The organism is Sulfurimonas limnophila, assembly GCF_059705345.1.
Genome location: NZ_AP046127.1, coordinates 57,672 through 173,014 on the forward strand (window position 1 = coordinate 57,672; position 115,343 = coordinate 173,014).

Consider the following 115,343-nt stretch of genomic DNA (forward strand, 5'->3'; position numbering starts at 1 on the left):
CGCCACTTGAACGCTCTACTGCTTTATAGGTGTTGTTCCCCGTGTTTAAGTCAGGAAATATAAATATATTTGCTTCCCCAGCTACTTTTGAGTTTGGAAGTTTTATGGATGCTACACTCTTATCTACCGCTGCGTCATACTGCAATGGTCCATCAACTTCAAGCTCACTTCTTAGAGCTTTTACAAGCATTGTTGCTTCTCTTACCTTATCAACATCTGCGCCACTTCCGCTCTCTCCAGTTGAGTAAGAGAGCATTGCTACTTTTGGCTCAATATCAAAGAGTTCTGCTGTTTTTGCACTTGAGAGGGCTATTTGAGCTAACTCTTTTGCGTTTGGATTTTGGTTTAGAGCGCAATCCCCATAGAGTAAAACTTTGGTTTTTAGACACATAAAAAAGAGGCTAGATACTATCAAAACATCAGGATTCGTTTTGATAATTTGTAGAGCTGGTCTAAGTGTGTCTGCTGTTGAGTGAACGGCTCCGCTTACCATACCATCCGCATATCCCAAATGCACCATCATCGTAGCAAAATAGTTTCTGTGTATCATGGCATCTCTTGAAGCTTGAAGGCTCAAACCTTTTGTTTTTCTCATCTCATAAAAGATATTGCTAAACTCTTCTAGGAGTTCTGATTTTGTATTGTCTATGATTGTCGCTTTGCTTATATCTATGCCAAGTTTTAAAGAGCGTTCACGAACTTCATCTTCTCTTCCTAAGAGCGTTATATCAGCTATATCACGGCGAAGAATTATCTCGGCTGCTCTTAAAATCCTCTCATCACTGCTCTCTGGTAAAACTATATTTTTTCTATGTTTACGTGCCATTTCAAAGAGCTTATACTCAAACATGACAGGTGTCATAACATCACTTTTTTGCAACTTTATCTTCCGCTCAAATGCACTTATATCAACACTTGCACTAAAGAGACCAAGAGCTAGAGCAATCTTTCGCTCACTCTTTACTCTAAGGCGCGGATAGACTTGAAGAAGTTTTTTTACACTCTCAAATGTATCGCTTTGTATACTTAAAAATGGAATTTTATACTCACTAAGCCCTAAAATAAGCCTTTTTAGACTATCTGAGAGTTCTGAAGTGCCCACAAAAAGAACAGCACTTATTTTTGGACATTTTGTTGAGTAAAATGAGGCAACAAGAGCCAAAACAATATCTGATCTAGTTGCATCAACTATTATCAAATCATCATCTCTTATCTCATCTAAAAACTCATCAACGCCCAAAGAAGCTACTCTAAAACCACGAATGGCTCTTGTGTTGTCGGTTGGAGAAAAAGCTATTTTTTTTGCATCAACAGTTTCAATCACATCTTCCAAAGAGATTACATCAAGCTCTGCCAACTCTCTTAAGTAGTATATATTTTCTTGTCGTTTTAGGCTATCCCCACTAACTCTACTAACAAACAAACCAAAACAATCAATATCAAAAGATATAAGATTTTGTCTCTCTATGGCTATGTCTTCATATATTTCTCTATCCAAACGCCCTTTTGCGCTAAGGATTGATATGAGAGATGAGCCGAAGTTTTGGGCAAGAAGAAGATTTATGTTTTGATTTGTGTTTGATGTAAATAAAGAGCGTGGCATACCCTCACAAAGAACAAACTCATAACGCTCTTGGAGTTTTTTAAACTTCTCAAAGAGTCTTGTTATAAGCTCATTGACCCCTTTTGAGGCGATAATTGCATCAACTTCATTTAAATCAAATCCATAACAATCATCATAACTCATATCTAGTTTATATCTTTGTGAGATAAACTCTATATCTCTGTCTTTTATCTTTTTATCAAATATAATCGGACGAAAAAAAGCGACTCTGTCTATATTTCTCTTTAGTATCTCCATGATTCCCATGGTTATAAAAAGAGAACCTACATTTTTTTCTACTGCCGAGATATAGAGTGATTTGACTTTCATAAAAAAAGTGCCTCCACAAAAAAATGAGGCTTCAGCCTCGCCTTGATAAATTATTATATCAGAATATAAAGTGTATACAATGTAGAACTATTGAAGGTTAGACGCAGCGATTGCTGGGATTGCGATAGCTGCGATAACACTGATAAGTATCAAAGATACAAACGCGACATAAATCCAAATAACCCAAGAGTGATAACCGCCTATCTGCTTCATTGTGTCTATTCTTGTCTCTTTATCGCTAATGGCAGCTTCAATTTCCAAAAGGCTGCTTTTATAGCCTTTATACACAAAATAGGTAGAGTACCCACCAGCTAAGATGCTAACAATGATAGGAACTAAGGGTATAAAACTTGTAATGATTGATACGATAAATAGAATTAATGCAGGAAGATACTGTTTTCTATAGAGTAAAAATGCAGCGCCTCCAAAAAATGCCCACCAACTCCACTTCCATTTCATAGCATCTATGCCATTAATGTTAAACTTAGAAAAAGCACTTTGATACCAAAATATTTTTTCAGGCTTAGCTACAAATGCCTCAAGCATTTTTTTGTTATAAATTTCATCGCTATATAACTCTTCTGTTTGACTCATTTTTGAGTTCCTTTAAATAAATTTACATAAATCATAGCATCACTTAATATAAATAATTCGCAAATATCACATTTTATGGGCTATTGCAGAGATAGAACTACTCTAGCGAAGTTCTATCTCTTTTACTTTACCTGCTTCAAAGACAAAATCATACTTGAGTATCATCAAATCTTTTCTAAATATCTCCATAACATGTTCTCCCTCATCAATAGAGTAGAGGCTCTTTTTTGAAGCAACTACATCAAACTTTGTGCCCTCATCTATGGATATTTTAACATCATTGGCTTGACCGCTAAAGTAAAAATATGATTTTTTAAGAGGTTTTGGGACTACCTGCTCACTCTCTTTACTTGAACATCCAGAGAAAAACAGCGATAACGCCAACACAGATAAAAGTAACACTTGTCTCATTAACAACTCCAAATCAGATATATAACTCTGAAAAATTTCATGTAGTCTAACACATTAGCAATTAAAATTTATGTTAACATATTGGATATTTTCCCAAAAAAAGGAACGTTATGAGATATATACGATTTTTTAATGAGCTCTGCATTGATGATATTGCAACTGTCGGCGGAAAAAATGCCTCTCTTGGAGAGATGTATCAAAAACTAACACCAAAAGGTGTCACCATACCAAACGGTTTTGCTACAACAAGTGAGGCTTATTGGTTGCTTTTAGAAGAAAATGGCATAAAAGATGAGATGAGAGAGATTCTTAGTGATTTAGATATAAAAGATACAAACAATCTTCAGACAAGAGGTTTAAAAGTACGTAGTCTAATACTCTCATCAACTCTTCCAAAAGCCCTAGAAATAGAGCTTTTAGAAGCATATGAGAGACTCTCAAAAGAGTATGATTCTTTAAACATTGATGTAGCGGTGCGCTCATCTGGAACTGCGGAAGATTTGCCAGAAGCCTCTTTTGCAGGACAGCAGGAAACTTTTTTAAATGTATCTTCTAAAGAGGAGCTATTAAGAGTTACCATAAAATGTTTTGCTTCACTCTTTACCGACAGAGCCATAAGTTACCGCACAAGCAGAGGCTTTGACCACTTTAAAGTTGCTCTATCTGTGGGTGTGCAAAAAATGGTAAGAAGTGATATCGCATCAAGCGGAATTATGTTTACGATAGATACACAGAGCGGTTCCCAAAACTTGATACTGATAAACGCTATCTGGGGGTTGGGTGAAAATGTTGTGAGCGGACGTGTAAATGCTGATGAGTTTTTTATATTTAAACCAACGATAGAGCGCGGAGAAAAGAGCATACTAAAACGCTCTTTGGGAAGCAAAAAAGAGAAGATGCTCTATGATGAAAAATCACGTACCATAAATATTTCAACTTCAAAAGAGGAGCAAGAGAGCTTTTCTATAAGTGAGCAAGAGGCGATAGAGCTCTCAAAACAGGCTCTCATAATCGAAGAGCATTATAAAAAACCTATGGATATAGAGTGGGCAAAAGATGGCAATGACTCTAAGCTATACATAGTCCAAGCAAGACCAGAGACTGTAAAAAGCCGAGAAAAAGGTAGTCTAAAAAGCCAAAAGTACGCCTTGCAAAATGGACAAGAGTTAAAAATCTTAACTTCTGGACGAGCAGTTGGCGAAAAGATTGGAAGCGGAGGAGTGACTATCATAAATGATACCTCAGAGTTTTCACGTTTTAAAAGTGGTGATATTTTAGTAGCAGATACGACAAACCCAGACTGGGAGCCTGTTATGAAAAAGGCTTCAGCAGTTATAACAAACCGCGGAAGCCGAACTTGTCACGCCGCTATTGTTGCCAGAGAGATAGGCGTTGCGGCCGTTGTGGGATGCACCAATGCCACAACTGTTTTAAAAGATGCTCAAGTAGTAACAGTTAGTTGCGCAGAGGGCGATGAGGGGTATGTTTATGATGGAGAGCTTAAGTACACGATAAAAAACATTGATATAAGTGAGTTTAAGCCAACAAAAACAAAACTCTTTGTAAATATTGGAAACCCAGCAGAAGCCTTTAAAATAGCACAAATGCCAAATGATGGTGTAGGTCTGGCAAGAATGGAGTTTATTATGAATAACTCTATCAAAGCCCATCCAATGGCATTAGTTGATATGAAAAAAGCAAAGAGTGTTAAAGATGAAGATAAAATCCGCTCTTTTATGGCACCCCATACTGATTCAAAAGAGTTCTTTTTGCAAAAAATAAGCGAAGGTGTTGGAATGATTGCGGCTGCTTTTTATCCAAAAACAGTAATTATACGAACAAGCGATTTTAAGAGCAATGAGTATCACAATATGCTTGGCGGAGCAGATTATGAAGCCCTTGAAGAGAACCCGATGATAGGATTTAGAGGGGCAAGTCGCTACTATGATGAGGGTTATAGGGAGGCTTTTGAGTGGGAGTGTGAAGCTCTAAAAATAGTACGTGATGAGATGGGGCTTGATAACATAAAAATAATGCTCCCATTTGTAAGAACTCCAGATGAGGGGAAAAAGGTCATAGAGATTATGAACAAGCAAGGGCTCACTCAAGGTAAAAATGGTCTTGAAATCTATGCTATGTGTGAAATTCCAGCAAATGTTATCTTAGCAGATAAGTTTTTAGAGATTTTTGATGGCTACTCCATCGGCTCAAATGATTTGACTCAGCTAACACTTGGCGTTGATAGAGAGAGTGCGAAAATTGCCCATATATTTGATGAGAGAGATGAAGCCATCAAGAGAGTCTTAAAAATGGCGATAGAAGCTTGTAAAAGCAGAGGAAAATATATAGGTATCTGCGGACAAGCACCATCCGACTACCCAGAGATTACAGAGTTTTTAGTACAAAATGGCATAGACTCCATCTCCTTAAACCCAGACTCTATCTATAAAATGCATAAAATAGTGAGTGATTTGGAAGAAAAACTCTCCTAAACAAAGTAGAGCTAATTTTTCCACCACCCCTCGCTCTCATACCATTGTATGAGAGCGTGTATTGCATTTTTTGTAAAAAAAGTGGAGATTCATCCTCGGGGGTGTTGTTTGTTTGTTTTGTCATTTAGTCATAGCTTTTTTATCTATGTAAGACTCTACCGATTATTATCAAATCTTCCATTACATCAAAAAGTATTCTATAGTCGCCGACTCTAAGCCTATAAGAGAGATTTTTTCCTCGTTTCTTGTAGCACTTAAAAGTTTTAAATCTTCAATATCTTCTTTTGAGACTATTTCCAAGCCATCATTTTTTAGTTCCCATGTTTTACTTGGGAATTCATATCGCAATATACACTCCCAAGCACAGCATGGGAGCGAGAGAAATATACTTGTTATGCTAAGCTAAGCTGCAAATTCTTTAGAGGCTAAAAAAAGTTTACTCTTTACAAGTTCTTTTAAAAAGTCGTTAAGATTTGTAAATTTCACTTTTCTTCGTAACTCTGAAAAGCCTATTTCATGAGACAAAATAGTTGTCACTTGTTGGATAAATGAGTCTGTACAAACTTCAACATCTTCAAAATCAAGTACAATTAAACCTTCTTGATTAAGAGTGTTTAAAATTTGATTTTTAATTTTAATACCTGTTTGATGACTCGTTAACGGCATAAAGTTTTTCATGTTTAATGTTGTCATAATTATTACCTTTTTTAGTTCCCATGTTTTACTTGGGAATTCATATCGCAATATACACTCCCAAGCACAGCATGGGAGCGAGAGATAATTTTCCGTTGTTTTATTATCGTTTGTATCTTAGCTTATCCTTGCTATGCAAATCGTTAAACCCTTTAATTATGCAGATAAGTTATTTTATGTAGCTCTGTTATAAATAGCGTATGGTGTCAAATCAGAAACTTGTACTATGTTAGGGATAGAATTTTTTTCTCAAAAACTTCTCCGCTTCCATCACTGCGACAAGCGTTAAGGCAATGAGAAACAGAGTTGCCCACATCTCTAAACTAACAGGTTCAACACTTAGCAAGGATTGCATAAAAGGTGTATACATTGCTATTATATGGATAGCCTGTGCAGAGATTACTGCTATCCATAAAAGTATATTTCTGGCATGGTTTATCTTAAAAATTGAGTTGTTTTCACTGCGTGAGTTAAAGATATGAACATTCTCAAATAACACCATCATAAGCAGTGTGATATTTCTTGCTGCATCCTCTTGATATCCAAACTCAAGCAGTGTATAAAAAAGAGCAAACGCAGAGATGCCCATGTGTAAACCGCCAACTACTACTCTGCTAATCATAATCTTGTTAAATATAGGCTCTTTTGGATTACGGGGTTTGCGTTTTAGCACCTCAGGTTCTGCCTTTTCCACTGCCAGAGCGACATCTTGTATGCCGTTTGCAACAAGGTTAAGCCAGAGTATCTGCACTGGTAAAAGCGGAATTGGGATAAAAAATATTATCGAGAGAAGAACCAGCACAATCTCTGCAAATCCTGTAGCAATAAGGAGATGGACAACTTTTCTGATATTGTCATACGCCACGCGCCCCTCTTCTACACCATTTATAATTGAGCCGAAGTGGTCATCAGTAAGTATCAAGTCACTCGACTCACGAGCTACATCAGTGCCATTTTTACCCATGGCTATACCGATGTTTGCAAATTTTAGCGCTGGTGCGTCATTTACGCCATCCCCTGTTACTGCTACAAAGTGACCAAGCTCTTGAAATGTTTTGACTATAAGTTGTTTTTGCTCTGGAGAGACCCTTGCAAAGACTCGTTTGTTGGCAATCTCCTCTTTTATAGCTCCCCGCTCCTTCCAGTGAGAAATCGCAACACCCTCCATTATCTCATCTCTGTTAATTGCGATACCAAGCTCTTTTGCAATATAAAAGGCTGTGTTTGGGTGGTCTCCTGTTACCATAACTACCTCTATCCCTGCCTCTTGTGCCATAAGCAGAGCCTCTTTAACGCCTTCTCTTAGAGGGTCTGTTATAGCGGCAAATCCAAGATAGGTATAGCCATCCTCTGCAATAGTGCCACTATCGTTGTTTTTATATGCCAACGCTATATTTCTAAACCCTTTTGAAGCCCACTCATCAACCTGCTTTAAAATTGACTCACGCTCATCCTTGCTAAGCGTACTTTTTGCTACTATTACCTCTGGAGAACCCTTGATAAAATTAACTTTTCTACCCTCTATCTCATGGCTTGTGGCGGAGTATTTGTTAAGTGGTTCATAGGGAGTTAGTGCAAGAGCTTTTGATTTTGCATACTTTATAAAAAGTGACTCATCTAAAGAGAGGGCATACCTCGCTAAAGCTATATCTACCTGATCGCCCAAGAAGAGAAACTCATCTCCCTCTTTGGAGTGTGTCGATTCGTTGCATAAAAGAGCGCTTAAGAGCACATGTTTATCCACAGTTTCACTGCTGCTATAAGTTTTAGAGCATCCGATAAAGTACTCTACACTTAGAGAGTTTTGTGTCATTGTTCCTGTTTTATCACTAGCTATAAATGTGCATGAACCAAGTCCCTCTATGGCTGAGAGCTTACGCACTATGACGTTTTTCTTGCTCATGGCACTACTAGCAACGCTAAGGGCGATTGTAATCGCAACTGGGAGCCCCTCTGGAATGGCAGAAACTGTAAGTGCGACAGTTAGGAAAAAAATATCTTTTAAGGGCATATTTTGATAAACGCCAAGCACGATGATAAGCAGTGCAACACCACTGATAATTTTGGAAATATTGAAAGAAAATCTCTCCATACGCTGTATAAGTGGTGGTTTGGCGATAGTTGACTCTGCTAAAAGAGAAGCTATTTTGCCAACTTCTGTTAGCTCGGCTATTGCCACGACAACCCCGATTGCTCGACCCCTTGTAACTAAAGAGCCTCCGTAGAGCATATTTTGTCTCTCGCCTATTGGTTCATCTCCATCCTGAGAGATATATTGCGGATTTTTACTTACCTCGATAGACTCGCCTGTAAGAAGTGATTCATTTACTTGTAAATCATTTGTTTTTATAAGACGTATATCAGCGGGAGCTTTTACGCCTGACTCAAAAAAGAGAATATCGCCAACAGTCACATCTTCACTCAGTATCTCAACTTTGTTACCATCTCTTAAAACACTTACATAAGTCTTGATTACTTGTTTAAGAGCATCCGCCCTCTGCCCAGCACTATGCTCCTGATATGTTCCCACGACGGCATTTAAAAGAAGTGCCACCATAATAAAACTGGCATCACTAAACTCTTTTATAGCCAGAGATATAACAGTAGCAATGAGTAAAACATAGATGACGGGACTCTTAAACTGCTCTATAAATATATTAAAAAGAGTTCGCTTCTCGCCCTCAGGTAAAATATTTTTACCGTAATGACGGACACGCAACGCAACCTCTTCACTGCTCAGCCCATCAATGCTACACCCGAGCTCTCCAAGTGTCTCATCTGTACTTTTTGTATGAAACATACAGCGCTGCTTAATAAAGAAAAACCCTCATACTGCTGTTACTTTTTTTTCTTAGAGCTTTTTTCTGCTTTTTCTTTCTTTTTAAAATCTTTTAGATTTTTTTTGATTTGCTGTTTGAGCTCTTTTTTGAGAATGGCTTTTAGCTCTTTTTTTACTATTTTTTGGACTTTTTTCTTATCTATCATCTTAAATCCTTTAGCTTTATATGCTATATAGTAGTTCCTATAAGCTTAATATAAACTATGGCAGCCATAGTTATGTGTTATAATTGCGCCGATGAAATTAAATATATTGCTCTCGATACTCTTTGCAATTGTTACTAGCTTTGCTGCTATCCATGAAGTGGAGCATATCAAACATAATGATGGTGCAACCTGTCTGATATGTTCGGTAAATCATAACTTAGTATCTGATGATGCAGTTGTGTCCGCGAACAATGTTGAACTTTTCCATTTTGAAGCGATTGCCCACAGAGCTCCCATCTCTTACCTTCACATTGAGACAAGCTCAAACCAAAACCGCGCTCCTCCAAAACTATCCTAAACCCCAACAAAAAAACAATTATTACAAACACAAAAATATAATCTATTAGGATAGAAAATTATGAAAAAAATATTATTGTCAAGCGTACTTTGTACAGCTTTAGTTTATGGTGCAGAAGTACTGCCAGTTGAGAAAAGAACTTTTGATCAGTCAAAGTTTATTCCAGATATTTCACTTGTTATGGATGCTTCTTATGTTGATAGAAATGTAAAAGATGCAGAAGTTGGACATCTTGAAGTTCCAGGTATAGCACATGGTTTGCTTGGATCTCACTCACATGGCGATAGCAACCACGCAACGTATAATGCAGAAAATGGCTTTAACCTAAACTACGCAGAATTAGTTCTATCAAGCTCAGTTGATCCATTTTTTACAATGGATGGTGTGTTTCACTTCTCAGAAAATGGTGTTGAGATAGAAGAGCTCTTTTTTACTTCAAATGGGCTAGGTTACGGCACAAAGGTAAAGGGTGGAAAGTTTAACTCAAACTTTGGCTACCTAAATGAGCAACATCACCACGCTTGGGATTTTGCAGATATGCCACTTGTTTATGAGGCATTTTTAGGGATGCACGGTATTAATGAAAATGGCGCACAAATCCAGTGGACAGCTCCAACTCCTTTTTACCTAATGGCTGGTTTTGAGGTTCTTCAAGGTGAGAATGAGCAGATGTTTGGAAAAGAGAGCATTGACTTAACTGTAATAAATCCAGCAGCAAATCCTCAAATCGCTGATGGCAAAGATGGCTCTGCCCTTTATGTAGGATATGTAAAGGCGTCACAAGATATAGGAAACACTACTATACTTGGAGGTCTATCTTATGCACAGGGTAACTCTATGATAGATCATAGTGATGATGAAGAACCACATGTATTTAGTGGAGATGCAAAGCTTTATGGTGCTGATTTTGTTATACTACATGCACTTGATTCTTACAAATCTATAAAATGGCAGAGTGAATATCTTGCAAGAGAGTTAGATGGTATCCAATACGCTGACAATGCAGGTACATTTGTATCTCCAACCATGCTTAAAAAACAGAGCGGTTTATACACACAGCTTGTATATACTCATGACAAAAACTGGAGAATGGGTGTAAGATATGACACGATACTTCAAAATGATGTAACAAAAGCAGGGGCAGATGTAGAACAGCCTGATGGACTTGACAAATATAGCGTAATGGCAGAGTACCACACAAGCGAATTTGCAAGATTTAGACTTCAGTACAGCCATGATAATGCAATGTTTAATGAAGATGGAGATAGAGAAAAAATCGATACTATCATTCTTCAAGCAAATATCTCTATCGGTGCTCACGCAGCTCACTCGTTTTAACTATTTGAACGATGTCGGAAGTATACCCTCAAGGGGTACCTCGATTCCGCCATCTACGTTAGCCGCTAAGGCACTAAAGCTACGAAAAACATAGTTTTTCGAGAATTACAAAGATTATAGATTGGAGTATATATGAAAAAACTACTAACAATACTAACACTTTTACCACTAACCCTCTTGGCGCACTTAGATATCGCTGTTAGTTACCCTTATATAGGCGCTCTGACAAAAACTATTGGCGGTGAGCATATAACAACTACTGTTCTAGCAAAGGGAAATTGGGACCCACATTTTATAATCCCACGTCCCTCTTTGATAGCTAAAGTTAGAAATGCAGACGCACTTATCATGAATGGAGGTCAGCTTGAAATCGGTTGGCTTCCTCCTCTGCTAAATCGCGCAGGAAATCCAAAAACTTCTCCAAGCTCACCAACCTTTTTAAATCTATCCCACCACGTAGAGTTGATAAATAAACCAACAACAGTTGATAGAAAAGATGGCGATATTCATCCAGATGGCAATCCGCACTTTCATCTTGACCCACAAAACATCCTCATTCTTGCAAATGTTATAAAAGAGTTTCTTATCTCAATTGATAAAGAGGATAAAGAGGTATATGAAAAAAACTATGCAGAGTTTTTTGCTATGTGGAGCGAGAAGATTGTTATTTGGAAGCAGAAAATGAGTGATAAAAATGGACTTAAAGTTATACAGTTTCATGACAATCTAGCATATTTTAACAAAGCATACGGAATAACAAATATAGGAACAATTGAGCCACTAGCTGGGATTCCGCCATCTTCAAAACATACTATAGAGATAATCGAACTTATAAAAAAAGAGCATCCATGTTGTATCTTGCACGATGTTTATCACTCAACAAAAACAGCAGATTTTATAAGCCAAAAGAGTGGTATAAAAGTGATTGTTATGCCTCATGATATAGAAGCACTAGAGAGTATTGATAACCTAAGCGCTCTGTTTGATTATTTAACGAGTGCGATAAAATGATAGATATTTTACTTGTTCCCATAGCTCTTGTAGTCATCCTCGTTATGCTTCACTCTTATTTTGGTATGGAGATACTCAAGCGAGGTATTATCTTTACAGACTTAGCAATTGCGCAGTTTGCGGCTCTTGGCTCATCTATCAGTCTTGGGTATTTTCATGAAGAGCATTTTTATATACTAACACTCAGCTTTGCCTTATTGAGTGCGTTTCTTATAGCTTTTGCATCGACTAGAAAACTCCATCTTGAAGCGTTTATTGGGATTTTATATGTTTTGGGAGCAAGTGGAATTATGATGGTTTTATCTCACTCTGCCGAGGGAATGGAGCATTTCAAATCCCTTCTTGCTAGTGATATACTCTTTACTCCGCCCCTTGAAGTTGCAAAAAGCGCTGTTATATACGCTTTTATAGCTCTATCACTCTACTTTATATATCCAAAACTAAGCGGATTTTTAAAAGAGCTTCTCTTTTTCTCACTCTTAGCTATTACAGTTACTTCGTCTGTCTCACTTGCTGGAGTTTTTGTAGTCTTTGTTCTTCTTATCGCTCCTCCCTTTGTTGCTCTGTCGCTAAACTTTAAAAAGCCTTTGATAGGAAGTTTTATCTTTGGATGGTTTTTTAGTATAAGCGCAATTACCCTATCATACTTCTACGATTTGCCAACGGGTTACAGTGTTGTATTTTTAGGAGCATTTTTAACCGCGTTAGCTGTTTTAGTAACATCAAAAAAGGCGTTAAACAACTGATATGAATTTTCCAGACGAATGGACACAAAAAGAGTTTTTGCAAAATAAAAAAGAACTTGAATCCATAGGGATAAAAGTTCTTTTGATAGATACTATCCTCGCACCAATAGAAAAAGCAGATACGCTAATATACAACCCTTATGAGTTGAAAAACGAACCAGAAGGAAGTGTCTTCGTCTTCTACTGTGACAGCGGAAAAGCGACACTAAATAGGCTCCAAGAGTATAAAGAGAAGTTTCCAAAACACCACTGTATATCACTGCGTGGCGGCAGAGGCTACTGGCGAATAAATATGATGTTGCTTGATGATTGAACACGAAAAACAGCTAGAGTGTTTTATACAAAACCTCCGCAGTGAAAACTTTTACGATGCACACGAAGATATGGAACTTCTTTGGTTTAAGCGAAGATTTGAGGACTCAAATGAGGTCAAACTTCTAAAAGGCTTTATCAACGCCTCTGTAAGTTTCGAGCTTTTTAAAAAAGGCAAGATAGAGGCTTCTGCAAAAGTATGGCCAACTTACCTAAAATACAAAGAATTAATCAACAACATAAACTCCCCCCACCAAGAGACATACTATCTAATCATAAAAGAGATACAAACCATCAAAGAGACTCAATATAAAATAACCTAGCTCTATTTTTTGATATAATTCCGAAAAAATTTATCAGTATATGAGATTTATTAGGAGTAGAAGATGGATATATCAAAATATAGTGATTTGGCCATTATGTATATAAGTGAATACGGCTTAAAAGTTTTAGCAGCTATTGCCATATTTTTTATTGGTAAGTTTGCTATTAAAAAAATAGTATTAGTTATTAAAAAAATTATGTTGAGCGCAAATATTGATTTAACTCTTGTTGAATTTTTATCAAAAGTTATCTACTTTGCTCTTTTTATAGTAGTTATCCTAGCTTCTCTTAATGCGATTGGCATAAATACAACATCATTTTTAGCAATCTTTGGAGCGGCTTCTTTAGCTATCGGTTTAGCACTTAAAGACTCACTCTCAAACATAGGAGCTGCTGTTCTTATAATAATTTTTAGACCTTTTAGGGTTGGAGATTTTATAGACGCTGGTGGCGCTTCTGGTAAAGTTGAAGAGATAAATCTTTTCTCTACAATTTTGGCAACCGTTGATAACAAAACAGTTATGATTCCAAACTCATCTGTTATAAATTCTACTATAACAAACTACTCAAATAAGCCCTCACGCAGGGTAACTCTATGTATCGGTGTTAGCTATAACGATGATTTGAAGTTTGTAAAAGAGACACTCCAACAAATCATACGTGAGGATGAGAGAGTTTTAATGGAGCCAGAGCCACTTGTAGCAGTTAGCGAACTAGCTCAAAGCAGTGTAAATTTTACGTTTAGAGTATGGGTAAACAATGACGACTTCTGGAATGTAAACTTTGATATGTTAGAAAAAATAAAAATAACGTTTGATGAAAAAGGGATATCTATTCCATTTCCACAGATGGATATTCACACAAAAAAGGATTAGTAAAAATGTATAAAAAAATAGTTGCCCTCTCTCTGATAACTTCTTGCCTAATAGCAGCAAACACAGAAGATGTAAAAGATGAGATAAAAGAGACCAAAGCAAAGATTGCTAAATTAAAAGCAAATTTAAAAGAGCTTCAATCAACATTGCCAAAAGAGGATTATGTCTTTAATGCTCGTGCTGAAATTGGGTACGTATCAAACTCAGGAAACACTGATACAGAGAGTTTTAACGCAGATACAAAGATAACAAACAGCTGGGATTTGCACTCTCTTGAGTTGTCAATGCTTATGCAGTATGGAACAGAAGATGGTAAAGAGAATAAAAATAGATTTTTGGGTGAACTCCTTTATGACTATAAATTGTCAAAACTACTCTCTCTTAACTACTTAGTTGGTTACAAAGATGATAAATTTTCTGGATTTGACTATCAGTTCTACACAGGACCGGGTGCTAAATACTTGGCGATAAAAACTGACTTTCATGATTTAACATTAGATGGAAATCTCTTATACGCAAAAGATAAAATTTTTGGCGAACAAGAGAGAAAATACTATGGTTACAGACTAAAAGGTGTATACAATATGCAGGTGCTTGAAAATCTAAAGTTTCATCAAACACTTAGTTATAGATCAGAATTTTCTGACTTTGGAAACTACTTTGCTTATTCAAAAACTGCTTTTACGACAAGACTATCTGAGATATTTTCAACTGGTGTTGCTTACCACATCGACTACACAAATCAACCAGCACTTATTGGAAAAACTTCAACAGATAAGATGTTTACGTTTAATCTAATCGCTGACTATTAATAGTTCTTTGGGTTCTTCCCCAAAGATGTAAAAACCAAGTTGCTATAAGTGCGATAAATGTCGCACTTAAAAATAGGTAGCTTGGATATAACTCATATATATAACCTGCAATTAGCGCCCCCAAAAATGCCCCAAAACCGTAAGTGATTCCTGAGAAAAACTGTTGTGCTAAAGATTTATGCTTATAGAGATAAAAAAGATAGCTAATTGAAGCCGAATGAAAGAGCGCAAAACTAAGTGCATGTAGAGATTGTGAAAAAAATAAAAATCCTATATTGTTTGGAAATAAGAAGAGCAAAAGCCAACGAATCGCAGTTACAAAGGTAGTTATTTGCAGGATAAGAAGCAGATTTTTGCGCAAAAGTGAGCCCTGAAAATAGAGCATAAAAATCTCTACGATAACACCAAAACTCCAGAGATAAATCGTAACGTCCAAGCTTACGCCATGATCTGTTGTATAGATAGTAAAGAAGTTATAAAAAGAGCCAAAACTGACCTGCATAAGAGTAAGACCAAGCCATAACTTCCAATCTTTTAAAAGATTTATATCATTAACGTGTTCCTCATGTTTATCTAGCACTGTTGCAGCTTTTTTTGCAATCAAATGCCCAAATAGCGCTGTTATTGTAGTTAAAACCAAAAGATACAAAAGTGCCACATCAGCACTGTCTAAAAACTTTACCAAAACAAGAGCTACCAAGATAAATCCTACCGAGCCAAAGAGTCTTATTTTTCCATATCTCTCTTTTTTTAGATACTGAAGTGATATAAGTTCTATATAGGGAAGAACTATACTAAGCCCAATACCTAAGCTTATATTTGAGAGTAAAAGTTTATAAAAGTTATCTAGTGAAAAATAAAAAGAGAGTGCGCTAAAACACATTATCAAAAGTGAGATGTTAAAACTAGCTATGTTTATCTTTAGCCCTTTTATGAAAGCAAAAGGGACAACAAAACGAACAAGCGGAGCTGCTGCAAAAATTATACCTATATCACTTGCGCTATATCCCGCCATAGAGAGGACTTTTGGCAAGAAAATAATATAAACACCAATAATTGAAAAGTAAAAAAAATAAAAGATTGCCAGTAATATTGTCATGCATAATTATACTACTTGTAAGTTAAAACCTGTGATATAATTGTGACAATTTAAAATTATATTAAATTATAATTTTAAAAAAAACAATATATGTAAAATCAATAAAAGGGAGGTTCTTTGTTATGCTTAGAGAGATGAAAGAGGATGATTTCATTGTTTCAAAAACAGATTTAAAAGGTCGAATTACGTACTGCAATAAAATTTTTATGGAAATGGCAGAGTATAGTGAGGAGGAACTACTTGGAAAAGCACATAGTATTATAAGACATAAAGATATGCCAAAGGCTGTCTTTAGATATCTTTGGGAGACTATTCCTAAAAAAGAGGAAGTTTTTGCCTATGTAATCAACAAAACAAAAAACAATAATGATTACTGGGTCTATGCAAACATTACCGCAACTCTTGATGAGAGAGGAAATATTGTAGATTACTACTCAGTTCGACGCAGACCAAATCCAAAAGCACTTGAAGTTATCATACCACTTTATAAAGAGATGCTTGAGGTAGAAAAAAGCAGTGGTGTTGATGCTTCATTTAAAGTTTTAACAGATATTTTAGCAGAGAAAGGAATGGCATACGATGAGCTTATTATCAATCTTCAAAATCAGTAAAAACAGATATAAAAAAAGACATGATGAGATTCATAATGAAGTTGTCAGTATACTCAAAGAGGCAGCCGCTGGAAGACTTAGCGCAAGGATAACACGCATTCCAGATGATGGTTCAAAAGAGTCAGCATTTGCATGGAGCATAAATGATGCATTAGATCAGTTTGAAGCGTTTATGAGAGATGTTCAGACATCAATTGAGAGTGCAGCAAATGGTAAAACTCATAGAAGTACAGACCCTCATGGTCTTCATGGTATATTTCGTACAACTTCAGAAAAACTCCAACTTGCAATCTCTTCTATATCTTTAGGGCATGAGACAAAAATCAAGAGTAAACTCTCGGATGATTTTAGTACACTTGGCGGAGGGGTTAGTGGCGGACTAGAAATCATACAAAAAGATATAGTTCTATCGCAAAATGGCTCTGATGAGATTTCACAAGTGTCTCAAAAAACAGCTCTTCTTTCTGAATCAAGCTTAGATAATGTAAAAGATATTAGTAAGAAACTAGCTACTCTTTTAGATTCTATCTCATCTTCACACGATATTATTTTAAATCTTGGGCAGAGAGCTCGTGATATTTCAAATGTTGTTGGTCTTATAAAAGATATTGCAGATCAGACAAATCTACTCGCACTTAATGCTGCAATTGAAGCTGCTCGTGCTGGTGAACATGGGCGTGGCTTTGCCGTAGTTGCAGATGAGGTTCGCAAACTTGCAGAGCGTACTCAAAAAGCAACGCAAGAGATAGAGATAAACATATCTACTCTTCAACAAGAGTCAAACGAGATGATAAGCAGTTCTGAAAATATCTCAGAGATTGCAGCAGAGTCAAACAGTGTAATAGCTGAGTTTGAAAAAACTTTTGAAGAGTTAAATGCCTATGCAAACAAATCTTCAGAAATATCTACGGCTATAAACAATCAACTCTTTACAACACTTGTAAAAGTGGATCATATTATCTTCAAATCGACTGCCTACTCATCTGTAATAAACTCACACGCAGATAAACATTTTGTGGACCATAAAAATTGTCGTATGGGTAAATGGTACTTGGGAGTTGGTGCTGAGAAATTTGGAAATACAAAAACCTATAAAGAGATAGACCCACTTCACGCAAGTGTCCATGACTCTGTTTTGAGAAATCATGAGTATGTTAAAAAAGGAACCGTATTAAAAGGTGAAAATCCAAAAGTTATATTTAAAAACTTTAGTGAAATGGAAGAATCTTCTAGACAACTCTTCAAAAAGCTAGATGAGATGGTTCAAGAGTATATGAAAAGTGGCAAAAAATAGTCATTTCTTTTGAGTATTTACTTGATGTTAACTAATAATTAATATCATTATGCATCTCGATTATGTTCAACCCCTTTCATAAAAGAGAAATATAACCTATAAATTATTTTAATTATCCAGCCATTCCCCCTTTTTGGCTTGGATAATTATGCTAAACTTACCCCATGAAAAAAATCATCCTAACAACTTTAAATTCAAGATTTACTCACACTTCAATCGCTCTTAGATACCTTTTTGCAAATTTAGCAGAACTCCAAAGTGATGCACTAATCCAAGAGTTCACTATCAATGACGCAATGCAGAGTATAGCCCAAAAACTACTCTCACATAAGCCTAAAATCATAGGCATAGGCGTATATATATGGAACGTTAAAGAGGTTTATGAACTAATCCATATCATCAAAAAGGTCTCTCCTTCTACAAAAATTATCTTAGGCGGACCAGAAGTCTCACATGAGCCATTTCGCGTAAATCTGGACCTTGCTGATTTTATCATTCAAGGCGAGGGCGATATAGCTTTTTACGAGCTGTGTAAAAATATTCTCTCATCAAATGAGCCAAAAGAAAAAATCATAAAAATGAGTATGCCATCACTAAAAAATATAGCTCTTCCATATAGATATTACAGTGATGATGATATAAAAAATCGCTATATTTACGTTGAAGCCTCACGTGGTTGCCCTTTTGAGTGCGAATTTTGTCTCTCTTCTATGGATGAAAAAGTAAGAGCGTTTGATATAGACAAACTGCTTGAAGAGTTTGAGCTTTTATGGCAAAGAGGAGCTAGAAATTTTAAATTTATTGACCGAACTTTCAACCTAAATATAAAAACTGCAACTACGCTATTGGATTTCTTTTTAAACAAAGAGCAAAATGAGCCATATTTTGCGCACTTTGAAGTTGTGCCTGACCATTTTCCACAATCACTAAAGAGCAAAATTGCATCTTTCAAAGATGGTGCCCTGCAGCTTGAGATAGGGATACAGACATTAAATCCTCAGATTGCAAAAAATATCTCAAGAGTTCTGAATTTAGAGAAGATTAAAGAGAATATTCTTTTTTTAGAAAATGAGACTCACGCACATATTCATCTTGATTTGATTGTTGGTTTACCAGGAGAATCTCTTGGGAGTTTCGGGAGAAATTTAGATGAGTTGGTCTCACTTAGTAGCTGCGAGATACAAATAGGTATTTTAAAAAAGCTATCAGGAACCTACATAAATCGCCACGATATAGAGCATAAAATGATATATAGTGACATCCCTCCATATGACGTTTTGCAAACATCACAACTTACGTTTGAGCAAATTGGTATCATGAAAAGATTTTCAAGATTTTGGGATTTAACTTACAATAGCGGTAACTTCAAACAAAGCGTAAAGTTAATCTGGCAAGATGAGAGTGTATTTGAAAATTTTTATGCTTTTGGTCTTTGGATGTATGAGCAAACTGATTCAACTTGGCAAATCTCGCTTCAGAGATTAGGTGAATTGCTCTTTAGATACTTATGTGAAGTTAAGCAATTAGCTCCAGAAGTTGTCGCAAATATTATGATAGATGACATGATGAGGCTCGAGGGAAGAGTTCTCCCGCAATATCTAAAACAATATGCTTCAAATCTCTCAAACAGTGCCAAAAAAGGAACATCTGGCTTTAACAAAAGACAGCAATAAAATTCAAACTTTTTTGATATAATCGCATATGCTTAGATTAAAAGTTCTTATACTATTATCACTATTTTTTGCAAGTTTTATCTCATCTTCCGAGCCTTTTACGGATAAGGAGCTTCTTGATGCAATCGAGAAAAAACATAAAATATTTGCAAAAAAAAGACTCTTTTTTCTTCAAGAGACACTTGACGCATTAAAAGATAAAAGTGATTTAGAAAAATTAGAAGAGGTAAATAACTTTTTCAATGAAGTACAATACGCTTCAGATATGCAAGTGTATGGTAAGAGTGATTACTGGGCTACGCCATGGGAGTTTTTAGGTAATGACAGAGGCGACTGTGAAGATTATGTTATAAGTAAATACTTTGCTCTAAAATATCTAAAAGTTGACTACAAAAAACTCTTCTTTACCTATGTTCGTTCTACAAAATTTAAAGAACCTCATATGGTTTTGACCTACTTTGAAACTCCAAAGAGCGAACCGCTTATTTTGGACAATAACAATCGTAAAATATTTCCAGCTTCAAAACGTACAGATTTAACACCAATCTATAATTTTAATGGTGATATGCTAGAAGAAGCAGGAAAAAATAGTGAAAAATCTCACAAAAAATGGGATGAGCTAAAGCTCAACATGCAAAGGAAGAAAATATGACACTCTTTAAACAAATAGCCATAATACTATCGTTCTTTTTACTTATCATATTAGCAACAGTGCTAACACTTAACTTTAAAAGTGCAAATAGAGGCGTTCAGGAGAGATTATATGATGATGCAAAAAATACAGCAACTTCACTAAGTCTCTCTCTTGGTAGTGCAAATGGCGATATTACTATGATGTCAACTATGATAAATGCCAATTTTGATAGCGGCAATTATCGCCATATTTCACTCCTTGATGTTGATAGTAAAGTGGTATATGATAGAAAGATAGAGAGCGATTTGAGCGCTATTCCAAAGTGGTTTATCTCTTTGGTAAACCTTCAAGCACCAATTGCACATGCAAATGTATCTGCAGGATGGAGTCAAGTTGGGATTTTAAATGTACAGAGTGATGCAACGTACGCGCATAAGCAGTTATATGCTATTTTGATAAATCTTCTTCTATCTTTTGCTTTTATCGCAATAGTTGGCCTTGGTATATTGTATATGCTCCTTCTTATAGTATTGAAGCCTTTAAGAGAGGTTCAAAAACAAGCCGCCGCTATTACAAGACATGAATTTATTATTCAAAATAATATCCCTTATACAAAAGAATTTAGAGATGTTGTTCTTGGAATGAATGCAATGGTTAGAAAAGTAAAAGCTATGTTTGATAAAGGAAATGAAGAGTTAAAAGCACAAAAAGAGCTAGAGTATATAGATAAAGATACACAGTTAAAAAATAGAAAGTACTTAACAGATAAACTCCCTTCATACCTCAAAATAGACTCATCTTATGAGGGTGGCGTAAATATGATTATTGCTCTTAGCGGTATTATTGAAGCCAATGAAAAGATAGGACGAATGAGAGTGAACAAATTGTTTGTAACTATTTCAAATATTTTTAATACACAGACAAAAGATATAAAAGATGCAATTGTTGCAAGATTAAACGGAACAGAATTTTCACTTCTTTTACCAAGTTATTCAAACGAAAATGCCATAGAGTTAGCGAAAAATATAAAAGAGCTATGTCATAGTGCAATTAAAGAAGCAGAACTTGATACAGAAGAGACTTTTGTCTCAATAGGTGCCTATGAGTATAAAAACAGAGACACTATATCTGAACTCTTTGCGCGTTCTGATAATGCTCTTGCACAAGCAAAATTCAACCATAAAAATATACATATCCAAAAGAGTGATTGTGCAGTAGAAGTTATGGGAAAAGAGGCTTGGAAGCTACTTATAAATAAGGCAATAGAGAAAGATAGATTTAACTTTGTATCATGGAATGTAATTGATACAAAAATTAAAAAACTTTTCCACCATGTTCTTAGTATTCATCTAACATTAGATAAAAACACATCTTACTCTTATGCTCAGTTTATGGCTCCAGCTATTCAAAATGGACTAAGTGTAAATATCTATAAAAAAATACTTACAATGCTTTTTAAACACTCAGCTACGCTTCTTAGTGCGTCAACTTACTCACTAAGACTCCCGCATGAATATCTAGAAGCACATGATACATACCATGAGCTAAGTGAGCTTCTGCGCATAAATGCTGCAACCCTTGGCTTTAAAATCATTATAGAGCTTCCAGATAAACTGATACGTCAAGACTCAAAACTAATCAGAGAATACATAGCTCTTTTTAGAAAATTTGGTATCGAAATAGGTGTGTTTGAGTTTATAGGCGAGAGCGATGATTATCAATATCTGCAAGATTTAAGACCTGTATATATAAAGGGAGAAAGCAGTTACTTCTTAACGCAAAGTGATCAATCTCTATCTGCTCTAAGGCTGATAACAGACACTGTTGGCATAGCGCTTATCGCGGTTGGAGTTATAGATATGGAGAGTTTAGAGAAGCTAGAGAGCAGAGGTATTCATGTTGTTCAAGGAAAGGTAACAGAGAACCTTGAGTTTTAGATGCCTCTTGAGTTCAGCCCTTTTGTTATAGCATCATTTATCTCTTGTCTGTAGTCTGGATTTAAACGTGCCAACTCTCTATCAAAATCTATTATTAAGTTCTTGTTTGCATGAGGGTGCCTACACAAGGTAAAGAGCACATCTTCATAAATATCAAAATCTTTATGAGCCCTTAAGCCCATTTTTTTATGAAACACTCCGTGATGTTTTAAAATCATATCAAGAGCGTATGAGAGTCTTGCAGCATCAGATTTCTTATTTTTTACGATAGAGACCAAAACATTTAAATTTGTCTCTTCATTTGCTATTGTATTTGCATCTATGTTTGCTTTATGAGTATTATTTGGTTTTTTTCTCTCTTTGTTTGGTTCTAGGAAAAGAAGAAAAACTAAAAGAGATAAAAGTGCGACAAGTCCCATAATAGACTTTATAATTAACTCGGTTTCCATTTACTACTGCTTTTTTTTGTATTATATCTTATGTAAATATTATATCGGCTTTGATTAACTCAAATGAATGTTTAAAGTGAGAGAATGTGGTTATTTAAAAAAGTAAGGGGTGGGAGAGTAAGTTCAAGCAGCTAATAGCCGCTTGAATATAAAATTACAGACCTGTAACGTTTTCTGCTTGTGGACCTTTTTCGCCTTGACCAACTTCGTAAGTCACTTTTTGACCTTCGTTTAGTGATACACGACCATGACCGCTGCTGTTAATTTGACGAAAGTGTACAAATACATCTTTTCCGCCATCTTCTTGTTCGATAAAACCGAAACCTTTTTCACTGTTGAACCATTTAACTGTTCCGTTTACTAATGTTGCCATTGTAACTCCTTGTTTTGTTTGAGTACACCAAATTGCTAAGGTGGTAAAAAATCTAATATAAAGCTTTATTTTAGGTCGAATGTACCAACAACAAGAAGTCATCAATATAAAGTATACTAAAGATGTAACTTGAATCATCTTTTCTTAAGAGAAATTATAGCTAGATAAAATGCAAAGCACAAGGAGAGTTTTAAATTATACATAAGTTGTCAAAGATAGTTTATAGATTATGTGTTTAAGTTTAAATTCATAATGACACTAGAAAGGAAACCAAATGAATTCTTAAAGCTTGAAAGTAAGTAATATAGGGGATTAAAGTGGTGGACCCTCAGAGATTCGAACTCTGGGAGGTATAACCCTCGCCGGTTTTCAAGGCTCGCTCTAGGAAATCGCCTATGGCATAGAAAGCCGAGCACGACGGTGTTTTTGGCAGTATTGCCAAGTCTAAAACCGGTCTTTTTTTATGACTTTTTATGTGGTAGGTGGGCGTAAAAGTAGTCGTGAAGCCTGAGACATTTTTGCTAAAAATTAGTTACAATAATGAGACTAGGAGTTTATATGCATACAATACAACTAAATATCGATGATTCCATTTTTGACAAATTTATGGGTCTGCTTGAGATATTGCCAAAAGACAAGGTAGAAGTTACAAGTGGGAGAGAATATCCATCTATCTCTTTTGAAGAAGCAAAACAAAAAGTTCAAAAGGCTGTAAATAGCATTTCAGAAAATAAGGGCATTCCTTTAAGCCAAGCTATAGACAAAGTGCTACAGTCTTAAATGCATTAAGCGAAATGCCTCATCGCTGTAGGAAAAGTTACTATATTGAGGATGAAGATACAAGAGACTTGATATATAAAAAATACACCATCGTTTTCAAAATAATTGAACAAAAGGTGTATATATTGACACTCTTTAGACAGAGAACTTTTTAAAATCAAGAAGTTAATGGGTCTTTTTTATGACTTTTTATGTGGTAGGTGGGCGTAAAAGTAGTTGTGAAGCCTGAGACATTATTAAGGGCTTTATTTATCAATCCATTTAAAAATGTCTAATATAGAAATTCTATTTTCATCAAGTTCTACTAGATAAATTATTGTATAACCTTTAAAAATCATATCTCTAACATTCTCATTTTCATTATGAATTGATGGTCGAAATTTATGTGGAAAGTTTGCTAAGTTATTGATTTTGTTATCTACTTCACTTTTGAAGTTTAAAGCTCTGTTTTTACTATCTTTTGAGATGTAAGAGAGTATGTTTTTGAGTGAATCTAAGTATTCTCTTTTGCGTAAAATGGTCATTTACAGAGTCTTCATAAATTCATCTATCTCTTTATCATACTCTTTTTGGCTAAGTAGTACAGCTTCACCGCTTTTTATATCTTGGAGTGATTTTGCAACTCTTTTTTTTGCTTCTTCTTTGGTAATCGCAGGGTAGCCATCATCTAAAGAAAGCTTCACAAATTTTATGAAATCATTGACCAAACTTTGTGTGTCACTACCATATCTTGAAGCTATAAAGCTTTCTACTTCCGGATTATTAATTTGGATGGTTTGCATGTCAAAACCCCTCTCTTCACTTTCTGTATTGTAACATTATTCTTTTTATAAACGATTAACATAAGAGTTCTCCGCTCTCTCTAAAATTGCTTCTGCGTGATAATCAATTACAACCTATTTTTTTACCAAAAAACCTCAATTATTCAACTTTTCGTCAAAAATCATGAAAAAAAGACAGGAAATGAGACAGGCTATTTTAGGCGAAGTGCTTGAAACATAGACAAGGATGGTGTTTGTGAGGATGTCCTCGCCGGATTAGTTAATTGGCGAGATGGTTTGAGTGAGTGGTTGTTATATCGTTCCAAAATTCCTTAGGATTTGTGGGAATTTAGCGTTTGGACTTTTTGAACACTTTGTGGAACACGATAAACTTGTAAAAGCTGATATTGTTCCAAATATAAGAGTTTATTGAGTACATAAAATTGTCTAGTTTATAGGGAACATTCCAAAATTTAGTTTGAAAGAATAGCTGCCTTATAATCAAATCTTTTTGTTTCATTTTTCAAAAAGCTAGAATCAATTCTTTTCGTTTCACTTTTCAAAAAGCTATAAACATTTTTTTCTTTTATAGAATAAAAGAACATTCTATCGTAAACCTTACCAATCAAATATAAGTTTGGTATAGAGTCATTAGCTATAAACACATTCAAACCTTGACTTTCAGTTTTTTTTATAAACTCTGCATAAACTTTAGCACTCCTTTTAACCTGATACATTGTGTAGCTATTTAAAAAAAAAGACATAATTAGCACTAAAAATAGACCCGTGTAACTTGACAGAGTTTTTTCAAGTCTAGATTTGTTTTCTGGGCTTTCACGACTGCTAATCTCGATGGCTAATATAATTAAACCTAAACAACATGAGGCAAAAATAAGTGGCTCTATTGCTTCACTATAAAAAATTGTCGCTACTATATAAATTGCAATAATAAACATTAGAATTAAAGATAAAAAGTAGTAGATACCATATTCATATTTAACTAAAAGTGGAAATCCAGTTTTTTTTATTATCGACATCTTCTTAGATTCATTTTTGAAATTCATAATATATGTGTACCTAAAGAATACATAAACTAGAATCGATATTGTGATAGCTAGTACAAGATTTAGAATCATATTAAAAACATATTCATTGCGAATCCAAGAAAAAAAGAAATCGCTAGGTTCAGCATATATTAAATAATCAATATTAAATTCAAGAAAAAATGTTTTTTCATATACATACCCTATGTATGAAGTATAAGTCAAAACAAGTGCGAGGATAATAACTGGGCTACCTTTTAACCAATCATATAAATGTGTGGTAATCGTTTGTTTTTCTGAAATATTCATAGATGTCCTTTTTAAGAATTATACCATTAATGCTATAAAGTAGAATATTCTACAATTAAAAATCATGCCAAAGATATCACTTTAATATTTATCAACTTAATACACTTTATAAGCCTCCCAAAAAACTGTAGGTTTTGGAACAAAAAAAAAGAGATGAGTTCATACTCAATATATAAAAAGTCTAAGTCAAATCTACGACCAAAATCATCATAACCCGACAAACTAGACCGGCGAGTTGCCCACAATCTCAAACGCCGTTTTCATCGAATGATTACAATTTTATAGAGACTAAACTGCGACTAAAATTGTTTGAAAAGTAAAAAAATATTGAAAAAGTAAATAGATAGAATAAGGTTATTGATATAAGAATTAGTTATGAAAATGTCTGAAAGTATCGTGTTTAGAGGGATTGTGTAAAAATGTGGTGGACCCTCAGAGATTCGAACTCTGGGAGGTATAACCCTCGCCGGTTTTCAAGGCTCGCTCTAGGAAATCGCCTATGGCATAGAAAGCCGAGCATGACGGTGTTTTTGGCAGTATTGCCAAGTCTAAAACCGGTCTTTTTTTATGACTTTTTATGTGGTAGGTGGGCGTAAAAGTAGCCGCGAAGCCCGAGACATTTGATATATGAAAAATGTGCATATATTGACACTCTTTAGACAGAGAACTTTTTAAAATTTTAAGGGTAAAAAAATAGTTTTATGAAAGTTTGCACCCGTCCCACCCGTTGAAAAGCTAAGTTTCAAAGAGTGTTTTCAAGTAGGCTGTATAGCGGTTAAAGAGTTCTTTCTTTTAATAGTTTTTTAACTTTTAAAACGGCTAGAGTTATGATGCCTAATCCTAGAGCAGTAAATCCCAATACTACAATATGGTAAAGTAATTCTTCGTACATTAAGCACCTCCTATTTTTAATATTTCAAATTCTAGCAAATGGGATTGCACGGTTGTGTCGTTTTTTCAAGATACAGTGAGTAATTCTTTTAATTCATAAGTTTTTATTACCTTGTTGTTGACAAACAAACTAACCCCAAAATCAGCCTCAAATATACAGACAATCTGAAAGTATCCATCAAACTCTTCAATCATCTCTATATAATCGCTAAGCGGTTGTGGTGTATAAGATAAGGTGGTGTGTTGAAGTAAGATAGGATGGCGCAACTCTTCAATGGATTCTATAACTATGAAATATCCGTAGGTTGGATAGAGATAATCATCTGGCAATCTAGCAAACTCTGCCTCTAAGCCATCTCGTAAGATTTTATCATCCACAAGCTCCATATCTTCAATAGAGTATATTGGTATCATGATGAGTGCTTTTTGAGTTCATTAGTTTGTTTGACAATTGCAACTGCTACGGCTACTAAGGCACATTTTATGACGAAGCATACAGCGTACTTATCCATTGTCGCTAACTTTCATAAGTCTAAAAAGCTGCCCTGATGTATCTTGAGAGTTGTTGTATAGGATTCTGCGTACATACTGCTTTAGGTCTGTATTTTCAGATATCAATCTCCCTAATCGTCTTTTATCAGCGGCTTGATACTCATTTTTAAGGTGCAGGGTATAGCTATGAGCTTGAAACTCTACAGATAATAGTCTATCTCCAAAGAAGTCCGTGATAACCTTCTCAACCTTGGTTTTATGCTTTGTGAGGTCAATTGCTTTTCTCTGTTCAAGCGTAGAGAGAATGTAAGTGTAGGTGAAGCCTGTATCACCATCTTTTTGCGTTTTAGCTTCTATGGGAACGATGGCTTGTTTGGCAGAAACTTTTTTACTGAGTGATACTGTGAGCTTTTGCCAATCATCCTCAAAAGTTCCATCCTGTGAGGTTACAACTGTAATGTCATAATCCTTTTTATACTTATTGATAATTTTGCTCTCTTTTGATTTTTCATACCACTCTAAAGCTTCACTATCATTTGTATTCTTGAAATCAAACTCTACCGTTGTTGTCTCTTCACCGATATTTACCTCTATGCTATCTGGTACATAGGACTTAGGATAAGCTCCACCTCTTTTTTGATAGTCGTCATTTGCTAATTTAAGCAACTCTTTCATTTTGTGAAATCCTTTATATTGTAGTAGTTGCACAAAGAAGCGCTATAGATATCGCAACAAGTTAGATGAAAACTTGGTGTATAAATGCCTCTTTATGTTGAACTCGAATTTATAATATATGGTTGAATTGTTTAAATAATATATTAAAAAATTGAAGCGTGGTAAAAGAGATAATCTATATATATTTAGATACTATCCTCTATCACTCTTTGAAATTTTTTTACAATAGGGAGTTACGTATTGAGCAGGGAACATGACACGATAGCAACAAGGTTGGCTATTATATTGACCAAGTTAAACGCAGGCAATAGGTTTAGCGTGGAAGAGTTAGTAGAAGAGTTTGGTGTAACTAGCCGAACGATTCAAAGAGATTTAAACGAAAGATTGTCTTATCTTCCAATTAAAAAAGATGGCAGTTCTTACTATCTTGAAGAGTATTATTTGGGTAAGCTTAACTTTGATGACATAAAACAGTTTGCAGTTTTAAGCGGCATTAAAGAGCTATATCCGACATTACAAGAGAGTTTCTTAAAAGATATACTCGACACTAAAGCCGATCATGCATACCTTATAAAAGGTCATAATTATGAGGATTTAAGCAGCAGAACAGAGGATTTTAAACTCTTAGAAACGGCTATATTGGGAAGCTTACAGATAAAATTTATCTATAGCAACAAGCCAAGAGTTATAAATCCGTACAAGCTTCTAAACTCAAAAGGTATCTGGTACCTAGTAGGGGTTGAAGAGAGCACATTAAAAACATTTAGCTTCACAAAAATTGAGCAGCTAAGTATAACAAATGAGAAGTTTGAACCAGAAGAGAATATAGCAGCGACTATAAAAGAGGATGACAATATTTGGTTTGCTCAGAATCAGACTGAAGTAGTTATAAAAGTAGATGCAGAAGTTTCAGACTATTTTATAAGAAGAAAAATTTTACCAAATCAGACAATCGTTAAAGAGCTGGAAGAGGGCGGTTTGCTAGTCTCCGCAAAAGTAGCATTTGATGAGGAGATTTTAAGGCTTGTGAGATACTGGATACCGCATGTGAAAATCATCTCTCCTGAATATTTGCAAGAGAATCTAGAAGAGAGCTTGAAAAAGTATCTAAATTTATAAAAACGACACAACCGCGCAGGAGCTATTGTTAAAATTATATTTGTTAAAGCGGCGAATAGGCAAGGAGACCATAAGTGCATAAAAGAAAGAATTTAAAGAAGTATGCTAAAAAAACAAGAGTATTTCATCCCATTGAAACACTGCTGCATAGTTGGCTGCTTGAAAATACGCATAGGTTCACGCATAAACCAAAAAGGATTGATAAAAGGAGCTTTTCATTTGAAGGTATCATTGAAAATATTACTTTAGTCTTTGACTACAATTTGCCCGAAGCCATGCTCTGCTACAGTGATGAAAACGGCGAACTTTTTGATATGCAAACCATTGCATATATCGGACATGAATGCTACGACTCTCAAAATGGCTACTATGATGCCGACAGGGTAGATGGCATTTATGACTACTTTCCGACTCAAAAAGAGCTATATATTCATAATGTATTTGAATATATCATCAAGTATTGCAATGAATCCTTTATAGAGGAAAACACTCTTTACATGTACCGCTATAAAGGGATAGATGCAGGAGTGATAGGCAACAAAAAAGAGGAAATAAAGATTCAAAAACTAAAAGAGAAATACACTCTAACAACCGATGAGGCTTCTTTTGAGTGTAAGATTTATAAGTATCCTATATTTAAAAATAGAGGTTTAGAAGTTGAAGAAATCATACTTCGATGAAAGGGGTTGTTATGATTGATACCGTGCTTTACATTTTAAATAGAGTTTTGTTTAGTGTAGCGGTATTTACGACCTTCATAGTTTTTATAGTTGCTACAGGATGTGTTGGAAGCACTGTGTTGATAGATGTGCTCACTAAAAGATAATCATGTTGAGATGTGATTCAGGGTTTGAAAAATTCACAAAGTTCGACACCTAAAATTTGTGATATTTTAAGCAGGTGTTCAAGGTTGAAATGTTTGCCTTTGTAATATATCTCGGCACCTGATATAACAGAGACTGATTTGTAACCGATTTGTAAAGAGAGGTCTAGCTGGGATAAGCCTTTCTCTTTTCTAAGTCTAGCTACATTCTTACCAATGATACGGTAAAAATCATCTGTTGAGATATTTTGCATCAGCTTTACACCCTACTATAAGAGATTTTTATAGAAGTGTATCTATTGCAAAGTTGTTTCTCAATCTTGTATCATACAGTGTATAATAAGAGATAAATAAAAGGAGTTAAAAAATGAGTGAAAATGTGAATAGCATACAAACTAAAATCAATGACGGTATTTTAAGCGCTGTTAAGAGCATAAAAGAAGATAGAGAAAAGTACTATATTGATAATCCAGTACCTTTACTAGGAGATGTTAGAAATATAGTAAGCTCTTATGGTAATATTAATGGTTCTGTGTCTGGTAGTGCTGGTCTTGTTTTAGGACCTGCAGGAATGCTAATTGCCGTACCAGAAATTTTACTAGTAACACATAATCAAATTAAAATGATTTATGATATTGCTAAAGCACACGGTAAAGAAAAAATTATAAGTCAAGAACTTATAGTAGGTGTTTTATTTGGATCAATAGGGAATGGTGCTATCGCATTGGTAACGGTCCACGGTGGTAAAGTGATGGCAAAGAGAGTTGGCGCAAGAGCATTACAAAAAACGGTAGCTATTTTAGGTGGTAAAATACTTCAAAAAACAGCCGCATCAATGGCTGCAAAATGGGTACCTTTTGCAGGAGCAGCTGCTATGGCAGCTTGGTCAAAATATTCAACACACAAAATAGGGGAAAAAGCCATAGAAATTTTCTCTAAAGATATTAGTTTCATTGATGAAGAGATACTAGATATTGAAATTCAAGAGGTTTTCCCTACAATACCTGAGCCAATTTTAACAGCTAAAATAGAGACTCTAATAAACTTGATGAAGATTGATGGTGTTAAGCATGATTTAGAATTAAAACATCTAAAATCGATTATAAATGAATCTGATTTAAGTGATTTGACAAAGGCAAATCTATTAACAAATTTAATATCAGAAGGGCTTGTTGCTGTTAATTATGATATTTTTAAAGAGAACAATGAAGATGCTTTAAGCTTGATAATTGATTTGATAGCATTATCCCGCAAAGATGGTGTAGTTCATATTGCAGAAGGGCAATTTATAAGACAAGTAGCAGAAAAACTTGATTTTTCTCATGATGATTTAAATAGCTTAATGTAAAAAAAAGAGCTCGTGAGTGCTAGAAGTTTCGTGTCAGTCCGATAGAATTTAAATTCTAAAGGATGGACATATAGATGGGTATTTAATTTTCATAAAGCTTCTTAAGCCTCAAATACCCATCCAGCAAAGCTATGATATTTGCTCTGCCTGCTGGGTTTTGAGAGGGTGCTTAGTATGTAAAATTATCTGCATCTACAAGCTACTTTTTTAGAAGCTACCCTCTCTCTTTGCTCCTAAGTCTAATTTACTTAAAAGTTAAATAGTTGTTTTGATAAACATCAGCAAGTAATTTGTAAGTATCATAGCTCATGTCTTTCATAGTTCCGTTGTCTTGAACTACTACTCCGGAATATGCAAAATCAACAGTATTGTCAACATTTACGACCCATTGAACTAAAACTTTTTTAAATAATTTTGTTTTGATTTTAGGGATTTTGTCTTCTAACGCTTTTATTCGTTTTTCCTCCACCTCTCTAAAAGTAGAAGTTTTTAGATATTTTTTGTCAGAGGCTATTCTCTCCTCAAGTTCCAAAATCGCTTGTTTTTGTAAACTCTTGCCATATGAATCCATTTGACATGTATACTCTACTATCTTTTTTCCATTGTCTGAAACAAGATTTTCCCATTTGGTAGAATCACATTGTTTCCACTTATCAAAAGCCTGCCCAATAGTAATTGACTTATCGTAGTTTACGATACTATTTTTAACAGTACTGATGTTATCTGCGGCATAAGCGCTTATGATAAATATACTGCTGCTTAGAATAATTTTCTTTAACATTGTGTAATCCTTATATTTGTTTATGCTGATATTGTACAGATGAACGTTGCACGGTTGTGTCGTTTTTTACTTTAGATAGCAGTGTAGGGGTAAATTGTGTATCTCTCTCGACTTCTAAGCCTAAATGACCTCTCACGCTTTCAATTTCGCTTAGACTGAAATAGCCAAGTTCATTCTCCAAACCAACTACATATCCAAAGCAAGTATCATTATCACTCTTAGAAATTTCAGTTATGTACCAACTCCAAGATGAGTCAGGGGTAAAAAGTTTCAGATGACAGATTGGGTCTTTGGAATTTTCGGTAGAGTATAGGTCTGGTATTGCAGACAACAATGGTTGTGGTATTAATTTGCTCATGAGAGCCTCCTTGATATTTGGTATCAAGGTTATAATATATTGCTAAAAAAATTAAAAATTATAAAAAAATGCCCGTACCCGCCCGCAGTTTTTTACGGGTGGGTACGGGCAAGTAAAAATATTATTTTTATTTTTTTGGATTAGGTATATTTTCTCTTTTAGCATCCATTAAACGAAAAGGTGTAATTATTATTTTTTCGTCAGAAGAGAATGAAAACATTACAAATTTTTGATCCATAATTTTAGCTGCATGGCTTATTATTATATCTTCATCATGTATTTTTCTAAATTCTTCTTTAGCAATGAGAGTTGAATATATTCCTATAATTCTATCTTTTATCTTTATTTTTTTGTCATTATTATATTTTTTTGCCCAGATAGCTGAGCGTTTTGCTCCAAGAGCATACAGTGAAAGATATTCAATATCTATATATTTAAATCCAAGCGATGCTAGAGTGTAAATAAGTTTTTTTAGATACAGCAAATCTTCTTTTGGTAGTAAATAGGCAAAATGAGTTTTTTCTCTATCTAGTAAAATTTTCATAAGCAGTTCATGATACCTCTCTGGATCTAATCTTAACTCATCAAGTAACTCACTAAAACTCATCGAGTAACTCTTAAAATTTTCGTTCCATTCTGGCGCTTTTTTACGTCTAGTACATTTAAATGGTACTTTTTTTTCATTTATTAGCATAAATATTCCTTTCGTTTTTTTTTGCTGACCTTTCTCATGAGCGCCAATGCGCTTATGAGAAATTTTAGTCACTTTTCTTTTTTATGAAACCCCTATATTTAGGCATTTTAAAGCGTTACTGCATGGTTTTTGAAAGGGCGTATAATTCATCACTTTAAAGTAGAAATGTACAAAAACATGTTTTTAGACAAACAATCGGCTCTTTTGAAAACTCTTTGTTTTCATTCAAAATACTACATGCCTAATGGCGTGTGAACCTAAAGGAAAAATAATGAATAGCTACATCGATGCCAGTGTAAAAGTGTTTGAATCAAACTCCAATATAGAAGTATATATTAATTTGATAACTGCAAACTATAGCGAGGTAATATCTTCAAGCAAATGGCTAGAGATAATGGAAAAAATGAAAAAATTAAACAAGGGGCAGTTTATTTTCTCAAAATCTTTCAAAGACAAGTCTGCGAAAGTGCTTCAGTGGACGAAGAATGAAGATAACGAGATTGTTATGGAAATATATTATTCAACAGATGCAACAGATGAAAAAAAATGGGCTTTCCAACATGATTTTATTATCACCATTGCAGACCTAGAAGCATTCGCACCAAAACATAGTTACAGTATGGGGATTATGAAAATGCTAAAGCAAGAGATAGCGGATAAAGCATTATCAGACACAACCTTCCTATCGAGGGAGTAGCAATGATTGTTTCACTCTCTGTAAACACAAAAAACGAAGCCCACGCCAATAAGCTGACGTGGGCCGAGGGTGAGTGGTACGAACTTTATAGGGTAACAATGGCACACGAATACAGTGCCGCAAATTTCAAAGGAGGTAAGCGGAATAATAGCTCCGCAAAGGGCGTATCTATTGTGATTCTGGATTTTGATGAAGGATTGTCACTTAAACAAGGCATAGAGCTTTTTAGCTCTTGTAAGTCCTTGCTAGTAACGACAAAATCGCACCGAGTCGATAAGCACGGTATCGTAACAGACCGGTTCAGAGTTATATTACCTTTAGACCGTAGCATTACTGACATGACATATTATAGTAAGTTAATGAAAATTATTACAAGGCATTTTGACTCAGACATCGCTTGTACTGATGCTGCTAGGTATTATTCTCCCAACCTTGAACAGTTGGTGCATTACAGCAGCAGTGAAGCGTATTTTGATATCGAAAAATTTGATTCAATGATTGAAGACAATATTACACCTATAAATTGTTCCAAAGTAACACATAAGAAAATAGTTAGAAGCATAGCTTCGAATAGAGTTGATTTGTCTGATTTTCTTGATGAAACGATTCACTATTACAAAAATGGCATTAAGAACAGCGACACACTTAAAGATTTTATAAAGATAACCAAAGTCAGCGATAAAGCGACATCGTGTCATTGTTTTTTAAACAAGCTGCATGAGGATAATAATCCCTCATGCTTTCTCTACCGAAATCACAATAACATTTACGCAAAGTGCGTTGCTTGTGGTTTTGATGGAATATTGGAATCAGGAGATATATTTTGCTTACAATTAATAAAGTAATTAATCAGTTTGTTGCTCAATTGGCAACTAAAGAAATAAACAAAGATAAAGATAAGCAAGATGAGGAGCAAAGTCCCCTTTACTATGCCATAGTTATTATAAACAATCCAGCATTTAAGCTTGTAGCTCATGGTGGACGTATCTATATCTATTATAAAGGCACTTATATAAGCATAGATTCAAAAGATAAAACGATGGATTTTGTCAAAAAATGCATATTAAAAATCGATGGGAAGCAATATGTAAGGGTGAAGCTAGTTTCAAAAGTTTTAGATGAACTGTTTATGCAGTATAGAGAGCTAACTCCCTATGTAGATGAGAATGCAACCTATATCAATATGCATTCCAATGTGTTAGTTATCTACAAAGACGGTAGTATAAAAACAGTTGAGCATGATGAAAAGTACAATTTTACCTACAAACTGCCTTATGACTATGATGCAGAGGCAACTAGTCCAGTCTTTGATAAATTTTTACAAACTTCTTTGGGCGATGTTGAACTCATTGATGTAATAGGGGAGTATTTGGGTTATGTGCTAAGCAACAACACTAAAAACTATGAAAGAGCTCTTTTTCTGTATGGTGACGGCTCAAATGGTAAAAGCACTTTAATAAATATCGTAAAAGCACTTTTTGGGGTAGAAAATATCTCGTTTGTAGAACTCTCTGAGATGGGAGACATGCTTAAATGTGCCTTGATGGACGGTAAACTCTTGAATATAAGCAGCGATGCAAAAAAGAACGGCTTAGATACTTCAGCGTTTAAAAAGATTGTAAGCGGTGAAGTGATTCTTGGAAAGTATCTCTTTAAAGATATCTATACGATAAACAAACTGCCAAAACTGCTAGTAGCGATGAATAAGCTGCCATTCAATAATGGAGATAATTCGCACGGTTTTTATCGCAGATTGCTGCTAGTGCCATTCAATGTGACTATAAAAGAAGAAGATAAGGACTATGAAATCCACTCTAAAATGCTTTTAGAGTTGCCTGCTATCTTAAATTTCGCAATTGATGGCATGAAGAGACTTATCAAGCAAGGAAGTTTTACAGAAGCTAAAGCTATTAAAGAGTTGATGACGAGCTATAAGGAATCTTCTAATTATGTCACAACTTTTTTAGAAGAAGAGCAATATGAAGCAGTTGACCCATCCGCAAAAACTGGTACAAAACTGCTTGATATCTTTAGAGACTTTAAATCATGGTGCTTAGAACGTGGTTATAACTCCTACTCGGAAGCTTATCTGAGTAGTGAACTAAACCATTTAGGATATATAGCCTATAAAAATTCAAGTAAACATTATCGAATTATCAAGAATAAACTCAAGAATCAGACAGGTTTTACAGAGATTGAAACCGATTATTGATTTTATGTAACCCGTACACCCACACCCACCCATAATTTTCACGGGCGGGTGCGGGTGCAATTTTTATGAAAATAATTTAAAAAATGTTTTTGACAAATTTTGTCTAAATCAATACAAATAAAAAGGTTTAAAAAATGAAAAATATATTAATAATTAACGAAGCTATCATAAAGTTTTGTCCAGAGGCAAAGACCATTGAACAACTCTACTCCAACGATGAGGGTTACATACAGTTGCTATGCAAAGAACTAAATTGCGATAGAAATGAACTCTTGCTGAGCAAAAATGATGTAATAAATTTAATGCAATCTCCTTTAGTGTCACAAGAGATAAAAAGCAAATTTAGCCACAATAACGATATATTAGAAATAGGTGAGCATCTCTAAAAGAGGTGCCCAAAAGGAGAAGAAAATGAGACTAATAAATAAGGCAAAAGTGCCAAATATTTACCAAGCCAGTCAAGCAAATAGCGTTCATGAGGAGAACTCTGCTTATGTAGAAGGTGTCATAAAATCAGTGAGACTTTTCGAGGAGAATGGCTTCATAAAGCTAGATTATAGAGTGTACTCTTCTGCCAGATTACCAAAAGGCAAGGTTGATAATAGGTTTAGAGGCACTACGGGGGTAGCTTATAGCGCTGCATCTCTAAAGTCAATTTCAAAGAGTAAGTTTGAGCTTGCGTACGCTAATTATCAATCGCAGTTTCAATCTTTAGAGAATAAAGAGGTAATTTTATTTGAAGATATAGCGCACTTAGCACTTGAAGAGGCGGAGATAAATCGCAGAAAAAAAGATAGTACGAGGGATTATAAAGGTATATTGGCAAAATTTGTGCTGCCTTACTTTGGGAAGATGCCCATCAATGATGTCAAAGTCAAAGATATTAAGGCATGGATGCTAGAGATGGGTAAACTTACCATCTCTCAAAATCGTTTCAATAAATACTACTATGTCGTTAAGAGAGTCATGGACTATGCAAGTGAGAATGAGTATTCATCTTCAAATATCATGCAACATCTAAAACGATCTTCGCCTCAATTTAGTAAAAGTGGTGTCAAAGATGATGGATACTACACCAAGGAGGAAGTAGAGAAGATATTAAGCGACAATTGCACATCTTGTTCCAAGCAAGAACGCTCTAAACACGGCTTTATCAATGCGTTTGCTCATGTTGCATTCTTAACAGGTGCAAGAACTGGCGAGATTATGGCTCTGAAATGGTCTGATATCGACTTTGAAAATGGCACTATTACGATAGAGCGTTCAATTACAAGAAGCGTAATAAGCACTACTAAAACAGGTACTACGCGAAGTGTGCCAATGGTAAAAAAATTGCATGCAAAGCTTTTAGAGTACAAAGAGTCGTCATATTGCGAGTGGGTGTTTCCAAATTTAGAGAGTAGGATGCCGTACACATACTCAAGAACTATCGTTGACCATAAATTTAAACCGATGCTTCAAAGATTGGGTATAGCTTATAAGGGACTCTACCAAACTAGACACACCTTTGCAAGCTTGTCCGTTCAAAATGGTATCTCGATGCACATAGTCAAAGAATGTATGGGTCATAAAGATATAAGCACAACTCAGCGTTTCTATTTACGCTTTGGAAATCTAGACCAAGTTGATGTAAGAAAACAGCTTGAAGGTTTAACTGCGTAATTATCAACCTCTTAGAGTTAGTGGATGATTCTCATCATCTGCTCTCTCTATAATTACTTCTGCGTGATAATCAATTACAACTAATTTTTTACAAATAAAACCACAATTATTCAATTTTACGTCAAAAATCATCAAAAAAAGACATGAAATGAGACAGACTATTTTAGGCGAAGTGCTTGAAATATAGACGGGTAGGGTGTTTGAGAGGATGTCCTCGCCGGATTAGATATTTGGCGAGATGGTTTTTATGCCATAATATAGATGCCAACTCTATAGGGATACAAAATATAAATAATGCGGGTTTTTATTTACTAGTAAAATTGGGTAGTATAAATAATTTTTGTAAATTCCAAAATCTTTTTTTTTGCTTTTGCGCTTCTTAGTTTCAAAAGAGGCGTTGAACCGCGCAGTTAAAATTATGCGTTAAATTGAAGGATTGCTTGAAAATTAAATCAAAGATTATGATACGATATGAGATTTAAATATATAAAAGGAATTTCTTGAGATACATTTTTAAAGAGTATTTAGGTTTAGATATTTCAGAACCTTATCACGCACTTTTAATTTTGCTTGGTTCTCTGTACGCTTTTAACATTTATTTTTACAAAAATGCATCACATGTATTTTCGTTTTCAGTTTTTTTAGTTATTGTTTATGCTTTTTTACATATTCACAAGTATAAGATTGAATTGGTCGGTAGTAGAGTGTATAGAGAATTTGGGGCATTTGTGTTAAATGTAACAATACTAGCTTCACTTTTTTCGATGTTTTCAATAGTATTAAGTGGCATAGTTATACCATTTTTAAAACCTTATGTTGCCTTAATTGTAGGCAGCAAACTAGCTGGATTAATTATTGTTGGTGTAGTTGTTGTTTCAGTTTTAAAATTTTTTGATTTTATCAAAGAAACTTATTATGATCCATTTATATTACCACTTGTTTCTGAATCAGAATATTATTTTGAAGGTGAGCTAGACGAGCTAATTGAAAAAGATATCAATAGTAATCCAAATAAATACACAATTGATTTCCTAATAAATAAAAAAATATATTCAATAAATGCATGGCTTAGAAGGCTTTTTTTATTAACTTTAGTATTTGCTTTCTTTGGAACACGGTTTGATGCTATAAACATAGTTCATTATGTATGGATTCTTACTTTTGTATTTTTGATATATTTTATATTTGGAGTGATTTACGTAGAAAAATTGAGAAATAATACGGAGCCTTACGATAAAGAAGCTCGTTCCTTAGACATTGTATTTATTGAATTGTTACCAAAAGTTGGTGTATTGATGCTTCTTGCAATGTTGATTGTAACAATTGGTTTAAATCTTCTACCTGATTCATTTTTGCTTGTAAATGACAAAGGAAAAATTATCAGTATGAGTGATGATGCTAAATTGTATACAATCACTTCTTTTGTTTTAATTTCTTCACCTATTATCTATAGGTTATTTTTGATAATAGTAAAATGGATTATTCTTGCTATTGCAGTTCCAGTAATTTATACTTATTCATGGGTTAAATATGTATTGCTTCCACTCATTGGTATGTTGGTGATTTTTGCATTAGCTATATTAATGGCTCTTGCGTTTATTGGTGCAGCTATTAATATTTTTGCATTAGTAATTCAAATAGGTGGGGCTTTGTTTATAACGTTATTGATATTTACTTTTATAACATCATTCTTTAAAAAATAAACATTTATTTTACCACTATCTCTAAGTTCTGAATCTGTGTAAAATAAAAATAATGGTTATTATAGTCGATGAAATCGCAGCGTATATAATTGTGGAAACTAATTAAAGATTAGTGTAAATGATGAAAATAATTTTTACTTTGGTTTTTTTAATGATCTAAAATTGTGAGAATTTTGCCACGTCAAATCTGCGACCAAAATAATCATAATCCGACAAACTAGACCGGCGAGTTGCCCACAAACTCAAACAGCGTTCCCATCGAATGATTACATTTTTATAGAGACAAAACTGCGACCAAAATTGTTCTAAAAGTAAAAAAATATTGAAAAAGTGAATAGATAGAATAAAGTTATTGATATAAGAATTAATAATGAAAAATGTCTGAAAGTGTCGTGTTTAAGGGGGTTGTGTAAAAATGTGGTGGACCCTCAGAGATTCGAACTCTGGGAGGTATAACCCTCGCCGGTTTTCAAGACCGGTGCTATCGACCAACTCAGCCAAAGATCCACGTTTGTAAAAAGAAGTTATCATAAAATTTTGGAGGTGCCACCCAGATTTGAACTGGGGATAGCAGCTTTGCAGGCTGCGGCCTTACCACTTGGCGATGGCACCAGTTTCAACAAAAATTTATAACAATGGTGCCCGAAGCCGGACTTGAACCGGCACACCCTTACGAGCGAGGGATTTTAAATCCCTTGTGTCTACCGATTTCACCACCCGGGCATGGGTTTTTTCAAGATATCGGATATCTTTATTTATATTTTATATTTATGGAGCGGGAAACGAGGTTCGAACTCGCGACCCCAACCTTGGCAAGGTTGTGCTCTACCACTGAGCTATTCCCGCAAAAAAACACACTTAATTTTTAAGTGAGCGGAATTATAGCCACTTTATTTTTGTTTGTAAAGTGTTTTTATAAAAAAAAATAGAAATAATGTTATAATCGCATCAATAATGAAAAACAACAATTATAAAACAAAGGATTTTAATGAGAAGTGATACTATAAAAAAAGGGTTTGATAAAGCTCCGCACCGCTCACTACTCCGTGCTACAGGGCTAAAAGATGAAGATTTTGATAAACCGTTTATCGGAATAGCGAACAGCTATATAGACATTATCCCAGGACATTTCTTTTTACACGAATATGGCGAAATAGTTAAAGCGGCAATTCGTGAGGCTGGTGGAGTTCCATTTGTATTTAACACTATTGGTGTTGATGATGGTATCGCTATGGGGCATGATGGTATGCTTTATTCTCTTCCTTCACGTGAAATTATTGCTGACTCTATCGAGACTGTTATGAACGCACACAAACTTGATGCACTGATTTGTATTCCAAATTGTGACAAGATTGTCCCAGGTATGATTATGGGCGCACTTCGCGTAAACGTTCCTACTGTTTTTGTCTCAGGCGGTCCAATGGCAGCAGGGCACAAAAAAGATGGTACACCTATAGATTTGGCAACTGCATTTGAGGCGGTAGGCGAACACGCTGAGGGTAAAATAACAGATGAAGAGCTTTACGATATAGAGTGCAACGCATGTCCATCTGGTGGAAGTTGCTCTGGTATGTTTACAGCAAACTCTATGAACACATTATGTGAAGCTATGGGCATAGCACTTCCTGGAAACGGTACTGTATTGGCTATGACTCCAAAGCGTATTGAGATGGTTAAGGAGGCAGCTAAGAGAATCGTTGAGATGGCAAAAGCTGATGATAGCAAATATAATTTAAAAAATGTACTAAATGAAAAAGCTATTCATAACGCATTTGTTGTGGACATGGCAATGGGCGGAAGTTCAAATACTGTTCTTCACATGTTAGCGATAGCAAGAGAAGCCGGTGTTGAGTATAAGATTGAAAAAATCAATGAGATAGCTGACAATGTTGCTCATATCGCTAAAATATCCCCATCATTAACAACCGTTCATATGGATGATATAGATAAGGCTGGTGGTGTTAATGCGGTTATGAAAGAGATAAGCAGAAGAGGCGGACTTCTTTACCTTGACAACCCTACTGTAACTGGTGAAACATTAGGTGAAAGAATAGCGGATGCTAAGATTTTAAATGAAGAGATTATCCATAGAAATGAAAATGCTTACTCTCAAGTTGGCGGACTCTCTATCCTTTTTGGAAACTTGGCAACTGAGGGTGCAGTTGTAAAAACTGCTGGAATTGAGCTAAATATGAGACAGTTTAAAGGTACTGCAATCTGTTTTAACTCTCAGCCAGAAGCTATTACGGGTATTATGCAACATAAAGTAAAGCCTGGTAATGTTGTAGTTATCCGTTACGAAGGCCCAAAAGGCGGACCAGGTATGCAAGAGATGCTTGCACCTACTGCGCTTATTCAAGGAATGGGACTGGGCGATAGCGTAGCTCTTATAACTGATGGACGCTTTTCTGGCGCTACAAAAGGTGCTAGTATCGGGCATGTTTCCCCTGAAGCTGCTGAGGGCGGTTTGATTGCATTTATTGAAGATGGCGATGAGATAGAGCTAGATACAGATAAGCATCTGTTGCGCTTAAATGTTAGCGATGATGTGATAGCAAAAAGAAAAGCAAACTACAAACCTTACAAAAATGAGGTTAAATCTAAATGGCTAAAGCGTTATCAGCTTTTAGTCTCAAACGCTTCAAACGGCGCAGTTTTAAAAACTGAACTTTAAAAAAAGATAGGAATAATATATTTTGAACGCAATAGCAATAAAACATAATGGTGAAATTATCGATATGCAAACTGCAAAAGAGTGTGGATTTGAGGGTGAGCAGATTCTTCTTGATAATTCTGAAGAGTCGTTGAGTGTTTTAAGACACTCAACAGCACATCTTATGGCTCAAGCTATCAAATCACTCTATCCAGATGCAAAATTTTTCGTAGGTCCAAATGTAAAAGAGGGCTTTTACTATGACTTTAAAACTTCTAGCGAAATAGGCGAAAGCGATTTAAAAAATATCGAAAAAGAGATGCTATCTCTTGCTAAGAAGAAGTACGAAATAGAAAAATATGAGATTTCTATGGATGAGGCAAAAGAGAAGTTTAAAGATGATCATCTAAAACTTTTTGTTATGCAAAGAATCCCTGGCGATAGAGTTTCTATATATAAGCAAGGTGAGTTTGAAGATTTGTGTCGTGGTCCACACTTACCAAATATAGGGCTTATAAGATATTTTAAACTTACTAAAATAGCAGGTGCGTATCTTGGAGGAGACTCTAAAAATGAGATGTTGACTCGTATATATGGTATAGCATTTGCAGATAAAGAGGCTTTAAAGTCATACCTTGACATGATGGCTGAGGCTGAGAAGAGAGACCACCGTAAACTTGGTGCTGAGATGAAGATGTTTACTTTCCGTGAAGAGGTAGGAGCTGGATTTCCTATCTGGCTTCCAGCTGGTGGAAGACTTCGTGCAAGACTTGAATCGCTTCTTTTTAAAGCGCACCGTAAACGCGGGTATGAGCCGGTACGTGGACCAGAGATGCTTAGAAGTGACTTATGGAAAACATCAGGACATTACCAAAACTATGGCGAAAATATGTACTTTACAAACATAGATGAGATAGAGTTTGGTGTAAAACCTATGAACTGTGTTGGACATATTAAAATATATGAAGAAGACCTCCACTCATATAGAGACTTACCTTTAAAATACTTTGAATATGGTGTAGTTCATCGTCACGAGATGACTGGTGCACTTCATGGACTTTTCCGTGTTAGAGAATTTACTCAAGATGATGCGCATATATTTTGTCGAGCGGATCAAATTGAAGAACAAATCATAGAGGTTGTTGATTTTGTAGATAAAATCATGTCAACATTTGAATTTAATTATAAAATGATGCTCTCAACTAAACCAGAAAAAGCAGTTGGAGATGATGCAGTGTGGGAAGTTTCTACACAGGCATTAAAAAATGCAATGGATAAAAATAGCCTTGTTTATGAGATAGATGAGGGTGGTGGAGCTTTTTATGGTCCTAAAATAGACATAAAAATAACTGATGCAATCGGGCGAGAGTGGCAGTGTGGTACGATTCAACTGGACTTTAACCTCCCTTCAAGATTTGAGCTAGAATATAACGGCGAGAATAATGACAAAATTCAGCCAGTTATGATTCACAGAGCAATTTTAGGTTCGTTTGAGCGTTTTATTGGTATATTGACAGAGCATTACGCTGGAGAGTTTCCAATGTTTATCGCTCCGACTCAAGTTGCAATCGTTCCAATTGCCGCTACGCACAACGATTATGCGAAAGAGTTATCTGATAAATTGATGGATTTAGGTGCTGATAGTGAGATTTATTCTAAGAATGATTCTCTAAATAAAAGGGTCAGAACAGCGGAAAAAACAAGAGTACCTATGCTTGTAGTCATAGGTGATGAAGAGGTCGCTTCTCGGAGTGTTGCAATTCGTGACAGAAGAACAAGAGAGCAATACAATCTAAGTGAGAGTGAATTTCTCTCTCTTATACAAACTAAAATAAATGAGGTAAATTTTTGAGTAAAAAAAACGACCGTGTCATAATGAATGACGATATCCGTGTATCGCAGTTACGTTGTAATGTAGATGGAGCAGAATCTCTTGGTATTATTTCAACTGATGAAGCTATGGAGAGAGCAAATGCCTTAGGCTTAGATTTAGTTCTTATTGCTCCAGATGCAAACCCTCCTGTTGCTAAGATTATGGATTACGGTAAGTATAGATACCAAGAAGAGAAAAAACTCAAAGAGCAAAAGAAAAATCAAGTAAAAATTGATGTTAAAGAGATTAAACTCTCTGTAAAAATTGCTGAAAATGATATTAACTATAAAGTTAAACATGCTAGAGAGTTTTTATCAGAGGGCAAACATGTAAAGTTTCGTGTATTTTTAAAAGGACGTGAAATGGCTAACCCAGAATCAGCAAAAGAGGTTCTTTTGCGCGTTTGGGCTATGATAGAAGATGTTGCAGTAATGGATAAAGAGCCTAAATTTGAAGGCCGTTACTACAATATGTACGTGCTTCCTCAAAAGTAGAAAATTTTCTTTAGAAAAGTAAAATACTTTCTTTAATAGAAACAAAAATAGAGCCTCTTATTCAAGAGGCTACAATCTTCAAAAACAAATCATCAAAAAATTAAGTACTATTGCGCTTATAATTTAAAGTATAAGAGACATCATCTATGAAAAAAATATCAATACTTACTATAAGCATTTTTACAATTGTTCTTTTTTGGTTTTTAGTCGGAAATGTTTTTACTTTAAAACAGAGTAATGAAAAATTCTCAAAACTACAATGTATATCTTACGCCCCTTTTTCAAAAGATGAATCTCCTCTCACATTTTCAGATGGCTTGATAGTTTCGGAAGAGTTAGTAAGAAGTGATTTGGCGCTACTCTCAAAACAGACATCATGCATAAGAACATACTCAACTCTAGGTCTTGAGATAGTTCCAAAAATAGCCCGAGAGAATGGGCTTAGTATGTACATGGGTGCATGGGTTAGCAGTGATAAAATCATTACTCAAAAAGAGATAAACAAGCTCATAGAGTTAGTAAAAGCAAATGAAGATGTAGTAAAAGCGGTAATTGTAGGAAATGAGGTTCTTCTTCGTGGTGATACTAGCGAGAATCAATTAGTAGAGTATATAAAACAGGTTAAAGCTGCACTTCCAAACACAAAAGTAACTTACGCGGATGTATGGGAATTTTGGGTAAAACATCCAAAAATCAAAGAAGTTACAGATTTCGTAACCATTCATATATTGCCTTATTGGGAAGACAATCCAATGAATATAGAAAAGTCTATAGGTCATTTAGCCGATGTTAGAGGCGAAGTCGAGGCTCTTTTAGGGGATAAAAATATCCTTATTGGAGAAACAGGCTGGCCATCGGAGGGCAGAATGAGAGAAGACGCTCTTCCAAGCAAGATAAATCAAGCCATATTTATAAGAGAGTTTGTTAAGTTAGCAGATAAAAACAGTTGGGATTACAATATCATTGAGGCATTTGATCAGCCTTGGAAAAGAGTGAGTGAAGGCGCAGTTGGCGGCTTTTGGGGACTTTTCGATAAAGATAGGGCTGATAAAGGAGTTCTTAGTGCTGAGGTTTCAAACTTTTCAAATTATAAACTCTTGATGTTTGGCTCAATCACTCTAGTATCGCTATTTTCATTACTTCTAAGAAATCAAGATATAAGCAGAAGAAATTTAGCACTTTTTTACCTCTTTAACACGCTTTTTGCCATTCTCTTTACTCTCGCACTTGAACAATATAGAGTTACAGTAAGGGACGTCTGGGAGTTTATCTGGGCAGCTTTTGTAGTCGGTGTTCATATTTTTATCTACTATCTAACACTTGCATATATATCTCAAGATAGAGCCGCGTATGTAGTTAAGGTTAAAGATATATTAACTCAAAAAACAAGAGGCGTAGATGCCTCTTTGATGCTTCTTTTTTACATCTCATCTCTGTTGCTTACTATTTTAAACCTCTCGCTTGCATTTGATGGAAGATATAGAAATTTTGAAGTTTATATTTTTGCAATTTCTATTATCTCATTTCTGTTTTTGTATAGAAAAGCATACACAAAACTTCTCTTTGGAAAATTTGAAAAAACAGTTTTTGCAATAATTTTATTAAGTTCAATCGCTATTTTTATAAATGAGACTTATCTAAATATATTTTCAAACGTATGGGTTTTAATCTCGCTTGGATATGCTTATATGCTATATACAGGAACTAAAAGAATCTCATATAAAGAACTAATGAAAGTTACAGTTTATATCATCCTCTCTCTTGCTCTATTTTGGGCACTGAAATACGGATTTTTAAGAAATAGTACTCTTATTTTAGAGTGTGGCAACAAATCATCATCTATTCTCTGCGCTATTAGAGACTCTTTAGGACTTTATATCTATCTTGGGTATTTTGGTGTTGGAGCTTTAATGGTAACGCTTATTGGATATTTTACAAACGATAAATTGGTTCTATCTTTTGCTTTAATAATCTCAATCGGAGCTATTGTTTTAGGCAATACACCGCTCGGCGCGATAGCATTTTTAGCGACACTGTATATGCTTATAGAAGTTGATTCTTGATAAACTCCAAGTAGTGCCCCTCTTCATCTTCTAGCTCTGCGTGTGTTCCTCTTTGAACAATTGTACCAGCATCCAAAACATAGATAGTATCTGCATTTTTTACAGTGCTTAGTCTATGTGCAATTGTGATGACTGTTTTATCTTTAAGGAGTGGAACTATCGATGCATGCAGTTTTGCTTCTGTGTGAACATCGAGTGCTGAGGTTGACTCATCAAAAACAACAACGCTAGGGTTCGCTATAATCATTCTAGCTATGCTTAAGCGTTGGCGCTGTCCGCCTGAGAGACGTATTCCATGATGACCTACAATCGTATCTAATCCCTTTGACATACCATCTACCATCTCTTTTAACTCAGCAATTTCTAACGCTTTGTGTATCTGCTCATCAGTTATATCTTCATCGCCCATAGAGATATTAAATCTTAGGTTAGAGTTAAAAAGTATGGGCATTTGAAGAACTAAAAATATCTTCTCTCTTATTGAACTTTTATCCAGATATTCGCTATTCTCGCCGTTATATCTTAGCAAACCGCCACTTTTTTCATAAAACCCTGATATTATCTGCGCTAAAGTCGTTTTTCCACTTCCACTAGCCCCAATAAGCGCAATTTTTGAACCAGCTTTTATCTCTAAAGATATATCTTTTAGTATATTTTTTTCTTCAGTATATGAAAAAGAGAGGTTACTTATCGATATATCAACTTGATTGGAGTCTATTTTTTTCGTCCCACTAATCTCTTTTTGTAACGATAAAATTTTATTTAAACGCTTAATCGCTCCAGAAGCAGAAGCATAGCTATACTGCATTGAGATAATATCTTGCACAGGAGTCATAATAAACCAGATATATCCAAACATCGCAAACATCATACCGATACTCAAATCACTATACGCAACCAGCAGAAGCCCAGAAGCACGTAAAATTTCAAATATAATTAAAAAGAGAGTGTAAGAAAATCTCTCATAAGCAACACTTTTATATCCATACTCATTTGAAGCGCTCTGAATCTCTTTTGCATCTTTGATTGCGTTTGAGAAGAAGTATGACTCTTTGTTGCTAGCCTTTATCTGTCCAAAGAGCTCTAACGTCTCTGCTGTGTTGTTTTGAAAGGTCTCAATTTTTTGGTTCTCTTCTTTCTTTAGCTCACCAACTTTTTTTGACATTTTTTTACTAAGAAGCATGATAAGGGGCTGAATAATTAAAATCAAGAAGCCTAAAATCGGGTCAATTGCAATCATTACTACGCCAACCGCAACAAGCGTTAAAACGGAGGCAACAAAGCGGCTTACGCTACTCATGATAAAGGTATCGAGTGTGTTTACATCCGTTACTAGGTTTGCAGTAATCGCACCGCTACCGATTGTTTCATACTCATTCATGGAAGTAACTCTTAAGTGATTAAGTAGTTCAGCTCTTATCATAAAGGTTACATGCTTTGAAATTTTAGTAAATATTTTTGTAGTAATTACACCAAGTATATAGTAGATAAATCGTAAAAAGATAACTCCAAAAGTAACAATAGTGATATAGTAAAATGGAGTTGTTGCACCAAATATAGAGTCTATGTTATTTACAAAAAAAGCGGGTTTATTTAGAAGAATCTCATCGACCATAACAGGAAGCATAAGAGGTATGGGAATGCTTATTAGTATGCCAAGAAGAGTGAGAAGTTGCCCATAAATAAGAGCAGGTCTCTTCTTTAGTATAAGAGCAAAAAGCCTCTTTAAGGTAATTTGCTCTATTTTCATAGAAGGCTCTATTTAGAGATTTGAGATATTAGATCATCTTTTTGTATAGCACCTGTTGCATACTTAATGATGATAAGTTTTTCAGTGTCGTTTATATACCACTCAGCGATATGAGCACTCTCTAGGTTTTGTAGTTTTAGAGTGTCCACATCGTCTTGAGGTAGATAAAGATGAGAGTATTTTGTCGGATTTTGAAGTCTTAGTGTCCATAAAAACCATAAAACAGCAACCACACCAACAGATATACCGATAGTCTCTCTATCGCTTATGCCAAGAAGAAGACCAGCAGATGTCCCGCCTATAAATGTAGCAAAATAGGCGATAGAATTTGAAATACCAAGCGCTGCGCCTTTTTGATGAACTTTAGCAAACTTTGTTATCATTGATTGAACTAGAGGCTCCATCATGTTAAAGGCGATAAAAAATAGAACTACACCCACAACAAAAACAGTGCTTGACATTGTAAGTCCCATAATTAGAAACGAAGCTATAAAAAGGGCTATCGAGAGAAGAAATATCTCTTTTGGTTTATTGTGTTTTTCGCCAAAAACAGCAGCTGGTCCCATAGCAGCAAGACCAAAAAACATAGCAGGAAGGTACGCCATGTATAAATCAGATTTCTGCCAAGAAAAGTCACTACTTGTTAAGATGATAGGAATAAGAACAAATGCGATAGTCATAAGACCTTTTTGCATTGCATTTATGATAATCATATTTAAAAGATTTGGGTCTTTTAAAATGTCTGAAGTTTTTGTAGTTGCGTGATAAGTGTGCTTAATCTTTGGAGGAGTTGGTACCTTTGTAAAGAGTAAGATTATCGCAAGAACAGCAAAAACAGCTGTTAATATAAAGAGAAACTCAACACCATATTTTGCACCAAGAACTGGTCCAAGACCCATAGCAAGAGCAAAACTAAGAGCGATAGAAGCACCCATGATAGCCATAGCTTTTCCACGAATCTCTTCGGCAACTAAATCAGAAATCATAGCAGTAATTACTGAACCGATTGCTCCAGCACCTTGTAAGAAACGACCAATCATAAGCGTGTAGATATCAGTAGAATAAGCACACATGATAGAGCCAACTAAAAAGATTAAAAGACCTACTAAAAGAGTTGGTTTTCGTCCTATTTTATCGCTCATAGCTCCAAAAGGAACTTGAAAAATTGCTTGAGTAAGGGCATAACCGCCAACAACGATACCGACAAGAAGAGGAGTAGAGCCCTCAAGCTCTAAAGCAAAGATAGATATAACTGGTAGAACTAAAAATAGACCTAAAAATCTCAGCGAAAGAATTGCAGAGAGTGGGAAGACTTTTTTAAACATTGTGTACCTTAATATAGTATATAATTCGCAATTATAATAAAAAGATTGTTTATGCAAACTTTGCCAAGCAAAGAAGCGTATCTTTAAAGTAAATACTAAGGAATGATGATGAAACTTATATTGGCAACTTCAAACAAAGGTAAAGTAAAAGAGATTAAAGCACTTTGTAAAGATTTTGAAGTAATAGCATACAGTGAGTTGATAGAAGAGTTTGAAATCATAGAAGATGCCGATAGCTTTAAGGGAAATGCACTTATAAAGGCAAGAGCCGTATTTAAGGCACTTAGTCAAAAAAATGAGTATAAAGATGTAGTTGTTTTAGCAGATGACAGCGGTATAAGCGTTGATGTATTAGGCGGAGCTCCTGGAATATATAGTGCAAGATACGCGTCAAAGGGTGCATCTGACAAAGATAACCTAAATAAACTTATAGATGATGTAAAAAAAAGCGGAGTAAAGAGTTCACCAGCTCACTACACTGCTGCAATTGCAATCGTTACACCAAAGTATGAGTATAGTGTTCATGGTTGGATGTATGGGGATGTGATAGCAGAAGCTAGAGGTAATGGCGGCTTTGGATATGACCCGATGTTTATCCCTCTTGGATATGACAAAACACTTGCAGAGTTGGATGATGAGATTAAAAAAAGTCTATCTCACCGTGCTAAAGCTCTAAGCCTTGCGAAGATAATTCTTCAGACTTTATAGAAACTTTACGCTTAAATTATAAATAGTAGTTTCTATATTCTCTAAAAATATAGTGAGTTTTGATTTGTAAATAGCTATTGTCTTCATATTGTCTCCTTATGAAGAACATAAGCAAACACTATACCAAAAATATTTAGTTGAAAAATAGAAGTAAAGCTGCCCCAAAAATAATACGATAAACACCAAAAAAGACAAATGTAAACTTCTCTAAAAACTTCAAAAATAGCTTTATACTTAGATAAGCAACTATAAATGATGTAACAAAACCAACGCCCAAAACTATTAGATTTGCTTCACTAAAATCTTTATAGTGCTTAAGTAAATCATAGGCACTAACCGCTCCCATAACAGGAAAAGCAAGTAAAAAACTAAACTCAGCGCTTGCCTTTCTGCTCAATCCTACAAGAAGTGCGCCTATGATTGTTGAACCTGCTCTGCTAGTTCCTGGGATTAGTGCAAAAACTTGAGCGAAGCCGATGATTATGGACTGTTTGAGCGTAATGGCTTCTACTTCATGAATGGTTTTTTTATTCTCATATATAAAAAATTTCTCTACAATTAAAAATATAACCCCACCGATGATAAACATGACAGCAACTATTTGAATACTAAAGAGCTCTTTTATTTGAGAAGAAAATATAAAACCAATGATTGCTAAAGGTAAAAATGCAACAAAAACCTTCATCCATAAATCTATTTTTTTGATACTAAACTTATCTTTGTAGTTAAAAATTACCGCGAGTATTGCAGAGAACTGGATGATGACTTCATACGCTTTATTTATGCTATTTTGTTCGAGTCCTAAAAACTCACTAGCAACTATAAGATGTCCAGTTGATGAGATGGGTAAAAATTCTGTAAAGCCTTCAATTGCACCTAAAATTATCGAATCTAGTATAGTCATTAATGCCCTTGATAAACTTATAGTTTCTGTTTTTTATTGGAATTCTAGCATAAAAGTAAAGAGTCACTTTATGTTATTTAGATATAATGCGAGGTTTTAAATTAATAATAAATTAGGAACTTTCATATGTTACTTTTCACGCCTGGACCGACTCCTGTACCTCAAAATGTTCGTAATGCAATGAGTGATGAGACTATGCACCATCGTACACCTGAATTTGAAGCTATCTTTCTTAAGACAAGAGAATACCTCTTTAAACTTTTTGGCAGTGATGAGGTTGTAATGCTTTCATCAAGCGGAACTGGCGCTATGGAAGCAGCTGTTGTAAACCTTACTCATAACACGCTTTTAAATGTAAACTCAGGTAAATTCGGTGAGAGATTTGGAAAAATCGCAACTGCTCATGGTCTTGGAAATGTTGAGATAAAAAATGAGTGGGATACAGCAGTAACAGTTGAAGAAGTTATCAAAGCTATCAAAGAAAACTCAAATATTGACGCTATCGCAGTGCAAATAAGCGAGTCTGCTGGTGGACTTCGTCATCCAGTTGAAGCAATAGCTAAGGCTGTAAAAGAGATAAATCCAAACATTATGGTTATTGCTGATGGAATTACAGCTGTTGGTGTTGAGAAAATTGATATAACAAATATAGATTGTCTAATCGCTGGAAGTCAAAAAGCACTAATGCTTCCTCCAGGACTTGCTATTTTAGGGCTTAGTAACGCAGCAATTGAGAAAATCGGCAAAGGCAAGGGATACTACTTTAATCTTGCAACTGAGATAAAATCTCAAAGAAAAAACACTACTGCATGGACAGCTGCTACAACGCTTACAATAGGGCTTTTAGAGATATTAGAGACTATTGAGAGAGATGGCGGTTTAGATAAATTATATGAAGATACTGCTTCTAGAGCAGAGGCGGTAATGGCTTCTCTTAGAGCAATCGGACTGCATGTATATCCAAAAACTCCAGCGTTATCTATGACAACCATCGATGATGAAGATGCATCAAAAATTAGAAAAATTTTAAAAACTGATTTTGGTGTAAATGTTGCAGGTGGACAAGATCACCTAGATGGAAAGATTTTCCGTATAAATCAGATGGGACTAATCCCAGCTTATGAAATTTCATGGGTTGTAAACTCTGTGGAACTCGCACTTGCTAAACTTGGGCGCAGAGCGTATAACGGAGAGGCGAACAGAGTCTTTAATGAAAACTACTTTAGAGTTGGCAGATAGATGATACTTGAACATGAAATTCCTAGCGGCTCAAAACTCTACTTTGGAAGTAGCGCTAAAATAAAGCGAGAGATTGAAAAAGTTGCTAGTGATATTTTGTACTCTAGAGGATTTGAAGAGATAGTTACACCGATATTTTCATATCATCAACATAAAAGCATCGCTAATGATAAAGAGCTTATAAAAGTAAATGATGAAAAAAATAACTCAATCTCGCTAAGAGCAGACTCCACGATAGATGTTGTAAGAATCATAGAGAAGAGACTTGGAAGAAACACAGAACATAAAAAATGGTTCTATATACAACCTGTTTTTCGTTATCCAACAGATGAGCAGTTTCAAATTGGGGTTGAATTTATGGGAGAGGACAAACTCTCATCAGTGCTAAATATCGCTATAGATATTTTCAAGAGTTTAGAAGTTTATCCTCTTATCCAAATCTCAAATATGATGATACCTAGGCTCTTAGTAGAGATGTTTGATGGTTTGACTTTAGATGATTTTAGACATACAAATATAGAGAAATTTTTAGCCCAAAAGAGTGATTGGCTAGAAAAACTTGTCTATCTTCAACACCCAGAACAGGTTGATGAACTTTTAGAGATTGTTCCGCCAAAGATAAAAGTTGAGCTTGAGAAGATGAAAAATTTATGCGGAGCAATAGGTTGCCCAAATAGTGTTTTAGCGCCTATGTACTATGCAAAAATGCTCTATTATGATGAGCTGTTTTTTAGAGTTATTGATAAAAATGAGGTTTACGCTAGAGGCGGAAGATATAAAAATCTAGAGCTTAGCTCTGTAGGTTTTGCAATTTACACAGATGTACTTATAGAGACAAAAGCAAAATAGAGGGATGAAATGAAAGCAGATTTAATAGTTGGAATACAGTGGGGCGATGAAGGAAAAGGAAAGATTGTTGATAGATTGGCAAAAGAGTACGATATGGTTTGTAGAAGCCAAGGCGGACATAATGCAGGTCACACGATTTGGGTAGATGGCGTTAGGTACGCACTTCATCTTATCCCTTCAGGTATTTTAAACCCTAAAGCGATAAACGTTATTGGAAATGGTGTTGTTCTCTCTCCTGAGTCTATTATCAAAGAGATGACGCAGTTTGAAGCTCTTGAGGGAAGACTCTTTATCTCTGATAAAGCTCACTTAAATCTCTCTTACCACTCTCTTGTTGATCAAGCTCGTGAAAAATTAAAAGGCGATAAAGCTATTGGAACAACCGGCAAGGGAATTGGACCAGCATATTCTGACAAGATAAATCGTGTAGGTGTTAGAGTTGGAGAGCTTTTAGATCCTGTAAAACTTTGTGAGACTATACTTGAGTATTTTGAGCAAAACAGAGCTATTTTTGATATTTATGATATTAAATCTCCAAGCAAAAATGAGTTGTTAAAAGAACTTCAAGGATATAGTGATAAGCTCTCTCCTTTCATAACAGATACAACTCAGCTTATTTGGAGAGCGCTAGATGTTGAGAACAAAAGAGTTCTTCTTGAGGGCGCACAAGGAACAATGCTAGATATAGACCATGGAACTTATCCATATGTAACGTCAAGCTCAACTGTTAGTGCTGGAGCTTGTACGGGTCTTGGTATAAATGCTAAAGATATAGGAAAAGTAACAGGGATTGTAAAAGCATACTGTACTCGCGTTGGTAATGGACCATTTCCTAGTGAAGATTTAGGTGAAGATGGAAAGCTTATCGGAGAGAGGGGTCGTGAGTTTGGCACAACAACAGGCCGTGCTAGAAGATGCGGTTGGTTTGATGCGGTTGCATGTAGATATGCAAGTCGCTTAAACGGATGTGATGAACTAGCTCTTATGAAACTTGATGTTCTTGATGGATTTAGTGAAGTTAAAGTATGTGTAGCTTATGAATTAAATGGTGCTCAGATAGATTATCTTCCAGCAAATTTGGATGACGTTAAGCCTATTTATAAGTCATTTAAGGGTTGGGGTAAAACAGAAGGTGCAAGAAAATTTGAAGAGCTTCCAAAAGAGGCACAAGATTATATCAGAGCGATAGAAGATATTACTAAAACAAAAGTAGGCATAATTTCTACATCACCAGAGAGAGAAGATACAATCATTTTATAAGCCTTCTAAGTAGAGGGCAAAATAGGAGCAGATAGTCGTGAAAAGCAGATTTACTCCACTTGTTAAAATTAAAAAAAGCGCTATGCAACGTAGTGAACAAGCTATGCAAAAAGCAAATGTTAACCTAAATAGCGCATCAACTGCACTCGAACTCTCCTATAACTCTCTTAAAAATGTTGACTCTCCCCAAAAAGGAACTATGAGTGAAATGCTCGCTTCAAGAGCACTCCTTGAGTCTCAGCGAGGGGTCATAAAGCACAATAAAGATTGGGTAACATTTGCCAAAAGCCAAGTTACTCAAGCAAAAATACAACTCAAAGCCGATATGATTGAGTATGAAAAGTTTCAATACTTAGAGCTTCAAGAGATAAAAGCAGAGTTAAAAAAGATAAGTGCTAAAGAGGCAAAAGAGCTGGATGAGATAGCGCTAATGACATATGCAGGAAAAAAACGATGATAAAAATATTTTTAATAACACTTATAGCGATATCAACACTAAATGCACTTGAAACAAGCGATAAGCTCTTTGAGTGTACAGAGATTTTTAAAGCAAGAAAAAGTGAACTTCTTATAGAACTTGAGAGAATAGATGAACAAAAACAGGCGCTTAGCGCACTTAAAGTAGCAACGGAAGAACTTTTGGTAAAAAGAGAGGCAAAAGTATCACAGGATGAAGAAAATGTTACAAAAAATCTTCAAGAGATAAGTGCTAAAGAAGAGTCCATTAAGCAGATGCTTCAAAAAAATGAAGAGGTATTAGAAGAGATAAAAAATGTTAAGATGCAAAAAATGTCAGAAACTTTTGCAAAGATGAAAGCAGCAAGTGCAGCAAATGTTTTATCTGAGATGGACGCATTAGAAGCAGCCGCAATCTTATCATCTCTAAAACCAAAAACTATAGGAACTATTTTGAGTAAAATGGATGCACAAAAGGCTTCAGAGCTTACATTACTTCTGGCAAAGTGATTTTTTTTAAGAAATATAAGTTAGAATAATGCCTCGTTGATAAAAAGGTAGAGAATTCAATATGCTAAATAATATTAGTTTTTATAATTTTATGCATAGACAAATTTTAGTCTTAATTGCCCTATTTGCTTCTACTGCAACATCTTATATATTTTTTGGAATTATCTACTCTTCTTATGTTATTGAACCATTATGGTATCTTTTTGTACTAGCACTTTCATATTGGGGATATAGATTATATAAAGAGTATTCAGAGACTATATTAACTATTCAAGAAAAAGAGGTTTGGCTTAACAAGTTACGCTATTTTATATTTTTTTACTTCTCTTCATGGACAATTATGTTTGTTGTTTATGTGATGCGTGATAATATTGAACTTCATTATTTAGCTATCTTTACTCAACTTGGTGTTGCTGTAGTTGCTACTACTATTCTTGTTTCTGAGAAAAAACTGGCAATTTTTATATTAGCATCATCAATGCTTCCCATTACAATTTATCTTTTGTTAATTGGAAAATTTTACTCATACATCATAGCAATCCTTACAATTGTTCTTGCATGGGTGCTTCTTTATGGCTCAAGAAATACATATGGGTATCTTCAAAGAAATCAATTTCAAGCATACCATGATTACTTAACAAAACTTGGAAACAGACGCTATTTTGTGGAACTTCTTGAAGATGGGATAAAGAAGCAAAAAAGCGATAACAAGTTTATGTTTCTACTTTTAATAGATTTGGATCATTTTAAAACAATTAACGACACATTGGGACACGATATAGGAGATAAACTGCTTAGCGAAGTTGCTCAAAGAATGAGTAACCTATCTAAAGTAAACAAAGGAACTGCATCAAGACTTGGGGGAGATGAGTTTTGCATCTTGAGTTCTACATACGAAGATAAACAAAAGTGCCTAGAGAGTGCACAAGAGTTCGCACAAGAGCTTCTGGACATAATAAAGCAGACATACATAATTGATGAACATAACCTCTATATCAGTGCTAGTATCGGAGTGAGTATTATTGATAATCCAAAAGTAACTGCTAATACTCTCATAAAAGAGGCAGACATTGCTATGTATGAAGCAAAGTCAAAAGGAAGAGACGGAGTAATACTCTTTAACAGTGAACTTTCAGTTAGAGTAGAGAGAAAGCTAGAAGTGGAGAGACTTTTGCGTTTTGCTATAAAAAAGGGAGAGATTACACTGAATTATCAGCCACAAGTAAATAGAGATGGTGAGATTATTGGGTGTGAAGTGCTTGTTAGATGGCATAATGAACAGTTAGGAAATGTTGGTCCAGATGAGTTTATACCAATTTCTGAGCAGACAGGATTTATTATTGAACTTGGATACTATATATTGGAAGAGAGCTTTAAAACACTGAGTGAATGGGACAAAAAAGGGATATATTTAAATCAGTTCTCTATAAATATAAGCATGAGACAGATGTTTAGCAAAACATTTATTGAAGATTCCATTGCTCTTTGTGTCAAATATCTTAACCCTACACTAAGCGCAAAACTGATTTTTGAGATGACTGAGACAAGTGCCGCTGAAGATGTTCAAAAACTAATAGAGATAATGAACAAGGCTAAGTTATGCGGTATTCGTTTCTCAATGGATGATTTTGGTACAGGCTATTCGTCCCTAAGCTATTTGCGTCAGATACCAATAGATGAGCTAAAGATAGATAAGTCGTTTATAAGTGAATTAGACAACCCTAAAAAAGATGCGAACATGGTAACAACTATTCTAAATATTGCCAAAAACTTGGGACTAAGTGTTGTTGCTGAAGGTGTAGAGACTCAAGAGCAAAAAGAGTTTTTAGTAAAAGAAAAGTGCGACATATTGCAAGGGTACAATTTTTCAAAACCACTCAGTAAAGATAAGTTTGAAGAGTTTTATTTAAAGGATAAAATAAGTTCCCTCTAATGCTAAACTAACCTTACTTATTGTAAAATTACAAAATTTATTTTAACACATATAAGGTCTCTGGATGAAAATATCACTTAAAACTATTCCACATATAGCTAGCAAGATTGCAATCGATTTAAATAAGAGTGATGTTGTCACAATGACAAAAGGTCTTGAGCCAATAGCAAAAGAGGCAGAAAAAATATTGCTACATGACGCTAAGCAAGAGATGGCACTTGAAGAGAAGACACACCAGATATGTGAAGCAAATGAAGAGGAGATAGAGTTTAATCTTGTAGATGAGAGACAACTATTTTTCATGATAAAGAAAAAATTAGCTCCTGAATTTGGTGTTATTTTAAATTATGAAGAGCGTTATTCTGATGTTTCTCATAAAATACTTGATGAACTGTATGAAGAGGATTTAATTCACTTCGATGTAACAGAAAATCGTATAAAAAATATTATCTACAATGCAATTACTTCATTTATTACTGAGGCTTCTGAGCTCGATAATATTATTATGGAGAAGATTAAAACATACAAAAAAAGATATATTCCAGGAACTGATGAGTTTGATATCTTGTATGAGAAAATTTATAAAGAAGAGCTAACTAGAAGAGGTATGGAGTAAAATGGCTATGGAACTATTAAAAAAAAGAGCTTGGATTTATCTTGAAAATGGAACTTTTTTAGAGGCTAACAGCTTCGGAGCAGAAGATACTGTTGTTGGCGAAATTGTTTTTAATGTTTCAATGAGCGGTTATCAAGAGATTATGTCTGATCCATCATATGCTGGTCAGTTTGTTACATTTACTATGCCAGAGATTGGAAATGTTGGTGTTAACAGTGAAGATATGGAGAGTACATCAGCACACGCCAAAGGGATGATAGTTAGAAAATATCAAGAGAGATACTCTAACTTTAGAGCCGAGGGTTCACTTGCTGATTTTCTAAAAAAGCAAAATGTTATGGGCATTTGTGACATTGACACAAGATACTTAACTAAGATGTTAAGAGAAGAGGGTGCTATGATGATGATAGCTTCAACAGAGATTAGCAACAAAGATGAGTTAAAGAAAATTTTACAAAACAGTCCTAGAATAGAGCATGTAAACTATATAGAGCAAGTAAGTACTAAAGTTGCATACAAACATACCCAATCAACATACAGCAATAGAGAGTTTAAGTTTGAGAAAGCTCCAAAGTCAGAAGCAAATATAGTAGTTCTTGATTTTGGTGTAAAAACAAATATCTTAAATGAGCTAGTAAGTGCAAAAATTGGCGTTGAAGTAATCCCAAATAACTTTAGTGGAGATGAGCTTATAAAAAGATACAACAACAGAGAGATTGATGGAGTATTTTTGTCAAATGGTCCTGGAGACCCGCTTGTACTAAAAGATGAGCAAAGAGAGATAAAAAAATTAATAGAGGCAAAAGTTCCTATGTTTGGAATCTGTCTTGGGCACCAACTCTTATCAATTGCGCATGGGTATGATACTTTTAAGCTAAAATTTGGACATCATGGTGGAAACCAACCTGTAAAAAATATGAAAACAGGATTAGTTGAAATTACCGCTCAAAACCATAACTATAATGTTCCAGACAACATTATAGAAGTTGCAGAGGTAACACATGTAAATCTATTTGACAACACAATTGAGGGTCTAAAGTATAACGACTCTCCGATATTTTCTGTTCAGCACCATCCAGAATCTAGTCCTGGACCAAAAGAGAGCAGATATATCTTCAACGAGTTCTTATCTTTAATTAAAAGATAAGAACGCTCCACCATACCATCCACATTTTTTCTTCAAAACAGTTCAAGACATAACATTTTATTATTAATACAACGTTAAGAGCACGATAAAATGCAAAAAATGTCAAAATTTTGGCAATAATTAAGAATTCTTAAACATTTATACTGTTACTATGTCGTAGTTGATTAGTTTAATAAATTTAGCTTGAGTTAATTAAACTTAATTACTTTGAATCTTTAAGGAGGCTATATATGGAAAATCGTCCATTAGAGTACGACTACACAATTGCTAAGATGTTTATGCTTACAACCATTGTTTTGGGAATTGTTGGTATGCTCATCGGTGTTATATTAGCATTTCAACTTGCATTTCCAGGATTAAACTTAATACTTGGTGATAATTTAGCTGAATATACTAACTTCAGTCGTCTTCGTCCACTGCATACAGATGCAGTAATCTTTGGCTTTACTCTAAGTGGTGTTTTTGCTACTTGGTATTATGTAGGTCAGCGTGTTTTAAAAGTATCTATGGCAGAGTCAAAGTTACTTATGACTATAGGAAAGCTTCATTTTTGGCTCTACTTAGCAGTTGTTGCTGCAGCAGTTTTTTCACTTTTTGCAGGTGTTACAACTTCAAAAGAGTATGCTGAATTTGAGTGGCCAATAGATATTGGTGTAGTTGTTGTTTGGGTTTTATTTGGTATGAGTATGTTTGGTCTTATCGGTATTCGCCGTGAAAAATCACTATATATCTCTGTCTGGTACTACATAGCAACTTTCTTAGGTATAGCGATGCTTTATCTATTTAACAATATGGAAATTCCTACAATGTTTGCTACTTCACCAGCAGGTGAGACAGGCATTGGCGCATGGTATCACTCTGTATCGATGTATGCAGGGACAAATGACGCTTTAGTTCAGTGGTGGTATGGTCATAATGCAGTTGCATTTGGTTTTACAGTGCCTATCGTTGCTATGATTTACTACTTTTTACCAAAAGAGTCAGGTCAGGCAATCTACTCATATAAGCTTTCACTACTCTCTTTTTGGGGATTAATGTTTGTTTATTTATGGGCTGGTGGACACCACTTGCTATACTCAACTGTTCCAGATTGGATGCAGACTATGGGGTCGATTTTCTCTATAATCCTGATTCTTCCATCATGGGGTTCAGCTATAAATATGCTTCTTACAATGAAGGGTGAGTGGCAACAAGTTGCAGCTTCTCCATTGATTAAGTTTATGATTTTAGCTTCAACTTTCTATATGTTCTCAACGTTAGAGGGACCAATTCAAGCTATTAAATCTGTTAACGCTATTGCTCACTTTACTGACTGGATTGTTGGTCACGTTCATGATGGTGTTCTTGGTTGGGTTGGCTTTATGATTATGGCAGCTCTGTACCATATGGCTCCTCGTGTATTTAAACGTGAGATATACTCTAAAGCGATTATGACGGCACAATTTTGGATTCAAACTTTAGGTGTTGTACTCTACTTTACTTCTATGTGGATTGCAGGTATTACACAAGGTATGATGTGGCGTGCTCATGATGAGTTTGGTAATTTAGCTTACTCATTTATTGATACTGTTACTGTACTTCACCCTTACTATGCTATCCGTGGTGTTGGTGGACTTTTATATCTAGTTGGTTTCTTGATGTTTGCTTATAACATCTACAAAACTATGTCTTCTCGCCCTGTTGAAGAGCGCGAGTTACAAAGTGCATCGCCTATGGGCGCTTAATTGAAAGGATAAAATATGTTTCATTGGTTAGAAAAACATCCGTTCTTTTTTGCGGTAGGTGTGTTTATAGCAATTGCTTTTGCAGGTTTGATTGAGATTCTTCCAAACTTTGCTCAAGCTTCTCGTCCAGTAATCGGTACGGCTCCATACTCTACTTTAGAGTTGGCTGGTCGTCACGTTTATATTAAAAACAGTTGTAATGCTTGTCACTCTCAGCTTGTTCGTCCGTTTAAGTCAGAGACTGACCGTTATGGACACTACTCATTAAGTGGTGAGTATGCGTATGATAGACCATTCTTATGGGGTTCAAAAAGAACAGGTCCAGATTTGATGCGTGTTGGTAATTATAGAACTACTGACTGGCACGAAAATCATATGAAAGATCCTCATAGCGTTGTTCCAGGCTCAATTATGCCAGCATACAAGTGGTTATTTACAAATAAAGCTGATATAGACACTGTGTATGCAGAACAACTAACTGTTGCTCAACATTTCTCGGTTCCTTATAACCAAGATGTTCCTATGAGAGATGGATCTGTTAAAAATGTAAAAATGGCTCAAAGTCTTTCTGAAGCTCATGAAATTGCTCTTGAAGAAGCAAAAGCAGTAGCAGTGGATATGAAAGATCAAGATGTAAAAGATGCTGTTAGTCGTGGTGAGATTCCTGAGATAGTTGCATTAATCGCATATATGAATAGCCTTAAGTAGGGGTTTGAAGTGAATATTGCAGAAATTCAAGCTTATGGATACTTTATACTTACATTTCTTCTTGTGTTAGTGTTGTATGGTTACATATATCACCTCTACACAAAAAAAAGAGATGCTGATGGGGTCGACTACGAGAGTTATAGCAATATGGCACTAAAAGATGATATAGACGATGCTCCAGTGTCGGCTCTATCTGAAGAGAAAGAGAAATAGGAGGGATATATGAATAAGCTTTATCTTTGGGGAATTATTGTTGTTGCTATCATGTTTGGTGCTACGGCGTACACGCTGGTGCTTACTGGTGGTGGAAACAAAAGTTTAACCGATATTCTTAGTGGCGATATTGTAAATGCATTAGCTATTACAGGTGCGGCTGCTCTAGTTGTAATTACAGTTTTTGTTGTAATTAAATATGTTCGTCAGATGCAAGTTGATAGTGCAACTGGTGATCTTGCCGATGAAAATTGGGATGGAATTGGTGAATATAAAAATAGTCTGCCAACTGGTTGGGCTGTTATGTTTTTACTTACAATGGTTTGGGGTATGTGGTATTGGACAATTGGTTACCCTGTAAATGCATATTCTCAAATTGGTGAGTATAATGAAGATACAGCAGTTCATAATGCTAAATTTGAAGCTAAGTATAAAGATATTACTGGCGATAGATTAGTAGAGATGGGCGAGTCTGTATTCTTAGCAGAGTGTAAAGTTTGTCACGGTATCAATGCTGATGGTATTGATGGAAAAGCAGCAAACTTAAATCATAGAATTGATGCGGCTTCTGTTAAGCATGTTATAGAAAATGGTTCAAACAATAAGCTTCTTGGTTTTGAAATGCCAATGCCTGACCGCAATGGACTTATGAATGCAAATTCTGGTTATGCTCCAATTACAGATGCTGAGATAGAATTAGTATCACGCTTTGTAGCAAATGGTATGACTGGTGAAGGTGCAGAAGTATTTGCTGGAACTTGTGTAATGTGTCATGGTGCTGATGGTATGGGTGTTGATAGTATGGGTCCAAATATCAGTAAATTTGATACTGTTTTAGTTACAAACGTTCTTACTCACGGTAAAAAAGGTATGATAGGTGTTATGCCTAAGTTTGATAGATTAAACGATAAGCAAAAAGAAGCTGTTGGTGCATATATCACTAACATAAGCAAATAAGGAGTCGGTTATGAATGAAAATAGAAGCGTATTCTCTATTGATGGGATAACGGGCATGTTAATTGCAACAGTTCTGTTACTTGTAATTTTGGCGGGTCTTACTATGTGGGCTATCAATGTTCAACATACAAGTGCTGCAAACTATTATGATATTAAAGATGAAGCATCTATCAAGATGATTGGCTCAAATGCTGCTGATCATGTTGTTGATGTAAAGTAAAGGGTAGGAAATGGAAAAAATTATTTCATGGGGCTTAGTTTTAATGGCTCTTTATACACTCTATGCAGTTTTAACACCTAACCATTTATATATTGGTTAGGAAAAAAAATTGAACTACTCAAGAGGGCTCATTGCCCTCATACTCACACTTTTTTTTAACTCCTCGTTAGTTGCACAATATTTATATAAAGATGAACTGATATTTAATCCAGCGTTTGATGCTGAGATAGAAAAGCTGGGAAGTGAGCTTTACCAAAAGACTGGTATCTCTCTTAGACTAGTAATGCTTAAAAAATTGCCAGATTCTAAAAATATAGTAGAGTATGAAAAAGAGCTTTTAGAAGAGTTCAATTCGCCAACTATTTTGCTTACATTTTCAGAGATAGATACAAAAGTAGACATCTTAGCAAATGAGACATCTTTATATAACTATTTTGATAAAAAACAGATACTAAGCCCAGTTGCTTCGCCAGTTCAAGCATTTATAATTGCACTTTTTTACAGCAATAGCTTTGCCTCATTTAAAGAGACACTAAGCAGTTATGGGGGGACTATCATACCTCTTTTAGCTCAAAAAGCAAAAGATGGGGAAGTACTAGGCAAATACTCAGGCTCAATGTTTAACGGTTACGCAGACATAGCAGAACAGGTCGCAGCAAGTAAGGGTGTGGTACTTGAAAATGGAGTTGGCAATGCAAACCAACAGAGTATATTTTTTGTAAAAGTATTGTTTTACGGTTTTATACTCTATGGTATATTTCTCTACATAAAAAGAAAACTATATTTAAGAAAGCAGAAAAATGAATCTAAATAACGGCAGAATTTGGCCATATTCAATCGCTGCGTCAATTATTTTTATATTTGGTGCATGTGTTGCAACGATAGTAGTTACAAGTACGCTTCCAGTTCAAAATAGCGATACTTATATGATGGGTTATCATGAGGCTGATGCAAAAGCCAATGAACTGCTGAGCGCTAAAATAGATTTTGATAAGAAGTACAACATCAAATATGTAACTGATACTTTTACAAAAGATAAGAGCGTTATAGCTTATAGAGTTAGTGATAAAGAATCAAACCCTATCAATGATGCAACAATAAAAGTAATGTTAACAAGACCATCAACTCATAAAAATGATCAAGAGCTAAATAGTTATCAAGTAGAAAATGGGCTATATACATTTGAAGCGATGACACTTCCAGAAGATGGAAGATGGGATATTATGGCTAAAGTTAGCGTTGGAGAGTTAAGCAGATACTACAACATAAAAACAGATACAAGAGGAATGAATATAGTAGAGTATTAGGCTATAATTAAGCCATGAATAACAAAACAATAGTACTTCCTTCAGCTCGTGCCTTGCGACATGAACAACTAAAATTGGAGGGTGAAAACCTCTTTTTACCGCACTTTATCACTATGAGTGATTTTATATCAAGACTATGTATAGTTAAGGATTTTAAGACGCTTGATGAAGATAGCAGAGTGCTTCTGCTCTTAGAAGCAAGTGACTTTAGTGATTTTAAAAACCTCCAAATAGAACGAAACTTCTTTACATTTACTAAAAATTCATCATATATATTTAAATTTTTTCAAGAGCTTAGCGCAGAGTTATACGATATAAAAGAGCTAGAGCGCTCAGATGTCTATGCGGAGTTTGAAGAGCATATAGCTATTCTTCAAGAACTTTATAAAAGATATGAGAAGCTATGCTATGAGCGTAAGTATCTTGATAAAATATTTCTTCCAAAATTATATAGTTTCAATGCAGAGTATGCAAAGAGCCATAAAAGTATAGAGTTACAAGTAGATGGTCATCTAACAAATTTTGAGTTTGAACTTCTGCATAAGTGTTGCGAATTTTGCAGTGTTGAGCTCATATTTAGTACAAGCAGATTTAACTCAAAGATGAGAGCAAAGTTCGCTGAGCTGGGTATTGAGCTAGAAGTCGGGTATAGATATAAAATCTCTTTAAATGAAAAAGAGATAGTAGAAAAAGAGAAAATTTTCCAAAACAAAAACGTAATTTGTCAATCTTTTAGTGAACCAATTCTTCAAGCGGCATTTGTTAAAAAAAAGATATATGATTTTATAAACAAAGGCTACAAAGCTGCAAATATAGCCGTTATCTTGCCAGATGAGAAGTTTGCCCAAATACTTGGCGTGTTTGATGAGAAGTTAAACTTTAACCTCGCAATGGGAGAATCTTTTGGCAAGACACAGATATATAAAAAACTAAATGCAACGTGCAAGTACATAGAACAAGACTCAAAAGAGAACTATGCAAGACTCAAAAGAGAGGGTGATGAGTTTTATATAAAACTGCGCTCTATATATAGCGACAAGAGCAAAGAGGTTGATGTTTTAGAGTTTTTAAAAGAGTACAAAGAGAGTTTTAAGAGCAAAAAAGAGATAAAAGTCTTTGATGAGGAGCTTTATAGTTTCAAAAATATTTTGCCTTTTATGAGAGAGATGAGTGTAAAATCAGTCATAAACTTATTTATGCAGAGATTATCAAAAAGAACGCTAGATGATGTAAGAGGGGGAAAGATAACCCTTATGGGAGTGCTAGAGACTCGCTCTGTAAATTTTGACGCACTTATCATTGTAGATTTTGATGACTCAAACGTTCCAAAAAAAAGCGATAAAGATATGTTCTTAAACACTCAAGTAAGAGAGATGGCAAATCTTCCAACTATGAGTGATAGAGAAAACCTGCAAAAACACTACTACGAGATGGTAATAAACGGAGCAAAAGAGGTGGCTATCGGATTTGTAAACTCCAAAGAGAGCAGTGCTTCAAGATTTTTAAAACAGTTAAATATTAAAGAGAAAAATATACATGACGAGCAAGAGTACGCTTCGTTGCTATTTGAGAGAACAAAAGCGTACAAACAAGAAGAGGAAGAAATTTCATCAGAGTATAGCTTTAAAGGTAAAACACTCTCAGCTACAAAACTAAAAACATTCCTTACATGTAAGAGAAAATACTACTACCGCTATATCATGCAACTAAAAAATCATGAGATTCCAAAAGATATGCCAAAAGAGCATGAGATAGGCTTGGCTGTACATGAGGCACTAAAGCAACTCTATATAAAAAGAGATTTTTATGAAAGCCTTGATGAGTTAAAGAGAGATTTGCATAAAGAGATGAAATCTGTATGTGGCAAAAGTGAGCTAGAGCGTTATCTTATGGAGATGCAAGAGAGAAGAATGAGCCTCTTTGTTGAGTGTGAGATTGAGAGATTTGCTGATGGATATAGAGTTTTGGAATGTGAAAAAAGCCTTAGCGTAGAGTTTGGCGGCATGGTTTTAAATGGTCAGATAGATAGGATAGATAAAAAAGATAATGAACTATATGTACTTGACTATAAAACAGGCTCTTATCCGACACACACTCTAAAAAACTTCACAGAAGCCACAGACTTCCAGCTAGAGTTTTATTACCTTCTTGCCTCAACGTTAGGTCAAGTAAAAGAGTGCGGATACTATGATTTAAAAGAGTCAAAGATAGTAGCAGAGCCACTACTAAATGAAAAGCTATCTATCTTGGAGTCACATGTAAAAGATTTGCTAAACATAGAACATGTAAACTTTACTAAGTGCGAAGATATAAAAAACTGCCAGTTTTGTGAATATAAAATTATTTGTCAAAGGGAATAGATGAGCGAACAAGAAAAAAACAAAAACAACCCATTGCATGGTGTTACACTGCAGCATATTTTGGAGACTTTAGTTGAGCGTTACGGGTTTAAAGAGCTGGGTGCAAAAGTGGATATTAGATGTTTTTTGATAAATCCAACAATTAGCTCATGTTTGAAGTTTTTGAGAAAAACACCGTGGGCTAGGGCAAAAGTTGAAGAGCTTTACATAAAAAGTATGGGTAAGCAGAGCTAAGATGCTTATAAATAACCTAGCTTACGAGGCGAGTGCTGGAAGTGGAAAAACTTTTATGCTTGTTGTTCGCTATCTTAGTTTGCTGTTTTTAGGAGCAAAATCTTCAAGAGTACTAGCGCTTACGTTTACAAACAAAGCCGCAAGTGAGATGCAAGAGCGGATAATCGCAACACTTGAAGAGCTAGAGCATAGAGGAGAGCTAGAGGAGATTATAAGGGTTACAGAGCTTTCTCGTGAGTATCTTTTAGAGAATCGTCAAAGGGTTTTGGATGAGTTTTTAAACTCACATACAAAGATAATGACGATAGATAGTTTTTTTACAAAAATACTTAGAAAATTCTCTCTTTATGCTTCACTGATGCCAGATTTCTCAACATTCTCTTCCCAGCATGAGCTAAAACTTCTCTCACGTTTTTTAAAAGAGGTAAGTGTAGCAAATCAAAAAGAGATACTTATATCCCTTTCAATCTCTTCTAACAAACGACTTAGTGATATCTTTGAGCTCTTGGATGAGTTTTATATCAAGTTTGCAGAACTTAAACATATAGAGTTTAAAAAGCAGAGCGTAGAGCCTTTTGAAGAAGAAGCTCTCTCTTACATGTCAGAGCTTAAAAAGATTGTTATATCTTCGCCTAAGGCTTCAAGTACGGCGATAAAATCTGTTGAAGTAAAAGACTTTGAAGAGCTTAGCACAAAGGCTTGGCTAGAGAGAGAAAGCTTAGATTATAGAACTTTTGCAAAGTGTTACACGCCTCTTATGGATGAGCTGCTCTTTAAGATAAAAGATGCCATAAAAAACCAAAATAGAGCGCGTGAGCAGAACTTTTTTTATTCACTAAAAGGGCTTGTCGATACTTATATAAAGAGTAAAAAAGCGCTGTATATGGATGATAGTGAGCTTAGTTTTAGTGATGTTACCTATCTTGTATATGAGATTTTAAAACTTCTAGGCGATGATAGTGAGTTTTTATACTTTAGGCTTGATGCGCAGATAGAGCATATTCTCTTGGATGAGTTTCAAGATACAAGCATATTGCAGTATGAGATATTAAAACCGCTTATTGATGAGATAACATCGGGAGAGGGGATTTTTGAAAATGGAAGCTTCTTTTTTGTAGGAGATGTTAAACAGTCTATATATAGATTTCGTGGCGGTGTGAGCGCGCTTTTCCAAAGCGTTGCAGAAGAGAACTCTACACATGTAGAAAAACTACTTACAAACTATCGCTCACAAAGGGAGATAGTCTCGTTTGTAAATAGTGTTTTTATAGATAAGATAAAAAACTACACTCCACAACTCTTTAGAGAAGAGGCAAACGAGGGCTATGTTGAGGTTGTACAAAATGATGAGGTTTTAGAAGAGGTTGTTGCACAAGTCAAGGCTCTTTTAGCGCTTGGAGCAGATATAGATGAGATAGCGATTCTTTGTGCTACAAATAGAGATGGCAGTTCTGTTAAAGAAGTTCTAGAAGCAGAAAATATCGAAGTTGTAACAGAGACAACTACAAAACTTATAAATCAAAATAGTGTCAAAGCCCTTTTAGAGTATCTAAAGTATCACTACTTTGGTGAAGCTATCTATGCTCATAATTTCTTTGCTCTTATTTCGCAAAAATTCCGCCCCATTGCTAGAATTGACTTTAATAGAGTAGCTCTTTTGGATGTAGTTAAAGGAGCGATAAAAGAGTTTAACTTATTTAGCGACAGCTTTAATTTGCTTAGATTTTTAGATGCTATATCAAGATACAGTGATGTAGAAGCACTACTTTTTGAGTATGAGAGGATGGATGTAAGTGCTGCTGCTTCGGAGCTTAGAGGTGTACGAGTACTAACTGTACACAAATCAAAAGGGTTAGAGTATGAACATGTAATAGTGATGGATAGGCTTACAAAAACTCCGCCATCACGTGACGCTATCATTTATGAGTATGATGGACTTACATTAGAGAATGTTTATCTGCGGATAAAAGGCAGAGACAGTGTTGATGAGGCTTACGCCACAGCTCTTTTAAAAGAGAGGGCTCTACAAGTAGAAGATAGCTTAAATGCCCATTATGTAGCCTTTACAAGAGCAAGAGAGAGTCTTGTTGTTGTTTTAAAATCAAAAGATTCCATATTTGATATTTTAGATTTAAGAGTAGAAAAAAATGGAATTTTAAAGTGTGTGTATAAAGATAAAAAGAATAAAACAGAGTTTAAAGCCTTGGAGTATCAAGAGTTGTTTTATGGAACACAAAGTGATATTTTGGAGCTTGAAAAAGAACAAGAAGAGGATTTTGTATCTATAAACTTTGGTATAGCGATGCACTATATGCTTGAGATGTTAGGAGAGTTTAAAGCTAAAAATATAGCTCACGCAAAAGATAGCATGATAAACAAATATGGCGCACTGCTACAAGAGAGTGAGATAGAAGATATACAAAAAAGAGTAGAGATGTTGCTTGAGTGTGATGAGTTTATCTCTGTAGTTGATGGCGTATGTCATAGAGAAAAAGCACTTCGCTATAAAAACTCTCTAAGATATATAGACCTATTAGTCGAGAGTGAAGAAGGGTATAATATAGTTGATTATAAGAGCTCAAATCTGTATATGAATGAGCACGTTAAACAGGTACGCTCTTATGTAAAAGCAGTTGAGGAGATTACAAAAAAGAGTGCACAAGGCTATATAGTTTATCTACTGGAGCAGGAGATTAAGGTATTCAAGGTATAAAGTTAACTAAAACCTTGAACCTAAATTTTATAAAACAAGTAGTAAAATCCCACAAATTTGTAGAAGGAGAATAAGTGATAAAAAGTTTTTTTGCTGTTGCTATCATTCTTCTTTACACAACCGTTTTTGCTGATATACAGCGTGATGACGATTATGAGTTTCCATCTATAAGTGAAACTATGATTATTCAAGAGCCATTGACAAGTAGAGTATTGTCAAAAGCACAAGAGTTTTTAGGTACCCAATACAAGTTTGGAAACAAGGGCGATAAAAAGACTGATTGCTCAGGTTTTACACAGCAAGTGTTTGGAGAATTTGGTATCACTCTTCCAAGATCTGCCTCGGAGCAATCAAGATATGGCAAAAAAATAGATATTAAAGATTTAAAAGTAGGTGATTTACTCTTCTATCGTACATATAAAAAAGCGCCATCACATGTAGCTATATATGCAGGAGATGGGAAAATAATTCATGCTTCATATAAAGGTAAAAAAGTTCAATACGATAAGATAGATAAGCAATATTATAAACAGCGTTTTTTATACGCCAAACGTATTGTTCCAAAATATGAAGATTTTCAACAACGGCGATAAACCCTCTCTCTAAACCTTAAAAAAACCATAAATTAAGTTATTTGTAAGCAAAAGAAGATATACTTTCGCCAATTAAACAGGCATCTAAAGATGTTGATGTTAAGAAAATTACTTGAAAGGTTCAAGAATGAAATTTACGAAAATTGCAACTCCTGAACAAATCGATCAAAAATGGGTTTTGATTGATGCTGAAGGTAAAACTTTTGGTCGTATTATTACTGAAGTAGCAACTATACTTCGCGGTAAAAATAAGCCATGTTTTACTCCAAATATCGACTGTGGAGACTATGTTGTAGTAGTTAATGCTTCAAAAGCAAAATTCAACGGTCTTGGTAAAATTGCTAACAAAGAGTATTTTTCATACTCTGGCTACTTCGGTAGTGTTAAAAGTACTAAAATGACTGAACTTTTAGAGAAAAATCCAGAGAAGCTTTACAAATTAGCTACTCGCGGTATGCTTCCTAAAACTAAGCTTGGTGCTAAAATGATTAAAAAATTAAAAATTTATGCAAGTGCTGAACATCCTCACTCTGCACAATTAGCAAAGTAAGGATAACTATATGAAAAAAATATATGCAACAGGTCGTCGTAAGGCGTCAATCGCAAAAGTATGGTTAACTCCAGGTGCTGGAACTATGACAATCAATGGTCTTTCATTAGACGCATGGTTAGGCGGATTAGAGGCTAAAAAACTTCGTGTTAAGCAACCTCTTGCTCTAACAAAACAAGATACATCAGTAAACATTGTAGCTACAGTTTTAGGCGGTGGTTTCGGTGGTCAGGCAGACGCACTTCGTCACGGTATTTCTCGTGCTTTGGTAAGATTTAATCCAGAGTTAAAAGCTATACTAAAACCTGAAGGTATGATGACTCGTGATTCACGTGTTGTTGAACGTAAGAAGCCAGGCAAGCGCAAAGCTCGTCGTTCTCGTCAGTTCTCTAAGCGTTAATCGCTTCAAGAACAATTTTTCAGTGCATTGCGCACTGGAAATATCCTTTCCTAACTTTTTATTAACATTCTCCTCTATTTTACTTTGGTATAATCACTCAAAAAAGAGTAATTTTGCGCTATTTACTACCTCTGATTTTATCGCTTCATCTTTTTGCATCAACACTTCACTTAGCCACATCTACCAATCCATCGAGATTAAATCCTATCTTAGCAACAGATTCTAGTTCATCAGAGATTAGCGGTTTTATATTTAACGGACTTGTAAAGTACGATAAAGATTTATCAACAATAGTGGGGGATTTGGCGGAGAGTTTTTACTTTGAAAATGAAAAAACTCTTTTATTTAAACTTCGCTCTAATGTAAAGTGGCATGACGGAGAAAAGTTTAGTGCAAATGATGTACTCTTTACATATAACACGCTTATTTCACCAAAGATAAGTTCTCCATACAGCTCTAACTTTAGATTTGTAGAGAGTGTTGAAGTTGTTGATGAATTAACTCTAAGAGTAAGATACAAAGAGGCCTATTTTAAGGCATTAGAGACATGGATGATGGGTATTTTGCCACAACATCTATTGCAAAATGAGCAAAATTTAATGAGCTCAAGTTTTAACACAAACCCAATAGGAACAGGCGCATACAAGTTGCATCAGTTAGAGTACTCTAAAAATATAGTTTTAAGCGCATTTGATGAGTATTTTGAGGGACGCCCAAAGATAGATGAAATCTCGTTCCATATCATAGCCGATCCAATGACTCGTTTTTTGATGCTCAAATCAGGTTCTCTTGACATCGGAAGCATCGAACCTATGCAGTATGAGAGGCAGTTAGATAAGAGCTTTTTTGATAAGTTTGATATTTATGAAAATATATCTCAATCATATACCTATCTGGGATTTAATTTAAGAATTGAGAAATTTAAAAATCCAAAAGTAAGAGAGGCGCTCTCTTTGGCAATTAACAGAGAAGAGTTGGTAAAGATACTTTTTTTTGACCATGCCAAAGTTTGTACTGGTCCTTTTCTTCCAGCAACAAATGCTTTTAATGAAGACGTAAAAGCACCTAAGCAAAATATTCAAAAAGCAAAAGAGCTTCTTCGTGAGGCAGGATACAATGAGTCAAATCCATTTACATTTGAGATTGCTACCTCGAATTCAAGTGATACAAGACCTTATGCCGCGCAAATACTTCAGCATCAGCTAAAAGAGGCTGGAGTAGTTGTAACTCTTAGAGTGATGGAGTGGCAAGCATTTTTAAACATGGTTGTATTTCCAAATAAATTTGATAGTGTACTCCTTGGATGGGGACTATCTCCTACCCCTGACCCATATATGTTTTGGCATAGTGATAGCGATAAGCAAGGTGGATTTAATCTTGTTGGATACCACAATGCTGAGATGAACAAAATGATAGAAGATTCTCAAAGTATGATAGATTCTAAGGAGTTGTCTTTAGTCTGGAAAAAGATGTTTAAGACAATAACTGATGAGAATCCATATCTATTTTTATTCATTCCAAACTCAATAACAACAGTAAGTAAAAAGATAAAAAACGTAAAATCAAGCCCAAGTGGAATTTGGCATAATTATATAGAGTGGGAGAAGTAATGTGATAATTTTATTTGATTTGGATGGTACTTTAATTGACTCAACGGAAGCTATTTTAGAGTCATTTCATCACTCGTTTGATAGGCATGGGTATGAGAGTAAAAAAGATGAAGAGATAAAAGCTCTCATAGGTTATCCGCTTGATATTATGTATGAAAATTTAGGGGTAGATTCAAAAGAAATTTGGGATTTGGTTGCAACTTATAAAGAGCATTACAGAGATATTTCAACACAAAAAACAGAGCTTTTAAAGAATGCACAAGAGGCCGTTTTATTGGCTAAAGAGTTCGCTACGCTTGGTATTGTGACGACAAAAACTGCACAATACTCCAAGCTATTGATGGAGCATTTTGATTTGATGCAGTACTTTGAAGTTTTAATAGGTAGAGAGGATGTTCAAAACCCAAAACCTAACGCTGAACCTATCCTAAAAGCTTTGGAGAAAATGGATACAAAAGATAGAGAAATATGGATGATTGGAGATACAAAATTAGACCTTATTGCTGCAAAAAACGCCAATGTAAATTCCATAGCGGTATTGAGTGGATATGATAATTTAGAGACATTAAAAAAGTTTACAAATGTTATATTAAATGATGCGCTAGAAGCAGCGCTTTATCTGCAAAATAGGAAAAAATAACACACTTTTCTTAGTTATCACAAAAGAGTAAAACCTCAAGCTTTTTTTAAGAGCAACTTGTCTAAAATAAGGGGTAAAGTAGAATTTAGGTTCTATATAAAAAAGAAGGAGAGTTAATGCTAGAGATTAGATGGCATAGTCGTGCTGGACAAGGCGCTGTTACTGGTGCAAAGGGTTTAGCGGATGTTATTTCTACAACTGGTAAGCATGTACAAGCGTTTGCATTTTATGGATCTGCAAAACGTGGAGCAGCGATGACGGCTTACAACCGTGTAGATGATAAAGTAATTATGAATCATGAAAAATATATGAGACCTGATTATGTTTTTGTTATCGATCCTGCCTTAGTTTTTACAAGTGATGTAACGATAAATCATAAAGACAATACAAAATATATTATTACAACTCACTTAACTACAGAAGAACTACTTAAAGCTCAGCCTAAACTAGAAGGCAAAGAAGTTTATACAGTTGACTGTATAACTATTGCCAATGAAACTATTGGTCGTCCAATTCCAAATACACCAATGCTTGGTGCATTTATGAAAATTTCTGGGATGTATGATATAGAGTTTTTTAAAGAGAGTATGCAGAGAATTCTTGGGAAGTTACCACAAAAAATTATTGACGCAAATATGTTTGCTATTCAGCGCGCATATGACGAAGTAAAGTAAGGAATTGGTTATGGCAAAAAAAGGATGGGATGAGTTTGAAATCGGAGCAATGCTTCGCACTTTCGACGGGAAAATAGACGATATTGCAGGAACACAACAAGAAGATCGCGCATATTCACAAAGTAGTTCTTATACTGCAAGTGTTGCCGATTGGAGATTAATTAAACCAATTTTTAACAAAGACTACTGTATAGATTGTCAATTTTGCTGGATTTATTGTCCAGATGTTTCAATTATTGCAAGAGATAAAAAATTAATCGGTGTTGATATGGATCACTGTAAGGGGTGTGGAATATGTGTTGAGGTTTGTCCTACAAACCCAAAATCACTCTTAATGTTCCCAGAACAAGCAGACGAAGAGACGGAAATAGCTTCGTGGCCTAAAAAAGATGAGAAGGAAGAGTAATGGCATTTGACAAAATGGAATTAAGAGATATTGAAGTATGGGATGGAAATTTTGCCGCTGCTCAAGCAATGAGACAGTGTCAGATTGACGTTGTTGCAGCTTACCCTATTACTCCATCAACCCCGATAGTTGAAGGTTATGCACAGTTTTTAGCAGATGGTTATGTTGAGGGCGAATTTGTAATGGTTGAGTCTGAACATGCTGCGATGAGTGGTTGTATTGGCGCTGCTGCGGCTGGTGGTCGTGTTGCAACTGCTACATCATCTCAAGGTTTTGCACTAATGGTTGAGACACTTTACCAAGCTTCTGGTATGCGTCTTCCAATCGTTTTAAACGTTGTAAACCGCGCACTTGCTGCTCCACTAAATGTAAATGGCGATCACTCAGATATGTATTTAGGACGTGATAGTGGTTGGATACAACTTGATGCATACTGCCCTCAAGATGCTTATGATTTAAATTTCATAGCGTTTAAAGTAAGTGAAGACCATGAAGTAAGACTTCCGTGTATGGTTCATCAAGATGGCTTTATGACTTCTCATACAGCACAAGGTGTTCATACTTTAGATGATGATACAGCTTATGGTTTTGTAGGCGATTACAAACCTATGAATGATATGCTTGATTTTGAACATCCTGTAACACATGGTGTACAAACTGAAGAAGATTGGCATTTTGAGCATAAAGCTCGTCAACATAATGATTTGATGACAAAAGTTATGCCAAAAATTCAAGCAGCATTTGATGGTTTTGAAAAGCTAAGCGGACGTAAATATAATATCGTTGAAAAGTACGATATGGATGATGCTGATGTATGTGTGGTTTGTATGGGTACATCAGTTGAAACTGCTCGTGAAGTAGCAACTGAGATGAGAAAAGAGGGAATCAAAGCTGGTGTTGTAGGCATTCGTGTTATCCGTCCTTTCCCATTCTTCCAAATCGCAGAAGCTTTAAAAGATGTTAAAGCGATTGCAACACTTGACCGCTCATCTCCAAATGGTGCGCCTGGAATGTTATTTAACGAAGTAGCTGGTTCACTTTATAATACACCAAATAGAGCACTTCTCTCTGGTTATGTTTATGGACTTGGTGGACGTGACTTAACTAAAGCACATTTAGTGTCTCTATTTAAAGAGCTACAAGTAAATGTTGATGCTGGTAAAGTAACTACTCAACTACAACAGTTTATCGGTGTTCGTGGACCGAAGCTGGCATATTTATAAGGAGAAAACTATGAGCGAAATGAAAAATATAAAAAACTTAAAAGAGTTTTCAACATCAGCTGACCGTTTTGAAGGAGCTAACCTTTTATGTCCAGGTTGTGCACACTCTATTATTGTTCGTGAAGTGTTAAACGCTACAAATGATGATTTAATTCTATCGGCATCAACTGGATGTCTAGAGGTTTGTACGGCTGTTTACCCATATACTTCGTGGGATGCTTCTTGGATACATATCGGATTTGAAAACGGCTCAACTGCAGTTGCAGGTGCTGAGAGTATGTACAAAGCACTAAAGAAAAAAGGTCGCCTAAAACAGCCAGATCGTAATCCTAAATTTGTCTCTTTTGCAGGTGATGGTGCATCTTATGATATCGGTTTTCAGTGGATTTCTGGATGTATGGAACGTGGGCACAATATAATGCACGTTGTTCTTGATAATGAAGTTTACGCTAACACAGGTGGACAAAGATCATCTTCAACTCCAATTGGCTCATCAGCTACTACGTCTCCAGCAGGCCGTGTAAGTTATGGAGAGAAAAAAAATAAAAAAGATATGATATCTATCATGGCTGCACATGGTATACCATACGCTGCTCAAGTTGCTCCAAATAAATGGAAAGATATGGTTAAAAAGATTCAACATGGTTTCTCAGTAGATGGACCTGTATTTATCAATGCTATTTCACCATGTACTACGGAGTGGAAATTTGATCCTAAAGATACAATGCATATCACTGACTTATCTACTGACTCTTTAGTATTTCCTCTTTATGAGATTATTGATGGTAGAGAGTTAAACATCACTTACAGACCTAAAAATGTTATTCCTGTTGAGGAGTATCTAGCTGCTCAAGGGCGTTTTAAACACCTTTTTAAAGATGAATATAAGTATCTAATAAAAGAGTGGCAAGAGCGTGTAGATTCTAATTGGGCGTATTTACAACGTCGCGAAGAGTCACGCGTATAAGTTTTTGACGCTTTTTGCGTCAAAAAACTTCTATTTTATTTTATTTATGAAGATTTCTTCGCCTTCTTATCACTACGTTTTTCTTTTAATGATTTCTCAGGCTTTTTCTTAACCGCTTTTTGAACATCTTTACCTTTTGCCATTGCATCTCCTTTTTTTACCAATTGTATATGATATATACTTAATAGAAGACTTTTTAATATACAAAATTTTATTATGTTAAATAGTAGAATTAATTTTTGTTTTAATTCTTAAACTATACCCAAGGCATCCGCTTTTTTATGTATAATTAAAAACACAAAAAAGAAAGATTCAAAATGCACAAAAAAGATATAAAGAGCTATAAAAATGCATTTCTTATAGCAATAATATATTTTATAGCAGGAGCTCTATGGATAGTATTATCTGATGTAGCTGTTGCACTTATTGTAGAAAAAGCAGAAGACATTACTGCCATACAGACATATAAAGGGTGGTTCTTTATTTTTATTACAACTATAGGTCTTTTTTTATTAAGCTATTATTTTTTTCATACCATGTATATAAATTATGCTAAAAATATTGAAGAGAGCAAAGCGTTTTTAAAAACAAAAGAGGAACTCAGTGAGAGCAAGGAGACTATAAAGTTCTCACAGACAGAGCTGTCTCGTCATGGAAAGCTTCTTGATACGATAATAAATGGGCTTCCTGAGGCTATTTTTGCAAAAAATATCGATGGAAATTATATACTATTTAACAATGGTGCCTCAGATATGCTAAATATATTTCCAGATGAAATTTTAGGAAGAGGAGACGAGATTCTCTTTGCACAAAAAGAAGCCGCAAATATTCAAGAAGAGGAACAAAAGCTTCTTTATCATAAAAAAATCATAACAAGAGAAGAGATACATATTGTAAACAAGCAAGAGAGAGCTTTTTTAACAACAAGAGGAGTTCTTTTAGATAATGATGATGAAGTATTTGGGATATTTGGGATAGCAAGAGACATTACTGAGCAAAAAGAGTATGAGAAGTTTTTGCTTGACTCTAAAGAGAAATTTTATAAGCTTTCACATATAAACCACGTAACTGCATTGCCAAACAGGCTTAGTTTGAGTGAATTCCTTAGTGAAAAATGTACAAAAAACCTTCCTTTTTCACTTATACTTTTTGATTTGGATGAGTTTAAAATAGTCAATGACTCTTATGGTCACCGTTTTGGAGATAAGCTTCTCTTAGAGATAGCAAATACCCTAAAAGAGCTCTTTGGCTCAAGCGTATTTATAGCTTGTATCGGTGGAGATGAATTTGCAATAGTAATAGACTCAAACAATATAGATGTAATAACCATCTTGATGCGAAAGCTTCATGCTACGCTGAATAATCCTTTTAAAATAGAGATGACAGATGTATATATAACAGCTAGTTCTGGGGTCTGCAGCTATCCAGATGATGTAAAAAATGTTGATGAGTTGTATCAAGCGGCAGATACAGCTATGTACAACGCAAAAAAATTGGGTAAAAATAGATTTAGTTTTTATGATGCAAAGTTTAAAAAAGAGGCTATTACATATACCAAAATGGTTACAAACCTTAAACATGCTATCGGAAAAGATGAACTTGAATTATACTATCAAGCTCAAAATAGCGCTACTAGCGGTAAAATTATTGGAACTGAAGCACTATTGCGATGGAAGCATGATGGCAAAATGATACCTCCAAGCATTTTTATACCTCTTGCTGAAAAGAGCGGTTTGATTATAGAGGTAGGAAACTTTGTCTTAAAGAGTGGCTTTGAGATGGCACAAAAATGGCATCATCAAGGAGTCTTTGATGGTAGAGTATCGATAAATGTATCAATAAGACAACTAACACATCTTGATTTTTTAAAAACTTTAAAAGAGCTCTTGTTTGAGAGTGGATGCAAGGCTTCGTGGGTGGAACTTGAGATAACAGAGAGTTACATCTTGGAAAATCCAAAATTGGCGATAGCACTTTTAGAAGAGCTAAAAGAGCTTGGTTTTAACATCTCTATGGATGATTTTGGTACAGGTTACTCATCTCTTTCGTATTTAAAAAATCTTCCTATTGACAAACTAAAGATAGATAGATCTTTTGTAACAAATATACAAAATGAGCCAAAAAATCAGATAATTGTAAAAACAATCATATTTTTAGCAAAAGAGTTAGGCATACATATTTTGGCAGAGGGTGTTGAGACGCAAGAAGAACAAGAGTTTTTACTTCAAAACGGTATTGATTCTATCCAAGGCTTTTATTATCATAAGCCTGTGTGTGCAAAAGAGATGGAGAACCTTATGCTGGGGTAATTTCTATATATATGATAAAATCACATTATGAAACTATCACACCTAAAGCAGATTCTTAATCTTCTGCAAAAATTTACAAAAATTTCATCAATTTACAGAGTTAGTGACACTATCATAAAGGTTGCCTTTGATAGAGATGATGAGCTTTACTTTGAGATGGCGCGTTCTAACTCTAAGATATTTAAATGCGCCTCTTACGCTCGTTCAAAGGTCTATAATGCACCTTTTGATGTACTCTTGGCAAAACGATTTAATCGTGCAAATATTATAAATGTAGAACTTTTTGGTGGCGATAAAATAGTTCGTTTTAAAACTTCAGTTGCTTCTGCTTATAAAGAAGAGATTACATACTTGCAGTTTGAATTTACTGGAAAATATACAAATGTAATCATCTTAGACGAGAATGAAGTAGTGCTAGAAGCACTGCGCCATGTTGACCTTTTTTCATCATTTAGAGAGGTTAGGGTTGGACAAAAATTACTAGCTGTTCCTTCTGCACCATTTGAAGCAAAGGAGTATATCCTTGAAGATGTTGAGCAGTTTTTATATGATGAGTATGAGCAAGAAGAGAGGGAAAAACTAGCCTCTTTAAAAAAACAGAAAATCTCTATCTTAAACAAAAAACTAAAAAAATTAGAAAAACTATATAGTACGCTAGATGATGAAGATGAGCTAGAAGCAGAGGCGCAAAAATGTAACCATTTTGGAAATCTTCTTCTCTCTAATATGCACTCAATTCGTCCATACCAAAGAGTAGTTGAGCTTGATGATTATGATGGAAAAAAGCAAAAAATAGAGCTTCATAAAGAGTTCTCAACTCCTGCGCTAATGGCAAACTCTCTTTTTACTAGAAGCAAAAAAGCAAAACAAAGAGCTTCTCATATGCATATAGAGAGAGCGTCATTGGACTCAAAAATAGAGCATATAAAGCTCTTTGTTCATACTGTAACAGAGGCAAAAGATATGGCAAAAATACAGCTTTTATTTCCAAAAATAGTACAAAATAAAAAGATAAAAACTAATGATTCTGTTGAGACATTTTGGATAGAGGGGTATAAAGTGGCCCTTGGAAAAAACGAGAAAGGAAACATAGAACTTCTTCAAAGTGCTCGTGCAAAAGATATTTGGATTCATATGAAGGAGCGTCCATCAGCGCACGTAATCATTACAACAGATAAGCAAAATGTTCCTGCATCCGTTATAGAGGGCGCGGCAAGATTGTGCGTAGATTTTACGATGTTTGAGAAAGACCGCTATTTGGTCGATTATACTCCTAGAAGAGAAGTAACAATCCAAAGCGGTGCCAATGTACTTTATAATAAGTATAAAACCATAGAAGTTGACACAAGATAAAGAGTTAAAACAGATACTTCTGAGACGAATGTGTCAAGCTTTAGTGCCACAGTGGTTTATCCTCTTTGGCCCTGAGCTAACGAAGTAAAATTAAGGGAGATAAGATGGCAGTAGGTTTAGTCGCAAATACGATTTATGTAAATCAGCAAACAGCTACGGTATCTTCTATCCATAATGCACATAATAACCGTATAGAGTTTCAAAATATTGCAGCACAAGCAGCGGCTCAAGAAAAAGAGACTGAGGTTATAGAAGTACGCCCCGCCGAGGAGAACCATGCCGTTGATGCAGAGCGTGAGCATCAAAAAAATGAAGCAGACCAAGAGAGTGCCAGAAATAAAAAAGAGAAAAAAGAACCGCAAGAGGAAGAAGAGCAATTGGAGCCACTGCACATACTCGATATTAAAGTGTGATAGGTTATAATCATTTCATTTTTACAAGGGATTTTATATGAGTATATTTTCAACTTCTAATGAGAGAGTTAAAACTGGATTAGTTCTTGTAGCTGCAGTGCTTCTTATAGGTGTTATAGATAATTTTTTCCTTATGTGGGCGGCTTTAGGCGTCGTGTATATTATTGCTTTTAAAGAGGCTCTTGCTCTTTATAATTTGAAAAACAATTATTTGCTCTACTATGCTTTAGGACTTTGGCTAATTGCAGCGATTTATCCATATAGTGATGACCTTTTTGTTCTTGCTGGTGTTGCTTATGCGGGTGCAGTCGCTTTTAACAAAAATCTTTCTTGGAAAAACTTCTTTCCATTTATGTATCCTACTGCTGGGATGCTATTTATCCTCTCGATGTATCAAGAGTATGGGTCTTTAGCGCTTCTTTGGCTCTTGGTTGTTGTCGCTCTTACTGATGTTGGCGCATACGTTGTTGGTAAAAGTATAGGAAAAACGCCATTTAGTGAAGCTTCTCCAAAAAAGACTCTCGAAGGTGTTGCTGGCGGTGTAGTTACTGCAACAATTGGCGGTATGTTTGTCGGTCTTGGCATAGTTGATTTGGGTGTCTCGTTTATCATCTCTTTTATGGTCTCAGTTAGTTCAATTTTTGGCGATTTATATGAGAGTTCACTAAAAAGAGCTGCTGGAGTAAAAGATAGCGGAAATATTTTGCCAGGGCACGGCGGAGTTTTAGACAGAATAGACGGCTATCTATTTGGTTCAGTTGTTATGCTTATTTTACTAAGAGGCTTGGTTTAACTTTTGATACTTCTAGGCTCGACTGGCTCCATAGGCGTAAACACACTTGAAGTTGCTAAAAAATTCTCTATTAATGTTGAGGTTTTGGTAGCTGGAAATAATATTGAGCTCTTAAACTCTCAGATAAAAGAGCATCAGCCTCGAGTTGTAGTTGTAGCAAATAAAGTTGATGTAGCTCGAGTAAATCACGATAATGTTTTTTACGGGCAAGAGGCTATTTTAAGAGCAATAGAGGATTCTAGTAGCGAGTTAGTTGTAAACGCGCTTGTAGGCTTTTTAGGACTTCGCCCGACACTAGAAGCTCTTGAATGCAATAAGCGAGTAGCTCTTGCAAACAAAGAGTCACTTGTTGCTTGTGGAGCATTTATAGACACATCAAAGATTCAGCCTATAGATAGCGAACATTTCGGACTTTGGTATCTTATGCAGAATCGCCCTGTAGAGAAGATGATAATTACGGCAAGTGGCGGTGCATTTCGCGATTGGGACATATCAAAACTTCAAAACGCTACTTTAGCAGACACCCAAAAACATCCAAACTGGTCGATGGGACAAAAGATAACCATTGACAGTGCTACAATGGTCAACAAGATGTTTGAGCTTTTAGAGGCTAGATGGCTCTTTGGCGAGGGCAATTATGACGCTATCATCGAGACAAAATCACTCATTCATGCTCTCATAGATTTCAAAGACGGCTCAACAACCGCTCACTTTGCAAATGCTAGTATGCAACTACCCATTGCCTTTGCAATTAATGGAGCGGTAGAGGAAAACATACTTCCGCATATAGATTTGTTAAAAGTAGGCTCTTTGGAGTTTCGCGAGATAACGAGCCAAAGATATCCTGTCTGGCAGATAAAAGAGGAGCTCCTAAAAAATCCAACACGAGGCACAGTTATAAATGCCGCAAATGAAGCAGCGATAGAGAAGTTTATATCCCGTGAGATTGGCTTTATGGATATATCAAAATCTATCATAAAAGCGTATGAGAAGTTCACTAACGAACCAAAAAGTGTTGATGATGTGTTTGCGCTTGATAAAGAGGTTAGAGAGTTTGTAAAAATTGATAAATAGGGTATATACAAGATGAATAAAAATAAAATAGTATTTGTAGCAGGTGCTACTGGAGTTATAGGAAGACGACTTTGTAAGATGTTAGTTAATGATAACTATATAGTTTATGGAACTTCAAGAGATAAAGAAAAAGTCAAGATACTTGAAGTAATCGGAGTAAAGCCAGTTATCATTGATGTCTTTAATAAAGAGGAGTTAGAAAAGGTTTTGATGAACATTAAACCATCTATCGTTTTTCATCAACTAACCGACCTACCAGCTGGACTAGACCCAGAGAAAATGGATGATGCACTAGTAAGAAATGCAAAACTTAGAGAAGAGGGTACAAAAAACTTAGTTGATGCTTCAGTAAAAGCAGGTGCTCGGATGATGATTGCTCAAAGTATCGCATTTGTGTATGAACCAGCTCCATTGCCTCATACTGAGGAATCGACACTACTAAATTTTGATGACCCAATTTATGGCTTAACTTCTCGTGCTATAGCAAGTCTTGAGAAGCAAGTAACAAACGCTCCATTTATTGGTGTTGTTTTAAGAAATGGACTACTTTATGGAGAAGGTACAGGATTTGATGCTCCAGTTGATTTTGTTCCTCCGCTTCATGTTGATGCTGCTGCACATGCTGCATTTTTAGCAATCAACTCTAAAGAGAGTGTTATTTATAATGTATCTGATGATGATAAAAGGTTGTCAACCAAAAAGATAAAATCTGCACTTGGCTGGAGTCAAGATTATAGAATAGAGTAGTTATAAAAGATTTGAATTAGCGTGTTTTTTACAACTAATTTACTTAAATTCAAGGAATTTAGAAAAATGAAATTTAATGACTTAGATATCAAAAACTGGAAAGAGTCTGACATAAACACAGATTCTCTTTGGGTGATAAACGAGAGGGATAAAAGCGGAAAACATAAAAATGTCTATCACGGCAATTTTATTCCCCAGATTCCAAATCAACTTATCAGACGATACACAAAAGAAAATGATGTTATTCTAGAGCCTTTTATGGGAAGTGGAACTACGCTTTTTGAATGTGAAAAACTGCATCGAAAACACATAGGATTTGATATAAACTCATTGATACTTGCATATGTCAAAGTATAGATAATATCAATAATTTGTGAAAAATAAATTTAACTCTTATGAAGGAAAATATTGTGCATAAAGATTTGACATATTCAGAAGCTATTGAAAAAGTTTTGATAGATAATGGTGGTTATGCACCATTAAAATATATTTATGAAAATATTGAAAAATATAGAAACAAAACAGGGCTTACTCCAGATAATACAATTCAAGAAAGAGTTCAAAGAGACAATAGATTTACCAGAATTGCAAAAGGTATCTATGCTTTAACTGATTTTGTTAATGGATTAGAAAATAGTGGTGATAAATATATTGAACTTACAGACACTGAAGTAGTAATAAAAAAAATAAAAAGAGAAGAAACTGAAAAAATTGTAAATCAAAAAATTAGAATAGGACAAAATGATTTTAGGCAGGCTTTATTAAAAAGTTTGAAAAAATGCCCTATCACAAATTTAGATGAAAAAAGATTGTTAATTGCTAGTCATATTAAACCTTGGGTATATTGTGATAATAACGAAAGACTTGATATCAACAATGGATTTTTATTGTCTCCTTTATTTGATAAACTATTTGATAAAAGCGTAGGACTTATTACATTTACCCCAGAAAAAGAAATTTTAATATCAAATAAATTGACAAAAGATAATATTCAAAGGTTGGGTGTAATACATAGACAAATAATTGAAGATTTGCCTATTAACGGTAGGGAAGATTTTTTGGAATATCATAGAAGATATATTTTTCAAGGCTAATAATAAAATGAAAACATATAAATACCAATTAGAAGTGGAAGTTGTAATTGATGAAAGACATATCAATGAAAAATACTCAAATTATAAATGGAACTATAACTCAATAAAAGATTTTGCTGATTCTTTAGTGCCTGAAGAAACCTATGAAGCAGATACTGATATGTCTAAAGATGGATTAGAAAAATGGGGCTACAGTATTACAAAAAAACGAACTAGGATAAAATAATGTGTTTTAATCCGTTTACTAAAAGTTTTGAAGATCTCATAAAAAACGCAAACTTCAAATACATTTTCTTAAGCTATAACAATGAGGGCATCATAAGTGAAGATGATATAAAAAATATCATGTCAAAATATGGAACGTATGATTTAAAAACAAAAGATTACCAAAGGTTTAAAGCTGATAAGATAGAAAATAGAAACCATAAGGCAGATTTAACTGATGAGTATCTGCATATATTACAAAAGGATGGATTTTGATACTAAGCATTGAAAGCTCTTGTGATGATAGTGCAATAGCTATAACAGAGATTGCCACTAAAAGGCTTCTTTTTCATAAAAAAATCTCCCAAGAGCTAGAACATAGCGTTTATGGCGGTGTTGTTCCTGAACTTGCAGCAAGACTGCATGCAGAAGCACTTCCTCGCATACTAGAAGAGTGTAAGCCGTATTTTAAGGAGTTAAAAGCGGTCGCTGTTACAACAACTCCAGGACTTAGCGTAACCCTAGTTGAGGGTGTAACTATGGCAAAGGCAGTATCTATCGCTCTAAACATTCCTATAATCGGTGTTAACCATTTGGTTGGGCATATATACTCCTTGTTTGTAGAAAAAGAGGCACACTTTCCTCTAACTGTTTTGCTAGTCTCTGGCGGACATACTCAGGTTATGGAAGTAGAGAGCCTAAGAGAGATAAAAACAGTTGCAAAGAGTATGGATGACAGTTTTGGCGAGAGCTTTGACAAGGTAGCTAAGATGATGAAGCTTGGCTATCCTGGGGGTCCAGTTATAGAAAAACTCGCACACGATGGCGATAGAAAAAGATATAACTTTACAGTTCCTCTTCATCAATCTCCGCTTATAGCTTTTTCATACTCAGGATTAAAAAACTCTGTTCGCCTTGCTGTTGAAGCAGGAAGTGAAGAAGATTTTAAAGATATAGCGGCTTCATTTGAGCATATAGCAACCGCTCATATTATCCAGAAATTAAAAAAGTATTTTAAAACAACACCGCCAAAAACATTCGCTATTGTCGGCGGAGCAAGTGCAAATCTGTACCTTCGTGCCTCAATAGAGGAGCTGTTAAAACCTTATGGGGCAGGTTTATTGCTTAGTGAGTTAAAGTACTGCTCAGACAATGCTGCGATGATTGGAAGGGTAGCGGTTGAGATGTACAAAGAGGGTATGTTTAGTGATTTAAACAGTTTGGAAGTTTGTCCAAAAAGTGTCATTTAGCTTAACTAAGCCTTATTCAGAACCGCCCCTGATTCTAATTAAGAGCGATATTATCCGATTTCAAATATACTTCTTCTATCAATAAAAAAGATAAACAACAAAAATAAAAGGATTCAAAAAATGGCAACAACAAAATTTAAAGGTACAGATGTACAATTATTAGGAAATGAAGTAAAAGTTGGTGATAAAGCACCTCAGGTTACAGTTGTAAACTCAGATGGTTTAGGCGATGTAGTAGTAGGTGGTGCTCAAGGGCATAAGCAACTAATCATAGTTGTTCCTTCACTAGATACTGGTGTATGTGCTACTGAAACTCGTAACTTTAACGCAAAAGCTTCTTCTTTAAATGGTGTTAAACCAGTTATCGTTTCATTAGACTTACCATTTGCAGCTGGACGTTTTTGTTCAACTGAAGGTATCACAAACTTAACTGTTACATCTGACTTCAGAAACAAAGAGTTTGCTAACGCTTATGGTGTTTTACTTGGCGGTTCAGTTCTTGCTGGTGTTACATGTAGAGCAATCTTTGCTGTAAATGAAGAAGGTATCGTAACTTACAAAGAAATCGTTCCTGAAATCACTGAAGAGCCAAACTACGACGCTGCATTGGCTGCTGTTAAATAATTTTTACACGAATACAGAGTCGCTTATTCTCCTAAGTGACTTTTTTAAAAGGTATTTTACACTTACCTTTTATTTTATATCTCCCCCTCCTCTTTTAAGGGCTTTATGCCCTTTATAAATCAGGTTTTATTGCTTTAATCCATCCATTTTCTAGGGTCATAACCATCACTTGGTCTTACAACTCTCTCGTTAGATATTTTTTTAACCATAGAGATAGCTTCAAGCCCATCAATAGGGCTTAAATGCAAAGAATTTTCAACTTCAACAAATCCAAAATTTTTAAAATAAGAGAGTGCTTTTTCATTGTTTAGCACACTTACACTTATCTGCTCAAAGAGTGCTCCAGCTTCTAATAAAAGTTGCTCAAGCATAGCCTTGCCTATACCTTTGCCTCTATATTCTGGTTTTACTCCGATTGAGAGAACTGCTGTTTTCTCATCTATAAAGCCAAAAGCATTATCACTCTCTTTTAGTAATCTTATCCAAGCAGCACCTGCTATATTGTGCCCACTTAGAGCATACAGCCCTAAATCTTTTGAGCTTAGTCCATAAAATTTGCTAAAGATTTCAAACTCTGAGAAATCTTCAACGCTCTGGCTTATCTCATCTAATCTATAAGCGTATTTAAGCATATCAGTTGCTATCTTCTGCTCGGATGATCTTAAAAAATATAGTGTAGTATTCATGTCTGTTTACGCCAGAGAGAGTCCGACTTTTCCTTTTTCTTCATCTATTGAGATTACTTCTATCTGCGGGAGATACTGGTTTAGCGATAGAACTTCCAGCGGATGCGATACTTTTGTTGGAGCCATTTTTGAGATATGAATCATCCCATCATTTTTAAGCCCGATGTCCACAAACGCTCCAAAATCAGTAATATTTCTAACAACGCCTGATACGAAACTTCCTACATGTAGCATCTTTATATCTGTTATGCCATCTTTAAAAGGTATGGGTGGAAGCTCTTCTCTTGGGTCATATCCAGGTTTACAAAGCTCTTTTATGATGTCTCTTAGAGTCTCTTCTCCAACACGAAGCTCTTTTGCTTTTGCTTGGATGTCAATATTTGTCAAATCAAGCGCAGTAAGTTTTTTTGCAACCTCATAACTCTCGGGGTGTATGCCACTGTTGTCAAATATATTTTTAGAGTTTTTTATGCGGATAAAACCAACAGCTTGTTCATAAGCTCTCTTGCCCAATCCTTTGACTTTTAAGAGCTGCTCTTTTGTTTTAAAGGAACCGTTCTCTTCTCGAAAAGAGATGATATTTTGCGCAACTTTTGCGCCAACTCCAGCGACATAAGATAAGAGCGAGAGAGATGCTGAGTTTATATCAACACCTACACGATTAACCAAATCTTGCGTTACATCTGTTAGTTTTTTCTCTAAAAGCTTCTGGTCTACATCGTGTTGATACTGCCCGATACCTAGCGATTTTGGGTCAATTTTGACAAGTGCGGCCATTGGGTCTTGAAGTCTGTGAGCTATGGAGATAGCGCCTCTAATAGTTACATCAAGGTTTGGATACTCCTGTGTGGCTACTTTTGAAGCTGAGTAAACAGAAGCACCCGCTTCAGAGACAACTGTGTAGTTTAAGTTTGCACCCTCGTCTTTGTTTAGACGTGCAAAAAACTCTTGTGTCTCACGTGAGCCTGTGCCGTTTCCGATAGCTACACCTGTAATGTTGTACTTATCTTTAAAGGCTAAAACCCTCTTTTTTGAGTTTTCATAATCATTTTGAGGCTCTGTTGGATAGATAACGCATGACTCTAAGTAGTTCCCGTTCTCATCAACAACCGCTAGTTTGCACCCAGTTCTAAAAGCTGGATCCACTCCTAAAATGACTCTTTTTGTAACTGGAGGAGTCATGAGGAGTTGATTTAGATTTTTGCCAAAAACAGATATGGCAGAGATGTCGGCTCTCTCTTTTAGCTCAGAGTTTACTTCTCTCTCAAGTGAAGGCAGAAGAAGACGTTTTAGCCCATCTTTGTAGGCTTCAAAAAGAAATTCTTTTGAGGAGGAAGCATTACGAGGGATTTTGTACTCTTTGATATTTGCTTCTATCTTTTCTACATCTATGGTTATCTTTACGCTTAGCTCTTTTTCACTTACCCCTCGCATAACTGCAAGATAGCGGTGAGATGGTATGTAGGCTACTCTCTCGCTCTTGCCATCAAAGTTTTTAAAGAGTCCATTTTCGTCAAATGTTTTTGTTCTTTTTATCTCTAAAACACCACTGCGAAGCATCATATTTCTTATCGCTTCACGTTCACGAGGCATATCTGCATAACGCTCTGCTAGTATATCTTTTGCGCCATCTATGGCGTCATCAACTGATGAGAGTTCACCTTTTACAAACTCTTTTGCTTTTGTTTTAAACTCATCAGCACTAAGTTTTGCAGACTCTAAAATATTTGCAAGAGGTGTTAAACCATTTTGTACAGCAGTTGCAGCGCGAGAGTTTTTCTTCTCTTTATATGGACGATAAATATCCTCTAAAACCCTCATAGTATCGGCATCTTCTATACTTTTGCTAAGCTCTTGCGTGAGAGTTGCTCTCTCTGAAATGAGTCTTTTTATCTCCTCTTTTCTCTCCAAGAGTTTTTTAGCCGCTATGTAGATAGTCTCAAACTCTCTTAGCACTTCATCATCAGCGCCGCCAGTCATCTCTTTGCGGTATCTTGCTATAAAAGGGATGGTAGCACCCTCATCAAGAAGTTTTAAAATATTTTCTATATGCTCTTTTTTTAACGCTGTTTTTTTGGTTAGTAGGTTGATTAGATTATTAATATCTCTTTCCCTCGCACTCTATAAAATCTTTAGGGCTTAAATCTTCAACTAAACTCTTGAAATTTTTAAGAGTTATGAGTTTTAAACTCTCGCCTTTTAGGGCTTTTAGCTCATTTGAAAAGCCACTCTTTGAGACGATAACCGAGATACTTGGAGTTAATTCTGCAATGTCGCACTGCTCATATAACTTTGTAAGAGCTGTTTTTTTGGTTTTTTGATTTGAGTAGCGACTAGTTCCTGCTATGATTTTTCCAGACTTTGTTTTTGCCAAAATCTCTATCTCACTCTCTCTATCCCAATAACTGCCTATCTCAAGAATCGGGTCATCTTTAAAACTATTTTTTATAACTTCGATAGAGAGCTTTTTAAAAGTTTGTTCATATAGTTCAATTTTACGATTGGCAAAACTCTCTTTTGCCTCTTTAAAATCTCCCTCTTTTATGCTCTTAAAATATGGCGAGACAAAGGCAAACCAAAAGCGCATAAAAGGGGTGTTGAAGTTTAATCTCTCGTCAATCTTCTCATCAGAATTTATCGGAGCTTCAAGAGAAAATTCAGCTCTAAGAAGATTTTTTGCACAAAGCTCTCTTATCGCCTCTTCGCCATCCGCTCTTGAGACTCTAGCTCTCTTAAGTGCAGAGTGAACTCTTCCATCCCCAATAGCAACGGCACTGAGTATCGCATGGCTACTCTTATCGCTTTTTGTTATTTTAGTTATATCTGAGTGGATGTAGGTGTAGTTTTTTAAAACCTTGCTCTCTATAAGCTCTTCAAGGCTCTTTGACATATCTACGCTCCAGCTCATACCGCCAAAAACTGCAAAATACTCTATCGCACTCTCTAAATCTGCTGGAGAGTTTTGAAAGTAAAAAGAGCGAAATTGTTCTAGAAGTGAGGGACGTTTTGCCATAATTGAGCCTTTGGAGTGTTTTTAAAATTATACTTGATTAACATACAAAAGAGCCTGAGAAATGATATACTTTAAGCATGATTAATCTATCTCTTGATAAGCATCTTGGCATCATGACACCAGCTACTAACAAGGCGTTAGCTACTGTTTTAAGGGAAGCATCTCCTAAAGAGTTGGAGATGCTTAGTAAAGATAAAGATTTAAAGTCAGTTATAACCTCACTGCTTAAAGAGAGCACTCAAAACGCAGACTCAAACAAAACTCTTTTAACACTTGTAAAAAACAATCCGACACTTAAAGATTTGGGCAATGTATCTTCCACAATTAAAGATTTGCTGAGTTCAATAAAGAGCGATAAAGAGCCTCTAAAAATTCAGAGCACACTTGAAAAATTTACTCTAAATACGAAAGAGATTGGCTCTGAAGTTTTGAAGCAAAAACTCCAAGATTCAGGTATTTTTTTAGAGTCAAAACTAAAAAATGTACAAAACCCGCAAGTTGAGCTAAAAAATACTCTGCTCTCGCTCGAAAAAAGTATAGAGAAAAGTTCTTTCCCAGTTGCTAAACTTGTTGTACAAAATATAAGAGAGCTCCTAGCAACTCCAACTCTAAAAGATGCCACAAATATGGCTCTCTTGGAAGCTCCAAAAGATGAGAAGGCTATTTTAAAAGGCATTGTAAAAGAGGTTGGCGAGATAGTCTCAAAACTAAATGATGCGCAAAAAAGTTTAGAAGTTATAAAGAGTAAAACGCAGATGCCAGAATTTACTCAATCAAAAGAGGGGACAAAACAAAATGAGATACAAAAAGCTCCAGATATTATAAATAGCAAAGTTCAGACATCGGAGCCTCTTTTATCAAAAGAGACTCTCTCGCTAACCTCAAAACTCACACTCTTTACAGATGCACAGAAGTTGCTTCCACATGAAGATGTAAAAGATATACTCTCAAAAGATTTAAAAGCAATTTTACTCAAAACTACAGATGAAGCGCTAAGGGCATCACATCCAAATCAAAGCGAGATAACAAAACAAGTAGACAAGCTCCTTCTTCAGATAGACTACTTTCAACTGCTCTCACATCTCTCTTCATCATCACTCCTTTATGTTCCCTTCTCTTGGGATGCTCTTGAAGAGGGAAGTATAGATATAAAAAAGGATAAAAATTCTGCATTTTACTGCGATATAGATTTGAAGCTCAAAGAGTATGGCGAGTTAAAATTAAAACTCGCACTCTATGAGGAAAATCAGATAAATGTTCACATCTACTCAGATAACAAAGATTTTAAAGAGATTGTAAAAGAAAATATCTCCTCTCTTAGAAGTGCGCTTATAGAGGCACAAATCATACCTAAAGAGATACGAATATTTGATGCAACTAAAAAAAATCCATCTCCTTATGGACAAGAACAAAGAGAGATAAATATGGGATTTGAGATAAAAGCATGAAAAAAGCAGCAGCGCTTAGATATGATGTAGAAAAAGAGGGGGCACCTCGCGTAGTTGCAAAAGGGCAGGGTAAGAGTGCTGAGAATATCATCAAGATAGCCGAGCTTCATAACCTTCCAATAAGAAAAGATGAAGACCTCATAGAACTTCTCTCAAAAGTAGAGCTGGACAAAGAGGTTCCCACTGCCCTATACAAGGCAGTTGCGGAGGTTTTTAGCTTTATATATAAGGTAACTAAAAAAGAGTAGATTCTTACTGATACTCTGATATTTTAGTTATATCTATCCCTTTTTCCTTTAGTTTTTTTCCTATTTCAACTATGGTTTTGTTGTATTTTTCCGTCTCCATAAAGCCTTCATAAGCATCCATAGTGCCCTCATAAACTTTTGCTGCTATATTTTCAACTGCTCCAATTGCTTTTTGCAACTCCTCATCCAAATACTCAACTGTATCGCCTAAAATTTCTTCTTCTTTCATGGTTGCATCCTTTTTTTAATATTAATCTTCACTTGCATCGGTGAGGGATTTTGGTAAAACTTTAGAGCTTTGAGCACCAAGGGATTCTAGTTTTTGAAACTGACTTGTTATGCTTCCTGAGCCCGTATGAAGTTTTGAGAAAGTCTCATCATATGTCTTTTGAACAGTTGTTATCTGTTTTCCAAGCTTCTCAATACTCTCTACAAAACCTGAAAACTTATCAAATAGCATACCAGCTCGCCTTGCTATCTCTTGGGCATTTTTTTGCTGTTTTTCGTATCTCCAGCTATTCTCAACGGCTCGTAGTGAAACCATAAGAGTTGTTGGTCCAACTAGGATAACACTCTTTTTAAATGCGTGGTCAAAGAGAGTGCTATCATGCTCCATAGCCATAAGCAAAGCGCTCTCGATAGGTACAAACATAAAGACAAAATCAAGTGTTTTTATCCCTTTTAAGTTCGCATAATCCTTCTCGCTAAGCTCTTTGATATGCTTTTTGATAGAGATTATATGTTCATTTATAAACCTCTCTTTATGCTCATCATCTTCAGCAGAAGAATAGTGCTCATACGCAACAAGCGATGTTTTAGCATCTATGATAATATCTCTGCCATCAGGAAGATGCACAATTACATCTGGGCGGTAACGGCTTTGGTTGTGCTCATGTTCAAGTGTTACTTCACGCTCATACTCAACACCAGCTCGAAGGCCAGAGTGCTCAAGAACGCTCTCTAAAACCATCTCTCCCCAAACACCTTGCTTTTTACTCTCGCCTTTTAGGGCTTTTGTGAGGTTTTGTGCATCTTTGCTCATCTGATGATTTATCTCTTTGATGCTTCTAATCTCTGCTTGAAGCATTGAGCGGTCTTTCGCCTCTTTTATGTAAACATCATCAATCTGCTTTTTAAATTCGCTAAACTGCTCTCTCATGGGAGCTATCATCTTTGAGAGATTTTCTTGATTTTGGAGTGAGAATTTTTGTGAGTTATTTTCTAAAATTGTTTGGGCAAGTTCTTTAAACTCAAGTCTCATCTGCTCTTTGTTTTGCTCAAGCAGTATAAATTTCTCTTCATTTTTATCATTTATACCGCTGATTCGCTCTTTTAAAACAGCATTTTCATTTAAAAGAGCGGCTGCTTTTTCTCTTTCAATACTTAGTTGATTTTTTAGATTTTTTATGACGACAAGCCAGATGCCTCCAGCTCCAAAAAGCAAACCAACTCCAACATAAAGGGCTTCAAACATTTTCAATACTCTCCAAATTATTGGCTTATTGTAGCAAAAAGATACTATAATCTACTTTTTGTAAAGCGGGGCATATGATGGAAAATATCTATTTGGGACGCCAACCTATTCTTGATGAAAATGGCAATCTTGACTCATATGAAGTTCTCTATTCAGAGAATAAAAAAGCAGACTCTTACGCACAAAATGACTATAGATCAGCTACCATAATCAGCACAATCTTAAACAAACTAGGAACAAACGAGATTCTAGGCGGACGAAGAGCATTTGTAAAAATCGGTGAGAAATTTCTTCTAAGCGATATAATTTTTACTATTCCAAATCAATTTTTTATATTCTCTTTGCTTGAGGATGTAAGCATAAATGAGAGAGTTATAGAGAGGCTAGAACAGTTAAGCGCTAAGGGTTTTGTCTTGGCTTTAGATGAGTTTAGTGTCGATGCTTCTGCCTTTGATAAGTATAAAAATGTATGGAGTGAAATCTCATATCTTAAGATAAATATGCATTCGCCTTTTATCCAAAAAGAAGAGACAAAAGAGATACTAAAAGCTATCAAAGCAAAAAATATAGTAATCGTTGGTACAAAGATCGAGGACGAAGAGAAGTATTTTTTAGCGCAGAGTTTGGGGTGTGATTTTTTTCAAGGCTATTTCTTCTCTAAGCCAAAAATCTTTAAAAGCGAGAAGTATGACTCTACACAAGCAGATGTTTTAAAGTTATATAAACTGCTTATGGAAGATACAAATATCGATGAGATAACTGCCGAGTTTGAGAGAAATCACGCACTAAGTATTCAGCTCATTAGATATATAAACTCTGGAATTTTTAATATATCGCATAAAATATCAACTATCCATCATGTTTTGATTTTGATTGGCAGAACCACTTTGGCTCAGTGGCTGATGTTTATGATATATGCAAAAGCGGTCTCAAAAAATACTCAAGTATCGCCATTGGTGCTTATGGTAGAGCATCGTACAAAGTTAATGAAAATGATTTTAAAGCAAATTGAGCCAGATGCAAGAAGCAACATGCTTGGACAAGCCTATTTTGTAGCTGTATTGTCGTTGATGGATAGTGTGTGTGAGAAGAGTTTAGAAGATATTTTAGATAGTTTAAATGTAGATGATGTAGTCAAAGATGCTCTGTTATACGAGAGTGGTATGCTTGGAGAAATAATCGCACTCGTAAAAGATATAGAGCTTTTCAATATAGAAAAAGTTTGTATGTTTGAGAAAAAATATAAACTTAAAGAGGCAGTTTTTAATGACTTGATACTTCAGAGTATGAGAGAGATAAAGATTTTTGAAGATGAATATTAAAATATTGGAGATATATTGAACAACAACAAAGAGTTCTCAAACTTACCATTAACTAAAGAGATGCTTCATAACCTTAGTGAAATTGGTTATAAAGAGATGAGCGATATTCAAGAACAGGCTCTGCCTTTTATACTTGATGGCAAAGATGTTATAGCACAGGCAAAAACTGGAAGTGGTAAAACAGCCGCATTTGGAATAGGATTACTTCATAAGCTTCAAGTAAAAAAGTTCAGAGTCCAAGCTCTTATCTTATGTCCAACTCGTGAGCTCTCAGACCAAGTGGCGCGTGAGCTAAGAGTCCTTGCTAAATTTTCACACAATATAAAGATACTAACACTATGCGGAGGCGTGGCATTTGGCCCACAACTCGGCTCACTCAGACATGGTGCGCATATCATAGTTGGTACTCCAGGGAGAATTTTAAAGCATCTGAAAAAAGATAGTTTATCTCTTGAAGATGTTGATACGCTAGTGTTAGATGAAGCCGATAGAATGCTTGATATGGGCTTTAGTGAGGAGATAAATGAGGTTTTAGAGTTTGTTCCTCTAAATAGACAAACGCTTCTTTTCTCAGCGACCTATACGGATGAGATTTTAGACATAAGCAAGTCTATACAAAATGGTGCCATACATGTAAAGACAACTTCAACTGAAATCGCCAACAAGATAGAGGAACGATTTTATGAGGTAAATAACGCAGATAAAATCAAAACCGTTATAGATATTTTGAGCAATTTCAGACCTCAAAATGTGATTATCTTTGCTAACACAAAAGTAGAAGTGGATGAGATAGCAAAAAGACTTCAAGAGAGTAAAATCGATGCGTTGGCAATTCATGGTGATTTAGAGCAGTATGATAGAAACGATGTGTTAGTTCAGTTTGCTAACAAAAGTTGCCCAGTGTTAGTAGCAACTGATGTTGCTGCACGCGGTCTTGACATAAAAGAGCTCTCTATGGTTATAAACTATGACCTGCCTCACTCTCTTGAAACATATACTCACCGCATAGGCAGGACGGCAAGAGCTGGAGCTGAAGGATTGGCATTTACGCTTTATAGTGCTTATGAGGAAGAAAAAGTTGATGAGTATAAAAATGACAATCGTATCTTTGAATCAAGTAAAACACTAAAAACTGTTAGTGGTTTTGTTATGAAGCCTCAAAACATCACTCTTGTAATTGAGGGTGGCAAAAAAGATAAAGTTCGTGCAGGAGATATTTTAGGCGCACTTACAGGTGAAGCGGGACTTAGTGGCAGTTCAATCGGCAAGATAGATATTTACGACAGACAGAGCTATGTAGCCATAGAAGCCTCTAAGATAGATGAAGCACACGATAAGCTAAAGAGTGGAAAAATAAAAGGTAAAAAGTTCTCAGTTTGGATTCTCTAAAATATATACATAACTATCCCCAAAACATAAAAAATCAAGTGCTAGAACTCCTCAGTGAGGATAAACTAGCACTTCATCTTAAGAGAAAATACTCCTTATCACACACCATAAAAACAGACAAAGCACTTTTTTCTTATGTAAATGAGTTAAAACAGACTCATATGAAAAATGCTCCAGCCCTTAGTAAAGCGCTCTATGATGGCAAAATAAGCGTCATTCATAACGCATTGGGTACGCATCATATCATCTCAAGAGTACAAGGCGCAAAACTTAAGAGCAAAAATGAGATTCGCATAGCGTCAATGTTTAAGAGTGTGCCTGAGGAGTTTTTAGAGATGATAGTTGTCCATGAGTTGGCGCACTTTAAACAAAAAGAGCATAACAAAGCATTTTACAGTTTGTGTCTCCATATGCAACCATCTTATCATCAAGTTGAGTTTGATGTAAGGCTCTATATGACACAGATGGAAATGTTTGGTATAATAGAAGAGTGGAACTAAGCATGAAGGAGTACTTTTGAGAGAAGATGTAAGTTTAGCCATTTTGCAGAGTATTTTAAATATTCAAAAAGGTTTAGTTGTTATTTTTGATAATGAAAAAATTATCTTAGCAAACAGCGCATTTAAAAAGTTTTTCGCAGTCTCTTCACTAGAGCAATATAGAGAAGAGTTTGGTCCATTTGTTCGCAATTTTGTTCCGCATCCATCTTATTTTCATGCTGATAAAATTCAAAACAAATCATCTTGGTATGATGCTATTTTAGAGCTTCAAGAGATAGACAGAGTTGTAAGTATGGTAACACCAAGTTACGAGCCACACGCTTTTTCGGTCGAAATTATTAAAGTCGAGGAGTATGTTGTTGCTATATTTGATGATATAACACAAACTTTGATTAAGCGTATTATGATAGAAAATAATGCAAATATAGATATAAAAAGTGGTGCTTATGCAAAAGCGTATTTTTTACAAATTGCCCAGAGTTACCAAGATGCCTCGCTCTTTAACAAAAAAATTATAAGTGCAATTTTGATTAAAACAGATAGCAACAATGATAGTTCACTTAAGAGTTTTGTGGCAAACTTAAAAGGTATGACACGACAAGATGATATGCTCATCAGATGGGATGATGATTCATTTTTACTTCTATATCTAGTAGACACAGCTCAAAATGCAAAAGTAATGATAAATAAACTAAATCAAGTCTGTACAAGAGAGGGAATGGGAGAGATTGCTTACACGCTTACGCAGTTTGTTCAAAACGATGGTGAGGGGATTACTGCTTTTATAAAAAGAGTTGAGGATTAATCCCCAATCTCCGCTATTTTTTTATCAAAATCTTTTGTCATTTCATCAAACTCATTTTGTAAAATCTCTAAGAGTTCAAACATCTTCTCAACCTCTTTTTGTTCCATACTTACTAGTTTTGAATACTCTATAATCTTAAAGCTATCTCCGCTAGTAGAGGCCTCTAGGAGCTTTTTTTGGTGAGAGGCCAGTGTTGTTTCAGATTTTATTATGCTCTCTTCTAGTTTTTGTATCTTTTTATGTATAGGCGTTGTTAGTTTGCTTTTTGTTTTTATCAAGTCAGCTTTTGTCTTTTTGTTATCTTTAAAGCTGTTTTTTGCTTTTGGTTTAGAAGAGCTATCATCTTCTTCTTCTTCCCAACCCATTTTTTCTAAGAAGAGGTCATATCCGCCATCAAAGAGTTCTGCCCCGTTTCTTGTAAAGACGATTAGCCTATCACATGTACGACGAAGCAACTCTTCTGAGTGAGTGACAATGATAAGAGAGCCTTCAAACTCCCCAATCGCAACAGTTAAAGCCTCGATAGAGTCCATATCCAAGTGGTTTGTAGGCTCATCCAAAAAGAGTAGGTTTACATCACGAGCCAAAATTTGTCCAAGCATTACACGGCTTTTTTCTCCACCAGAGAGTAGAGATACTTTTTTCTCCGCACTATCACCGCTAAACATCATAGCACCACAGATACCTCTGATAGTTTGCGCGGAGAGCTTTGTGTTTGCTGAGTGAATCTCATCCATAACATTGCTATTTGGATGAAGTCTTGCTATATTTGTTTGCCCAAAGTGCGCAAATGAAGTACTTGTGTGCATAACAGCCTCGCCACTTAATGGTTTTAGCTCACCTGCGATAGTATTTAAAAGAGTTGATTTACCCTTTCCATTTTTACCAATGATGCCGAGTCTTTGACCTTTTTCAAGAACAAAAGAGATATTTTTAAAGAGAATATTGTCCTCTGTATAACCAAAACTCAGCTCTTTAACATCAAGCAGAACTTTTGCTGGAGTATCTTTGTAGTTAAAAGCAAAACTAAGAGTTGAGTCGTAGCCCAAATCTTCAAGCAGATCCATCTTCTCAAGCTGTTTTACTTTTGATTGTGCAAGAGCAGCAGTTGATGCACGTGCTTTGTTTCTTGCTATAAAATCCTCTAACTCTTTTACTTTTTTATCTTGTGATATTTTCTGTTTCTCATGAAGCTCATCACTTGATTTTAACTGCTCATAATATTTATGAGTATCTCCTGCGATGATTCTTAAGTTTCTGCGAACAATTCCCATAGTGTGAGTTGTAACAGCGTCCATAAAATCTCTATCGTGAGTGATTAAGATAACTTCACCCTGAAATGCTTTTAAAAAGCTCTTTAGCCATCTAAGAGAGAGGATGTCAAGGTAGTTTGTAGGCTCATCAAGCAGTAGTAGATTTGGCTCGGTTACAAGAAGTTTTGCAAGATTTATACGGATTTGATAACCGCCTGAAAATGAGAGCGGGTCTTTTTCCAAATCATCTTGAGTAAAACCTAAACCAAAAAGAATCCTCTCAACTCTATAAACATCGTACTTCATATCCTCTTCAAGGGCAAGGGCAGCCTCTTCTCTGAGTGTAGACTCGGTAAAAACTAGATACTGCTTAAGCGTTCCTATCTTGTACCCTTTTGGAATGATTACATCTCCGCTATCGGGACTTTCTTCGCCCAAAATCATCTTAAAAAGTGTTGATTTTCCGCTTCCGTTTCTACCAACTAAGCCCATTTTGTTTCCAGGATTTAGCTTAAAACTAAGACCGTTAAATAGGTCTTGTTTTCCAAAGTTTTTTGTTATATTTATTAGCTGTATCATTTTCTTCTTTTGTGTTTTATTTTTTTATCTCTTCTAATAGCCATGGCCACTCACCATAACCGCCATCAGAGTTGATGTGTCCAGCGTTTTGTAACACTTTCATATCTATACGAAGAGTCTCTTGGAGCTCTTTTGCTTCATCTTGTGAGATGTATGGGTCATTGCTTGAACTAATTAGTAGAGATTTTTTCGCATAGAGATTTTTTGGTATCTCGCATGGAAAAAAGCTCTGTAACTCTTTGATGTCACACTTAAAACTTGGCGGAGCTACTAAAAAAAGCTTCTCTATCCTTGGCAGTTCTGCTTTGTTGCAAAGATGAAACCAGAGAATATTTGCGATAGAGTGACAAAGAACTACATCAGGACGAAATCTATCCATCTCAAGCTCTAACTCTTTTAACCAAACATCTTTTTTTGGAGAGTCTATATCGCTAAACTTTAAAAAACTAACACATCCATAATCTTTTGCTATCTCACTTGCAATCCAACTCTGCCAGTGTGGAGCGTCACTTCCACCCCAGCCATGAAGTATTAGAACCCTTCTCATTTTATCAGAGCTAAGGCACTCTTTACTCTAGCTATCGTCTCATCAACCCCAATAACCGCCATAACGCTATCAAGCCCTGGACCGCTCATCTTTCCAAGCAGAGCAACTCTTAGAGGTTGCCCGATTTTGCCAAAGCCTATGCCCATCTCATCAACAACTTCTTGCATAACATGATGATACTCGCTTGGAAGATGAAGCTCTTTTGATGAAGAGAGTTTTGCAGTGAAGTTATTTAAAACTTCAACAGCCTCGCCTTTAAATGCTTTCTCAAGCGCTTTTTCATCGTAAGAGATTGGAGGATTAATCATCTCACTTACAAGAAGTGCCATTTCTTTTAGAGTTTTTGCACGCTCTTTTATAGCATCGAGTAAAATCTCTTTTTTATCATGTGAAGTGATTGCAATATCATACTCTTCAAGCAGATTTGCCAACTCATGATTTGGAGTGTTTTTTAAGTAGTGAGAGTTTAGCCAGTCAAGTTTTTCAGTGTTATAAATTGATGCAGAACGATTTATATTTTTTGGATCGAAAAGTTCCATCATCTCACTCATAGAAAATATCTCTTGATCCCCATTACTCCAGCCTAAACGAACTAAAAAATTCAGTAGTGCAGCAGGAGTGTAACCCATCTCTTTGTATGCCATAACATCAGTAGCGCCATCTCTTTTTGAGAGTTTTTTGCCCTCTGAATTATGAATCATCGGAACATGGTAAAACATTGGGATTTCAAACCCAAGTGCTTCATAAATTACTATCTGTTTAGGTGTGTTTGAGAGGTGGTCATCACCACGAATAACCTCAGTTACGCCCATAAGATGGTCATCTATTGCTACAACAAAATTATAAGTAGGAGAGCCATCAGCTCTAGCGATTACAAAATCATCCAAGATGTCTTCAGCCCTAAAGAGAACATCTCCCTTTACGCCATCTTTTACAACTATCTCGCCACTAAGCGGAGCTTTTATGCGGATAACGCTATCAACTCCCTCTGGAGGTGTCCCATCAAAATCACGATATCTGCCATCGTACTTTGTTCGCTCTTTGTTCGCCATTTGAGTCTCTCTAAGAGTATCTAACTCTTCTCTTGACATATAACATCTATACGCTTTGCCCTCATCAAGGAGCTGTTTTACATAGATTGCATAAATATCATCTCTTTGTGACTGATATGTGATTTCGCCATCATGCTCTAAACCCAGCCAATGAAAAGCTTTTACGATAGCTTCTGCGGCTTCTTGTGAGTTTCTCGCCTTATCTGTATCTTCAATACGAAGAAGAAATTTACCACCGTTTTTTCTAGCCCAAAGATATGAAAAAAGCGCCGTTCTTAAACCGCCGATATGTAAATAGCCCGTAGGACTTGGAGCAAAACGAGTGACAACCATAAAAAGCCTTTGTAAAATAGTTGCCGAATTTTAGGGTATCATTTGTTAAAAGCGGGTAAAATACTTATCTTAAATTTTAGAGGATTTTGAATGTATAAAATAATATTAGTGCTTCTCATGGGCACACTGCTTAGCGCAGAGATGATAAACGGGGTTAGCGTTGTTGTAAAAGGCGAAGCTATTACAATTCGTGATGTTAAAGATGAGATGCAACTCTCAAAAGTAAATGCAACAAATGCAACGGATATTTTGATAAGAAAAAAGCTAGAAGCAGCTGAGATACAAGAGAGAAAAATAACAGTAGATGTTAGTGAAGTTTATGATGACATTAAAAAAGTCTCAGCATTAAACAAGATGAGCGTTGATGAGTTTTATGATGCAGTTCGTGAGTCAAACGGTATTAGTTCTGCGGAGTTTAAAGAGAAGACAAGAGAGAAACTTCTTTCTCAAAAACTCTACTCTGCGATTGCTTACTCTTCAATGAGTATGCCAGATGAAGATGAGTTAAAAGAGTATTATCAGCTTCACAAAGACGACTTCTCACGCCCAAAAGCTTTTAGCGTTATCATTTACTCATCAGCAAACGAAGATGCTCTTAGAAAAAAGATAACAACTCCTATGTTTATCTCAGATGAGGTAAAAGTAGAAGAGAGAGAAATTCCATACGACACAATATCTCCAGAACTTGCAAAACTGCTTGAAAAAACAGAAGATAAAAGCTTTACTCCTGTGATTATGGATCAAAAAGGCTCACATATGAGTTTTTATATGGTAGAGGCTAAAAAGCCTCAAGCGAGTAGTTATGAGGATGTAAAAAATCAGATAAGTAACGCCGTTATGGGGCAAAAAAGAGAGCAAGTTTTAAGTGAGTATTTTGCAAGATTAAGAGGAAATGCAGATATTCAAATTGTTAGAGAAGTAAAGTAGATGTTAAATGATGAAAATTTTATAAATATAGCCCAAGAGATAGCAAAAGCTTCAAAATGCGTCTCTAAACAAGTAGGTGCCGTTATCGTAAAAGATGGAAGAATTTTAAGTACTGGCTACAACGGAACACCTGCTGGATATATAAACTGCTGTGATTATTGGGAAGGAAACTATACTCATGAACATCATGAGTGGTCAAAAACATACGAAATTCACGCAGAGATGAATGCGATAATCTGGGCAGCAAGAAAAGGGATAAGCATAGAGAATGCTACTATCTATGTAACTCTTGAGCCATGCAGTGAATGTAGTAAAAATATCATAGCGAGTGGAATTAAGAGGATTGTATATCTAAAGCCATATGAACATACACACTCAGAGATAATCTCAAAATTTATAAAAGATAACAACGTAGTTATACAAAAGCTTGGAGAGTAGAATAATGGTCGAAGATAAAGAGTTACAAGCAGAGATAGGCAAACATCTTATGCAGCCTGAAAATTATGGCAAACTAGAAGATGCTTCATGTGTTGGAGTAGGGATAGACCACTCAACAAAAAGCTATGTGATAATGTATATAAAAAGAGATGATACAACTATCTTAGATGTTATGTTTGGAACAAACGGCACACAAGATACGACTACTCTTGGCTCAATTTTTACAGATATGATTAAGGGTGAAACGCTACAAAACGCTAAAGAGATAGCTGATGAGCTAAACAGAGAGCTTCAGGTTAGTTACGCAGCTATTCCTGCACCAAAGGTAGATTTGAGCAAACCTGAGGGTGAACAAGTTGAGCATATCTCAACAGAGCATCAAGATAGCGCAAATATGGTTATTACAGCCTTTAATGCGGCGATGCGTCATTATGAGAGAAGAGAGGGTGGCATAGAAGAGGAGCAGTATGAGATGAGCATAGTAAAAACTTGTCCATACTCAACTACTGAGTGTCACTTTGTGAAAAAAGAAAAAGAGGCTTAACTCTTTAAAAAAGGTTCGATTATCTCTGTCGGACGACCGATAATCGCTCTGTTACCTTTAAAAATAACAGGTCTCTCTATAAGCTTTGGATGTTGCACCATAGCATCTATAAGCTTATCATAGTCATCCTCATCTTTTAGATTTAGCTCTTTATAGATATCCTCTTTTGTTCTCATTAGCTCTTTTGGGTTCATCCCGAGCATAGTAAGTGCGGTTATGATTTCATCTTTGCTTGGAGCTAAATCTAGGTATTTTATAACCTCTGCTTCACAACCGTTTTTTTCTAAAACAGCCATAGCCTCACGAGATTTTGAACATTTTGGATTATGCCAAATAGTTATTTCTTGCATTTTTACCTCTTTTTTGTTTGTATTTTACACTATAATCAAAAATAAAAAAAAATAGGCAGGAAGAGTTTATGGTAGATGTAGTACTTTATATACATATATTAGGAGCAACCGCTTGGATAGGCGGGTCGTTGTTGCTGTTTGCGCTTGGCATATTGCTAAAGGGCAAAGAGGCTCAAGCACAAACTTATGAGTATTTAGGACCGTTATATGGCTATTTTGAGACCTTTTGGCTGATAGTTATTATAAGTACAGGTACATTTTTATTTTTTAATTTTAATCTTTTTTCAGTTCTAACGCTTGATATAGATGAGTCAAAATTGGGCTACATGATGAGTCATAAGCTCTTTTATGTAGGAATCATTACATTCTTAACAATTATCCATATGCGAATCGCGCTAAAGACACATAAAAACGAGCGAACAATAGTTCAAAAAATAGTATCACGCGGGAGTTCGATGATGATTTTCTTTTTAAATCTAGTTGTTCTGTGGTACGCAATGCAGTTAAGACATATCCTTTCATAAGAATGAGAATAGCTTTAAAAAATAAAAATGCCTCAGAGATTTTGGGCTGTTTTGAGACGATGGATGTAGAAGATGGCACTATTGTTGAGGTAGAGTTTTTAGATTCTGATGTAGAGAGCTTTGGTTATAGAGGTTTTGTAGATTTGGCGCAACTCTTTTTCATGAAACTTCTGCCACCGATAAAAGAGGATGATTTAACAACTATTCTAAGATTTAAAAAACTCCAAAGAGAGAACTCTTTTCACGAGAGCAGTAGCGGTAGTGAAAAATATGGTGTTGAGAGCGAGTTTTTCAAGATTGACAAAACTAAAGAGTTTACCTTTTTATACCACTACCAAAAAGCTCTGAAGTTTATAGATATAGCATCTAAAAAGAGGGTTTTAAACCTTGGCGTAAATCGTGGGGATGAGTTTAGAGTTATAAAAGATATGCTCACATCTGATGAGTTTCAAAATATTGAGTTTGTTGGAATTGACTACTCAACTTCTGCCATAGAGTACGCAAAAAGAGACTTTTTAGAAGATAAAAATGTAAAATTTATTTGTCATGATATAAATAAGCTCAGCGAACTGGATTTAGGAGATTTTGACCTTATAGTCTCTATCGGAACTATGCAGAGCTCAAACATAGAGTTTAACGCTACATTTATGAATATATATCAAAATTATCTCCAAAAGGATGGCGCAATGATTTTGGGCTTTCCAAATTGCAGATGGATTGATGGCGAGATGATTTATGGCGCTAAAGCTCCAAACTACTCTTTTAGTGAGATGAGTTTGGTTTTAAAAGATATCCATTTTTGTAAAAAATACCTCCAACAAAAGAGATATAGGGTAATTATTACAGGTAAAGATTATCTCTGTTTAACAGCTAGGAAAATTATTTAGATATAATTTTTTCCACAAATTTGATGGAGGTTTTATATGGTTCACAACGACATGATTTTAGGTAATGAACTTTTTCAAAAGAGTTTTTTTAAAGCTTACGAAAAAGAGTTTTTACAGTTGTCTCAAAAAGGACAAGCACCAAGAGCTCTCTATATAGGCTGTTCTGACTCAAGAGTTCTACCAAACCTTATAACGCAAAGCGCTCCAGGGGATCTTTTTGTGATAAGAAATGTCGGAAATTTTGTAGCTCCATATAAACCAGATGAGGATTTTCACTCAACAGCTTCAGCGATAGAGTACGCAGTTACTGTTTTAGAGGTAAAGAGCATCATAGTTTGTGGACACACAAAGTGCGGAGCGATAGAGGCTATCCATAAGAAAAGTTGTGATAATAACCCTGAATTAGTTCATACTAAAACATGGCTTACTCTTGGAGAGAGTGCAAAAGCTCAGGCAATCTTAGCATTAGGACTAAAAGCAGAGAAAGAGACGCTATACCGCTTGACAGAGAAACTCTCAGTTGTATCGCAGTTGGAGAATCTTCTTACATACCCCTCTGTTAAAAAGAGAGTAGATAGCGGAGCTATCGCAATTCATGGCTGGATATATGATATAGAGAGCGGAGAGATAGAGTACTACGACCCAGAAATCTCACAATTTGTACACCTAAGTTCTCTAAAAATTGAAGAAGAGGAGTTATAGCAGATACTTCTTCAACCAGACGCTTAGTACATAAAGCCCCCAGATATGTTGTTTAAAGCCGCCATTAGCGGCTTTTTTGATATGTTCATCTAAAATATCTTTTTTAAAAATCCCAGTTTTATCATTTACCTCTTTAATAAGCGAGATTTTTTTACTCTCGATTAGATACTCCATAAATGGGTTGGAGAACCCCTTTTTTCTACGAGTAAGGATTTTTTCATCTACCATGGGTTTTAGCGCTGACTTTAAAAGAGATTTGGTTACACCATCCTCATAGCGGAGTTTTGGGTCTATACTAAAGATGAGAGAGGCTAGTTTATGGTCTAAAAATGGGGTGCGTGACTCAATGCTGTGCGCCATACTTACACGGTCTAGTTTGCTAAGATAGTGCTCCGCCTGAAAAAGGTGCAAATCTATATAACTGTACCAGATACTCTCATCAGAGTGTGCTGAAGAGGTAAAGAGGTCTCTATAATTTTGTATATATTTCAGTGATTCGTTGTCTCTCACATTTCTCTTCATAGATACATTTTTTTGCAAATCTGTAAAATTTTCTCCAGTTGTGCGAAATAAAAGTGAGCCATCAAATACTCTTTTGTATCGTTCCCACTCTCTGTTCATAGAGAAATTTGAGTGAAAATAGCCACTTAGCCAGTTTCTGTTTTTTAGATTACTAAGTTGCTCAATATCTAAAAATTCAAAATATTGTCTATATCCCAAAAATAGCTCATCGCTTCCTTCACCGCTTAAAACAACTCTGTAACCATCTTTTTTTATCTGCCCAAAGAGCAGATACAGAGGAATGGCAGCAGGGTCATTTAGTGGCTCGTCAAGGGCATCTAAGACTATATCGCATGACTCATCAAACTCTCTTTGAGAAATCTCAAGGGCTCTGTTTTTTACTCCAAGAAGAGATGCACTCTCTGTGGCATTTTGCCTCTCATCATATTTTGCAAACCCTTTGTAGCCTAGCGTGTATGTTGTTAGATTTACTCCGCTCTTCTTTGCATAAGCATTAATCGCGGCACTGTCAATTCCGCCAGATAGCAGTGAAGCCATTGGAGCATCAGCATCCAATCTTAGATTTATCGCCTCTTCTAGTGCATTTTGGACTAAAAATACTGCTTCATCTCTGTTGGTTATAAGGGAAGGCTCTGCGTCTAGGAGATTAAAATATCGTTTAACTTCAACCTTAGAGTCTTTAAAGATAAGATACTCCCCAGCGGCTAATTTTTTGATATTTTTAAAAAAGGTAAATGGCGGAGTCGGTGCTAAAAATGAGAGATAACTAAGAAGTGCGTCTTCATCCATCTCTATTTTATGCAAAAAAGGCACGACAGCTTTTATCTCAGAAGCAAAGATAAAAGCGTCCTCGTTTAGATAAAAAAGAGGCTTTTTGCCAAGTCTATCACGAAAAAGATAGAGTGTTTCATCATCTAAGAGAGCTATTGCAAACATCCCTCTTAAGTGCGATACAAAATCAACACCCCATTTTATATAAGAAGCAGTGATAACCTCTGCCTCGCTTTGTGTTTTAAAATCAAACTCGCAAGAGAGCTCGTCTCTTAACTCTTTGAAGTTGTATATCTCTCCATTAAATGAGAGCAGTATCTTCTCATAAACAAATGGTTGATTTGAGCTTGAGTTTGTATCTGTTATGCTAAGTCTGTGATGCGCAAAAAAGAGATTTTGTCTTTGAATAATCCCGCAAAAATCTCCTCCTCTGTGAGAGAGCAAAGAGAGAGCATGTTTTGCTTTATTTTCATCATGCTCTCCTAATATCCCAAATATAGCACACACTAAAGGCTCTTTTTAAACATTACGCTTACATCATCTTGCATATAATCATCTCTAAATATAACCTCTGCCACACCCAAATCAACAGCGATTTTCTCTATCTTTGCTCTTGTGAGATAGTTGTAAGTTTGGCTCTTTTTATCTCCATAAAGCACATTGAACAAAAATCCCACGTTGCATGAGTTAAAACAGTTTCGTATAAAGAGATGCGTTTCAAACTCATCTAAAACATTCATAGCACCACTGCATATATAAAAGTCAGCAGAGGGAAGCTTGTCTTTGCAGATGTCAGCTACAACTATCTCACAGCCCGTTCTCTCACTTGCAATAGAGTACATATCAACAAGAGCGTCTATACCGATATACTCTTTTGGTGTTTTTTTCTTTTTCAACATATAGTGATATAAGTCGCCAAAACCACATCCAGCATCAGCTACGCTAAAGTCACTCATAACTTCTGGAAGCATCTCTAGGATAATTTTAAAGCGGAGATTTTGTGACTCTTTTGAGTGCCAGTTTACACCTTTGGCTGTTATACCATACATCTCTATCGCACTTGAGTAGAATGTTTTGTTGTCAATTTTAGCCATTATTATATTTCACAGCGCAGGATTTCCAAAAAAGAGATTTATTTTGCAAATTATAGTACAAATTATATATAGAATGCTTTTTTGTTGTGATATTATGCAGATACTAAAAGATAAGGATTTGCAATGGGTCATATATATAATCTTGCAATTATTGGAGCTGGACCATCAGGAATAGCAACGGCTGTTGAGAGCTATATGCTTGGAGTTAGAGATATAATCATCTTAGAAAAAGATCAAAATCACAACTCAACAATACGAAAATATTATAAAGATAACAAAAGAGTTGATAAAGATTGGAAGGGTCAAAAAGTAGAGCTTGAGGGCAAAATCTATTTTGTCGATGGAACGAAAGAGAGCACTTTAGATTTTTTTGATGAGATTTTAAATAACCACTCAGTAGAGCTAAGAACGCATACGGAGGTTCAGGGTATCAAAAAAAAGGATGGGTATTTTGAAATCTCTATCGCAGGTGATATTATAAATGCAAGATATGCAGTGGTAACTATTGGAAGAATGGGTAAGCCAAACAAGCCAGACTATAAGATACCTCAAGAGATTAAAAGCAGAGTTGGCTTTACACTTGATGGCTGTAGCGGCAATGAGAAGATTTTAGTAGTCGGCGGAGGAGATAGCGCGATAGAGTACGCTATTGATTTAAGCGCTAAAAATGAGGTTGCAATCTGTTACAGAAGAGAGACTTTTAGACGTGCAAATCCAACAAACCAAAGAGATATAGCAAATGCGATTATGCACAAAGAAGTAGAGCCAATCTTAGGTGTTGATATACTCTCTTTAGAAGATGATAATGGAAAAGTAAAAGTTCTCTTTGGCGAGAGAGAAGCGCTTGTATATGATAGAGTTATCTATGCTATTGGTGGAACAACGCCTAGCGCATTTTTGGCAAGTTCAGGGATAAAAGAGGAGGATGGCAAACCTAGCCATGATGAAAATTATGAGACAAATATAGAAGGCTTATTTGTAGCTGGGGATATAACGCAAGAGTCAGGCGGAAGTATAGCGCTTGGTTTAAATCATGGTTATGCCATAGCTAAACATATCCAAGCAGAGAAGCTTTAAAGCCCTATTGTAGGGCATCTAAGAGATTTTTAAAATCTATTTTATTTGAGAAGCCAACACTCTGATAAAATGGTTTTTCAGTAGATGCTTCTATAAAAAATGTTGTTGGAACAATTGGAACATTTAAAAAAGGAGGAAAATTTTTCTCCGCTTTGTTTATGATGAGAGGGATATATTTTGTCTTGATAGCGCTGTCTATATCAGCGTCCATAAGAGTTCTTTTTTCAAATTTTGAGCACCATGGGCAGTAGTTGGTAACCATCAAAACCATAAGATTTTTCTTCTCTTTTTTTGCCCTCTTTAGGGCAGTTTCATAGCTTGTTTCATAGCTCATAGCTGTTGCAAACTCTTTATAACCATCCGCAAAAACAAAAACGCCAAGCAGAAGTGTTAAGAGTAGAGTTTTCATAAGTTATCCTCTTTGTATTGTGCTTCAAACATATCTAAAAGCTCCTCTGCATTGTCGATAAGCTCTTCTTCTAGTTCTTGAGGAACAAAGATACGAGAGTTCATATAGGAGATCACAAAAACAGTCTCTTTTGTATCAAGACGTATAGCATTTTCTCCAAGCATCAACTCTATTTTAAGTGCTAAAGTATCGCCTACACCAATGAAGCCTATAAGAAATGCAAGTGAACGAGATGAGAAGTTTTTTGTCTCAATCCCAAGTTTTTGAGATTTTTTGATAAGCATATCTAAGATTTGCTCTTGATATTTTATATCTATTTTATCTGTATTTAACTCAACTACTGGATAATAACTCTTTATGCCAGTGAGCATAAAAGGCGTTTGAGCGCTTAGAGATGAGACAAAAAAGAGAAGAAAAAGTGTAATAAATATAGTTTTTAAGTTACTCAACTATAACCTCCTTATCCATTTTGTAGTTGTTTATCAGCTTTATTATAACCATAATAGCGATTGCTTGAAAGAGTGAAGCCAAGATAAGCGCATAGTAGTAGAGTTCAGTTATGCTGTTGCCATTGTAAGCGAGTGTTGCCATCGCTATAAGAAGTGTTAATGGCATGGAGTGTGACAAGCCCATCAAAAGGGAGTCTGTAAGTTTTAGCTCTTTTATAAAGACAAGCGAAGCGATAAGGCGCATCATAGTCATAGCAAGAGTAATCAAAAGAGCCTTTGTAATCAGTCCATCCATAAACAAGGCTTCAAGGTTAAAAGAGCTTCCTATATGAATGAAAAATATAGGGATTAAGAAACCAAAACCAAAAGAGGCAAGTTTCTCTGGAAGCTCTTTTTTATGCTCAAAAAATGTTGGTATAAAAATCCCAGCCAAAAATGCACCAAAAGCGAGTTCAAGCTTTAGGTAGAGCATAGCCCCGACTAAAATAAAAAATATCCCCATAGATAGTCTTATATCTTGCTCTTTGTTGTCGTCATGAGGCATAAGTGATGTTGCAACTGTTGGAAACCACCAAAAAAGAAGCTCAATTGCACGAAATAGCAAAAACATAAAGAGCAAGAATAGTGCAAGGGCTAGAATGGTCTGCGCAAGAGCAAAGCCCACACCAGTCTCAAGCGTTGCCGATGTTAGAGTTAAGAAACCGATACTAACTATCTCTCCTATCGCTCCCGCTGTCATAGAGAGAGTAAGCCATGGAGTTTTTCCATACTCTTTTGAGAGTGTTGCGATTAATCCAACAGAGATTAGAGGCATAAGCACCATAAAGATTTTTCCAAGCTCAAAGTAAAGTGAGATAGCAATAGAAAAAAAGTATAAAATAGCAAGATATATGATGATTTTTCGCATTAGCTCTTTTGGAGTTTTTAGGGTGCTTTTTAGGTTTATCTCTGTTCCTGCGATAAACATTAGATATAAAAATCCAAGCTCCGCAACTATTTTAAAGAGATGCTCTTCGTGTATAAGACCAATATATGCAAAAACAGAGCCAAATATAATCTCGATAGGTGTAGTTGGAAGCTTTATAAGTTTCGCAAAAAAAGGAGAAAATATAATAATAAGAGAGATAGTTACGATTAATATTATATTTTCATACATCTACTATTTTACCGAGGAAGCTATATCAAGATTTAGAGATTTTAGCATCTCCAAATCCCTCTGCATAGCCTTTCCGCTTGTTGTGAGATAGTTTCCAATAACGATAGAGTTAGCACCATGTGAAAATATCTCACTCTCTCTATCTCCAAACATAAGCTCTCTTCCACCCGCTACCATGACTCTTTGTGCATCTGGAATCATCTCTCTTGTTAGTTTTATAAGGGATAGTGCTTCATCAACACTTAGCGGATTTGGGCTAAGTTCAAGAGCTTCATTGTGATGATAAAAGTTTATCGGTACAGAAGTTGGCTTTAAACTCTCTAGCGATTTTAACATCGAGACTCTATCTTCATAACTCTCTCCAAGCCCGAAAATACCGCCACTGATGAGAACTAAACCAGCACTGTTTACATTTTGGCATGTCTCATATCTCTCATCCCAAGGGTGGGTTGTACAGATTTTAGGATAAAAATCTCTTGATGTTTCAAGATTGTGGTTATATGCCTTGATGCCAGAAGCCTTAAGCGTTAGAAGTTGCTCTATCGTTGCTGTTCCATTGCATGCTATAAGTCTTAGCTCTGGAAGCTCTTTTGTTAAAACTTCTGCAATTGAGCAGACAAAACTTAGCGTTTTATCGTTTAAGCCTTTATCAGAAGTTACAAGGCAGAAACCAAGAGCACCGTTAGAATAGGCATTATGCGCCTCTTTAAGGATTAGTGACATCTCTTTTTGCTTATAGCGCTCAATGTCTGCTTTATAACGTACGCTTTGAGAACAAAATTTACAATCTTCATTGCACGTACCACTGTTTATGTTACAGATAGAGCATAAAAATATTTTTTGATTCACTTTTTTTCTCTTATATACTTAAAATTTTTCTTCTCTATTGTATCGCTTTTATTTTCTCTTGTGTATCTAGCAATCTTATAGCTTTTTTCTTCTACTTCAAGCATTATCCACTCTGATGTAGGCTTGTTTCTAGCACAAACTTCTCCAGAGTTAACAAAGAGAGTGTTGTTTACAAACTCCAAAGAGAACTCATGTGTATGACCAAAAACTACAACGTCTGCATCAGGTGCCATGTAAAATGGAAGGTGCATAAGTTTAAACTTTGTATCTGCTAACTTAAAATAGTATGGCTCTTGAACTAGGTTAAACTGAGTGTGAAACTCCGCTAGATGAGCATCGTTGTTTCCATAAACCGCTACATATTCAACACCGCTCTCATGCAAAAGATTAAGAATTTCAACATCTACAATATCCCCAGCATGAATTATAAACTCTGCGCCATCCTCGATTAGAGTATTTATGGCACGTCGTGCTTTTTTTACTTTTGTATGAGTATCTGAGATGATGCCTATCTTCATTTTTTTACTCTGTTACTATCTCTTGTGCTGGAGTTTTTGCTTTACACTTTAAACACTCATAAATCTCTTTGCCTCTAAATACTCTAAAGGCTAGTGCGCCATCACACTCAGCCTCTTTACACTTATATTTTGATGGTTCAAACTTTGAGATAAATTTACATTTTGGGTAGTTTTCACATCCCCAAAATGGTCCTCGTCTTGAGTTTTTAAGGCTTATTTTACCGCCACAATCAGGACATGGCGTTTCACTTATCTTCTCTTGCACATTTATACTTTTTGTATTTTTACAATCAGGATAACCGCTACATGCTAAGAATTGGCCATTTCTTCCATTTTTAACGACCATCTCTTTTCCACACTTGTCACATATCTCATCACTTGAAGATGATGGTTGTGCACCCTCTTCGCCTTCTTTTTTTTCGCCCTCAACCTGTTCTGTATATTTACACTTCGGAAAACCGCTACATGCGATAAATTCGCCAAATCGCCCAGAGCGTAAAAGTAGCTCTTCGCCACATTTCGGACAAGCTCTTCCAAGAGGTTTTGCTGTTTTTAGAGATACTATGTTTGTTTTTCCCTCTTCAACTTGAATAGAAAAATCGCCATAAAAATCACTAAGAAGTTTTTGCCAATCATTCTCTCCCTCTGCTATCTCATCTAGTTTCTCTTCCATGTTTGCTGTAAATGAGACATCAACGATGTTTGAGAAGTTTTTCTCTAAAATCTCTGTAACTGTAAAAGCCATCTCAGTTGGGATTATCTGCTTTTTTTCTATGGTTACGTAAGTTCTATTACTAAGAGTTGCTATGGTTGGAGCATAAGTAGAAGGACGACCGATTCCCTCGCTCTCAAGTTTTTTGATAAGTGCTGCTTCAGAGTAACGAGCTGGTGGCTCTGTAAAGTGTTGAGTCGGCTCTATCTTTTGGATTTTAGCCTCTTGCCCTTCGCTTAGAGCTGGAAGAAGTTTATCCTTATCTTCGGCTCCTGTAAGTGCGTAAAAACCATCAAATGTAAGTTTTCTGCCAATTGCCTTGTATTCGTTATTTGCTCCGCTAAAGATTATGCTTTGTTGCTCAAAAATAGCGTCATTCATCTGACATGACATAAAACGCTCATAAATAAGGCGATAGAGTTTTATCTCATCTGGTTTTAAAAATGAAGATGCTACTTCAGGAGTAAAAGCTAACATTGTAGGGCGGATAGCTTCGTGAGCCTCTTGTGCACCTTTTGCTTTTTTATTGTAAACTTTAGGCTCATCAGGGAGATATTTTTTGCCAAATCTGCTCTCAATTACGCCACGAACAGCAGTTAGCGCTTCATGAGCTAAGTTTAGGGAGTCTGTTCTCATATAGGTTATAACACCGCTTGTTCCGCTTGGAGTTTTAACACCCTCATAAAGAGTCTGTGCAACCATCATTGTTTTTTTAGGAGTAAATCCTAGTTTGCTTGAAGCCACTTGTTGAAGTGTTGAAGTCATAAATGGCGGTGGAGTAGCACTTCTTCTCTCTTTGGTTTCTATCTTTGAGATAATAAAACTATCTTCTTTTACACTTTGTACAATTAAAGATGCTTGTGCTTTATCTGTTATTGATAGTTTTGATAGCTTATCCCCTTTGTGAGATACAAGAGAAGCCTCTATATCTTTTGCAAAAAGAGTGTCAATTGTCCAGTACTCCTCTGCTTTAAATGCTCTAATCTCACGCTCACGGTCTACTACAAGCTTAAGTGTAGATGACTGAACACGTCCAGCAGATAGTCCTTTTTGGATTTTTGAGCTAAGAAGCGGAGAGAGTTTATAACCCACAACACGGTCAAGAATACGGCGTGCTTGTTGAGCGTTTACCATATTCATATCTATCTTTCTAGCATTTAAAAGTGCGTTGTTTATAGCGGTTTTTGTTATCTCATGAAAGACTATACGAGGAAGTGTCTGGGGGTCCTTTTTTATAGCATGTGCTATATGCCATCCTATCGCCTCTCCCTCACGGTCCTCATCGGTTGCGATATAGATGGTATCGCACTTCTTTGCTAGAGTAGTTATCTCTTTTACGGTAGCAGCGTTCTCTTTTGCAACGCTGTAAGCAGGGATTAGATGAGAGTTCTCATCTATGCTTATTCCAAAACGTGATTTTGGTAGATCTCGTATATGCCCCTTTGAAGCAACAACCTCATAATCCTTGCCAAGGAAGTTTTTTATGGTCTTAGCTTTTGCGGGTGATTCAACGATAATTAGGTTCAAATGGCATTCCTATATATATAGTATAGTTCTTTTTAAGTCTGGAAGTGTAGCAAAAAAAAAATTAATAGAAGAAGATAAAGATTTTAAAAAAAATATTTCTAAAAATATTAAAGTTATTTTTTTGAGTGTCGATTTAGTTAACATCAAGGCAAGGAAGCCGAGATAAAATTAACTTAGAGCGTAAGGCTCTACCCGAAAAGGATTTATTATGGGATTTAGAATTAATACAAACGTTGCGGCTTTAGACGCACATAGAAATGCTAATATGAACAATGTTGGACTTGATAAAAGTCTTAAGTCTTTAAGTTCAGGTCTTCGTATCAACACAGCAGCAGATGATGCTTCTGGTCTTGCTATTGCAAATCAGCTTCGTTCTCAGTCAACAGGTCTTGGACAAGCGGTTAGAAATGCTAATGATGGTATCGGTGTTACGCAAACTGCAGACGGTGCACTTGAAGAGTATGAGGGGATTATCAACACTGTAAGAACCAAAGCTATTCAAGCAGCATCTGATGGTCAAACAACTGAAACGCGTGCAGCAATCCAAAAAGATATCGATCGTCTTTTGGAAGAGGCGCAAAACATTGCATCTACTACGTCTTTCAATGGTCAAACACTTTTAAATGGTGCGTATGAAAATAAAGATTTTCATATTGGTGCATATAGTGGTGAAACAGTTAAGGTTAGTATTGATGATACACAGATACATAAAGTAGGTGAGTTTGCTATGACAACTGGTACTACTGCTATTGCGTCAGGTGCTCTAACTACTACGTTAACAGCGACTTTAGCAGGT

General features: G+C 35.5%; 122 protein-coding genes, 4 tRNA genes and 3 pseudogenes (1 of these 129 only partly in view). 85 read left to right on the forward strand and 44 right to left on the reverse strand.

Annotated features, from left to right (window positions below):
- The 3 genes from pta to AC6H33_RS00295 form a co-directional block, all read right to left on the reverse strand.
- Window positions 1–1,933: the 5' portion of a phosphate acetyltransferase gene (pta, locus tag AC6H33_RS00285; RefSeq protein ID WP_497605003.1), read on the reverse strand. 122 nt of this gene lie to the left of the window's left edge; the window shows 1,933 of its 2,055 coding nt (coding positions 1–1,933); the start codon lies at window positions 1,931–1,933; its stop codon lies off the left edge, out of view.
- Window positions 1,934–2,020: 87 nt separating this feature from the next.
- A complete protein-coding gene (locus tag AC6H33_RS00290; RefSeq protein WP_497605004.1) occupies window positions 2,021–2,527 on the reverse strand; it encodes a DUF2628 domain-containing protein in 507 nt (168 codons plus the stop codon).
- A gap of 102 nt (window positions 2,528–2,629) precedes the next feature.
- Window positions 2,630–2,938 (reverse strand): hypothetical protein, encoded by a 309-nt coding sequence (locus tag AC6H33_RS00295; RefSeq protein ID WP_497605005.1) that lies wholly within the window; start codon window positions 2,936–2,938, stop codon window positions 2,630–2,632.
- 110 nt (window positions 2,939–3,048) lie between these two features.
- Between AC6H33_RS00295 and ppsA the strand changes: the two genes are divergently transcribed.
- On the forward strand, window positions 3,049–5,430 hold the full coding sequence (ppsA, locus tag AC6H33_RS00300; protein WP_497605006.1) for a phosphoenolpyruvate synthase: 2,382 nt from the start codon (window positions 3,049–3,051) through the stop codon (window positions 5,428–5,430).
- A gap of 139 nt (window positions 5,431–5,569) precedes the next feature.
- Here the strand turns inward: ppsA and AC6H33_RS00305 are convergent, their stop codons facing one another.
- The 5 genes from AC6H33_RS00305 to AC6H33_RS00325 form a co-directional block, all read right to left on the reverse strand.
- Complete coding sequence (locus AC6H33_RS00305; protein ID WP_497606006.1) at window positions 5,570–5,626, reverse strand: hypothetical protein; 57 nt, start codon at window positions 5,624–5,626, stop codon at window positions 5,570–5,572.
- The gene (locus tag AC6H33_RS00310; protein WP_497605007.1) at window positions 5,611–5,778 is read right to left on the reverse strand and encodes a hypothetical protein; all 168 of its coding nucleotides are present in this window, start codon (window positions 5,776–5,778) and stop codon (window positions 5,611–5,613) included. Before AC6H33_RS00310 ends, AC6H33_RS00305 begins: the two co-directional genes overlap by 16 nt.
- Before the next feature lie 54 nt (window positions 5,779–5,832).
- Window positions 5,833–6,123 (reverse strand): STAS-like domain-containing protein, encoded by a 291-nt coding sequence (locus AC6H33_RS00315; protein ID WP_497605008.1) that lies wholly within the window; start codon window positions 6,121–6,123, stop codon window positions 5,833–5,835.
- 229 nt (window positions 6,124–6,352) lie between these two features.
- On the reverse strand, window positions 6,353–8,923 hold the full coding sequence (locus AC6H33_RS00320; protein WP_497605009.1) for a cation-translocating P-type ATPase: 2,571 nt from the start codon (window positions 8,921–8,923) through the stop codon (window positions 6,353–6,355).
- A gap of 38 nt (window positions 8,924–8,961) precedes the next feature.
- Complete coding sequence (locus tag AC6H33_RS00325; protein ID WP_497605010.1) at window positions 8,962–9,108, reverse strand: hypothetical protein; 147 nt, start codon at window positions 9,106–9,108, stop codon at window positions 8,962–8,964.
- Between the two features lie 91 nt (window positions 9,109–9,199).
- On the opposite strand from AC6H33_RS00325, the gene AC6H33_RS00330 reads away from it, so the two are divergent.
- The 8 genes from AC6H33_RS00330 (at window position 9,200) to AC6H33_RS00365 (ending at window position 14,884) form a co-directional block, all read left to right on the forward strand.
- Window positions 9,200–9,466, forward strand: a complete 267-nt coding sequence (locus AC6H33_RS00330) for a hypothetical protein (RefSeq protein WP_497605011.1) — start codon at window positions 9,200–9,202, stop codon at window positions 9,464–9,466.
- A gap of 60 nt (window positions 9,467–9,526) precedes the next feature.
- Window positions 9,527–10,804: a hypothetical protein gene (locus AC6H33_RS00335; protein WP_497605012.1), complete on the forward strand. Its 1,278-nt coding sequence runs from the start codon at window positions 9,527–9,529 to the stop codon at window positions 10,802–10,804.
- Window positions 10,805–10,936: 132 nt separating this feature from the next.
- Complete coding sequence (locus AC6H33_RS00340; protein WP_497605013.1) at window positions 10,937–11,815, forward strand: metal ABC transporter substrate-binding protein; 879 nt, start codon at window positions 10,937–10,939, stop codon at window positions 11,813–11,815.
- Window positions 11,812–12,561: a metal ABC transporter permease gene (locus AC6H33_RS00345; protein WP_497605014.1), complete on the forward strand. Its 750-nt coding sequence runs from the start codon at window positions 11,812–11,814 to the stop codon at window positions 12,559–12,561. Before AC6H33_RS00340 ends, AC6H33_RS00345 begins: the two co-directional genes overlap by 4 nt.
- A 1-nt stretch (window position 12,562) precedes the next feature.
- Complete coding sequence (locus tag AC6H33_RS00350) at window positions 12,563–12,874, forward strand: hypothetical protein (RefSeq protein WP_497605015.1); 312 nt, start codon at window positions 12,563–12,565, stop codon at window positions 12,872–12,874.
- Window positions 12,867–13,196 (forward strand): DUF309 domain-containing protein, encoded by a 330-nt coding sequence (locus tag AC6H33_RS00355; protein WP_497605016.1) that lies wholly within the window; start codon window positions 12,867–12,869, stop codon window positions 13,194–13,196. Before AC6H33_RS00350 ends, AC6H33_RS00355 begins: the two co-directional genes overlap by 8 nt.
- A 63-nt stretch (window positions 13,197–13,259) precedes the next feature.
- Window positions 13,260–14,072 carry a mechanosensitive ion channel family protein gene (locus tag AC6H33_RS00360; protein WP_497605017.1) on the forward strand — a complete coding sequence of 271 codons (813 nt, stop codon included), beginning with the start codon at window positions 13,260–13,262 and terminating at the stop codon, window positions 14,070–14,072.
- A gap of 5 nt (window positions 14,073–14,077) precedes the next feature.
- Window positions 14,078–14,884, forward strand: a complete 807-nt coding sequence (locus AC6H33_RS00365; RefSeq protein WP_497605018.1) for a DUF481 domain-containing protein — start codon at window positions 14,078–14,080, stop codon at window positions 14,882–14,884.
- Here the strand turns inward: AC6H33_RS00365 and AC6H33_RS00370 are convergent.
- Complete coding sequence (locus AC6H33_RS00370; RefSeq protein WP_497605019.1) at window positions 14,862–15,983, reverse strand: MFS transporter; 1,122 nt, start codon at window positions 15,981–15,983, stop codon at window positions 14,862–14,864. The two genes, AC6H33_RS00365 and AC6H33_RS00370, sit on opposite strands and share 23 nt — an antisense overlap.
- A gap of 122 nt (window positions 15,984–16,105) precedes the next feature.
- Here AC6H33_RS00370 and AC6H33_RS00375 point away from each other — a divergent pair, with 122 nt between their 5' ends.
- From AC6H33_RS00375 to AC6H33_RS00400, 6 genes and pseudogenes are all read left to right on the forward strand, one after another.
- The gene (locus tag AC6H33_RS00375; protein ID WP_497605020.1) at window positions 16,106–16,594 is read left to right on the forward strand and encodes a PAS domain-containing protein; all 489 of its coding nucleotides are present in this window, start codon (window positions 16,106–16,108) and stop codon (window positions 16,592–16,594) included.
- Window positions 16,595–16,766: 172 nt separating this feature from the next.
- Window positions 16,767–17,456 (forward strand): annotated as a pseudogene (locus tag AC6H33_RS00380) (methyl-accepting chemotaxis protein); the annotation flags it as partial.
- Window positions 17,457–17,540: 84 nt separating this feature from the next.
- Window positions 17,541–17,888, forward strand: coding sequence for a CZB domain-containing protein (locus tag AC6H33_RS00385; protein WP_497606007.1), 348 nt, complete (start codon window positions 17,541–17,543; stop codon window positions 17,886–17,888).
- A gap of 164 nt (window positions 17,889–18,052) precedes the next feature.
- Window positions 18,053–19,561 carry a B12-binding domain-containing radical SAM protein gene (locus AC6H33_RS00390; RefSeq protein ID WP_497605021.1) on the forward strand — a complete coding sequence of 503 codons (1,509 nt, stop codon included), beginning with the start codon at window positions 18,053–18,055 and terminating at the stop codon, window positions 19,559–19,561.
- A 28-nt stretch (window positions 19,562–19,589) separates the two neighbouring features.
- On the forward strand, window positions 19,590–20,213 hold the full coding sequence (locus tag AC6H33_RS00395; RefSeq protein ID WP_497605022.1) for a transglutaminase-like cysteine peptidase: 624 nt from the start codon (window positions 19,590–19,592) through the stop codon (window positions 20,211–20,213).
- Window positions 20,210–22,132 (forward strand): LapD/MoxY N-terminal periplasmic domain-containing protein, encoded by a 1,923-nt coding sequence (locus AC6H33_RS00400; protein WP_497605023.1) that lies wholly within the window; start codon window positions 20,210–20,212, stop codon window positions 22,130–22,132. Before AC6H33_RS00395 ends, AC6H33_RS00400 begins: the two co-directional genes overlap by 4 nt.
- Here the strand turns inward: AC6H33_RS00400 and AC6H33_RS00405 are convergent.
- Window positions 22,129–22,581: a hypothetical protein gene (locus AC6H33_RS00405; protein ID WP_497605024.1), complete on the reverse strand. Its 453-nt coding sequence runs from the start codon at window positions 22,579–22,581 to the stop codon at window positions 22,129–22,131. The two genes, AC6H33_RS00400 and AC6H33_RS00405, sit on opposite strands and share 4 nt — an antisense overlap.
- Window positions 22,582–22,735: 154 nt before the next feature.
- Complete coding sequence (locus AC6H33_RS00410; RefSeq protein WP_497605025.1) at window positions 22,736–22,954, reverse strand: cold-shock protein; 219 nt, start codon at window positions 22,952–22,954, stop codon at window positions 22,736–22,738.
- 558 nt (window positions 22,955–23,512) lie between these two features.
- On the opposite strand from AC6H33_RS00410, the gene AC6H33_RS00415 reads away from it, so the two are divergent.
- Together AC6H33_RS00415 and AC6H33_RS00420 are read left to right on the forward strand one after the other, a co-directional pair.
- Window positions 23,513–23,734 (forward strand): hypothetical protein, encoded by a 222-nt coding sequence (locus tag AC6H33_RS00415; RefSeq protein WP_497605026.1) that lies wholly within the window; start codon window positions 23,513–23,515, stop codon window positions 23,732–23,734.
- 14 nt (window positions 23,735–23,748) lie between these two features.
- Complete coding sequence (locus tag AC6H33_RS00420) at window positions 23,749–23,889, forward strand: hypothetical protein (RefSeq protein ID WP_497605027.1); 141 nt, start codon at window positions 23,749–23,751, stop codon at window positions 23,887–23,889.
- Window positions 23,890–23,979: 90 nt separating this feature from the next.
- Here the strand turns inward: AC6H33_RS00420 and AC6H33_RS00425 are convergent, their stop codons facing one another.
- From AC6H33_RS00425 to AC6H33_RS00445, 5 genes are all read right to left on the reverse strand, one after another.
- Window positions 23,980–24,258 carry a type II toxin-antitoxin system RelE/ParE family toxin gene (locus AC6H33_RS00425; protein ID WP_497605028.1) on the reverse strand — a complete coding sequence of 93 codons (279 nt, stop codon included), beginning with the start codon at window positions 24,256–24,258 and terminating at the stop codon, window positions 23,980–23,982.
- Complete coding sequence (locus tag AC6H33_RS00430; protein WP_497605029.1) at window positions 24,259–24,516, reverse strand: hypothetical protein; 258 nt, start codon at window positions 24,514–24,516, stop codon at window positions 24,259–24,261. It abuts the gene before it with no gap.
- Between the two features lie 452 nt (window positions 24,517–24,968).
- Window positions 24,969–25,847: a hypothetical protein gene (locus AC6H33_RS00435; protein WP_497605030.1), complete on the reverse strand. Its 879-nt coding sequence runs from the start codon at window positions 25,845–25,847 to the stop codon at window positions 24,969–24,971.
- A 957-nt stretch (window positions 25,848–26,804) separates the two neighbouring features.
- Window positions 26,805–27,152 (reverse strand): hypothetical protein, encoded by a 348-nt coding sequence (locus tag AC6H33_RS00440; protein WP_497605031.1) that lies wholly within the window; start codon window positions 27,150–27,152, stop codon window positions 26,805–26,807.
- 90 nt (window positions 27,153–27,242) lie between these two features.
- Entirely contained in the window at window positions 27,243–27,905 is a 663-nt protein-coding gene (locus tag AC6H33_RS00445) for a hypothetical protein (RefSeq protein WP_497605032.1), read from the reverse strand.
- 318 nt (window positions 27,906–28,223) lie between these two features.
- Between AC6H33_RS00445 and AC6H33_RS00450 the strand changes: the two genes are divergently transcribed.
- The 3 genes from AC6H33_RS00450 to AC6H33_RS00460 all read left to right on the forward strand — a co-directional run bounded on the left by AC6H33_RS00450 (window position 28,224) and on the right by AC6H33_RS00460 (window position 29,850).
- Window positions 28,224–29,024: a helix-turn-helix transcriptional regulator gene (locus tag AC6H33_RS00450; protein WP_497605033.1), complete on the forward strand. Its 801-nt coding sequence runs from the start codon at window positions 28,224–28,226 to the stop codon at window positions 29,022–29,024.
- Between the two features lie 74 nt (window positions 29,025–29,098).
- A complete protein-coding gene (locus AC6H33_RS00455; protein WP_497605034.1) occupies window positions 29,099–29,704 on the forward strand; it encodes a hypothetical protein in 606 nt (201 codons plus the stop codon).
- Window positions 29,705–29,715: 11 nt separating this feature from the next.
- Complete coding sequence (locus tag AC6H33_RS00460; protein WP_497605035.1) at window positions 29,716–29,850, forward strand: hypothetical protein; 135 nt, start codon at window positions 29,716–29,718, stop codon at window positions 29,848–29,850.
- Window positions 29,851–29,867: 17 nt separating this feature from the next.
- Here the strand turns inward: AC6H33_RS00460 and AC6H33_RS00465 are convergent, their stop codons facing one another.
- A complete protein-coding gene (locus tag AC6H33_RS00465) occupies window positions 29,868–30,101 on the reverse strand; it encodes a helix-turn-helix domain-containing protein (RefSeq protein ID WP_497605036.1) in 234 nt (77 codons plus the stop codon).
- A gap of 113 nt (window positions 30,102–30,214) precedes the next feature.
- Here AC6H33_RS00465 and AC6H33_RS00470 point away from each other — a divergent pair, with 113 nt between their 5' ends.
- The gene (locus tag AC6H33_RS00470; protein WP_497605037.1) at window positions 30,215–31,195 is read left to right on the forward strand and encodes a TerB family tellurite resistance protein; all 981 of its coding nucleotides are present in this window, start codon (window positions 30,215–30,217) and stop codon (window positions 31,193–31,195) included.
- A 244-nt stretch (window positions 31,196–31,439) separates the two neighbouring features.
- On the opposite strand, the gene AC6H33_RS00475 is transcribed toward AC6H33_RS00470, so the two are convergent.
- From AC6H33_RS00475 to AC6H33_RS00485, 3 genes are all read right to left on the reverse strand, one after another.
- Complete coding sequence (locus tag AC6H33_RS00475; protein WP_497605038.1) at window positions 31,440–31,976, reverse strand: hypothetical protein; 537 nt, start codon at window positions 31,974–31,976, stop codon at window positions 31,440–31,442.
- A gap of 10 nt (window positions 31,977–31,986) precedes the next feature.
- Window positions 31,987–32,334, reverse strand: a complete 348-nt coding sequence (locus AC6H33_RS00480) for a DUF2958 domain-containing protein (RefSeq protein WP_497605039.1) — start codon at window positions 32,332–32,334, stop codon at window positions 31,987–31,989.
- 127 nt (window positions 32,335–32,461) lie between these two features.
- Window positions 32,462–33,028: a hypothetical protein gene (locus AC6H33_RS00485; RefSeq protein WP_497605040.1), complete on the reverse strand. Its 567-nt coding sequence runs from the start codon at window positions 33,026–33,028 to the stop codon at window positions 32,462–32,464.
- A gap of 271 nt (window positions 33,029–33,299) precedes the next feature.
- Here AC6H33_RS00485 and AC6H33_RS00490 point away from each other — a divergent pair, with 271 nt between their 5' ends.
- The 6 genes from AC6H33_RS00490 to AC6H33_RS00515 all read left to right on the forward strand — a co-directional run bounded on the left by AC6H33_RS00490 (window position 33,300) and on the right by AC6H33_RS00515 (window position 39,302).
- Complete coding sequence (locus tag AC6H33_RS00490) at window positions 33,300–33,725, forward strand: hypothetical protein (RefSeq protein WP_497605041.1); 426 nt, start codon at window positions 33,300–33,302, stop codon at window positions 33,723–33,725.
- A 2-nt stretch (window positions 33,726–33,727) separates the two neighbouring features.
- Complete coding sequence (locus tag AC6H33_RS00495) at window positions 33,728–34,570, forward strand: hypothetical protein (RefSeq protein ID WP_497605042.1); 843 nt, start codon at window positions 33,728–33,730, stop codon at window positions 34,568–34,570.
- Complete coding sequence (locus tag AC6H33_RS00500; protein ID WP_497605043.1) at window positions 34,549–35,937, forward strand: DNA primase family protein; 1,389 nt, start codon at window positions 34,549–34,551, stop codon at window positions 35,935–35,937. The genes AC6H33_RS00495 and AC6H33_RS00500 overlap by 22 nt, the downstream gene beginning before the upstream one ends.
- A gap of 134 nt (window positions 35,938–36,071) precedes the next feature.
- On the forward strand, window positions 36,072–36,323 hold the full coding sequence (locus tag AC6H33_RS00505; RefSeq protein ID WP_497605044.1) for a hypothetical protein: 252 nt from the start codon (window positions 36,072–36,074) through the stop codon (window positions 36,321–36,323).
- Between the two features lie 25 nt (window positions 36,324–36,348).
- Window positions 36,349–37,599, forward strand: coding sequence for a tyrosine-type recombinase/integrase (locus AC6H33_RS00510; RefSeq protein WP_497605045.1), 1,251 nt, complete (start codon window positions 36,349–36,351; stop codon window positions 37,597–37,599).
- A gap of 500 nt (window positions 37,600–38,099) precedes the next feature.
- On the forward strand, window positions 38,100–39,302 hold the full coding sequence (locus AC6H33_RS00515; protein WP_497605046.1) for a hypothetical protein: 1,203 nt from the start codon (window positions 38,100–38,102) through the stop codon (window positions 39,300–39,302).
- A gap of 418 nt (window positions 39,303–39,720) precedes the next feature.
- Here the strand turns inward: AC6H33_RS00515 and AC6H33_RS00520 are convergent.
- From AC6H33_RS00520 to AC6H33_RS00535, 4 genes are all read right to left on the reverse strand, one after another.
- Window positions 39,721–39,809 (reverse strand) — tRNA-Ser (locus AC6H33_RS00520).
- Between the two features lie 31 nt (window positions 39,810–39,840).
- Window positions 39,841–39,914, reverse strand: a tRNA-Cys gene (locus AC6H33_RS00525).
- Window positions 39,915–39,938: 24 nt separating this feature from the next.
- Window positions 39,939–40,025 (reverse strand) — tRNA-Leu (locus tag AC6H33_RS00530).
- Between the two features lie 48 nt (window positions 40,026–40,073).
- Window positions 40,074–40,148 (reverse strand) — tRNA-Gly (locus tag AC6H33_RS00535).
- Window positions 40,149–40,290: 142 nt separating this feature from the next.
- Between AC6H33_RS00535 and ilvD the strand changes: the two genes are divergently transcribed.
- From ilvD to AC6H33_RS00555, 4 genes are all read left to right on the forward strand, one after another.
- Complete coding sequence (ilvD, locus tag AC6H33_RS00540) at window positions 40,291–41,976, forward strand: dihydroxy-acid dehydratase (protein WP_497605047.1); 1,686 nt, start codon at window positions 40,291–40,293, stop codon at window positions 41,974–41,976.
- 64 nt (window positions 41,977–42,040) lie between these two features.
- The gene (gene thrS / locus AC6H33_RS00545; RefSeq protein WP_497606008.1) at window positions 42,041–43,807 is read left to right on the forward strand and encodes a threonine--tRNA ligase; all 1,767 of its coding nucleotides are present in this window, start codon (window positions 42,041–42,043) and stop codon (window positions 43,805–43,807) included.
- Complete coding sequence (gene infC / locus AC6H33_RS00550; RefSeq protein WP_497605048.1) at window positions 43,804–44,322, forward strand: translation initiation factor IF-3; 519 nt, start codon at window positions 43,804–43,806, stop codon at window positions 44,320–44,322. The genes thrS and infC overlap by 4 nt, the downstream gene beginning before the upstream one ends.
- Window positions 44,323–44,468: 146 nt before the next feature.
- Window positions 44,469–46,385, forward strand: a complete 1,917-nt coding sequence (locus AC6H33_RS00555; protein ID WP_497605049.1) for a glycoside hydrolase family 17 protein — start codon at window positions 44,469–44,471, stop codon at window positions 46,383–46,385.
- Here AC6H33_RS00555 and AC6H33_RS00560 read toward each other — a convergent pair.
- Window positions 46,366–48,135: an ABC transporter ATP-binding protein gene (locus tag AC6H33_RS00560; protein WP_497605050.1), complete on the reverse strand. Its 1,770-nt coding sequence runs from the start codon at window positions 48,133–48,135 to the stop codon at window positions 46,366–46,368. The genes AC6H33_RS00555 and AC6H33_RS00560 overlap by 20 nt on opposite strands.
- Window positions 48,136–48,143: 8 nt before the next feature.
- A complete protein-coding gene (locus AC6H33_RS00565; RefSeq protein ID WP_497605051.1) occupies window positions 48,144–49,460 on the reverse strand; it encodes an MFS transporter in 1,317 nt (438 codons plus the stop codon).
- Window positions 49,461–49,568: 108 nt separating this feature from the next.
- Between AC6H33_RS00565 and rdgB the strand changes: the two genes are divergently transcribed.
- Window positions 49,569–50,168, forward strand: a complete 600-nt coding sequence (gene rdgB / locus AC6H33_RS00570; protein WP_497605052.1) for an RdgB/HAM1 family non-canonical purine NTP pyrophosphatase — start codon at window positions 49,569–49,571, stop codon at window positions 50,166–50,168.
- A gap of 133 nt (window positions 50,169–50,301) precedes the next feature.
- Here the strand turns inward: rdgB and AC6H33_RS00575 are convergent, their stop codons facing one another.
- Window positions 50,302–51,072 carry an undecaprenyl-diphosphate phosphatase gene (locus AC6H33_RS00575; RefSeq protein WP_497605053.1) on the reverse strand — a complete coding sequence of 257 codons (771 nt, stop codon included), beginning with the start codon at window positions 51,070–51,072 and terminating at the stop codon, window positions 50,302–50,304.
- A 126-nt stretch (window positions 51,073–51,198) separates the two neighbouring features.
- On the opposite strand from AC6H33_RS00575, the gene AC6H33_RS00580 reads away from it, so the two are divergent.
- The 39 genes and pseudogenes from AC6H33_RS00580 (at window position 51,199) to tpx (ending at window position 86,442) form a co-directional block, all read left to right on the forward strand.
- Window positions 51,199–52,311, forward strand: coding sequence for a pyridoxal-phosphate-dependent aminotransferase family protein (locus tag AC6H33_RS00580; RefSeq protein WP_497605054.1), 1,113 nt, complete (start codon window positions 51,199–51,201; stop codon window positions 52,309–52,311).
- Complete coding sequence (locus AC6H33_RS00585; RefSeq protein WP_497605055.1) at window positions 52,312–53,160, forward strand: ATP phosphoribosyltransferase regulatory subunit; 849 nt, start codon at window positions 52,312–52,314, stop codon at window positions 53,158–53,160. It abuts the gene before it with no gap.
- 9 nt (window positions 53,161–53,169) lie between these two features.
- Window positions 53,170–54,420, forward strand: a complete 1,251-nt coding sequence (locus tag AC6H33_RS00590; protein WP_497605056.1) for an adenylosuccinate synthase — start codon at window positions 53,170–53,172, stop codon at window positions 54,418–54,420.
- Between the two features lie 37 nt (window positions 54,421–54,457).
- A complete protein-coding gene (locus tag AC6H33_RS00595) occupies window positions 54,458–54,877 on the forward strand; it encodes a flagellar export protein FliJ (RefSeq protein ID WP_497605057.1) in 420 nt (139 codons plus the stop codon).
- Window positions 54,874–55,386 (forward strand): MotE family protein, encoded by a 513-nt coding sequence (locus AC6H33_RS00600; RefSeq protein WP_497605058.1) that lies wholly within the window; start codon window positions 54,874–54,876, stop codon window positions 55,384–55,386. The genes AC6H33_RS00595 and AC6H33_RS00600 overlap by 4 nt, the downstream gene beginning before the upstream one ends.
- Before the next feature lie 61 nt (window positions 55,387–55,447).
- On the forward strand, window positions 55,448–57,319 hold the full coding sequence (locus AC6H33_RS00605; RefSeq protein WP_497605059.1) for a putative bifunctional diguanylate cyclase/phosphodiesterase: 1,872 nt from the start codon (window positions 55,448–55,450) through the stop codon (window positions 57,317–57,319).
- A gap of 64 nt (window positions 57,320–57,383) precedes the next feature.
- Entirely contained in the window at window positions 57,384–57,935 is a 552-nt protein-coding gene (locus tag AC6H33_RS00610) for a DUF507 family protein (protein ID WP_497605060.1), read from the forward strand.
- A gap of 1 nt (window position 57,936) precedes the next feature.
- Window positions 57,937–59,082, forward strand: coding sequence for a glutamine-hydrolyzing carbamoyl-phosphate synthase small subunit (gene carA, locus AC6H33_RS00615; RefSeq protein WP_497605061.1), 1,146 nt, complete (start codon window positions 57,937–57,939; stop codon window positions 59,080–59,082).
- Window positions 59,083–59,312: 230 nt separating this feature from the next.
- Window positions 59,313–60,806, forward strand: a complete 1,494-nt coding sequence (gene ccoN / locus AC6H33_RS00620) for a cytochrome-c oxidase, cbb3-type subunit I (protein WP_497605062.1) — start codon at window positions 59,313–59,315, stop codon at window positions 60,804–60,806.
- Between the two features lie 15 nt (window positions 60,807–60,821).
- The gene (gene ccoO, locus AC6H33_RS00625) at window positions 60,822–61,514 is read left to right on the forward strand and encodes a cytochrome-c oxidase, cbb3-type subunit II (RefSeq protein WP_497605063.1); all 693 of its coding nucleotides are present in this window, start codon (window positions 60,822–60,824) and stop codon (window positions 61,512–61,514) included.
- 9 nt (window positions 61,515–61,523) lie between these two features.
- Window positions 61,524–61,727 (forward strand): cytochrome c oxidase, cbb3-type, CcoQ subunit, encoded by a 204-nt coding sequence (locus AC6H33_RS00630; protein ID WP_497605064.1) that lies wholly within the window; start codon window positions 61,524–61,526, stop codon window positions 61,725–61,727.
- A 9-nt stretch (window positions 61,728–61,736) separates the two neighbouring features.
- Window positions 61,737–62,684 carry a cbb3-type cytochrome c oxidase N-terminal domain-containing protein gene (locus tag AC6H33_RS00635; protein ID WP_497605065.1) on the forward strand — a complete coding sequence of 316 codons (948 nt, stop codon included), beginning with the start codon at window positions 61,737–61,739 and terminating at the stop codon, window positions 62,682–62,684.
- Window positions 62,685–62,694: 10 nt separating this feature from the next.
- Window positions 62,695–62,904: a DUF4006 family protein gene (locus AC6H33_RS00640; protein ID WP_497605066.1), complete on the forward strand. Its 210-nt coding sequence runs from the start codon at window positions 62,695–62,697 to the stop codon at window positions 62,902–62,904.
- 109 nt (window positions 62,905–63,013) lie between these two features.
- Window positions 63,014–63,718: a 3-dehydroquinate dehydratase gene (locus tag AC6H33_RS00645; protein ID WP_497605067.1), complete on the forward strand. Its 705-nt coding sequence runs from the start codon at window positions 63,014–63,016 to the stop codon at window positions 63,716–63,718.
- Complete coding sequence (locus AC6H33_RS00650; RefSeq protein ID WP_497605068.1) at window positions 63,705–64,211, forward strand: FixH family protein; 507 nt, start codon at window positions 63,705–63,707, stop codon at window positions 64,209–64,211. Before AC6H33_RS00645 ends, AC6H33_RS00650 begins: the two co-directional genes overlap by 14 nt.
- Window positions 64,212–64,225: 14 nt before the next feature.
- On the forward strand, window positions 64,226–66,571 hold the full coding sequence (locus tag AC6H33_RS00655) for a PD-(D/E)XK nuclease family protein (RefSeq protein ID WP_497605069.1): 2,346 nt from the start codon (window positions 64,226–64,228) through the stop codon (window positions 66,569–66,571).
- Window positions 66,572–66,805, forward strand: coding sequence for a VF530 family protein (locus tag AC6H33_RS00660; protein WP_497605070.1), 234 nt, complete (start codon window positions 66,572–66,574; stop codon window positions 66,803–66,805).
- A gap of 1 nt (window position 66,806) precedes the next feature.
- A complete protein-coding gene (locus tag AC6H33_RS00665) occupies window positions 66,807–69,518 on the forward strand; it encodes a RecB-like helicase (protein ID WP_497605071.1) in 2,712 nt (903 codons plus the stop codon).
- Between the two features lie 74 nt (window positions 69,519–69,592).
- Window positions 69,593–70,111 carry a C40 family peptidase gene (locus tag AC6H33_RS00670; RefSeq protein ID WP_497605072.1) on the forward strand — a complete coding sequence of 173 codons (519 nt, stop codon included), beginning with the start codon at window positions 69,593–69,595 and terminating at the stop codon, window positions 70,109–70,111.
- A 127-nt stretch (window positions 70,112–70,238) separates the two neighbouring features.
- Window positions 70,239–70,661, forward strand: a complete 423-nt coding sequence (rplM, locus tag AC6H33_RS00675) for a 50S ribosomal protein L13 (protein WP_497605073.1) — start codon at window positions 70,239–70,241, stop codon at window positions 70,659–70,661.
- 10 nt (window positions 70,662–70,671) lie between these two features.
- Window positions 70,672–71,061 carry a 30S ribosomal protein S9 gene (gene rpsI, locus AC6H33_RS00680; protein WP_497605074.1) on the forward strand — a complete coding sequence of 130 codons (390 nt, stop codon included), beginning with the start codon at window positions 70,672–70,674 and terminating at the stop codon, window positions 71,059–71,061.
- 113 nt (window positions 71,062–71,174) lie between these two features.
- Window positions 71,175–72,671: a peptide-binding protein gene (locus tag AC6H33_RS00685; protein ID WP_497605075.1), complete on the forward strand. Its 1,497-nt coding sequence runs from the start codon at window positions 71,175–71,177 to the stop codon at window positions 72,669–72,671.
- A gap of 1 nt (window position 72,672) precedes the next feature.
- Window positions 72,673–73,311, forward strand: coding sequence for an HAD family hydrolase (locus AC6H33_RS00690; RefSeq protein ID WP_497605076.1), 639 nt, complete (start codon window positions 72,673–72,675; stop codon window positions 73,309–73,311).
- A gap of 116 nt (window positions 73,312–73,427) precedes the next feature.
- Window positions 73,428–73,985 (forward strand): pyruvate flavodoxin oxidoreductase subunit gamma, encoded by a 558-nt coding sequence (locus AC6H33_RS00695; protein WP_497605077.1) that lies wholly within the window; start codon window positions 73,428–73,430, stop codon window positions 73,983–73,985.
- Between the two features lie 10 nt (window positions 73,986–73,995).
- Window positions 73,996–74,391, forward strand: coding sequence for a 4Fe-4S dicluster-binding protein (locus tag AC6H33_RS00700; protein WP_497605078.1), 396 nt, complete (start codon window positions 73,996–73,998; stop codon window positions 74,389–74,391).
- A complete protein-coding gene (locus AC6H33_RS00705; protein ID WP_497605079.1) occupies window positions 74,391–75,614 on the forward strand; it encodes a 2-oxoacid:ferredoxin oxidoreductase subunit alpha in 1,224 nt (407 codons plus the stop codon). The genes AC6H33_RS00700 and AC6H33_RS00705 overlap by 1 nt, the downstream gene beginning before the upstream one ends.
- Window positions 75,615–75,624: 10 nt before the next feature.
- A complete protein-coding gene (locus AC6H33_RS00710) occupies window positions 75,625–76,581 on the forward strand; it encodes a thiamine pyrophosphate-dependent enzyme (RefSeq protein ID WP_497605080.1) in 957 nt (318 codons plus the stop codon).
- 317 nt (window positions 76,582–76,898) lie between these two features.
- Entirely contained in the window at window positions 76,899–78,890 is a 1,992-nt protein-coding gene (locus AC6H33_RS00715; RefSeq protein WP_497605081.1) for a putative bifunctional diguanylate cyclase/phosphodiesterase, read from the forward strand.
- Window positions 78,891–78,917: 27 nt separating this feature from the next.
- The gene (locus AC6H33_RS00720) at window positions 78,918–80,243 is read left to right on the forward strand and encodes an NFACT family protein (protein ID WP_497605082.1); all 1,326 of its coding nucleotides are present in this window, start codon (window positions 78,918–78,920) and stop codon (window positions 80,241–80,243) included.
- 104 nt (window positions 80,244–80,347) lie between these two features.
- Window positions 80,348–80,656: a hypothetical protein gene (locus tag AC6H33_RS00725; protein ID WP_497605083.1), complete on the forward strand. Its 309-nt coding sequence runs from the start codon at window positions 80,348–80,350 to the stop codon at window positions 80,654–80,656.
- 37 nt (window positions 80,657–80,693) lie between these two features.
- Window positions 80,694–81,449: a phosphatidate cytidylyltransferase gene (locus AC6H33_RS00730; RefSeq protein WP_497605084.1), complete on the forward strand. Its 756-nt coding sequence runs from the start codon at window positions 80,694–80,696 to the stop codon at window positions 81,447–81,449.
- Window positions 81,450–81,452: 3 nt separating this feature from the next.
- On the forward strand, window positions 81,453–82,523 hold the full coding sequence (dxr, locus tag AC6H33_RS00735) for a 1-deoxy-D-xylulose-5-phosphate reductoisomerase (RefSeq protein ID WP_497605085.1): 1,071 nt from the start codon (window positions 81,453–81,455) through the stop codon (window positions 82,521–82,523).
- A gap of 12 nt (window positions 82,524–82,535) precedes the next feature.
- Entirely contained in the window at window positions 82,536–83,270 is a 735-nt protein-coding gene (locus AC6H33_RS00740) for an NAD-dependent epimerase/dehydratase family protein (RefSeq protein WP_497605086.1), read from the forward strand.
- Window positions 83,271–83,336: 66 nt separating this feature from the next.
- Window positions 83,337–83,627 (forward strand): DNA methyltransferase, encoded by a 291-nt coding sequence (locus AC6H33_RS00745; protein WP_497605087.1) that lies wholly within the window; start codon window positions 83,337–83,339, stop codon window positions 83,625–83,627.
- Window positions 83,628–83,680: 53 nt separating this feature from the next.
- Window positions 83,681–84,364 (forward strand): HNH endonuclease, encoded by a 684-nt coding sequence (locus AC6H33_RS00750; protein WP_497605088.1) that lies wholly within the window; start codon window positions 83,681–83,683, stop codon window positions 84,362–84,364.
- Window positions 84,365–84,371: 7 nt separating this feature from the next.
- Window positions 84,372–84,590, forward strand: coding sequence for a hypothetical protein (locus tag AC6H33_RS00755; protein WP_497605089.1), 219 nt, complete (start codon window positions 84,372–84,374; stop codon window positions 84,588–84,590).
- A 23-nt stretch (window positions 84,591–84,613) separates the two neighbouring features.
- A pseudogene (locus AC6H33_RS00760) lies at window positions 84,614–84,844 on the forward strand (DNA adenine methylase); the annotation flags it as partial.
- A complete protein-coding gene (gene tsaD / locus AC6H33_RS00765; protein ID WP_497605090.1) occupies window positions 84,841–85,818 on the forward strand; it encodes a tRNA (adenosine(37)-N6)-threonylcarbamoyltransferase complex transferase subunit TsaD in 978 nt (325 codons plus the stop codon). The pseudogene AC6H33_RS00760 and the gene tsaD, both read left to right, overlap by 4 nt.
- Window positions 85,819–85,938: 120 nt before the next feature.
- Window positions 85,939–86,442: a thiol peroxidase gene (tpx, locus tag AC6H33_RS00770; protein WP_497605091.1), complete on the forward strand. Its 504-nt coding sequence runs from the start codon at window positions 85,939–85,941 to the stop codon at window positions 86,440–86,442.
- A 134-nt stretch (window positions 86,443–86,576) separates the two neighbouring features.
- Here tpx and AC6H33_RS00775 read toward each other — a convergent pair whose 3' ends face one another.
- The 3 genes from AC6H33_RS00775 to AC6H33_RS00785 are packed head-to-tail and all read right to left on the reverse strand — an operon-like array spanning window position 86,577 to window position 90,141.
- On the reverse strand, window positions 86,577–87,128 hold the full coding sequence (locus tag AC6H33_RS00775) for a GNAT family N-acetyltransferase (RefSeq protein ID WP_497605092.1): 552 nt from the start codon (window positions 87,126–87,128) through the stop codon (window positions 86,577–86,579).
- A gap of 6 nt (window positions 87,129–87,134) precedes the next feature.
- Window positions 87,135–89,231: a helix-hairpin-helix domain-containing protein gene (locus AC6H33_RS00780; RefSeq protein WP_497606009.1), complete on the reverse strand. Its 2,097-nt coding sequence runs from the start codon at window positions 89,229–89,231 to the stop codon at window positions 87,135–87,137.
- Window positions 89,227–90,141 (reverse strand): DUF234 domain-containing protein, encoded by a 915-nt coding sequence (locus AC6H33_RS00785; RefSeq protein ID WP_497605093.1) that lies wholly within the window; start codon window positions 90,139–90,141, stop codon window positions 89,227–89,229. Before AC6H33_RS00785 ends, AC6H33_RS00780 begins: the two co-directional genes overlap by 5 nt.
- A 77-nt stretch (window positions 90,142–90,218) precedes the next feature.
- Here AC6H33_RS00785 and fliK point away from each other — a divergent pair, with 77 nt between their 5' ends.
- Together fliK and AC6H33_RS00795 are read left to right on the forward strand one after the other, a co-directional pair.
- Window positions 90,219–91,589 (forward strand): flagellar hook-length control protein FliK, encoded by a 1,371-nt coding sequence (gene fliK / locus AC6H33_RS00790; protein WP_497605094.1) that lies wholly within the window; start codon window positions 90,219–90,221, stop codon window positions 91,587–91,589.
- Window positions 91,586–91,837: an EscU/YscU/HrcU family type III secretion system export apparatus switch protein gene (locus AC6H33_RS00795; RefSeq protein ID WP_497605095.1), complete on the forward strand. Its 252-nt coding sequence runs from the start codon at window positions 91,586–91,588 to the stop codon at window positions 91,835–91,837. The genes fliK and AC6H33_RS00795 overlap by 4 nt, the downstream gene beginning before the upstream one ends.
- Before the next feature lie 4 nt (window positions 91,838–91,841).
- On the opposite strand, the gene AC6H33_RS00800 is transcribed toward AC6H33_RS00795, so the two are convergent.
- Window positions 91,842–92,066 (reverse strand): hypothetical protein, encoded by a 225-nt coding sequence (locus AC6H33_RS00800; protein WP_497605096.1) that lies wholly within the window; start codon window positions 92,064–92,066, stop codon window positions 91,842–91,844.
- Window positions 92,067–92,087: 21 nt separating this feature from the next.
- A complete protein-coding gene (locus AC6H33_RS00805) occupies window positions 92,088–93,311 on the reverse strand; it encodes a DNA recombination protein RmuC (protein ID WP_497605097.1) in 1,224 nt (407 codons plus the stop codon).
- Window positions 93,312–93,385: 74 nt separating this feature from the next.
- On the opposite strand from AC6H33_RS00805, the gene AC6H33_RS00810 reads away from it, so the two are divergent.
- From AC6H33_RS00810 to AC6H33_RS00825, 4 genes are read left to right on the forward strand one after another with little or no spacing between them, the layout of a single operon-like run.
- On the forward strand, window positions 93,386–94,633 hold the full coding sequence (locus tag AC6H33_RS00810; protein WP_497605098.1) for an EAL and HDOD domain-containing protein: 1,248 nt from the start codon (window positions 93,386–93,388) through the stop codon (window positions 94,631–94,633).
- A 15-nt stretch (window positions 94,634–94,648) separates the two neighbouring features.
- Window positions 94,649–96,022 carry an ATP-dependent RNA helicase DbpA gene (gene dbpA, locus AC6H33_RS00815; RefSeq protein WP_497605099.1) on the forward strand — a complete coding sequence of 458 codons (1,374 nt, stop codon included), beginning with the start codon at window positions 94,649–94,651 and terminating at the stop codon, window positions 96,020–96,022.
- Complete coding sequence (locus AC6H33_RS00820; protein WP_497605100.1) at window positions 96,010–96,522, forward strand: YgjP-like metallopeptidase domain-containing protein; 513 nt, start codon at window positions 96,010–96,012, stop codon at window positions 96,520–96,522. The genes dbpA and AC6H33_RS00820 overlap by 13 nt, the downstream gene beginning before the upstream one ends.
- Before the next feature lie 16 nt (window positions 96,523–96,538).
- Entirely contained in the window at window positions 96,539–97,327 is a 789-nt protein-coding gene (locus AC6H33_RS00825; protein WP_497605101.1) for a hypothetical protein, read from the forward strand.
- On the opposite strand, the gene AC6H33_RS00830 is transcribed toward AC6H33_RS00825, so the two are convergent.
- From AC6H33_RS00830 to gltX, 3 genes are read right to left on the reverse strand one after another with little or no spacing between them, the layout of a single operon-like run.
- Window positions 97,324–99,159, reverse strand: a complete 1,836-nt coding sequence (locus AC6H33_RS00830; protein WP_497605102.1) for an ABC-F family ATP-binding cassette domain-containing protein — start codon at window positions 99,157–99,159, stop codon at window positions 97,324–97,326. The two genes, AC6H33_RS00825 and AC6H33_RS00830, sit on opposite strands and share 4 nt — an antisense overlap.
- A 16-nt stretch (window positions 99,160–99,175) precedes the next feature.
- Complete coding sequence (locus tag AC6H33_RS00835; protein ID WP_497605103.1) at window positions 99,176–99,706, reverse strand: RBBP9/YdeN family alpha/beta hydrolase; 531 nt, start codon at window positions 99,704–99,706, stop codon at window positions 99,176–99,178.
- Entirely contained in the window at window positions 99,703–101,091 is a 1,389-nt protein-coding gene (gene gltX, locus AC6H33_RS00840) for a glutamate--tRNA ligase (protein ID WP_497605104.1), read from the reverse strand. The genes AC6H33_RS00835 and gltX overlap by 4 nt, the downstream gene beginning before the upstream one ends.
- Before the next feature lie 90 nt (window positions 101,092–101,181).
- On the opposite strand from gltX, the gene AC6H33_RS00845 reads away from it, so the two are divergent.
- Genes AC6H33_RS00845 through AC6H33_RS00855 form a run of 3 tightly spaced genes read left to right on the forward strand, consistent with a single transcriptional unit; the run spans window position 101,182 to window position 103,000 of the window.
- The gene (locus AC6H33_RS00845; protein ID WP_497605105.1) at window positions 101,182–102,018 is read left to right on the forward strand and encodes a peptidylprolyl isomerase; all 837 of its coding nucleotides are present in this window, start codon (window positions 101,182–101,184) and stop codon (window positions 102,016–102,018) included.
- Entirely contained in the window at window positions 102,019–102,456 is a 438-nt protein-coding gene (locus AC6H33_RS00850) for a deoxycytidylate deaminase (protein WP_497605106.1), read from the forward strand. It abuts the gene before it with no gap.
- A gap of 4 nt (window positions 102,457–102,460) precedes the next feature.
- Complete coding sequence (locus AC6H33_RS00855) at window positions 102,461–103,000, forward strand: iron-sulfur cluster assembly scaffold protein (RefSeq protein ID WP_497605107.1); 540 nt, start codon at window positions 102,461–102,463, stop codon at window positions 102,998–103,000.
- Here the strand turns inward: AC6H33_RS00855 and arsC are convergent.
- Window positions 102,997–103,350 carry an arsenate reductase (glutaredoxin) gene (gene arsC / locus AC6H33_RS00860; RefSeq protein ID WP_497605108.1) on the reverse strand — a complete coding sequence of 118 codons (354 nt, stop codon included), beginning with the start codon at window positions 103,348–103,350 and terminating at the stop codon, window positions 102,997–102,999. The two genes, AC6H33_RS00855 and arsC, sit on opposite strands and share 4 nt — an antisense overlap.
- Window positions 103,351–103,418: 68 nt before the next feature.
- On the opposite strand from arsC, the gene AC6H33_RS00865 reads away from it, so the two are divergent.
- From AC6H33_RS00865 to AC6H33_RS00875, 3 genes are read left to right on the forward strand one after another with little or no spacing between them, the layout of a single operon-like run.
- The gene (locus AC6H33_RS00865; RefSeq protein ID WP_497605109.1) at window positions 103,419–103,874 is read left to right on the forward strand and encodes a hypothetical protein; all 456 of its coding nucleotides are present in this window, start codon (window positions 103,419–103,421) and stop codon (window positions 103,872–103,874) included.
- A gap of 2 nt (window positions 103,875–103,876) precedes the next feature.
- Entirely contained in the window at window positions 103,877–104,761 is an 885-nt protein-coding gene (locus tag AC6H33_RS00870) for a methyltransferase domain-containing protein (protein ID WP_497605110.1), read from the forward strand.
- 36 nt (window positions 104,762–104,797) lie between these two features.
- Window positions 104,798–105,463, forward strand: coding sequence for a carbonic anhydrase (locus tag AC6H33_RS00875; RefSeq protein ID WP_497605111.1), 666 nt, complete (start codon window positions 104,798–104,800; stop codon window positions 105,461–105,463).
- Here the strand turns inward: AC6H33_RS00875 and asnB are convergent.
- Window positions 105,458–107,263, reverse strand: a complete 1,806-nt coding sequence (gene asnB, locus AC6H33_RS00880; RefSeq protein ID WP_497605112.1) for an asparagine synthase (glutamine-hydrolyzing) — start codon at window positions 107,261–107,263, stop codon at window positions 105,458–105,460. The two genes, AC6H33_RS00875 and asnB, sit on opposite strands and share 6 nt — an antisense overlap.
- Window positions 107,263–107,850 carry a class I SAM-dependent methyltransferase gene (locus tag AC6H33_RS00885; RefSeq protein WP_497605113.1) on the reverse strand — a complete coding sequence of 196 codons (588 nt, stop codon included), beginning with the start codon at window positions 107,848–107,850 and terminating at the stop codon, window positions 107,263–107,265. The genes asnB and AC6H33_RS00885 overlap by 1 nt, the downstream gene beginning before the upstream one ends.
- A gap of 123 nt (window positions 107,851–107,973) precedes the next feature.
- Between AC6H33_RS00885 and AC6H33_RS00890 the strand changes: the two genes are divergently transcribed.
- A complete protein-coding gene (locus AC6H33_RS00890) occupies window positions 107,974–108,927 on the forward strand; it encodes an NAD(P)-binding domain-containing protein (protein WP_497605114.1) in 954 nt (317 codons plus the stop codon).
- Between the two features lie 4 nt (window positions 108,928–108,931).
- Here AC6H33_RS00890 and AC6H33_RS00895 read toward each other — a convergent pair whose 3' ends face one another.
- The 6 genes from AC6H33_RS00895 to topA are packed head-to-tail and all read right to left on the reverse strand — an operon-like array spanning window position 108,932 to window position 114,547.
- Window positions 108,932–109,336, reverse strand: coding sequence for a thioredoxin fold domain-containing protein (locus AC6H33_RS00895; RefSeq protein ID WP_497605115.1), 405 nt, complete (start codon window positions 109,334–109,336; stop codon window positions 108,932–108,934).
- On the reverse strand, window positions 109,333–109,785 hold the full coding sequence (locus tag AC6H33_RS00900) for a hypothetical protein (RefSeq protein ID WP_497605116.1): 453 nt from the start codon (window positions 109,783–109,785) through the stop codon (window positions 109,333–109,335). Before AC6H33_RS00900 ends, AC6H33_RS00895 begins: the two co-directional genes overlap by 4 nt.
- Window positions 109,778–110,941, reverse strand: coding sequence for a cation:proton antiporter (locus tag AC6H33_RS00905; RefSeq protein ID WP_497605117.1), 1,164 nt, complete (start codon window positions 110,939–110,941; stop codon window positions 109,778–109,780). The genes AC6H33_RS00900 and AC6H33_RS00905 overlap by 8 nt, the downstream gene beginning before the upstream one ends.
- 3 nt (window positions 110,942–110,944) lie before the next feature.
- Window positions 110,945–111,790: a biotin synthase gene (locus AC6H33_RS00910; protein ID WP_497605118.1), complete on the reverse strand. Its 846-nt coding sequence runs from the start codon at window positions 111,788–111,790 to the stop codon at window positions 110,945–110,947.
- A complete protein-coding gene (locus AC6H33_RS00915; RefSeq protein ID WP_497605119.1) occupies window positions 111,787–112,308 on the reverse strand; it encodes a YfcE family phosphodiesterase in 522 nt (173 codons plus the stop codon). Before AC6H33_RS00915 ends, AC6H33_RS00910 begins: the two co-directional genes overlap by 4 nt.
- Window positions 112,309–112,312: 4 nt before the next feature.
- Window positions 112,313–114,547, reverse strand: a complete 2,235-nt coding sequence (topA, locus tag AC6H33_RS00920) for a type I DNA topoisomerase (protein ID WP_497605120.1) — start codon at window positions 114,545–114,547, stop codon at window positions 112,313–112,315.
- A gap of 208 nt (window positions 114,548–114,755) precedes the next feature.
- On the opposite strand from topA, the pseudogene AC6H33_RS00925 reads away from it, so the two are divergent.
- A pseudogene (locus AC6H33_RS00925) lies at window positions 114,756–115,289 on the forward strand (flagellin N-terminal helical domain-containing protein); the annotation flags it as partial.
- Window positions 115,290–115,343: the final 54 nt, after the last annotated feature.

Bases quoted from the DNA above. Each gene is read 5' to 3' on its own strand.
- carA (WP_497605061.1), top strand. From the start codon at position 57,937: ATGGCTATGGAACTATTAAAAAAAAGAGCTTGGATTTATCTTGAAAAT.
- AC6H33_RS00875 (WP_497605111.1), top strand. From the start codon at position 104,798: ATGGTTCACAACGACATGATTTTAGGTAATGAACTTTTTCAAAAGAGT.
- AC6H33_RS00700 (WP_497605078.1), top strand. From the start codon at position 73,996: ATGGCAAAAAAAGGATGGGATGAGTTTGAAATCGGAGCAATGCTTCGC.
- AC6H33_RS00575 (WP_497605053.1), bottom strand. From the start codon at position 51,072: ATGACTATACTAGATTCGATAATTTTAGGTGCAATTGAAGGCTTTACA.
- AC6H33_RS00405 (WP_497605024.1), bottom strand. From the start codon at position 22,581: ATGGAAACCGAGTTAATTATAAAGTCTATTATGGGACTTGTCGCACTT.
- AC6H33_RS00855 (WP_497605107.1), top strand. From the start codon at position 102,461: ATGGTCGAAGATAAAGAGTTACAAGCAGAGATAGGCAAACATCTTATG.
- AC6H33_RS00805 (WP_497605097.1), bottom strand. From the start codon at position 93,311: ATGTTTGAAGCCCTTTATGTTGGAGTTGGTTTGCTTTTTGGAGCTGGA.
- AC6H33_RS00845 (WP_497605105.1), top strand. From the start codon at position 101,182: ATGTATAAAATAATATTAGTGCTTCTCATGGGCACACTGCTTAGCGCA.
- arsC (WP_497605108.1), bottom strand. From the start codon at position 103,350: ATGCAAGAAATAACTATTTGGCATAATCCAAAATGTTCAAAATCTCGT.
- AC6H33_RS00465 (WP_497605036.1), bottom strand. From the start codon at position 30,101: ATGCAAAATATCTCAACAGATGATTTTTACCGTATCATTGGTAAGAAT.
- AC6H33_RS00660 (WP_497605070.1), top strand. From the start codon at position 66,572: ATGAGCGAACAAGAAAAAAACAAAAACAACCCATTGCATGGTGTTACA.
- AC6H33_RS00340 (WP_497605013.1), top strand. From the start codon at position 10,937: ATGAAAAAACTACTAACAATACTAACACTTTTACCACTAACCCTCTTG.
- rpsI (WP_497605074.1), top strand. From the start codon at position 70,672: ATGAAAAAAATATATGCAACAGGTCGTCGTAAGGCGTCAATCGCAAAA.
- gltX (WP_497605104.1), bottom strand. From the start codon at position 101,091: ATGGTTGTCACTCGTTTTGCTCCAAGTCCTACGGGCTATTTACATATC.
- AC6H33_RS00565 (WP_497605051.1), bottom strand. From the start codon at position 49,460: ATGTTTAAAAAAGTCTTCCCACTCTCTGCAATTCTTTCGCTGAGATTT.
- AC6H33_RS00580 (WP_497605054.1), top strand. From the start codon at position 51,199: ATGTTACTTTTCACGCCTGGACCGACTCCTGTACCTCAAAATGTTCGT.
- AC6H33_RS00410 (WP_497605025.1), bottom strand. From the start codon at position 22,954: ATGGCAACATTAGTAAACGGAACAGTTAAATGGTTCAACAGTGAAAAA.
- AC6H33_RS00610 (WP_497605060.1), top strand. From the start codon at position 57,384: ATGAAAATATCACTTAAAACTATTCCACATATAGCTAGCAAGATTGCA.
- AC6H33_RS00395 (WP_497605022.1), top strand. From the start codon at position 19,590: ATGCTTAGATTAAAAGTTCTTATACTATTATCACTATTTTTTGCAAGT.
- AC6H33_RS00850 (WP_497605106.1), top strand. From the start codon at position 102,019: ATGTTAAATGATGAAAATTTTATAAATATAGCCCAAGAGATAGCAAAA.
- AC6H33_RS00370 (WP_497605019.1), bottom strand. From the start codon at position 15,983: ATGACAATATTACTGGCAATCTTTTATTTTTTTTACTTTTCAATTATT.
- AC6H33_RS00745 (WP_497605087.1), top strand. From the start codon at position 83,337: ATGAAATTTAATGACTTAGATATCAAAAACTGGAAAGAGTCTGACATA.
- AC6H33_RS00715 (WP_497605081.1), top strand. From the start codon at position 76,899: ATGCACAAAAAAGATATAAAGAGCTATAAAAATGCATTTCTTATAGCA.
- AC6H33_RS00420 (WP_497605027.1), top strand. From the start codon at position 23,749: ATGCCTCATCGCTGTAGGAAAAGTTACTATATTGAGGATGAAGATACA.
- AC6H33_RS00505 (WP_497605044.1), top strand. From the start codon at position 36,072: ATGAAAAATATATTAATAATTAACGAAGCTATCATAAAGTTTTGTCCA.
- AC6H33_RS00905 (WP_497605117.1), bottom strand. From the start codon at position 110,941: ATGTATGAAAATATAATATTAATCGTAACTATCTCTCTTATTATTATA.
- AC6H33_RS00445 (WP_497605032.1), bottom strand. From the start codon at position 27,905: ATGAAAGAGTTGCTTAAATTAGCAAATGACGACTATCAAAAAAGAGGT.
- thrS (WP_497606008.1), top strand. From the start codon at position 42,041: ATGCAAACTGCAAAAGAGTGTGGATTTGAGGGTGAGCAGATTCTTCTT.
- AC6H33_RS00510 (WP_497605045.1), top strand. From the start codon at position 36,349: ATGAGACTAATAAATAAGGCAAAAGTGCCAAATATTTACCAAGCCAGT.
- AC6H33_RS00865 (WP_497605109.1), top strand. From the start codon at position 103,419: ATGGTAGATGTAGTACTTTATATACATATATTAGGAGCAACCGCTTGG.
- AC6H33_RS00320 (WP_497605009.1), bottom strand. From the start codon at position 8,923: ATGTTTCATACAAAAAGTACAGATGAGACACTTGGAGAGCTCGGGTGT.
- AC6H33_RS00355 (WP_497605016.1), top strand. From the start codon at position 12,867: ATGATTGAACACGAAAAACAGCTAGAGTGTTTTATACAAAACCTCCGC.
- AC6H33_RS00600 (WP_497605058.1), top strand. From the start codon at position 54,874: ATGATAAAAATATTTTTAATAACACTTATAGCGATATCAACACTAAAT.
- AC6H33_RS00440 (WP_497605031.1), bottom strand. From the start codon at position 27,152: ATGATACCAATATACTCTATTGAAGATATGGAGCTTGTGGATGATAAA.
- AC6H33_RS00400 (WP_497605023.1), top strand. From the start codon at position 20,210: ATGACACTCTTTAAACAAATAGCCATAATACTATCGTTCTTTTTACTT.
- AC6H33_RS00725 (WP_497605083.1), top strand. From the start codon at position 80,348: ATGGCAGTAGGTTTAGTCGCAAATACGATTTATGTAAATCAGCAAACA.
- AC6H33_RS00605 (WP_497605059.1), top strand. From the start codon at position 55,448: ATGCTAAATAATATTAGTTTTTATAATTTTATGCATAGACAAATTTTA.
- AC6H33_RS00885 (WP_497605113.1), bottom strand. From the start codon at position 107,850: ATGGCTAAAATTGACAACAAAACATTCTACTCAAGTGCGATAGAGATG.
- AC6H33_RS00655 (WP_497605069.1), top strand. From the start codon at position 64,226: ATGAATAACAAAACAATAGTACTTCCTTCAGCTCGTGCCTTGCGACAT.
- AC6H33_RS00495 (WP_497605042.1), top strand. From the start codon at position 33,728: ATGATTGTTTCACTCTCTGTAAACACAAAAAACGAAGCCCACGCCAAT.
- AC6H33_RS00710 (WP_497605080.1), top strand. From the start codon at position 75,625: ATGAGCGAAATGAAAAATATAAAAAACTTAAAAGAGTTTTCAACATCA.
- AC6H33_RS00325 (WP_497605010.1), bottom strand. From the start codon at position 9,108: ATGATAGATAAGAAAAAAGTCCAAAAAATAGTAAAAAAAGAGCTAAAA.
- AC6H33_RS00755 (WP_497605089.1), top strand. From the start codon at position 84,372: ATGAAAACATATAAATACCAATTAGAAGTGGAAGTTGTAATTGATGAA.
- AC6H33_RS00460 (WP_497605035.1), top strand. From the start codon at position 29,716: ATGATTGATACCGTGCTTTACATTTTAAATAGAGTTTTGTTTAGTGTA.
- AC6H33_RS00590 (WP_497605056.1), top strand. From the start codon at position 53,170: ATGAAAGCAGATTTAATAGTTGGAATACAGTGGGGCGATGAAGGAAAA.
- AC6H33_RS00430 (WP_497605029.1), bottom strand. From the start codon at position 24,516: ATGCAAACCATCCAAATTAATAATCCGGAAGTAGAAAGCTTTATAGCT.
- AC6H33_RS00635 (WP_497605065.1), top strand. From the start codon at position 61,737: ATGAATAAGCTTTATCTTTGGGGAATTATTGTTGTTGCTATCATGTTT.
- AC6H33_RS00315 (WP_497605008.1), bottom strand. From the start codon at position 6,123: ATGACAACATTAAACATGAAAAACTTTATGCCGTTAACGAGTCATCAA.
- AC6H33_RS00290 (WP_497605004.1), bottom strand. From the start codon at position 2,527: ATGAGTCAAACAGAAGAGTTATATAGCGATGAAATTTATAACAAAAAA.
- AC6H33_RS00895 (WP_497605115.1), bottom strand. From the start codon at position 109,336: ATGAAAACTCTACTCTTAACACTTCTGCTTGGCGTTTTTGTTTTTGCG.
- AC6H33_RS00345 (WP_497605014.1), top strand. From the start codon at position 11,812: ATGATAGATATTTTACTTGTTCCCATAGCTCTTGTAGTCATCCTCGTT.
- ccoN (WP_497605062.1), top strand. From the start codon at position 59,313: ATGGAAAATCGTCCATTAGAGTACGACTACACAATTGCTAAGATGTTT.
- AC6H33_RS00870 (WP_497605110.1), top strand. From the start codon at position 103,877: ATGAGAATAGCTTTAAAAAATAAAAATGCCTCAGAGATTTTGGGCTGT.
- ccoO (WP_497605063.1), top strand. From the start codon at position 60,822: ATGTTTCATTGGTTAGAAAAACATCCGTTCTTTTTTGCGGTAGGTGTG.
- AC6H33_RS00350 (WP_497605015.1), top strand. From the start codon at position 12,563: ATGAATTTTCCAGACGAATGGACACAAAAAGAGTTTTTGCAAAATAAA.
- AC6H33_RS00785 (WP_497605093.1), bottom strand. From the start codon at position 90,141: ATGGCAAAACGTCCCTCACTTCTAGAACAATTTCGCTCTTTTTACTTT.
- AC6H33_RS00830 (WP_497605102.1), bottom strand. From the start codon at position 99,159: ATGATACAGCTAATAAATATAACAAAAAACTTTGGAAAACAAGACCTA.
- AC6H33_RS00365 (WP_497605018.1), top strand. From the start codon at position 14,078: ATGTATAAAAAAATAGTTGCCCTCTCTCTGATAACTTCTTGCCTAATA.
- AC6H33_RS00480 (WP_497605039.1), bottom strand. From the start codon at position 32,334: ATGAGCAAATTAATACCACAACCATTGTTGTCTGCAATACCAGACCTA.
- AC6H33_RS00435 (WP_497605030.1), bottom strand. From the start codon at position 25,847: ATGAATATTTCAGAAAAACAAACGATTACCACACATTTATATGATTGG.
- AC6H33_RS00640 (WP_497605066.1), top strand. From the start codon at position 62,695: ATGAATGAAAATAGAAGCGTATTCTCTATTGATGGGATAACGGGCATG.
- AC6H33_RS00775 (WP_497605092.1), bottom strand. From the start codon at position 87,128: ATGAATACTACACTATATTTTTTAAGATCATCCGAGCAGAAGATAGCA.
- fliK (WP_497605094.1), top strand. From the start codon at position 90,219: ATGATTAATCTATCTCTTGATAAGCATCTTGGCATCATGACACCAGCT.
- AC6H33_RS00475 (WP_497605038.1), bottom strand. From the start codon at position 31,976: ATGTTAAAGAAAATTATTCTAAGCAGCAGTATATTTATCATAAGCGCT.
- AC6H33_RS00810 (WP_497605098.1), top strand. From the start codon at position 93,386: ATGATGGAAAATATCTATTTGGGACGCCAACCTATTCTTGATGAAAAT.
- ppsA (WP_497605006.1), top strand. From the start codon at position 3,049: ATGAGATATATACGATTTTTTAATGAGCTCTGCATTGATGATATTGCA.
- AC6H33_RS00795 (WP_497605095.1), top strand. From the start codon at position 91,586: ATGAAAAAAGCAGCAGCGCTTAGATATGATGTAGAAAAAGAGGGGGCA.
- ilvD (WP_497605047.1), top strand. From the start codon at position 40,291: ATGAGAAGTGATACTATAAAAAAAGGGTTTGATAAAGCTCCGCACCGC.
- AC6H33_RS00560 (WP_497605050.1), bottom strand. From the start codon at position 48,135: ATGAAAATAGAGCAAATTACCTTAAAGAGGCTTTTTGCTCTTATACTA.
- AC6H33_RS00695 (WP_497605077.1), top strand. From the start codon at position 73,428: ATGCTAGAGATTAGATGGCATAGTCGTGCTGGACAAGGCGCTGTTACT.
- AC6H33_RS00555 (WP_497605049.1), top strand. From the start codon at position 44,469: ATGAAAAAAATATCAATACTTACTATAAGCATTTTTACAATTGTTCTT.
- AC6H33_RS00330 (WP_497605011.1), top strand. From the start codon at position 9,200: ATGAAATTAAATATATTGCTCTCGATACTCTTTGCAATTGTTACTAGC.
- AC6H33_RS00470 (WP_497605037.1), top strand. From the start codon at position 30,215: ATGAGTGAAAATGTGAATAGCATACAAACTAAAATCAATGACGGTATT.
- AC6H33_RS00390 (WP_497605021.1), top strand. From the start codon at position 18,053: ATGAAAAAAATCATCCTAACAACTTTAAATTCAAGATTTACTCACACT.
- tpx (WP_497605091.1), top strand. From the start codon at position 85,939: ATGGCAACAACAAAATTTAAAGGTACAGATGTACAATTATTAGGAAAT.
- AC6H33_RS00800 (WP_497605096.1), bottom strand. From the start codon at position 92,066: ATGAAAGAAGAAGAAATTTTAGGCGATACAGTTGAGTATTTGGATGAG.
- AC6H33_RS00650 (WP_497605068.1), top strand. From the start codon at position 63,705: ATGAATCTAAATAACGGCAGAATTTGGCCATATTCAATCGCTGCGTCA.
- AC6H33_RS00375 (WP_497605020.1), top strand. From the start codon at position 16,106: ATGCTTAGAGAGATGAAAGAGGATGATTTCATTGTTTCAAAAACAGAT.
- AC6H33_RS00720 (WP_497605082.1), top strand. From the start codon at position 78,918: ATGAAACTATCACACCTAAAGCAGATTCTTAATCTTCTGCAAAAATTT.
- AC6H33_RS00740 (WP_497605086.1), top strand. From the start codon at position 82,536: ATGAATAAAAATAAAATAGTATTTGTAGCAGGTGCTACTGGAGTTATA.
- AC6H33_RS00835 (WP_497605103.1), bottom strand. From the start codon at position 99,706: ATGAGAAGGGTTCTAATACTTCATGGCTGGGGTGGAAGTGACGCTCCA.
- AC6H33_RS00705 (WP_497605079.1), top strand. From the start codon at position 74,391: ATGGCATTTGACAAAATGGAATTAAGAGATATTGAAGTATGGGATGGA.
- AC6H33_RS00665 (WP_497605071.1), top strand. From the start codon at position 66,807: ATGCTTATAAATAACCTAGCTTACGAGGCGAGTGCTGGAAGTGGAAAA.
- AC6H33_RS00585 (WP_497605055.1), top strand. From the start codon at position 52,312: ATGATACTTGAACATGAAATTCCTAGCGGCTCAAAACTCTACTTTGGA.
- AC6H33_RS00890 (WP_497605114.1), top strand. From the start codon at position 107,974: ATGGGTCATATATATAATCTTGCAATTATTGGAGCTGGACCATCAGGA.
- AC6H33_RS00915 (WP_497605119.1), bottom strand. From the start codon at position 112,308: ATGAAGATAGGCATCATCTCAGATACTCATACAAAAGTAAAAAAAGCA.
- rplM (WP_497605073.1), top strand. From the start codon at position 70,239: ATGAAATTTACGAAAATTGCAACTCCTGAACAAATCGATCAAAAATGG.
- AC6H33_RS00335 (WP_497605012.1), top strand. From the start codon at position 9,527: ATGAAAAAAATATTATTGTCAAGCGTACTTTGTACAGCTTTAGTTTAT.
- AC6H33_RS00295 (WP_497605005.1), bottom strand. From the start codon at position 2,938: ATGAGACAAGTGTTACTTTTATCTGTGTTGGCGTTATCGCTGTTTTTC.
- AC6H33_RS00730 (WP_497605084.1), top strand. From the start codon at position 80,694: ATGAGTATATTTTCAACTTCTAATGAGAGAGTTAAAACTGGATTAGTT.
- AC6H33_RS00490 (WP_497605041.1), top strand. From the start codon at position 33,300: ATGAATAGCTACATCGATGCCAGTGTAAAAGTGTTTGAATCAAACTCC.
- AC6H33_RS00415 (WP_497605026.1), top strand. From the start codon at position 23,513: ATGCATACAATACAACTAAATATCGATGATTCCATTTTTGACAAATTT.
- AC6H33_RS00485 (WP_497605040.1), bottom strand. From the start codon at position 33,028: ATGCTAATAAATGAAAAAAAAGTACCATTTAAATGTACTAGACGTAAA.
- rdgB (WP_497605052.1), top strand. From the start codon at position 49,569: ATGAAACTTATATTGGCAACTTCAAACAAAGGTAAAGTAAAAGAGATT.
- AC6H33_RS00425 (WP_497605028.1), bottom strand. From the start codon at position 24,258: ATGACCATTTTACGCAAAAGAGAATACTTAGATTCACTCAAAAACATA.
- AC6H33_RS00360 (WP_497605017.1), top strand. From the start codon at position 13,260: ATGGATATATCAAAATATAGTGATTTGGCCATTATGTATATAAGTGAA.